The sequence below is a fragment of the Dyella psychrodurans genome (genome assembly GCF_003363265.1).
Taxonomy (GTDB): domain Bacteria; phylum Pseudomonadota; class Gammaproteobacteria; order Xanthomonadales; family Rhodanobacteraceae; genus Dyella_B; species Dyella_B psychrodurans.
On sequence record NZ_QRBF01000008.1, the window covers coordinates 119,366 to 208,091 of the forward strand.

At 59.7% G+C, this 88,726-nt stretch carries 70 protein-coding genes and 2 riboswitches (1 of these 72 only partly in view); of the genes, 30 read left to right on the forward strand and 40 right to left on the reverse strand.

Annotated elements, in window-relative coordinates; translation table 11 throughout:
* From egtB to DWU99_RS18325, 8 genes are all read left to right on the forward strand, one after another.
* Positions 1–493, forward strand: partial view of an ergothioneine biosynthesis protein EgtB gene (gene egtB, locus DWU99_RS18290; protein ID WP_199535860.1) — the end only. The gene continues 1,853 nt to the left of window position 1, outside the view; only the last 493 of its 2,346 coding nucleotides appear in the window; the start codon falls outside the window, past its left edge; its stop codon occupies positions 491–493.
* Between the two features lie 731 nt (positions 494–1,224).
* A complete protein-coding gene (locus DWU99_RS18295) occupies positions 1,225–1,821 on the forward strand; it encodes a TetR/AcrR family transcriptional regulator (RefSeq protein ID WP_115479528.1) in 597 nt (198 codons plus the stop codon).
* Positions 1,822–2,562: 741 nt separating this feature from the next.
* Positions 2,563–3,675 (forward strand): alkene reductase, encoded by a 1,113-nt coding sequence (locus DWU99_RS18300; RefSeq protein WP_115479529.1) that lies wholly within the window; start codon positions 2,563–2,565, stop codon positions 3,673–3,675.
* Positions 3,676–3,684: 9 nt separating this feature from the next.
* A complete protein-coding gene (locus tag DWU99_RS18305; RefSeq protein ID WP_115479530.1) occupies positions 3,685–4,464 on the forward strand; it encodes an SDR family oxidoreductase in 780 nt (259 codons plus the stop codon).
* Positions 4,465–4,618: 154 nt separating this feature from the next.
* Positions 4,619–5,182 (forward strand): TetR/AcrR family transcriptional regulator, encoded by a 564-nt coding sequence (locus DWU99_RS18310; protein ID WP_158543354.1) that lies wholly within the window; start codon positions 4,619–4,621, stop codon positions 5,180–5,182.
* Positions 5,183–5,337: 155 nt separating this feature from the next.
* The gene (locus DWU99_RS18315; protein ID WP_115479532.1) at positions 5,338–5,940 is read left to right on the forward strand and encodes a short chain dehydrogenase; all 603 of its coding nucleotides are present in this window, start codon (positions 5,338–5,340) and stop codon (positions 5,938–5,940) included.
* Between the two features lie 181 nt (positions 5,941–6,121).
* A complete protein-coding gene (locus DWU99_RS18320) occupies positions 6,122–6,949 on the forward strand; it encodes an SDR family NAD(P)-dependent oxidoreductase (protein WP_158543356.1) in 828 nt (275 codons plus the stop codon).
* A 12-nt stretch (positions 6,950–6,961) separates the two neighbouring features.
* Positions 6,962–7,324, forward strand: coding sequence for a hypothetical protein (locus tag DWU99_RS18325; protein WP_115479534.1), 363 nt, complete (start codon positions 6,962–6,964; stop codon positions 7,322–7,324).
* A gap of 189 nt (positions 7,325–7,513) precedes the next feature.
* On the opposite strand, the gene DWU99_RS18330 is transcribed toward DWU99_RS18325, so the two are convergent.
* From DWU99_RS18330 to DWU99_RS18345, 4 genes are all read right to left on the reverse strand, one after another.
* The gene (locus tag DWU99_RS18330; RefSeq protein ID WP_115479535.1) at positions 7,514–8,416 is read right to left on the reverse strand and encodes a hydroxymethylglutaryl-CoA lyase; all 903 of its coding nucleotides are present in this window, start codon (positions 8,414–8,416) and stop codon (positions 7,514–7,516) included.
* A gap of 2 nt (positions 8,417–8,418) precedes the next feature.
* A complete protein-coding gene (locus tag DWU99_RS18335) occupies positions 8,419–10,479 on the reverse strand; it encodes an acetyl/propionyl/methylcrotonyl-CoA carboxylase subunit alpha (protein ID WP_115479536.1) in 2,061 nt (686 codons plus the stop codon).
* A gap of 342 nt (positions 10,480–10,821) precedes the next feature.
* Positions 10,822–12,429, reverse strand: a complete 1,608-nt coding sequence (locus DWU99_RS18340) for a carboxyl transferase domain-containing protein (protein ID WP_115479537.1) — start codon at positions 12,427–12,429, stop codon at positions 10,822–10,824.
* Between the two features lie 26 nt (positions 12,430–12,455).
* A complete protein-coding gene (locus DWU99_RS18345) occupies positions 12,456–13,619 on the reverse strand; it encodes an isovaleryl-CoA dehydrogenase (RefSeq protein WP_115479538.1) in 1,164 nt (387 codons plus the stop codon).
* 341 nt (positions 13,620–13,960) lie between these two features.
* Here DWU99_RS18345 and DWU99_RS18350 point away from each other — a divergent pair, with 341 nt between their 5' ends.
* The gene (locus DWU99_RS18350) at positions 13,961–14,257 is read left to right on the forward strand and encodes a hypothetical protein (RefSeq protein WP_115479539.1); all 297 of its coding nucleotides are present in this window, start codon (positions 13,961–13,963) and stop codon (positions 14,255–14,257) included.
* A gap of 298 nt (positions 14,258–14,555) precedes the next feature.
* Here DWU99_RS18350 and DWU99_RS18355 read toward each other — a convergent pair whose 3' ends face one another.
* Complete coding sequence (locus DWU99_RS18355) at positions 14,556–15,701, reverse strand: tyrosine-type recombinase/integrase (protein WP_115479540.1); 1,146 nt, start codon at positions 15,699–15,701, stop codon at positions 14,556–14,558.
* 374 nt (positions 15,702–16,075) lie between these two features.
* A complete protein-coding gene (locus tag DWU99_RS21265) occupies positions 16,076–16,402 on the reverse strand; it encodes a GDCCVxC domain-containing (seleno)protein (protein ID WP_484488890.1) in 327 nt (108 codons plus the stop codon).
* A gap of 199 nt (positions 16,403–16,601) precedes the next feature.
* Here DWU99_RS21265 and DWU99_RS18365 point away from each other — a divergent pair, with 199 nt between their 5' ends.
* Together DWU99_RS18365 and DWU99_RS18370 are read left to right on the forward strand one after the other, a co-directional pair.
* Complete coding sequence (locus DWU99_RS18365) at positions 16,602–17,930, forward strand: ABC transporter permease (protein ID WP_115479541.1); 1,329 nt, start codon at positions 16,602–16,604, stop codon at positions 17,928–17,930.
* A gap of 10 nt (positions 17,931–17,940) precedes the next feature.
* On the forward strand, positions 17,941–19,194 hold the full coding sequence (locus DWU99_RS18370) for an ABC transporter permease (RefSeq protein ID WP_115479542.1): 1,254 nt from the start codon (positions 17,941–17,943) through the stop codon (positions 19,192–19,194).
* A 52-nt stretch (positions 19,195–19,246) separates the two neighbouring features.
* Here the strand turns inward: DWU99_RS18370 and DWU99_RS18375 are convergent, their stop codons facing one another.
* The 3 genes from DWU99_RS18375 to DWU99_RS18390 all read right to left on the reverse strand — a co-directional run bounded on the left by DWU99_RS18375 (position 19,247) and on the right by DWU99_RS18390 (position 22,743).
* A complete protein-coding gene (locus DWU99_RS18375) occupies positions 19,247–19,597 on the reverse strand; it encodes a response regulator (RefSeq protein ID WP_115479543.1) in 351 nt (116 codons plus the stop codon).
* An 897-nt stretch (positions 19,598–20,494) separates the two neighbouring features.
* Entirely contained in the window at positions 20,495–21,976 is a 1,482-nt protein-coding gene (locus DWU99_RS18385; RefSeq protein WP_115479544.1) for an ABC transporter permease/substrate-binding protein, read from the reverse strand.
* A complete protein-coding gene (locus DWU99_RS18390; protein ID WP_115479545.1) occupies positions 21,973–22,743 on the reverse strand; it encodes an ATP-binding cassette domain-containing protein in 771 nt (256 codons plus the stop codon). The genes DWU99_RS18385 and DWU99_RS18390 overlap by 4 nt, the downstream gene beginning before the upstream one ends.
* A gap of 112 nt (positions 22,744–22,855) precedes the next feature.
* Here DWU99_RS18390 and yccS point away from each other — a divergent pair, with 112 nt between their 5' ends.
* The 11 genes from yccS to DWU99_RS18445 all read left to right on the forward strand — a co-directional run bounded on the left by yccS (position 22,856) and on the right by DWU99_RS18445 (position 32,921).
* Positions 22,856–25,021, forward strand: coding sequence for a YccS family putative transporter (gene yccS, locus DWU99_RS18395; protein ID WP_115479546.1), 2,166 nt, complete (start codon positions 22,856–22,858; stop codon positions 25,019–25,021).
* A 103-nt stretch (positions 25,022–25,124) separates the two neighbouring features.
* A riboswitch (molybdenum cofactor riboswitch) is annotated at positions 25,125–25,262 on the forward strand.
* The gene (moaA, locus tag DWU99_RS18400) at positions 25,255–26,238 is read left to right on the forward strand and encodes a GTP 3',8-cyclase MoaA (RefSeq protein ID WP_115479547.1); all 984 of its coding nucleotides are present in this window, start codon (positions 25,255–25,257) and stop codon (positions 26,236–26,238) included. Its footprint overlaps the riboswitch before it by 8 nt.
* Positions 26,239–26,241: 3 nt before the next feature.
* Positions 26,242–27,243, forward strand: coding sequence for a bifunctional molybdenum cofactor biosynthesis protein MoaC/MoaB (moaCB, locus tag DWU99_RS18405; protein WP_115479548.1), 1,002 nt, complete (start codon positions 26,242–26,244; stop codon positions 27,241–27,243).
* Positions 27,240–28,493, forward strand: a complete 1,254-nt coding sequence (locus DWU99_RS18410; protein ID WP_115479549.1) for a molybdopterin molybdotransferase MoeA — start codon at positions 27,240–27,242, stop codon at positions 28,491–28,493. The genes moaCB and DWU99_RS18410 overlap by 4 nt, the downstream gene beginning before the upstream one ends.
* A complete protein-coding gene (locus DWU99_RS18415; protein WP_115479550.1) occupies positions 28,490–28,750 on the forward strand; it encodes a MoaD/ThiS family protein in 261 nt (86 codons plus the stop codon). The genes DWU99_RS18410 and DWU99_RS18415 overlap by 4 nt, the downstream gene beginning before the upstream one ends.
* The gene (locus DWU99_RS18420; RefSeq protein WP_425476827.1) at positions 28,747–29,262 is read left to right on the forward strand and encodes a molybdenum cofactor biosynthesis protein MoaE; all 516 of its coding nucleotides are present in this window, start codon (positions 28,747–28,749) and stop codon (positions 29,260–29,262) included. Before DWU99_RS18415 ends, DWU99_RS18420 begins: the two co-directional genes overlap by 4 nt.
* Entirely contained in the window at positions 29,246–29,815 is a 570-nt protein-coding gene (gene mobA, locus DWU99_RS18425) for a molybdenum cofactor guanylyltransferase (RefSeq protein WP_115479552.1), read from the forward strand. The genes DWU99_RS18420 and mobA overlap by 17 nt, the downstream gene beginning before the upstream one ends.
* Entirely contained in the window at positions 29,812–30,168 is a 357-nt protein-coding gene (locus DWU99_RS18430; RefSeq protein WP_147292971.1) for a hypothetical protein, read from the forward strand. Before mobA ends, DWU99_RS18430 begins: the two co-directional genes overlap by 4 nt.
* The gene (locus DWU99_RS18435; RefSeq protein ID WP_115479554.1) at positions 30,165–31,076 is read left to right on the forward strand and encodes an extracellular solute-binding protein; all 912 of its coding nucleotides are present in this window, start codon (positions 30,165–30,167) and stop codon (positions 31,074–31,076) included. The genes DWU99_RS18430 and DWU99_RS18435 overlap by 4 nt, the downstream gene beginning before the upstream one ends.
* A gap of 28 nt (positions 31,077–31,104) precedes the next feature.
* Complete coding sequence (locus DWU99_RS18440) at positions 31,105–31,878, forward strand: ABC transporter permease subunit (RefSeq protein WP_115479555.1); 774 nt, start codon at positions 31,105–31,107, stop codon at positions 31,876–31,878.
* A complete protein-coding gene (locus DWU99_RS18445) occupies positions 31,878–32,921 on the forward strand; it encodes an ABC transporter ATP-binding protein (RefSeq protein WP_115479556.1) in 1,044 nt (347 codons plus the stop codon). Before DWU99_RS18440 ends, DWU99_RS18445 begins: the two co-directional genes overlap by 1 nt.
* A gap of 95 nt (positions 32,922–33,016) precedes the next feature.
* Here the strand turns inward: DWU99_RS18445 and DWU99_RS18450 are convergent, their stop codons facing one another.
* The 13 genes from DWU99_RS18450 to DWU99_RS18510 all read right to left on the reverse strand — a co-directional run bounded on the left by DWU99_RS18450 (position 33,017) and on the right by DWU99_RS18510 (position 52,204).
* The gene (locus DWU99_RS18450; protein ID WP_147292972.1) at positions 33,017–33,892 is read right to left on the reverse strand and encodes a hypothetical protein; all 876 of its coding nucleotides are present in this window, start codon (positions 33,890–33,892) and stop codon (positions 33,017–33,019) included.
* 40 nt (positions 33,893–33,932) lie between these two features.
* Positions 33,933–35,228 carry a peptidoglycan-binding protein gene (locus tag DWU99_RS18455; RefSeq protein ID WP_115479558.1) on the reverse strand — a complete coding sequence of 432 codons (1,296 nt, stop codon included), beginning with the start codon at positions 35,226–35,228 and terminating at the stop codon, positions 33,933–33,935.
* Positions 35,229–35,726: 498 nt separating this feature from the next.
* Entirely contained in the window at positions 35,727–35,849 is a 123-nt protein-coding gene (locus DWU99_RS21370; protein ID WP_267897547.1) for a hypothetical protein, read from the reverse strand.
* Between the two features lie 3 nt (positions 35,850–35,852).
* Positions 35,853–36,689: a hypothetical protein gene (locus DWU99_RS18465; protein ID WP_115479559.1), complete on the reverse strand. Its 837-nt coding sequence runs from the start codon at positions 36,687–36,689 to the stop codon at positions 35,853–35,855.
* Between the two features lie 92 nt (positions 36,690–36,781).
* Positions 36,782–38,605, reverse strand: a complete 1,824-nt coding sequence (locus tag DWU99_RS18470; protein WP_115479560.1) for a type IV secretory system conjugative DNA transfer family protein — start codon at positions 38,603–38,605, stop codon at positions 36,782–36,784.
* A 204-nt stretch (positions 38,606–38,809) separates the two neighbouring features.
* On the reverse strand, positions 38,810–39,055 hold the full coding sequence (locus tag DWU99_RS18475; protein WP_115479561.1) for a formate dehydrogenase subunit delta: 246 nt from the start codon (positions 39,053–39,055) through the stop codon (positions 38,810–38,812).
* A complete protein-coding gene (gene fdhD, locus DWU99_RS18480; RefSeq protein ID WP_115479562.1) occupies positions 39,052–39,900 on the reverse strand; it encodes a formate dehydrogenase accessory sulfurtransferase FdhD in 849 nt (282 codons plus the stop codon). Before fdhD ends, DWU99_RS18475 begins: the two co-directional genes overlap by 4 nt.
* Complete coding sequence (gene fdhF / locus DWU99_RS18485) at positions 39,881–42,760, reverse strand: formate dehydrogenase subunit alpha (RefSeq protein ID WP_115479563.1); 2,880 nt, start codon at positions 42,758–42,760, stop codon at positions 39,881–39,883. Before fdhF ends, fdhD begins: the two co-directional genes overlap by 20 nt.
* A gap of 139 nt (positions 42,761–42,899) precedes the next feature.
* Positions 42,900–44,468, reverse strand: a complete 1,569-nt coding sequence (locus DWU99_RS18490; RefSeq protein WP_115479564.1) for a formate dehydrogenase beta subunit — start codon at positions 44,466–44,468, stop codon at positions 42,900–42,902.
* Positions 44,465–44,965, reverse strand: a complete 501-nt coding sequence (locus tag DWU99_RS18495) for a formate dehydrogenase subunit gamma (RefSeq protein ID WP_115479565.1) — start codon at positions 44,963–44,965, stop codon at positions 44,465–44,467. Before DWU99_RS18495 ends, DWU99_RS18490 begins: the two co-directional genes overlap by 4 nt.
* 10 nt (positions 44,966–44,975) lie before the next feature.
* Positions 44,976–46,619, reverse strand: a complete 1,644-nt coding sequence (locus tag DWU99_RS18500; protein ID WP_115479566.1) for an OFA family MFS transporter — start codon at positions 46,617–46,619, stop codon at positions 44,976–44,978.
* 273 nt (positions 46,620–46,892) lie between these two features.
* Positions 46,893–50,120, reverse strand: coding sequence for a WD40/YVTN/BNR-like repeat-containing protein (locus DWU99_RS18505; protein ID WP_115479567.1), 3,228 nt, complete (start codon positions 50,118–50,120; stop codon positions 46,893–46,895).
* A 38-nt stretch (positions 50,121–50,158) separates the two neighbouring features.
* Positions 50,159–52,204 (reverse strand): TonB-dependent receptor family protein, encoded by a 2,046-nt coding sequence (locus DWU99_RS18510; RefSeq protein ID WP_158543358.1) that lies wholly within the window; start codon positions 52,202–52,204, stop codon positions 50,159–50,161.
* Positions 52,205–52,578: 374 nt separating this feature from the next.
* On the opposite strand from DWU99_RS18510, the gene DWU99_RS18515 reads away from it, so the two are divergent.
* The gene (locus DWU99_RS18515) at positions 52,579–55,698 is read left to right on the forward strand and encodes a WD40/YVTN/BNR-like repeat-containing protein (protein WP_115479569.1); all 3,120 of its coding nucleotides are present in this window, start codon (positions 52,579–52,581) and stop codon (positions 55,696–55,698) included.
* Between the two features lie 49 nt (positions 55,699–55,747).
* Here DWU99_RS18515 and DWU99_RS18520 read toward each other — a convergent pair whose 3' ends face one another.
* Entirely contained in the window at positions 55,748–56,671 is a 924-nt protein-coding gene (locus DWU99_RS18520; protein ID WP_147292973.1) for a hypothetical protein, read from the reverse strand.
* Between the two features lie 599 nt (positions 56,672–57,270).
* The gene (locus DWU99_RS18525) at positions 57,271–57,690 is read right to left on the reverse strand and encodes a VOC family protein (protein ID WP_115479571.1); all 420 of its coding nucleotides are present in this window, start codon (positions 57,688–57,690) and stop codon (positions 57,271–57,273) included.
* A 242-nt stretch (positions 57,691–57,932) separates the two neighbouring features.
* A riboswitch (glycine riboswitch) is annotated at positions 57,933–58,034 on the forward strand.
* A gap of 40 nt (positions 58,035–58,074) precedes the next feature.
* On the opposite strand from DWU99_RS18525, the gene gcvP reads away from it, so the two are divergent.
* Positions 58,075–60,945, forward strand: coding sequence for an aminomethyl-transferring glycine dehydrogenase (gene gcvP / locus DWU99_RS18530; RefSeq protein WP_115479572.1), 2,871 nt, complete (start codon positions 58,075–58,077; stop codon positions 60,943–60,945).
* Positions 60,946–61,004: 59 nt separating this feature from the next.
* Here the strand turns inward: gcvP and DWU99_RS18535 are convergent, their stop codons facing one another.
* From DWU99_RS18535 to DWU99_RS18555, 5 genes are all read right to left on the reverse strand, one after another.
* The gene (locus tag DWU99_RS18535) at positions 61,005–62,990 is read right to left on the reverse strand and encodes a M48 family metallopeptidase (protein WP_115479573.1); all 1,986 of its coding nucleotides are present in this window, start codon (positions 62,988–62,990) and stop codon (positions 61,005–61,007) included.
* 42 nt (positions 62,991–63,032) lie between these two features.
* A complete protein-coding gene (locus DWU99_RS18540; RefSeq protein WP_115479574.1) occupies positions 63,033–63,629 on the reverse strand; it encodes a LemA family protein in 597 nt (198 codons plus the stop codon).
* Between the two features lie 111 nt (positions 63,630–63,740).
* Positions 63,741–66,389 (reverse strand): M1 family metallopeptidase, encoded by a 2,649-nt coding sequence (locus DWU99_RS18545; protein ID WP_115479575.1) that lies wholly within the window; start codon positions 66,387–66,389, stop codon positions 63,741–63,743.
* Between the two features lie 252 nt (positions 66,390–66,641).
* Complete coding sequence (locus DWU99_RS18550) at positions 66,642–67,403, reverse strand: hypothetical protein (RefSeq protein ID WP_115479576.1); 762 nt, start codon at positions 67,401–67,403, stop codon at positions 66,642–66,644.
* Between the two features lie 127 nt (positions 67,404–67,530).
* Positions 67,531–69,057, reverse strand: coding sequence for a GGDEF domain-containing protein (locus DWU99_RS18555; protein ID WP_115479577.1), 1,527 nt, complete (start codon positions 69,055–69,057; stop codon positions 67,531–67,533).
* Between the two features lie 386 nt (positions 69,058–69,443).
* Here DWU99_RS18555 and DWU99_RS18560 point away from each other — a divergent pair, with 386 nt between their 5' ends.
* Together DWU99_RS18560 and DWU99_RS18565 are read left to right on the forward strand one after the other, a co-directional pair.
* Positions 69,444–70,790 carry a beta/alpha barrel domain-containing protein gene (locus DWU99_RS18560; RefSeq protein ID WP_199535861.1) on the forward strand — a complete coding sequence of 449 codons (1,347 nt, stop codon included), beginning with the start codon at positions 69,444–69,446 and terminating at the stop codon, positions 70,788–70,790.
* Between the two features lie 27 nt (positions 70,791–70,817).
* Positions 70,818–71,753 (forward strand): GGDEF domain-containing protein, encoded by a 936-nt coding sequence (locus tag DWU99_RS18565; RefSeq protein ID WP_115479578.1) that lies wholly within the window; start codon positions 70,818–70,820, stop codon positions 71,751–71,753.
* Between the two features lie 14 nt (positions 71,754–71,767).
* Here the strand turns inward: DWU99_RS18565 and DWU99_RS18570 are convergent, their stop codons facing one another.
* From DWU99_RS18570 to miaA, 10 genes are all read right to left on the reverse strand, one after another.
* A complete protein-coding gene (locus tag DWU99_RS18570) occupies positions 71,768–72,172 on the reverse strand; it encodes a restriction endonuclease (RefSeq protein ID WP_199535865.1) in 405 nt (134 codons plus the stop codon).
* Complete coding sequence (locus DWU99_RS18575; protein WP_115479579.1) at positions 72,165–73,430, reverse strand: HipA domain-containing protein; 1,266 nt, start codon at positions 73,428–73,430, stop codon at positions 72,165–72,167. The genes DWU99_RS18570 and DWU99_RS18575 overlap by 8 nt, the downstream gene beginning before the upstream one ends.
* On the reverse strand, positions 73,427–73,684 hold the full coding sequence (locus DWU99_RS18580) for a helix-turn-helix domain-containing protein (RefSeq protein WP_115479580.1): 258 nt from the start codon (positions 73,682–73,684) through the stop codon (positions 73,427–73,429). The genes DWU99_RS18575 and DWU99_RS18580 overlap by 4 nt, the downstream gene beginning before the upstream one ends.
* A gap of 227 nt (positions 73,685–73,911) precedes the next feature.
* Positions 73,912–75,204, reverse strand: a complete 1,293-nt coding sequence (locus tag DWU99_RS18585; protein ID WP_115479581.1) for an adenylosuccinate synthase — start codon at positions 75,202–75,204, stop codon at positions 73,912–73,914.
* Positions 75,205–75,285: 81 nt separating this feature from the next.
* A complete protein-coding gene (locus tag DWU99_RS18590) occupies positions 75,286–75,471 on the reverse strand; it encodes a DUF2065 domain-containing protein (RefSeq protein WP_115479582.1) in 186 nt (61 codons plus the stop codon).
* A gap of 4 nt (positions 75,472–75,475) precedes the next feature.
* Positions 75,476–76,348 carry a protease modulator HflC gene (gene hflC / locus DWU99_RS18595; RefSeq protein ID WP_115479583.1) on the reverse strand — a complete coding sequence of 291 codons (873 nt, stop codon included), beginning with the start codon at positions 76,346–76,348 and terminating at the stop codon, positions 75,476–75,478.
* The gene (gene hflK, locus DWU99_RS18600; protein WP_115479584.1) at positions 76,345–77,430 is read right to left on the reverse strand and encodes an FtsH protease activity modulator HflK; all 1,086 of its coding nucleotides are present in this window, start codon (positions 77,428–77,430) and stop codon (positions 76,345–76,347) included. Before hflK ends, hflC begins: the two co-directional genes overlap by 4 nt.
* 278 nt (positions 77,431–77,708) lie before the next feature.
* Positions 77,709–79,031, reverse strand: a complete 1,323-nt coding sequence (gene hflX / locus DWU99_RS18605) for a ribosome rescue GTPase HflX (protein ID WP_115479585.1) — start codon at positions 79,029–79,031, stop codon at positions 77,709–77,711.
* Positions 79,032–79,037: 6 nt separating this feature from the next.
* The gene (gene hfq, locus DWU99_RS18610; protein WP_115479586.1) at positions 79,038–79,322 is read right to left on the reverse strand and encodes an RNA chaperone Hfq; all 285 of its coding nucleotides are present in this window, start codon (positions 79,320–79,322) and stop codon (positions 79,038–79,040) included.
* Positions 79,323–79,479: 157 nt separating this feature from the next.
* Positions 79,480–80,445: a tRNA (adenosine(37)-N6)-dimethylallyltransferase MiaA gene (miaA, locus tag DWU99_RS18615; RefSeq protein ID WP_115479587.1), complete on the reverse strand. Its 966-nt coding sequence runs from the start codon at positions 80,443–80,445 to the stop codon at positions 79,480–79,482.
* A 108-nt stretch (positions 80,446–80,553) separates the two neighbouring features.
* On the opposite strand from miaA, the gene DWU99_RS21120 reads away from it, so the two are divergent.
* From DWU99_RS21120 to kbl, 4 genes are all read left to right on the forward strand, one after another.
* Positions 80,554–81,279 carry a hypothetical protein gene (locus tag DWU99_RS21120; protein WP_199535862.1) on the forward strand — a complete coding sequence of 242 codons (726 nt, stop codon included), beginning with the start codon at positions 80,554–80,556 and terminating at the stop codon, positions 81,277–81,279.
* Positions 81,280–81,443: 164 nt separating this feature from the next.
* Positions 81,444–82,478, forward strand: coding sequence for an L-threonine 3-dehydrogenase (gene tdh, locus DWU99_RS18625; protein ID WP_199535863.1), 1,035 nt, complete (start codon positions 81,444–81,446; stop codon positions 82,476–82,478).
* Between the two features lie 198 nt (positions 82,479–82,676).
* Positions 82,677–86,294: a DUF748 domain-containing protein gene (locus DWU99_RS18630; RefSeq protein ID WP_484488891.1), complete on the forward strand. Its 3,618-nt coding sequence runs from the start codon at positions 82,677–82,679 to the stop codon at positions 86,292–86,294.
* Positions 86,295–86,390: 96 nt separating this feature from the next.
* Complete coding sequence (kbl, locus tag DWU99_RS18635) at positions 86,391–87,590, forward strand: glycine C-acetyltransferase (protein WP_115479589.1); 1,200 nt, start codon at positions 86,391–86,393, stop codon at positions 87,588–87,590.
* A 98-nt stretch (positions 87,591–87,688) separates the two neighbouring features.
* Here kbl and DWU99_RS18640 read toward each other — a convergent pair whose 3' ends face one another.
* Positions 87,689–88,570: a pseudouridine synthase gene (locus DWU99_RS18640; RefSeq protein ID WP_115479590.1), complete on the reverse strand. Its 882-nt coding sequence runs from the start codon at positions 88,568–88,570 to the stop codon at positions 87,689–87,691.
* Between the last annotated feature and the right edge of the window lie 156 nt (positions 88,571–88,726).

Here is an 88,726-nt window from a genome sequence, read left to right on the forward strand (position 1 = left end):
CTTCACTCCAGAGGAAGCGTGCAATCTCCTTGTGCTATGGCGAGAGCGACTCGGACACCTCGGACATGAGGTGCAACTAATTATCGGCATAGACATGGTAAAAGACGAAGGAACGCTACTGGCGGCGTACGATGATGCTCAAGGCGTTACCGCAGAGTTCAACAAAAACTTACTCCTCCGAGCTAATCGGGAGTTGGCGGCAGACTTTGACATCGACCGGTTCTATCACCGGGCCATATGGAATGCATCTGAACAACGCATCGAAATGCATCTCGTCAGCTGTGTTGATCAGGTTGTTACGATCGGCGGTTACAGATTCTCTTTTCACAAAGGTGAGTTCATCCATACGGAAAATTCGCACAAGTTTACGGACGGTTCCTTTCGACGTCTCTGTGAACAGGCAGGATGGTCTGTATCCAATCATTGGATAAGCTCCCCTATATCGTTTTCGATCTACCAGTTGCGAACTTTGAGTCCATCACAAGACAAATAGAGGTCCGATCTCTCCTGACGGTCACTGGCATGTCGTACTCGCTGGCAGTCACTACTCATCTGCAGATATCAATGCATTCGTAGCGTTGGGATTTACCAACAATGCTTTTGGAGTGTTGACGGAAAGTCAGCACATAGAACTAAAGCAGTGGCATGACAAAATCGTCTTACGTCCGAGCTGTACCTCCGCGCAAATTGAGCAGCAGTGATATCTGGTAGCGCAACTCGCGGTTTAATGGCTCATTCTATTTAAATTAAGGGCCAAGCGATTGCAGCTCAAATGCCTTGTGTTTGCACTAGCGACGCCCCTTACTGCGCATCATAGCTATCAGTTGCGATAACGCGGATAAGAATCTCATCAGGTCATGACATCCGAACTTATTTCATTGCCAGCCTGAGCGACCCAGGTGATCCAATTCGTTTCTCGATAGCGATCGCGCACAGCATTTACGAGTGCTGCAACTTCTGATTGCATTGGACAAGTACCATCGATCGCCTTGAGTAAAGACACGAACTCTTCCCACCGAGCGAATTTGGGGCTGCGCAATCCATGCCGCGATTTATGAGACATTGATCACAGTATCGAATGTCTGGTCACATCACGAATGCATAACAATTTCGGGCGCCACCGACTGCTGATTTCGACAGCGCGCACTCATTATTGTCAATGTCATGTACCATCGTATTATGAAATCGCAATAGAATTCGTGAGAGAAGTAAGGAGAATAACTCATGGGCGTTTCAAGACAGCAGGCCATTGAAAACAGGCAAGCGATCATCGCTGCTGCAGAAAAACTCTTCCGCGAACGTGGTGTTGATGCCGTGGGATTGACTGAGCTAACCAAGGCGGCCGGCTTTACCCAAGGCGGCTTTTACAACCATTTCCAATCAAAGGATGCATTGGTGGCGGCTGTCATGAATAAAGCCATGGAAGATGGTGGGGCGAATTTGGTAACAGCTATCGAGCGTTCCAAGAAAATGGCGGTGGATCCTCTCAAGCGCCAAATCGACTGGTATCTATCCCACGAACATCGAGACGATATCCATGAAGGATGTCCTGTGTCGGGTTTCGCTGGAGACGTTCGGCGACTGAGTAAGGAAGTGCGTAAATCTTACGCTGAAGGCGTTGCTTCAAACCTCGACTACTTATCCAGCTTGATCAATGGGCAAAACAAAAGAGATCGTAAAAAAAAGGCAATTGCGATCCTAAGCCAAATGGTAGGAACTTTGATGCTGTCGCGCGCAGTAGCTGAGGCAGATCCAGCACTGTCCGATGAAATACTGAAAAGCGGACGTCAACAGCTTCTGCTCACTTTAGTGGATGAGTAAATCGACAAATCCTCACGTTCCGATGAAGAGTTCAACTGCCAGTTGGAATGGCGTCAAGTATATGTCCACACCTCAGCGACTTCGCTCCGCGATGGAAGAACACGAGCAGCCAAGTCGCTATCCTTAATGATTCTCCGGTAGTGATGTTCCGACTCATTACCACGGGATATAAATAGCAACACTTCAGGATGTCCCGCGCTAAGCCACCGGCAGACTGTTAAGGGGGTCACAGGTCAGCGGCATGCTGAGACCGAAGCGGACGACTCCAACACTGCCAGAGCCGTTTCTGAATCCTGCCGACCTGACCGCCTCGATTTCGGCTAGGGCTCGCCGCACATGTTGCAAGACGGCCTTGCCCTCCTCCGTCAGAAATGCACTTGAGCGCTTTCGTCCGAAGAACGTTAGACCAAGCTCGTCCTCAAGGCAGGAAATCCGGCGGCGAATTGCCGAAATATTGATTAGTTGGGATAACCACCAGAACTCGTGTTTAAGGTCCGTCTACTGGATCGTAATACGGTCACTCAATGGATGATGCTAAGGGACGGCAGCGATAAAGCTCTTCGTTGCGCGATGTCGTGCTCGTCCCCCACAAGCCGCAAGGCTTGACAGGACCCCATGTTTTGGTCAGTGTAGTTAGCCAACTGACTTAATAATCACAAACGCCCATCGCTTCATCGTGACGGGCGGGCAAGCCTGCAAAAACCATTGTCCCTGCTTGATCTCTTGTCTAGGAGCTCCGTCTTGTCCGTCCAACCTCTCTTTACCCCAGTCCGCATGGGCGATCTGGATCTGCCCAATCGCATCGTCATGGCGCCGCTCACCCGCATGCGCGCTGGCTCGCTTGATCACGTGCCGACCGCGCTGCAAGCCGAATACTATGCTCAGCGGGCTTCGGCTGGACTGATCGTCGCGGAAGCGACCGCTATCAGTGCTGACGGCTTTGGCTATGCCGATACCCCCGGATTATGGAATGCGGATCAGGTGCGCGGATGGCGCCTGGTCACAGACGCCGTACACGCCGCCGGTGGTCGCATCATTGCGCAACTTTGGCACACCGGCGCTATTGCTCATCCCGACATGCGCGGCGGTTCGCAGCCAGTGTCGGCATCCGATGTCGACCTTCTGCACGAGTCAGTGACCGCATCTGGCCGAAAGCCTACGGTTGCTCCCCGACCAATGACAATCGCCGAGATCCGCCAAACCGTTGCTGATTATGCACGCGCAGCACGCAACGCAATGGAGGCCGGATTCGACGGACTGGAGATACTCGCCGCCTATCTCTACTTGATTCCTCAATTCTTGAATCGAGTCACCAATCGTCGCACCGATGAATACGGTGGTTCGATCGAAAACCGGGCTCGCATCCTGTTCGAGGTTGTCGAGGCAGTGCTCAAAGAGGTCGATGCGTCGCGAGTCGGCGTGAAGATAAACCCAATGCATGAGAGCGGCCCCATGGCCGTCAATGACGAGACGTTGCCGATCACAGAGTATGCCGTGCGCAAACTCGACAGCTACGGTCTGTCACATCTCTTGATGATGGGCAACACCACTGACTTCACCGGCACCCCTCTCGAGCCACTCACGGGCGACGGCATGTTCCGCCACTTCCGCCCGCTCTTTCATGGCAAGCTGATCGCCAGCGTCGGGATGACCACCGAACGCGGCAATCGTCTGATTGCCGAGGGACTGGCGGATTTGGTCGCATTCGGACGCCCCTACATTGCCAATCCCGACCTGGTCGAGCGGCTCGCGACCGGTGCTCCGCTTGCCGAAGTCGACTGGCCAACTGTCTACGCGTCGGGACCACGCGGTTATACCGACTATCCGGCCTTCCGTCGGATGGCGGCTGAGTGAGGTAAAAATATGAAGCTCACGAGCAATACGATTTTGATCACCGGTGGCGCCAGTGGCATCGGTTACGAACTCACCAAACAGCTCACGGCACTTGGTAACACGATTCTTATAACGGGCCGCGATCAAGCTAAGATGGATCGTGCGAAAGCTGCCTTTCCAAAAATTCACACCTTTCGAAGCGACGTTTCCGATCCGAAAGCGATCGCAACTCTTTACGAAGAGATCACCAAAGAATTCCCTAAGCTCAACATTTTGATCAACAACGCCGGCATCATGCGTAAGATCAATGTTCACGACAAAGCCGGAAGCCTGGAAGATCTCACTCGAGAGATTGAAATCAATTTGAGCGGGCCGATTCACATGGTGAAACAATTCTTGCCGCATTTGAAAACAAAATCAGAAGCCGCGATCATGAATGTTTCATCGGGATTGGCGTTTGTTCCATTGCCCATCTCCCCCGTTTATTGCGCCACCAAGGCCGGTCTGCATTCGTTCACCGAGTCTCTTCGGGTGCAACTGAAGAATACCAAAGTGAAGGTATTTGACCTGGCGCCCCCGGCGACACAGACCGAACTCTTGGATGGCTTTGATGTTGAAGACCTGAAAGGCGCGTCTACCATGAAGGTGGAAGACATGGTTAAAGCCGCCATCAAAGGAATGCAGACTGATCGATTTGAAATTCGCCCAGGTCAGGCAAATCAGCTAAAAATGATGAGTCGCTTGGCCCCCGGATTTATTTTGAAACAAATGAGCCGATCGGTCGATCGTATGCTCAGAACACTGGATTAATCCAAAGGGTTGCAATCAAACGTGCTTCACAGAGCAGAGACCGCCCCATCAGGTACGTCAGGATCAAGGACAGTGGCTGGCCAAAAGCAAGCCGAAGGGCTTGACAGGTTTGCCCGCCCGTCATATATCCAAGTTAGTTGACGGACTTATGCCTATGACTAGGACACAAATCGATAAACGATCGCGGCTGCTTAGTGCGGCCGTGGATTTGGCGTACCAGAACGGGTTCGGCGCCACTTCACTAGCCGACATCGCGAGCGAAGCCGAGGTTCCTCTAGGTAACGTCTATTACTACTTCAAGACCAAAGATGAGATTGGCGAGGCGATCGTCGAATGGAGGCTGGCGCAGCTTGCCGCGCAGCGGCAGCGATGGGACGAAGGTGGATCACCCAAGGATCGGCTTTGCGCCTGCGTCCATAGTGTCTTCGAGAACAAGGATTGGTTGGCAAAGCGCGGCTGCGCGATCGGGACGTTTTGCTCCGAGCTCCACAAAGAGGGTGGCTCGGTCGCCACCAAAGCGACCGAGATCTTCACTCAACACGTGGCCTGGATCGAGAGCCAGTTCCGCGCGCTAGGTAAGGGAAAAGATTCCAACGGCCTAGCCGTACACCTGCTCTCCGCCTTGCAAGGCGTATCCGTCCTGGCCCATGCTTTTCATGACTCCGGTCTTGTGACCGCGGAGACCAAGCGCCTCAAGAGTTGGATTCGAAGCTTGTGAGGCGCCAGGCGGACTGACCCGCAGGCCGATATGGCGGCGCCTGAAGCGAGCGGAATACACTGCACGTTGCACTAAGTTAGTTAACTGACATAGACTTCGGATAACGAAGCGGTCGTATGACACAGCAAGCTTTAAGCAGACCGAATGGAGTTTTTATGAAAATTGTTTTAATTGGCGCATACGGAAAGATCGGTAAACTGGTTCAAACGGCCATGGCCGGCGCCGGCCATGACATCGTCAAGGTCGGACGCAAGTCAGGCGATTTCCAAGTCGATATCGAGAGCCGAGAAAGCATCCGGCAGCTCTATCAAGTCGTCGGTTCATTTGACGCCGTGGCCATTGCGGCAGGCGAAGTCGTATTCGCCCCACTTTCGCAGCTCACCGCTGAAAATTGGCAGTTTTCGTTGGGGAGCAAGCTCATGGGCCAGATCAGTCTGGTTCAGGAGGCGATCCCTTTCATCAACGAGCGCGGATCATTCACGTTGGTCTCGGGCGTTCTTAATGAAGAACCGATCTTCGCCGGTGTCACGGGTGCAACTGTCTCGGGTGCATTAGAAGGTTTTGTTCGGGCTGCCGCCGTCGAACTTCCCAAGGGATTGCGTATCAATGTGGTGAATCCTACGATCCTAAAGGAATCCGAAGCTCATATGGGTCAGTTCTTTCCCGGCGTAATTCCGGTCGAAGGGTGGAGAGTGGCACAGGCCTACAAACGCTCGATTCTGGGTGTGCAAACCGGCCGCGTCTACAAAGTCGATTGAGCTTCCCCTGCGTTTATTCGAAGACCGTCTGGCGACATCACAAGAGACCTGGCTGACAAAAGAATCGATCTGTTTCGATTTGTAAGCCAGGCGACTAACTCATCATCGATTGCTAGTGGGCGCTGAGTCATTTATGACGCGACACACGCAGCAAGCCCTAGCGGGCAAACGGAGCAAAAGTATGGGAGTCGTACTCGATAAAGGAAGGTTCGGCCCCTGGGCACTCGTCACGGGAGCCTCGTCCGGAATAGGCAAGGAATTTGCGAGGCAAATCGCAGCGTCGGGGATCAACGTCGTCCTTGTTGCGCGGCGGGAGGCCTTGCTTAAGGAAGTAGGCGTTGAATTGAGCCAGCATTACGGTGTCGCGCATCGAGCCGTGGCGCTTGATGTCTCCCGAGATGATTTTATCGGGCAACTCACCTCTGCCACTGACAATCTCGACATCGGCCTTGTCGTTTCCAATGCAGGCACGGCAAACCCGGGCGAGTTCTTGAAGCTCGATCGACAGCTGCTTCATGCCACCTTGCGACTCAACACCATGTCGCATCTAGACATAGCCCATCACTTCGGCTGGAAGCTCGCTGAGCGGAAGCGGGGCGGCTTGATCCTCGTGGGGGCAATGGGTGCGGAAAGCGGCATTCCCCGTATATCGAATGACGCAGGCGCAAAGGCGTACGTGCACAGTCTTGGCGAAGGGCTTCACTATGAGCTCAAGCCTCTAGGTGTCTACGTCACTGTACTGGCAGTTGGGATTACGAACACACCAGTACTCGAAAAGTTCAGCTTCGATCCGAAGAACATGGCGCTGAAACCGATGAGCGTCGAGCAATGCGTATCTGAGGGCCTCAGGGGTCTGCGCAAAAATCGCTCCAAAGTCATTCCCGGCCGTCTGAACCGCATCATGAACGCCATCGTGCCAGCTTCTTTTGCGCGGAAGATGGAGGCGGACATGATTGAGAAAGCGCTTGCCAGCAGCGCCGCCGCTGCAAAAACACGGGCAACGGCCTGATCAGAGGCAAACATGACAAACCTCATCGACACCCGCAATGTGGAAGCCATCTCGGCGTTGACGCGCGCCATGGCCAACGCCATCGCACTTTCCAACGTGGGCGACGCGTCCCTACAGCTGCAGGATCTTCGCATTACCTTCGCCTCGCCGCCACCTGTGGCCGTCCCGCTTGGGACGGCTGACGCCTGTGTCTTGCGTCGCAACGAACAGAGCGTCGATATCGAGGCGCATCTTCTCAATTCCGGTGGCGAGTTGATCGCATCCGCCACTGGCCGACTGGAGTCGCTTGATCGCCTGGTGGCGCGTTCGGCAGTGCCAAAGAAGCGAGGCTTCTTAGCGACTGCGTGGAGCACCCTGGAGGCAATGAGTGCTTAGGGATGCTAGGGCCAAAGAGCGCGAGGCAGAGATCAAAACTCTGAACCCGGCGTCACCCCCACACCATACGCTTTTGAGTGATCGAGCGCAGGCTGGCGTCGTTACTAATTTCGACAACGCCGCAGCGCCGCGAATAAAGGGCGCTGTTCGCGCCTCTTTTTAAGTAACGATATTCTCGAGTCAGTACAGCTAGAGCAAGCGCTTATTACGTTTCGCAAGCGCTGTGCGTGAGCGCGTCCTAATGCTGAGTGCCTCACAAATGTAATCGCCAGCATCGATAAGAGCATCCAGGTCTACACCAGTGACAACCCCCAGACCGTTCAACATATACACGAGGTCTTCGGTCGCTACGTTTCCGGAAGCACCAGCTGCGTACGGACAGCCGCCCAAGCCTGCAATTGATGCATCAAAGACCTCAATATCCGATTCGAGTGCGGCGTAGATATTGGCCAGCGCCTGACCATAAGTGTCGTGGAAATGCCCAGCCAATCGTTCACGGGGTACGCGATCGGCGACCGCGGCCAACATCGCCTTGGTCTTCCCCGGTGTTCCAACCCCGATAGTGTCTGCCATAGAAACTTCATAGCATCCAAGCTCAAACATACGACTGGCCACTTCCGCAACCTTTGTGAGCGGGACATCGCCCTCATAGGGGCAACCAAGCGCACACGAAACGTACCCGCGCACCCGAATTCCCGCTGCACGACTTGCTTCTAGCACGCGCGCAAATCGGCGCAAACTTTCCGCAATGGAGCAGTTAATATTTTTCAGCGAGAAGGTCTCTGAAGCAGAGCCGAAGACAGCAATTTCCTCAGCAGCAGCTAACCGTGCTGCCTCAAAGCCCTTCAGATTGGGAACGAGCACGGGATAGGCAATACCCGGCTTGCGCGCAATGCCTAGTAGCACTTGAGTATGGTCTGCCATCTGTGGCACCCATTTTGATGAAACAAACGCGGTTGATTCGATAGTCCTTAAACCTGCTTGCTCAAGTCGCTCGATCAACCCCAATTTCACGGCAGTAGAGATAACGTGAGGCTCGTTTTGGAGGCCATCTCTCGGGCCAACCTCCACAATACGTACTGCCGTCGCCATGCTCAGAGACTCCTTTCGAAATCGACGAGTTGTGAGCCATCGCTCACCTGTTCACCCGTAGCAAAGCGAAAAGCGATAACGAAACCGTCTTCAGGTGCAATCACGGCATGTTCCATCTTCATCGCTTCGAGTACCAGCAAAGGCGTGCCTTTCGTGACCATTTCGCCTGGCTTTACTAAAAGGGCCACCACCCTTCCCGGCATAGGTGCTAGTAGACCTCCACCATCAGAACTGGCTTTGACCAAGTATTCCAGCGGATCGACCGGCGTAAATGCACAGCAACAGTTATCAGCAAAGATGTATAGCGCCTTATTGTGCTTGAAAACCGTTGCTCTAACTCGTTCCCCATCTATCCAAGCGAGAGTCACGCCATCCGAGGTCAACTCGCCGCTTACCATGTAACGATGTTCGTTCAATGTCATGCAATATGAGGTTCGCGAGTACTCAGCGTCCACGAAGAATTCGAAATCGCCATGGAGAAGCGTCAAACGCCTTTTCAAGACACCATTGAGACGCCATCCATCCAAATGCCTCCAAGGCGAATGAATGTCATCACCCGCTGCAGGCAATATTTCGCGCCGCTCATATAGTAAGTGCGCCAGAGCCGCCAACAGCACTGTTGAGGTGGGCACACTCTGCTCTCGCCACAATGCATCCCTTTCTCGCTCGATGAGTGATGTGTCGAGCTCCGCTTTGACAAAGGACGTACATGTCACCAGTCGAGAGAGAAAATCGATATTACTGGCAACGCCGACCACCTGGTACTGTGCGAGAGCAGCCACCATGCGCTGCAACGCCTGCTCTCGACTCTCGTCCCAGACAATCAATTTGGCAATCATGGGATCGTAATACGAGGTTATCTCGTCACCTTGCTCGATCCCTGTATCGACTCGAACATGGGCCGACTCCGGCGGAGGCATCAAATGTATAAGCCGGCCGACGGAAGGAAGAAAGTTCTTATCAGTATCTTCAGCATAAATGCGAGCTTCGATCGAATGACCACGGATAGCTAGCTGCTCCTGCCGCAATGGAAGCACATCCCCCGCTGCGACACGTAACTGCCACTCCACGAGATCGAGCCCTGTGATCATCTCCGTGACCGCATGCTCAACCTGAAGACGCGTGTTCATCTCCATGAAATAGAAGGTGCCGTCTGGCCCGACAATAAATTCAACGGTGCCAGCACCGACGTAACCGACGGCACGAGCTGCTGCGCAGGCAGCTCTGCCCATTGCTTCACGACGCTCATCAGTCATTCCCGGTGCCGGCGCTTCTTCGAGCACTTTTTGGTGACGCCGTTGCACCGAACAATCACGCTCAAACAGATGCACCACGTTACCGTAACTATCGCCAAATACTTGGACCTCTATATGGCGAGGCTGCAATAGGTATTTTTCGACGAGTACCCGATCGTCGCCAAATGAGGCCGCGGCTTCGCGTTTGCACGACATCAATGCCGCTTCAAACTCCCCGCTCGCATCCACACGACGTATCCCTTTACCCCCTCCACCTGCAGATGCCTTGATCAACACTGGGTAACCAATCAAGTCCGCCTGTTCACGCAGAAATGCGACGTCTTGATTCGCACCGTGATAACCCGGAGTAAGTGGCACCGCGGCATTCTCCATCAGAGCCTTGGCGTCGCTCTTACTGCCCATTGCGCGAATGGCAGCCACTGACGGGCCGATGAATACCTTTCCCGCCTCAATACAGGCCCATGCAAAGGCTTCGTTTTCAGACAGGAAGCCGTAGCCCGGATGCACTGCCTGTGCACCACTGCTTCGTGCAGCGTCGATGATGCGAGAGATAAGGAGGTAGCTTTCCCGGGCTGGTGCCGGGCCTATGCGCACCGCCTCATCCGCCAGGCGGACATGTCGAGAGTTGGCATCCGCATCCGAATAAACTGCTACGGTCTGAATACCCATGCGTCGACAGGTTTTGATGATTCGACAGGCGATCTCACCGCGATTGGCAACCAGCACTTTATCAAAGCGCCCAGCCGCCCCCCAATTCAGGTCTTCGCTCCGTGGAAAGTTTGGATTGCTGAAATTTTGAGTTTTCATCTCGAAGCCGTTCGCCCTGGCTCTCGCTCATCAAATAGGCTCCTAAGGTGCAGGAGCCACTCTCTTTCGCCAGGATTTTCCAACCGCATGAAATGAGGGTGCTTTCCAACTATTCTTTGATAATAGGTCTCAGTCGCGCTAGCGATATCCGTGTCGATCGGGACAACGAGTCGTAAAAAGTGAAAAAAAATTTCGCTAAATCTAGGTGCGAATGCTTGCGCCTGTTCTCCGATGACGACCTCGCCGAAGGCGGCGCAATGGTTCCAAATTTCTCTTCCTATTTGCACTGCATCTACCCCACAAATCATTAAGGGCTCACCACTGACATTCATGGGGTTACGCCTACATGCGAAACACACCGAAATTGGTCTTCTTGATCGGCGCGTTGAGAGAAGCGGAGAGAGCTAACGCCAACATCCGGCGCGTTTGGGCCGGGTCAATGACACCGTCATCCCACAATCTAGCGGTAGCGTAATAGGGGTGGCCTTGCTCTTCGAATTGAGCTCGAATCGGCGCCTTGTACTCATCCTCCTCCTCTACGTTCCAATTTCGACCTTTCGCTTCCAAGCTGTCGCGTCGAATACGCGAAAGTACTCCGGCAGCCTGTTCGCCGCCCATCACCGAAATGCGTGAGTTGGGCCAACTCCAAAGAAACCGCGGTGAATAAGCACGTCCGCACATGCCATAGTTACCTGCTCCGAAGCTACCGCCGATCAATACTGTGAATTTGGGTACCTTGGCGCAGGCCACGGCTGTCACCATCTTTGCGCCATCCTTAGCAATGCCCCCGTTCTCATATTTGCGACCGACCATGAAGCCGCTGATATTTTGAAGAAATAAAAGTGGCACGCCGCGTTGCGCGCAAAGTTCGACAAAATGCGCTCCTTTTTGCGCCGATTCCGAGAACAAAACGCCGTTGCTTGCGACGATGCCTATCGTATAGCCATGAATACGCGCAAAGCCGGTGACGAGGGTACTGCCGTACCGCTGCTTGAATTCATCAAGACGGCTGCCATCGACCAGACGTGCGATGACTTCGCGAACGTCGTAGGGTTTACGCACATCGGCAGGAATAATGCCGTACAGCTCATGAGGATCATAAAGAGGTTCCTCTGGCGCAGTAATATCGACGCTCAAGGGCTTGCGCCTATTGAGGTTTGACACCAACCGTCGCAACAACGCCAGCGCGTGCATGTCGTTATCGGCGAGATGATCGGCCACACCAGAGATACGGCTATGCACGTCGGCGCCACCAAGATCTTCAGCTGTGACTTCTTCACCAGTTGCTGCCTTCACCAACGGCGGACCACCGAGAAAGATTGTTCCCTGATCCTTGACGATGATAGTCTCATCAGCCATAGCTGGGACGTAAGCTCCACCAGCAGTACACGAGCCCATGACGCAAGCAATCTGCGGAATGTTTCGGGCAGACATGATGGCTTGATTAAAGAAGATTCGGCCGAAGTGATCGCGGTCCGGAAACACCTCGTCCTGCATTGGCAGGAAAGCGCCACCCGAATCCACTAGGTAAACACAAGGTAGATTGTTCTGCAGCGCGATCTCCTGCGCACGCAGGTGTTTCTTCACTGTCAGTGGATAGTACGTACCCCCTTTAACTGTAGCGTCATTGGCGATGATCATGCATTCTCGCCCCTGTACCTCACCGATGCCGGTGACGACGCCTGCGCAAGGTACGTCATCACCATACATACCCAGCGCCGCAAGTGGTGACAATTCAAGGAAAGGGGAGCTAGGATCGAGTAGCGCATTGATGCGTTCTCGTGCGAGTAGCTTGCCGCGCGACTGATGCTTAGCACGAGCGGTCTCGGACCCACCCTGCGATACGCGCGTAGTTTTCTCACGCAAGTCGTCCGCAAGTTGTTGCATCATCGTCGCATTGCGGATGAACTCATCGCTACGGATCTGAATGTTCGACTTAAGGACACTCATTTCAAAGTCCCTCTAAGCGCCACATTTCATGCTCCTTCCGAGAACAATTCGCGACCGATTAACATGCGACGTATTTCGGAGGTTCCGGCACCAATCTCATACAACTTGGCGTCACGCCACAATCGACCAGCTGAAAATTCATTGATGTAGCCATTTCCACCAAGTGTCTGAATAGTCTGCCCTGCCATCCATGTAGCCTTCTCCGCCGAATAGAGAATTGCACCCGCTGCGTCCTTGCGTGTTGTCTCGCCACGATCACAAGCCTTCGCCACAGCATAGACATATGAACGGCATACAGAAAAACCAACGTACATGTCAGCGAGTTTTGCCTGCATCAATTGAAACTCTCCTATCGATCTTCCAAATTGCACACGCTCATGCACATAAGGACCGACAAGATCCAGACAACCTCTCATAATGCCTAGAGGTCCGCCCGACAGCACTACGCGCTCATAGTCAAGCCCCGACATAAGCACCGAAGCACCCCAATCTACAGCTCCAAGTACATTGTCTATCGGAACCTCACAATCTTCGAACACCAACTCGCAAGTGTTGGAGCCACGCATACCCAACTTATCTAACTTCTGCGCTGTATAGAATCCCGAAAAACCTTTTTCGATAATGAATGCAGTGATGGTCCGTGACCCGGACGAAGAGTTAGTCTTGGCATAAACAATCAACGTATCGGCGTCTGGACCGTTGGTGATCCACATCTTGTTGCCATTCAAAACGTAGCGATCACCCCTGCGATCAGCACGCAACGTCATGCCCATCACATCCGAGCCAGCACCCGATTCGCTCATTGCTAGTGCACCAACATGTTCGCCGGAGACAAGCTTTGGTAAATACTTTCTTTTCTGAAGCTCGCTACCATTCCTACGCAACTGATTTACGCAAAGATTGGAATGCGCACCGTACGACAAACCGACGGAGGCCGAGGCTCGAGATATTTCCTCCATCGCGATCACGTGAGCCAAATAGCCGAGATTGGCGCCGCCGTAGTGTTCTTCCACCGTAAGGCCCAGCAGACCTACGTCACCTAGTTTGCGCCACAGCGCCTGCGGAAATAGGTTGTCGTGGTCTATCTGCGCTGCGATTGGCGCGATCTCGCGCTCGGCAAATCGCCGCACAACGTCGCGCATTGCTGCAATCTCGTCGCCGAGATCAAAGTTGAGTTCACGATGGCTCATCTAATGCCAACCCCCTGGGCATTTAATGGATTGGTAGTAGGCAGATCGGCTGCTTAGCTGGTGTTGCCGCCAATAAACAAGGTCACTGAAAATTCCAAAATGGACTTCACAGATTGAGTGCAGGTAACGATGGCGCTGCGCATTCTTTCATATTCGTCTTGCCGCAGGCGGCTTCAGCGACTGGAAACGGTGACGTATTTCTCCAATGAAAGAAATACGCCATTCGTGCGCCACCAGGAACGTGCGAGCTTTAAGGTCGAAAGAAAACCTTCAAGTTCGCGTCGCTCTGGTCGATCTCAAAGCGACATTGATATGGCGTTGCTTTAGAGGGACATCGCCTCATGATCTCGACCGACGATGAACTGATAGCGCTAAGCAGCGCGACTGACGAGCAATTGAGCTATGTTCGCGCTTTAAAGGATGCGGACATCGAACAGCTGGAACGGCTAGTTGACGAAGAGCGTCGTTGGGCCGACCGCGCATTTAAAATGAGATCGCCTGCGGCCGAAGCGTTGCAACGAGAGGTGGACGACCTTCAATACACGTTGACGCTCGCTCGCGTGGCACGCGACAGAGGTCGATTGGAGCGAGTGCTGAGCGGTGCATGGCCATCCGCCGAGCGAGATAAATGTCTCTAACTTGGCTAGTGCCACCACCCACGGGCGACCACGTCAAATTTGCAGGAATACGTTTCATCCGAGCGACAGGCTGAAAATATCGGTGGACTGCAAGCACCGCCAGCATCTTGGCTCCAACCGCATGGCCGTTGGACGGAAGTATCAATGATGCGTCTAGCCGAATAGGTGGACCACCTCTATGCGACTGAAACTTCTGCTGTATTACTCGCACATAAGCTTCACTTATTGTCGATGAAGCTTTTTTACATTGAGAAGGGCGATGATGTACCTGATGCAACATCACCTTTACGGTGGGGATCTATAGACCCAGCTTAGCCAGCGCTAGCTTGGCATGCTCTTGCTTCAAGTGACCGTAATGCTTTTCGATCATCACAACAGATGTACCGGCTATTTGCGCGACGGTGAGTAGATCAAGGCCATCCGTCACTAGATCGGTTATGGTGGAATGTCGCAACGTATAGACCACTGTGTCCTTGGGTAAATTGACTTTCTCAGCAGCCTTTTTAATCGGACCTTTCCAAGCTTCTTTATTCCATGGCCGACCGTCCATTCGCGTAAAGAGGTATGCGCTCGGCAATTTTCCTATTGTTTGTGCTTTGAAGAAAGCCGCAGTTTCATCGGGCAACATTAGGCGGCGCCCTCCTCCAACTTTGTCGTGTTCAACTACGAGTTCGCCCGTGCGCTTATTGAAATCCTTTACTTGAAGAGCCGCTAACACACCGGGTCGTACCGGCAGCAAGCACAATCCGCGGTAGAACGCTGAAACATCTGGGGGCAACGCCTCCAACAGCCTTAGTCGTTGTGATTTGTCCAAGTAGAGATTGCGTCGACTCGTCACCTTGGCCGGCTTAAGCGCCAAGCGCCAAGCCATATCCGTCAGTACATAACCATCATCACGAGCCTTATTCAGCGCTGCGCGCAGGGGAACCATATCCCTATTCACGGATGCAACGGAACGCGGGCGAGTGATTGAATTGCTGCCCTCACTCTGCGAGACCATCACAGCGGTCCTCTCCAACCGCTTACGCCAATCCGCTAAATTCCGTGATGCAAGTTTGTCCAGTCGTATGTTGGCAATCGGGTCGCTATAGACGTATCGAGTGAAGCGCTGATGCGCCTCTGGCCTACCATCAGCGTAACGGTCACATGCATCCCCGACCGTTAAAGAATCTGCCACGCCGCCACCAGATAGGTGTGCAAACCATTCGCGCGCCTCTTTGGACGCCGCGCTAAATCGCTCACTTGCCAGCAGATGGCCGAAATCTCCCAGCGTGCGTAGCTCTTTCTTCTGAGTGTTCGGATCGTAGTAGCGAGCGATCCAGTTACCGCCTTTCCCCCGTTTTGAGGGGCGAAAGCCAAGAAACTGCCCCTGGGCCAGTTTTTGCCAATACGGCTCACGCCGGTACGAGAGATTCTCACGGGCCTTTACAGTATCCAGACTCATCTAAGTACCTGCAGGAACGACTAAAACAGGCCCAAATTGTACGGAAAAAATACGGAAAAGTGGGCCGAAATACGGAAAAAATACGGAAAACGTACTGGTACGTACGGGTACATGCAGGCATTATAAATCAACTACTTACTTATATTTGGCACGTCACGGCACCCAAAAAATCTGCCTTCACACGGCAGGTGTCACAAGTTCGATCCTTGTACCGCCCACCAACCTATTCAGCGACAAAGGCCACCCTCCCGGGTGGCCTTTGTTTTTACGGCGCATGCATGCCGGCATCGCCCCATGAACTGGCGGCCCTTCTGCCGACGGCTCGTTTCGCTTGGAAAAGGTCATCTGCTGGAAACCGCCCCTCTGACGATCAGTCAGCGATTTCCACAACAGGCGTTCTCGTCCTGCACGGGAGGACACGGCACCGTGCCGTAGGAGCAGAAAACGCAGCAATGACCCGGCTTAGGCTTCAAAAAGGCACCGCATCCGGCGCACTCGTAAAAGAATACGCATGCATCCGTTGGCATCACCTCTGTCGCTTGATGACCACATTCCGGACAGGTAAGCGTGGACTCCAATACAAGCGTCTTCGTGTGGCTCATGGTCATTTTGTCGTGTGCCTTTTGAAAACCATCCCAACAGATTTCGAAAAATCTGCCAGTGCCGAAGGTCAACGTCAGTAGTTCGCTGATCAACGGCATCAACTGGAAGTTCCTGGGTTCCGTTGCAGCCTCCCATTACGACGCGGTGTAGTGCGCCACGCTGCCAGCGGCGGTATCCCAGCCTCCATGACATGCCCCAACCAATCTGCGACGATACTTCGTCGGAAGGCAAGGCTTGGCACGAGCCGATTTACTTGCGCCAAGATGCAGACTATCCGACGACGTCACAGGGGGCGTTATGTGGGGATACTACGTCGAATTGGCTGTGCGCAGCAGCCGACGGAGCAAGGCGCTGACGACGCTGGTGATCGTATTGATCGCCGTAGGTGTGGCGACATCCATGATCTGTTATGCGGTCTTCCGCGCCACCACGGGAGACCCTATCCCTTCGCGATCGTCCGAGCTTTACGTCCCCCAGATCGATAACTTCGGCCCCAGCAAGAACAATCAGGGCGAACCGCCCGTAGCGTTGAGCTACCTCGATGCTGTTGCGCTTTCGAAGGCGCATCAGGCGCCTCGGCTTACGTTGATCTATCCGACGAAATGGGGAGTGACGTCCGATAATCCTTTGGCGTCATCCATGTCCCTGGCCGGCGATGCGGTGACCGCTGATTTCTTCACGATGTTCGATACACCATTCCGCTTTGGTGGCGGCTGGTCCACTGATGACGACAACCGGCACGCATCCGTGGCTGTGATCAGCCAGCGTTTGAATCAAAGGCTATTCGGGGGGCGAAACAGCGTGGGACATGACATCCAGTTGGACGGGCATGCCTACCGTATCGTCGGCGTGCTGGATGACTGGAATCCACGCCCTCGATTCTTCGATGTCGCAAGCACCGGACCGCTCAGCGCATTCGATGACACGGGATACTTGTATATACCCTTCTCGCGTGCGGTGGATTTGAAAAAGGCCAGCGCGACCTACTACTGCAGCGCCAACGGAAGCGACCCGGACATTTCTGGCTGGGACAGCTTCCTGCGCAGTGAATGCGCTTGGATCAACGCATGGGTCGAGCTCCCGACCGCGTCTGATGTCGAACGCTATCGACAATATCTGCGCAACTATGCCGAGGAGCAGCAGCGCACAGGTCGCTTTGCCTGGCCTGCCAACACGCGTTTACGTGGATTGATGGATTGGTTGGCGGTGCAACGCGTCACACCCAAGGCATCGACCCTGTCGATGCTGGTCTCCTTCAGTTTCCTGGTTATTGCCATGGTGAACGTCGTGGGGCTGATGCTTGCCCGCTTCATGCGGCGCGCACCGGAAATCGGCGTGCGTCGCGCACTGGGTGCCTCGCGTTCGGCGATTTACCGCCAATTTCTGACAGAGGCGGCCACCATCGGCTTTGTGGGTGGCGTATGCGGCCTCGCGTTGACGTTGCTTGGCATGAGCGGCGTGGGCCTGTTCTTCGAGCCAAAGATCGCGCGTCTCGTGCACCTGGACGTTCCGCTGGTGATTCTGACGCTTTCGCTGGCCATTACGGCCTCCCTTGCTTCTGCCTTGTATCCGGCCTGGCGCGCCGCCAGAACGCTGCCTGCATGGCAGATCAAGATCAACGGATGAGCGCGGCTCGATGACATTCAAAAAGATCTCCATGCAAATTCGCCCGATCCTTGCCGCGCTTGGACGGCACAAGATGGCAACCGCGCTGATTGTTCTGCAGGTAGCGCTTACGCTGGCCGTGGCCAGCAACGCCCTCTTTATCGCAGCCACGCGGGTGATGCACCTGTCTCGCCCAAGCGGTACTGACGAAGCCCATATCTTCGTCATCAGGAACGATTGGAAAAACGGCCAAACCCCCGTGCAAATTGATGCGAATATCCGCACGGACATCGCGGATTTACGAAAAGTACCTGGCGTACGCGATGCTTTTTCGAGCGAGGCGTTTCCGCTGGAGGGCGGCGGGGGCGTGCTGAGCCGTTTGAAGCTCAGGCCTGACCAAACGACACGCCCGAAGCTTTCGATCATCTACTTCACCGACGAGCATGCCATCGACACGTTCGGCATTTCGTTGGTTGAAGGCCGTAATTTTCGCCGCGATGAAATTGCCGCACTGGGACGGTACGACAAAATCAGCGCTCCTGTCGTGATCGTTACGCGCAGCCTTGCGAACAAGTTATTTCCCGATGGATCCGCCCTTGGCAAAACCGTTTATTTTGCGGACGGGCCGGCAGCCATCATCGGCATCGCCGACGCACTGCAAGGCCCCTACGCCGGCAGTACGACACGCTCCATCGACGAGGACAATGTGCTTTTCCCCGCACGCTTCGACGATACAGACGGCACGGTGTATATCGTTCGCACCACGTCGACGGATATGGCGCCTGTGATCAAGGCGGCGCTCGGTGCCCTGTCAAAACGCGAAGACGTGAGGTTGATCGATCCCGCGGATGGCGTGGTCACGCTTCCTCAGGCACGTGAGCGTGGTTATGCGACGGACCGCAGCGTGGCATCGCTGATGGCATTGGCCGCTGGATTGCTGTTACTGGCCACCGCAGGCGGCATCGTAGGGCTGAGCAGCTTCTGGGTCAGCCAGCGCCGCAGGCAAATCGGCATCCGCCGCTCGCTTGGCGCAACGGCGGCAGACGTTCTGCACTACTTTCACGTGGAGAATTTCCTGATTGTCAGCGGCGGGATCGTGCTTGGATCGCTGCTTGCATTCCTGGCGAATCTCGCCCTGATGAACTTCTACGAATTGCCGCGCTTGCCCTTGAGCGCCTTCATGTGGGGTCCGCTGCTTCTGTGGCTGCTTGGCCAGGCTGCCGTGCACGGCCCGGCACGATACGCCGCCAAGGTGCCGCCGATTGTGGCAATTCGCACGGAGTGAAATGGAAACCGCCCTTCTGCGCGAAGGGACAGGGCCACCGCTTGCGAACCGGTCAGATATAACCGGTGATCGCCGCGAGCAGTGCTTTTTTATCGAACGGCTTGGGCAGGTAAGTCATCCACGACGCCATCCCGTCCTCGGGCGGTTCAGCGCTTCCCGACATGACGACCATCCGGCATTTAAGGCCGTCTTCGTGCATGGCCACGCCCATCTCGATACCGTTCATCCGGTCGTTCAGATCCAGATCGGTCAGAACGACGCCTATATCCGCGCGCACCGACGCCACTTGCATGGCCTGCTCGGAGCTGTTGGCCGCCACGACTTCGTAGCCGGCATCTTCGAGCATGTACGCGGTGGTTTCGAGGACATCTCGGTTGTCCTCGACGAGCAGAACAGTCTTCATGCCATCCTCACTCGAAACAGGCCGATCCAGGCCATTTATGCAACGTTATTGAGCCGCAACCCAACGGAGTATGAACGCACTGCCAACGCACGATCTGCAAAACAGGCACCAGAGAAGCATTTGTGAAGCGCAGGTCAACGCTTGCTATCACGCTCGTAAAGAACGTTATTTTCCTTCACCTAACTGACCACATCGTGGAACGGTTAGTTCAATAACAAAGATCGAAAAAAGCGAGATTTCGGCTACGCCACACGAAAAGGCAGCGAGAACGCAGACGTTCTCGCTGTCCCGTTGGCGCAGCGGTACGCAGGAGACCTTGCTTCCTCCTCGCTATGCGAAGAGGAAGCAATGAGTCACCAACATCACGTCACAACGAACTTAGTGGCCTGCAGCAGTTGACGGTGAAGCTGGTGGAGTTTGAGCTGTGCCCGGTGCAGCAGGTGCAGGAGCGGGAGCCGGAGCAGCCGTAGCGGGTGCTGCCGGCGCGGCAGGCGCGGGGGCGCTTCCGCCGCCCGACGACGGCGGATTACCGCCGTTATCCGACGAGTTCTGGCAGCCACCAAGGGCCAGTCCGATGCAGGCGATTGCGATGCCAAGGGTCGTGCGATTCATGAAATTCCTCCTGACGTGAGAACCGATCTTTCGCGTCATGCCGACCAGGGTTTTGAGGTCGCCTGACTGGACGCCACGCGAGCTTGAACGGTGATGTACCTTCAGCGGCTCAAATACCCCAGCGCCATCCTCTTGTATGCAAGGCTTTGTGCAGTGCTTGTCAACGTTTCGTTCTTTTGAACTAACACAAGGCCACAGAGCGCCTGCCCCGCCATTGAACAAGCGGATAACTGAACGCCACCCGTCGCCAGTCCAACTTTCATAGACTTGCCGTTTGTGACAGCGTTAATCGCGCGCCTCGATCCGCATGCCACGCGGAGTAAGCCACCGCTCTACTCCCTCGAACACGCCTTGCACGAGCAGCGCCAAAACGGCCGCAGGAACGGCGCCTTCAAGAATCAGGCCAATGTCGTCAAGGCGAATGCCGGTGACGATAGGCTGGCCGTAGCCGCCGGCGCCAATCAGCGCCCCCAAGGTCGCCGTACCCACATTGATGACCGCGGCGGTTTTTACGCCAGCGAGGATGGATCGCATGGCCATGGGCAGTTCCACCCGGCGCAGACGCACCCCACGCGGCAAGCCCAGAGCAGCCGCCGATTCGCGCAGATCTGGCGGAATGCCCACGAGACCCGCATACGTGTTACGCACGATCGGCAGCAGGCTGTAGAGAAACAACGCGGCAATGGCGGGCCAGGTGCCAATACCGAAAAACGGAATCATGAAAACGAACATGGCCAGCGACGGGATGGTCTGAAGAACGCCGCTGGCGGCCATGATCACGTGCCCCAATCGTTTCGACCTTGCCGAAAACACACCCAGCGGAACGGCAAGAAGCACCGCCGCAATCAGCGATATCAGCACCAGCTTCAGATGCTCCAACGTGCGTTGCAGCAGCCGCGATGCCAATCCCGCTCCATCGACATCCGGCGGTACGCCGAGGAAATTCGCTGCAACCGCGGTTTCCTTTTCACCGTGCAGCTTGACCAAGGCATTCATGTGCCGCATCGCCTCTTCGTCGATGCGGCCGGAAAGTTTTTTCAGCACATCCAGGAACGCCGGAGCATCCTTCTCCAGCGCAAGCCGGTAGAGAAACACGGCTTCGTAATGGGGAAAGTAATGCTTGTCATCTTCGAGCACGCGCAGGTGGTAATAGGGAATTTCGGCGTCGGTGCTGTAGAGATCGATCGCATCGATGACATGGCTGGCCAATGCGCGATAGGAAAGCGCGTGGTCCAACCCGCGCACCTGCATTTGCGGCAACGCGTAGCGTTGTCGCAATCCCGGCCAACCGTCCGTGCGATCCATGAACTCGTTCGAGAATCCGAAGCGCAACGCCGGATGTTGCGCAAGATCGGATATCCGCGCGATACCCAGTTGCGATGCGCGATCTTCGGACATGCCTATCGCGTAGGTGTCGTCGAACCCGAGCGAATCGGTGATGCCGATGCCCAGCGGCCTGAGTGCGGCGCGCAAGGTCGGTATGTCCGCGTCAGGCGGCACGTTCTTGAGCAGCTCATGCGTGAGGGTGCCCGTGTACTCCGGATACGCATCGATATCGCCATGCTCAAGCGCGCTCCACAGAATGCTGGTGCCGCCCAGTTCGCGCTGATGCGTCACGGGTATGTCGGCCTGCCGTGCCGCCAGGCGCGCTATTTCTCCCAAAATCACCGACTCGGTGAATTGCTTGGAGCCGATGCGAACAGGCGCGGCCGACAAACTGGTCGGCAGCAGCAGGCTCGCAAGCAACATGGCGATCCATCGCTTCATGGGGACGATTCCCGCAGCGTTCGCTGGGCCTCGACGAATTGCGTCACGAACGGTTCCGCCGGATGCCTGCGCAAATCCTCCAGCCGCCCGTCCTGCACCACCTTTCCATGGCGCATGAGCACGATACGATCGGCAAACCATGCCGCCTCGGCGATGTCGTGCGTCACCACGATCACGGTTTTGCCGAGCTGCTCGAAAATATGCTTGAGCTCGTCCTGCAGTTCGTGCCGAACGATCGGGTCGAGTGCACCGAGCGGCTCATCAAGCAGCAGGGCGTCCGGGTTGAGCATCAAGCCTCGCATCAGCGCCACGCGCTGGCGCTGGCCGCCGGAAAGTTCTGCCGGATAGCGCTGCAGAACGCCCTGCGGCAGATGCGTGAGCGCCGCAAGCTCCTCGGCGCGCTCGCGGATGCGCTCCCGACTCCATCCCAGGTGATGCGGCAGCAAGGCGAGATTTCCCAACGCGGTCAGATGCGGAAACAGGCCGCCGTCCTGGATCACGTAACCGACGCGCCGGCGCAATTCCAGCACCCGCCCATTCTCCAGCGGGCGACCATCCACCTTGACCTGTCCCTGATCCGGCCATTCCAGCCCCAGCAACAAGCGCAACAGCGTGGACTTGCCCGAACCGCTACTGCCAATCAGGGCGGTCGTGCTGCCTGCGGGGAAATTGAGCGATACCTCGTCCACTGCCATCACGCCGTCGTAGCGCTTGCTGACGTGGTCGAGTTCGAAGGCTTCCGGTGAGCCGTTGCTGGGGTTGGGCATCCTGGGTTCGCGGCAGCAGCGATGATTTCAATCTATCTCATACCGAACGGCTGGCGCGGCAAACGCCCCGGAAAAGTGGCATGATGGTGCAACGCACAATACACGCCGGCCCATGTTCTCCCGCTCTGCCATCGACCACTACTGGCGCCGCCTGCGAGGCTCCGACCGGTTCGCCGAATGCCTGCGCGTGCTGCTGGCATTGAGCGGAGTGATCGGCTATTGCCTGGTGACGCATCGGGAGTCGGCGATGATTTCGGCGATGCTGGGCATCATCGCCTGCGCGCTGGCGGAAACGGAAGATCATTGGCGCAGTCGCATCACCACCTTGCTGATCACCCTGCTCTGCTTTGCGAGCGTTGCGCATGCCGTGGAATGGCTGTTGCCGTATCCGCTGGCCTTCGCTTTGGCACTGCCGCTGATGACGTTCGCGCTGGTGATGCTCGGCGCAATCAGCGCGCGCTATGCGACGATTGCCGGCGGTACGCTGATCCTTGCCGTCTACACCATGATCGGTGCCGATCAGCCGCAGGGACCACTTCCGGACGCGTGGAGCGAGACGGGGCAGATGCTCGCAGGCGCAACTTGGTACGGTGTGTTGTCGCTGATCTGGAGCGTGCTGTCGCCACAGCTCGCCGTGCGTCATGCACTGGCCCGCGTATTCGATACGCTCGCCGATTACATGGAAAGCAAAGCCGCGCTGTTTACGCCCGTGCACGGCGTCGATCGGGATGCCCTGTCGCTTACTCTGGCGATGCAGAACGAACGCGTGGTGGAGGCACTCAACGACACGCGCGCCGTGCTCATCGACCGCATAGGCATGCGCCGGCCGCGCGGCGCAACGGCGGCACGCCTGCAGCTTTACTTCATGGCACAGGACATCCACGAGCGAATCAGCTCGTCGCACTATCCGTACGCAGCCCTGGCCGAGGCGTTCTATCACAGCGACGTCTTGTTTCGCTGCGAGCACATGCTGCGGCTGCAGGCACAACAATGCCGGCGTCATGCAGAGGCCCTGCGCCTGCACACCGCGCATGCAAGCGAAACGGACGTGCGTGCCGCCCAAAAAGATTTGCGCGCTTCGATCGAAGCGCTTCGTCACGACTCGCCACGGCCGTCGGAGATCCTGCTCCGCTCGCTGGAAGCGCTGCTGCGCAATATATCGGCCATCCAGGCGCAGCTGGACAACGAGACGCCGCCCATCATGTCCGTGGAAAGCGAGGATCACGCGCTGCAAAACCCCGGTCCGCAATCGCTGCGCGAGGCGTGGGAACGCATCGTCATCCAGTTGACGCCGCGCTCGTCGCGCTTTCGACATGCGCTTCGCCTTGCCATCGCCCTGATGGTCGGCTACACCGTGCTCCATCTGGTTCACCCGTTGCACGGCTACTGGATCCTGCTGACGACCTTGCTGATCTGCCAGCCCAGTTACGGCGCGACCCGTCTGCGTATGCTGGAGCGGGTTGCGGGCACCCTCGTGGGCGTTGTGATTGGCTGGGCAACGCTGCGATTGTTGCCGACCGAGCCGTGGCAGTTGTCGCTGATCGTGCTGTCTGCCGTGGCGTTCTTCGCCGCGCGCCTGCGTCGTTACACGATGGCCACGGCTGCGATCACGCTGTTCGTGGTGCTGTGCTTCAATCAGGTTGGCAACGGCTACGAAGTGATGTGGCCGCGCTTGCTCGATACACTGATCGGCGCGGCCATCGCCGCGCTGTCGATCTACCTGATCCTGCCCGACTGGCAAGGCCGCCAGCTCGATCAGGTACTGGCCAACACGGTACGCACCGATGCGCACTACCTGCAGCAGGTTATTGCGCAATACATCCACGGCAAACGCGACGACCTTACCTATCGCATCGCGCGCCGCGACGCGCACAACGCCGATGCCGCCCTCAGCGGACTGCTCGCCAACATGCTTCGCGAGCCGGGCCGGCAGCGCCGCGGTAACGAGGATCTGCTGCGTTTTCTGACCATCGCGCACACGATGCTGGGTCACATTTCCGCGCTGGGCGCGCACCGCGAGACGATCGGCAATTCGCACGCGCGCGACACCGTAACGCTTGCCGGGAATCTGGCCGTCACCAAGCTTGAACACCTTGCCGACGCACTGGCGACCAACACCGCCACCTCGCAACCCGACGGCGAAGCGGAACAAAGCATGGCACCTCCCTCCGACGGCCTCGAAAATGAGGCGGCGAGGCTGATCCTTGGTCAGCTGGCGTTGATCCTGGCCCATCGTGATCGCCTGGTTGCCGTGGTCCACGACATCCGTGCAGGTTGATCAATACCCCATTCGAGTGGGTCTGTTCACATGCCACGCACCTTCTTGGAGCATTCTTCACGCACTAGACGAAAAGCTCGGATGCTCGGATAGTTACACCCATACAAACCCACAACTCCGAGGCGTCCAGCCTAGGTTCCTTCGGGAATACGGCTTGGCGTCCGTGGCCCTCGGGCCACCAGGGTGAACGCGGAAACGCTCTCGCCTCCCGGCTTTGGAAAGGAGCAAAAACCATGTCCCCGCTGGCTGATCGCTACGGCCGCCGGTTTCCTTATTTGCGACTGTCGGTGATCCCCGCGTGCAATTTTCGTTGCACGTATTGCCTTCCGCACGGGTATCACGCTGACGCGAATACGACCGCGCCGCTTTCGCTGGCCGAGATCACGCGCCTGCTGCGCGGCTTCACCGAGCTGGGCATGCACAAGCTGCGCATTACCGGCGGCGAACCCAGCGTACGCCACGATCTGACCGACATCCTGCGCACAGCGGCGGCCGTACCGGGCGTCACGAAAGTGGCGATGACCACCAACGGCACCCTGCTTACACGCCGGCTGCACGAATGGATCGACGCAGGGCTGAATGCCATCAACGTCAGCGTCGACAGCCTCGACCGCGCCGTCTTCGCGCGGGTCACCGGCCATGATCGCCTTGAGGACATCCTCCATGGCGTCGACATGGCGCTGGAGGCGGGCCTGCCGTCGGTCAAGCTCAACGCAGTGCTTCTGCGCGATGTGAACGACGACGAATTGCCTGGCTGGCTCGACTACCTGCGCGACCGCCGCGTCGGCGTGCGCTTCATCGAACTGATGCAGACTGGCGACAACCTGCCGTTCTTCCGCGATCACCACGTGCGCGCGGAAAAGCTCGAAACGCAACTGCTGGAATCGGGCTGGCAAGCGCTGCCTCGTGCGGCCGATGCGGGCCCTGCGCGCGAATACCTGCACCCGGATTACGCCGGCCGCTTCGGCATCATCGCGCCCTATGCGAAAGACTTCTGCGCCGGATGCAACCGCCTGCGCGTCACCGCCACAGGCGATCTGCGCCTGTGCCTGTTCGGCGAATTCGGCATTCCACTGCGCCCGCTGCTGCAGGCGGACGATCAGTTGGACGATCTGGTACGCGCCATCGGCGGGCAGATCGGTCGCAAGGAACAGGGTCACTTCCTGCACGAAGGCCGCACCGGCATCACTCCCCATCTCGCATCCACCGGAGGCTGACCCATGCACGAGCGCGAGGAACGCGCCCATTTCCATATGGCCGATGTACGCCATAAGCGCATCACTGCGCGTCGCGCCGTAGCCGTTGGCGAATTGAGCGCCGGCGCCGAAGCGTTTGCGCTGATCGTCGAACGTCGCCTGCCCAAGGGCGATGCCATGACCATGGCCGAAATCGCCGGCTTGCAAGGCGCGAAAAATGCCTCGCAACTGATGCCGTTGTGCCATCCGTTGCCGCTGGAATACATCGATGTACGTTGCGAACCGGTCAGCGAACGGCACGCCATTCGTGTCTATTGCGAAGTGGCGACCGTCGCGCGCACCGGCGTGGAAATGGAGGCGCTCGCCGGTGCCAGCGCCGCATTGCTGACCTTGTACGACTTGACCAAGCCGGTTGAGCCCGCATTGTCGTTTGGCGGCGTGCGGCTGCTGTTCAAGGAAGGCGGCAAGAAAGGACTGTGGCTGCACCCGGAAGGCATGACCGACGCCGAGCGTGCGCACTATCAGCCGCGCGCCATGGCCCGACTGGAAAGCGTCAAAGCCACGGTGATCACGCTCAGCGATCGCGCCAGCCAAGGCGAGTACACCGATACGGCAGGCCCCTTGCTGGTGGAACGCCTGCGCGAACTCGGTGCCGACGTCGATCCCGCCGAGCTGCATCCGGACGATCCCGAACCGCTCGCCGCCCGCCTCATCCAATTGACCGCCAGCGGCACGCATCTGATTCTCTGCACCGGCGGCACCGGGCTAGGCCCCCGCGATCGCACGCCCGAAGCATTGGCGATGGTCGCCGACCGGCATATCGATGGCATCGGCGAATTGTTCCGCAACCAGAGCAGCCAACATACGCAAATGGCGTGGCTGAGCCGTGCGGATGCGGTGCTGATCGGCACCACGCTGGTGATCGCCCTGCCGGGCAGCACGAAAGCCGTGGCGCAAGGCATGGACATTCTTGCGCCCGTCCTGGCGCATGCCTTGAACATGGCCGCAGGCGGAGGACATGCATGAGCCAGGATACGCTCGCCTACGACGAAGCCCTGCGCATCGTCCTCGCTGCCAGCACTCGTCTTCCCGCGCAGGATTGCGCAGTCGAGTCGTGTCTGGGGCGCGTGCTTGCGTCGGACATCGTCAGCGATGCTGCGTTGCCGCCATTCGACAATTCCGCGATGGATGGCTTTGCGCTCAATGGGAAGGACGACAAAGTGCTCGCCGGTACTGAGTTCGATGTCGAAGGCGAACAGGCTGCGGGCGATGGAGTAACGCATGCTGGCGGCGGCGCGTGGGAAATCATGACCGGTGCGCGCATGCCCGATGGCCTCGATCGCGTCATTCCCGTCGAACAAACCGAACGCTTGGCACCCGCAGCTCGCATACGCCTGCTTGCCGACGTCGAGCCTGGACAGAACGTGCGCACCGCTGGCTCGGATGTTCAACATGGCGAAACCGTACTGGCCGCAGGAAGCGCATTGGCACCGCAACACCTCATGCTGCTTGCCGCGCTGGGTGTCGCCACCGTGTCCGTTTCGGAACGCCCGCGCGTTGCCGTGCTCTGCACGGGACGCGAACTTGTCGACGATCCAAAGCAAGCGCTGGCTCCCGGGCAAATACGCAACTCCAATGGCCCCTTCCTCGCCGCGCGCCTCCCGCTGGCCGGCGCAGACGTGGTGCACGTCGAAACGGTAGGCGACGACGCCTTGGCATTCGAGGCCGCGCTGCGTCGTGCATGGGATGCCGGCGCCAAAGTGATCGTGTCGAGTGGTGCCGTATCGATGGGTCGCTACGATTTCGTGCCGCAGGCGCTGGAACGGATCGGCGCGAAAACACTTTTCCATAAAGTAGCCATTCGCCCAGGTAAACCGCTGCTTTTCGCGCGCCTGCCCGGCGATGCGCTGCTGTTTGGCTTGCCGGGCAATCCCATTGCCGTGGCGGTCGGCCTGCGTTTCTTCATCGAGCCTGCGTTGCGCGTCATGCTGGGACTGCCGGGCGAAGCGCCCCGACGTGTGCCGCTGTCCACACCTTTCAGCAAGAAACCGCGCCTGCGCTTTCATCTGAAATCGCGTTTGCACATCGACGCTCAAGGCCGTCTGGCGACCGAAATCCTTGGCGGCCAGGAGTCTTACCGCATCAAACCGCTGGCCGATGCCAACGCATGGACCGTCGTGCCCGCCGACATCGATGCGTTGCCTGCCGGCGCACTGGTCGATGTATACGGCCCCGGCCACCTTGAATTTCCATCGCCTTGCGAGAGCGCTGCATGAAGGTTCGCATCACATTGTTCGGTGCACTCCGCGACGCCGATTCGCGCGGTTACATCGAACTGGACATGCCCGAGCAAAGCACCATCGCCGCCCTGCGCGAAGCGCTGCAACATCACGTGCACGACCACGCGCCGCCCATCAGCGCCGGACTTGTCCAACGCTCGGCATTCGCCAGCGAACACGAGATTCTGCACAACCATCGCACCGTGCCCGAAGACGGCCAGATTGCGATCCTGCCACCGGTGAGTGGAGGCTGAGCGTGACCGACATCTACACCGCCGTCGTCGATATCAGCCACGGCCCGCTGGACCCCACCGCGGCGCTGGACTTCGTTTCCGATCCACGCTTCGGCGGCATTGCCACATTCATTGGCCGCGTGCGCCAGCACAATCTTGGGCGCGCTGTCACCGGCGTGAGCTACGACCTCTTCGAACCCTTGGCCTTGCGCATGTTCCAGGACATCGGCGAACGCGCACGCGCCGAAGTCGGCGGACCGCTCAAGCTTTACATCGCACACGCCAAGGGAGATCTGCGCATCGGCGACCTGGCGGTGGTGGTCGCCGCCGCCACGCCGCATCGCGACGAGGCGTTCCGCGCCTGTCGTCTAGCCATCGAAGCGGTCAAGCATGAAGCACCGATCTGGAAGAAGGAACATTACGTCGATGGAGACAGCGCGTGGAGCGAAGGCTGTTCGTTGTGCGAGGAACACCGGGAAGCCGAACGTCAGGCCGTGAAGCAACACGGGGACGCGCATGGACACGGTCACTGAGCCACTGCACAGCGTCGGCGTGGTACTCGCCGGCGGGCGTTCGTCCCGGATGGGGCGCGACAAGGCCATGCTGTCGTGGCACGGTCAACCCTTGATCGAGCATCAGATCGATCTGCTCAAGGCGGCGGGCGTGGATGTCGTGCATGTCAGTGGCGATCGTCCGGACTATGCAGGCATCGTCGATGTCGTATCGCATGCAGGGCCCGTCGGTGGCATTGCCGGTATCGCCGCCGTGGTGAACGACGCCGAATTGCTCATCATTCCGGTGGACATGCCGCGCCTGCAACCTTCGCTGCTGCGGCGGCTGCGAACGGAATCCGCTCCTTCCCGCTGCGCACACTTCAGCGGTCACGTGCTGCCGATGCGTCTGCGCCTGGATGCCACCTGTCGTGCCGTGCTGGCTACCTTGATGGCCGCGCAAGACGACCGCGCCCGTTCGTTGCGGGCATTGCAGGAACGTGTCGGCGTGAGCGCAATTCCTTTGCACGACGACGAAGCCGCACAGCTGATCGATTGCAACACCGAAGAGACCTGGCGCGAGGTATGCGAATGAGAGTGCAGCTGGAAGCTCAGACTTTGCGGCTTCGCGTCGACGAAGCCGAACTCGCGCAGCTACTGTCCGGATCGGTGACCGAAAACCGCACCCAGCTGCCCGATGGGCGCACCGAGATCCAGCAACTTCAACTCGCGGCCAGCCCCCATTGGCAACGCAACGACGCAACATGGCTTATCGGCCTGCCCGAATGGGAGGTTCGCGCACTCAGCGAACGCCTGCCCTCGCGCGAAGGCTTGCAGTTCGATTTGCCGACACCGTCTGGTGGAACCTTGCAGGTATTGTTCGACGTCGATGTCCGCGACAGTACGCGCCGGCGCATGCACAAATCTTCCGAAGGAGATGCATCATGAGCTGGATGAGACGCGCTGCGATACTGATGGCGCTTGCATGGTTTACCGTCGGCGCAGCAGCGATGGCCCAGGACGCCAAGGTTCTGCGCGTGGCTTATGCCGGCTCGATGGGCGTATTGATGGACGGCGCCGCGGGCCCTGCTTTTGCGCATGACCACAACGCCAACTACCAGGGCATCGGCCAGGGATCGTATGCGTTGGCACACTTGCTCGCTGCGCATCAATTGCAGGCAGACGTCTTCGTCACCATCACGCCCGGTCCCATGCAGGTGCTGAAACAGGCGGGACTGGTGACTGAGGCAGTACCCGTTGCGAGTACGCAGATGGTCGTCACCTACAGTCCCCGCAGCCGCTTTGCCGCCGACTTCGCTGCCGCCGCCAGCGGCAAGAAGAACTGGTATGACGTCTTGAGCGAGCCGGGGCTACGACTTGGCCGCACCGATCCCGCCATCGATCCGCAAGGCGCCAACGTGCTTTTGACCTTGCAATTGGCCGCGGATTACTACCATCGCCCGGATCTGCTGAAGACCGTCGCCGGTGCGCCGCAAAACGCTTCCCAGATCTTTACCGAACCGTCCTTGTTGTCTCGGCTGGAAGCCGGCCAGATCGATGCCACTGTCGGTTATCTCAGCGCCGCGCAATCGCATCATCTACCTACCATAGCCTTGCCCGACGAAATCAATCTCGGCGATCCGTCGATGCAAAAGGCATGGTACGACCGTGCTTCGGTAACGCTGGACAACGGCAAGGCCCTGCACGTGCAGCCGCTGGTGTTCTACGCGGCACCGCTCGGCAATGCCCTGCAGCCGGAGTTGGCGCGCGAATTCGTGGCGTTCCTGCAGAGTGCGCAGGGACAGGCGATGTTCCGCGACCACGGCTACAGTCCGCCGCGCGGAAACAGCCTGTGACCGATACGCATCGATACCAGGCGCAACCATGAGCGCGACGACCTACCGCGCACGCGTGCCTGCCTTGCTGAGCGCGTTCACGCTGCTGCTGCTTGCGACACCGTTCGTTGGATTGGCCGTAGTCACCCACTGGCGCAGCTTCGGCTTTGCCGAGGGTGACGGCGGGGCCATTGCCGTATCGCTCGGCTACAGCATGCTTGCGCTGGTGCTGATCATCGCGCTCGGCACACCGCTCGCCTGGTGGCTGGCGCGTTACAGCATCCGTGGCAAATGGCTGATCGACAGCTTGCTGTTGCTGGCGTTGCTGACGCCACCGCTGGCCATGGGTCTATTGCTCGCGTCGATGTACGGCCCCTACGGCCCCGCCGGCAGCATGCTGGAACATGCGGGACTCGTTTTGACCAACTCGGCGCCTGCCTTTGTCATGGCCCAGTTCTACGCCGCGCTGCCCTACTACGTGATCGCCGCGCGTGCCGCGTTCGAAGGCGTGCCGCGCGAACTCGAGCAAATCGCGTTGACGTTGGGCCATTCGCCGTGGCGCAGTTTTGTTCACGTGAGTCTCCCGCTTGCGCGGCTCGGGCTTGCCGCCGCCATCGCCCTGGCATGGGTGCGCGCGTTGGGAGAATTCGGCGTGGTGCTTATCGTGGCTTATTACCCGCAAGGCATTCCGGTGAAGCTGTGGGTGAACTTGCAGAACATCGGCCTCGACGCGGTGTATCCGCTGTTATGGGTATTCTTCCTGGTGGCGATGCCTTTGCCGCTGATCCTCGGCCTTTCCGCACGTCGCCGGCACCTGATCTGATGCGTATCGACTACGCCATTCGTCATCCCATCACGCTCGAGGCGCAATTCGAGGTGGAAGGATTCACGGTACTGCTCGGCGCGAGCGGCGAAGGCAAGTCGTTGCTGTTGCGCGCCATTGCCGGACTGGTGGCCGCGCGAGGCGAACCTTTCGGCGGCATGGCCGCGCAGGATCGCGCCGTGGGTTATCTGCCGCAAGGGTATGCGCTGTTTCCGCATCTCAATGCATGGCAGAACGTGGCGTTCGCACTGAAAGGTCCACAACGACGCGACCAGGCGATGTCATTGCTTGAGCGCGTGCACATGGCCGACTTCGCCGAACGCTTTCCCGCGACCTTGTCGGGCGGCCAACAGCAACGCGTTGCGTTGGCCCGCGCGTTGGCGAGGAAACCGCAGCTGCTGTTGCTGGACGAACCCACCTCCGCACTCGATCCGGTCACGCGCGACGACGTCATTGCCGAATTGATCACCGAGGTTCACGACTTCGGCATTCCGGCATTGGCTGTCAGCCACGATCCGCACCTGGCGGCGGTAGCCGATCGACTAGTGCTGATGCACGGCCGTCGCATTATCCAGATCGGTACGTCTGAAACTGTCTACGGGAATCCGACCAGTGGTGCGGCAGCGCGATTGCTTGGATATCGCAACGTGCATCGCGGATATGTCGAAGGTACGACGAGTGCACCACGATTGGCATGGCCAGACGGCGGCGTTTCGTTTCCGATCGATGATCAGGCCGTGATAGGCACATACGTCGACTGGATGATCGACCCGGCAGCGATTTGTCTAATCGATGCGCATGATGCGTTACCGAATGCCATCCCCGCTTCGGTCGAAGTTCGCCACGTCGATCGTCGCATCACACAGCTTGGGCTTCGCTGTGGGCAGGGTCGATTGTGGGTCGCCATACCTGACGGGATGCAGGTACCCAAATCGCCTGCTGTGCATCTGCCGCCCAGGGCGATTCGTTGCTGGGCACATGATCCAAGCCGTCATCCCAGCGAAACTCCGCTGCTGCCCGGGGAAAAGTTGCCGATAAGATGAAAACGCTGCTCGAAGAACATCTGGAACGCATTATTCATATACCGATAGGAACAGACTCAGACGACCTCCAAGCCTGCTGGCATGCGCCCGCTATCTCAGCCGCCCATTCGGATGTAGATGTTGCTGTCCTCTTCCTGCAGCAGATCCGCGACCCGCTGATGCTCGGCGAGCAAGGGATCGATCTGGCTTGCGGTCGATTCGGCCACTGTCGTTGCGACGGCGTCACCCAGGATCAAGGCCGCGTGCTGCAGCGCCTGCGCAAACATCCGCAACGCGATGGCTTCCAGATACACCGCATCGGAACCGTGTTTGGTGTTGCGCAACTCGTGCGCCGCCTTTCGTTCGGGTTCCGAGCTGCGTTGTTCGCATTCCATGGTGTTGAGCACTTCTTGCGCCAGCGCCTGCTCGTGGTTGGCGGCTCCGAGTAGCGCCGGATGCACCCACTCGCCCCAGCCGATGGCATCTGCCCGTTCGCACAGGCTTGGCCAACGGGGCGCATTGGCGTACCACGGTTGTGCACGGCTAAAGGCGGTCAGGTGTTGACCATACTGCTGGGCCAGGACTACCTGATCCGCCGGGGCCACAGCGCGCCAGGCGTCCGCCCGCGCGCGCCGCTCATCCAGATGATGCCGAAGTCCGCCCGACAGACGGTCGGCTTCGGGATCACTTAGCACATACAACACATTGATCGCGTGCGTGATGCCGCTGCGTGCGAGCGTTTGCGTAGTCAGGTAACGCTGCTGCTCCAGCTCGCACATCGCTGCCGCATGGACTTCGGCGAGCGTGTCCAGCCCCAGCATCACGTACCAATGGACACCCATGCGACCAAGCTGCCGATTTTCCTGAAGCTGGCTCGCGCTGTGCGTCATCTCCGCTTGGCAGGTACGTAGGAGGGGTATCTGTTGCATCAGCGTCTGATAATGCATGGTGTGCATGTGCAGTAACGCTACGCGGCGGTTGCTTGGGTTCATGGAACGTCCTTGTTCTCGTATTCAACGGTGAGTGAAGAATTTATCGACGGCCATGGCCACCGGGCCCGCCCATCGTCGGTCCGCTCTGTTGCTGGGCCATCTGCGCATCGAATTGCACTTGCTGTGCGTGCTGCATGTCGTAATGCTGCATTTGTTGGATTGCCTGCTGCGGCGTTGGCAACGGCTGCTTCAGATCGACTTCTGCCATCACCCCGAGCGGTAGCGTTGCGGCGAAGGTGATGGTCTTGGCGGTTCCGTTGAGGTATATCCCTTCCAGCTTGTCCGCCGTGATCCGTTTCATATGGCAGGCGGCCGTGAACTGCACCAGCCGTTCTTCCGAGGCGTCGGGGATACGCCGCTTGAGCGTGGCATACAAGGCGTGATCGGGGTTGAGGGCATGGCGCGGATCGTCAAGTCCTGGCTCCGAAGCGGCTTGCATGGCTGGGAAGGTGAACGGGCTATGCTCTTGGAGCCTAGCGACGTCCGCCTGCAATGAGCGCTGCGTGGCGGGGCCATCCACGCCGTTAGCGCGCACGCCGTGGTCGCGCTGGAAGGCTCGCACCGCCGCTTTCGTGGCGGAGCCGAATTGGCCGTCCGGGCTGGCATTCAAATAACCCAGTTCGTTGAGCTGGGTTTGCAAAGTGTTTACGGCTTCGCCGTGTAAGCCCAACCTGAGAGAAGCTTTATGGTGTTGCACACGCCCTGAGTGAAACGCCACTGGGATGGAGGCAAGATCTACCGCCCCTTTGGACAAGTTCGCCATGACTTCATGGGTGAGAACTTTTTCCCACTCAACTGCAAGTTCTTTGCGAGCAACGAGGCCCGTATACCCGTTATTGACGATACGCGTTGCCTCAGTAACCTCTTCAGGAGCAACTCTATGCACATACTGATTCCAAAACCAAATTGCCAACTTTCCAGCATATTCTGGCTGAGCAGCTAAGTCTGGGTTATTTACCAGATCTTCTCCGATAGCTTTCCCGGCTGCTGCATAGTTTTCCTTACCAGTTAATTGAATGTATCCTCGCCCACGATATTTGTAGCCATCACCAGGCTCATTGTTGCCCATACGACCTCCATACATCAGGTCGCCGAGTTGCTCCGGTTTTCCATGCAAAGCATCTAAACGAGCAGCATCTAATTTAGTTTCATCATGATGCGCCGAACGCACCGTGATCTGAGCATTACCGTGCGTGTACTTAAAACTCTCCTCTAGCCTGACTAATCCTTGCGACTCGTAGGTTGTCTGTGCCATGAAGTTTGCCAATTCCTTGGGAGACGTAATCCCATATGAGTAAGCATCTAACAGAAGCTTTTCTTCGCGCCCTTCAATCATGATCGAAATCCCTTCATTTAACCTAGAAACGTGACCTATTGGATTGCGCTAGCTTTATGGTGAGCTAACAAGAGAGAACTTGTTAAGACATGTATGCTTCATCAGTTTTTCTTTTGGGATAAGCACTGGCGACGTTGCACCATAAGGCGCTCCCGCTTGCGCATCTTCCGGGTCCTTATAAACGCCTTGCTTATACTGCGACTCACAATCACCATACTTGTTGCATACTTCCATCTTTGTACAAATGACCACGCCTGATTTTTCGTAAATGTAATATGTAGCCTCAGAGTAAGGCGGCCTTGGATAACGCTCCGTGCGCAAAAAAATGTCCTTCGACGCACGCAATTCGTTTAACTGAGAGGTGGGATTTGAATTTTCCGAATTATTCGCAATGCAATTACACGAAATAAAACACATTGCAACCAAACATAAGATATTAGCTTTAGCCATAAATTCCGCTCTCATCACCAAGAATGCAATTATCAAAATTGCACAACGCTAGATATTTTGAATGACATCGCCCGCAAAGCTGAGCTGATAAGCCACATCCTTGCCTTCCGAACTGACACCGACACTGTAGTAGGCAATGGCACGCAGTTCGTCGTCCGTTAAATTTGCCATGGATCAATCCTCCTTGCAGGATAGCTTGGGGTCGGTGGGTAGATTCAGTGCTTTGGCCAAATAGCCAGTCGCATCGTCGATAGATTTCCCCTTGGCTTGATCGATGACCGCTTGCACCGCGCTTTCATCGACGACGCGAAGTGCGGGTGCCGAGCCTACTGGGGATAGATCGGACTTGCGCAAGCGGAAGACATAGCAGCCTTCGGTGACCAGAAACGTGCCATCGTCAAGATCAAGCGCGGTATCGACTAGCGAATCTAAGTTACCGCTATGGCAACCAGTTGGCACTGCTGCAATGCGATAAATCGGAAACTTGCTCCACCGATTGTCGGCAGCCTGATAACAAGTGATTACGGCCCCCAAAGTGACGTCACACGAGTTATTTGTCCCTTCGAAGCGGAGTGCCCGCCTGCCAAAAACCACATCGTTCAAGTCGCCAGCGACCGGTCCTGTGAAATGGAAACCTTCATCGGTGGCAGTGTGAAATTTCCCCTTGGCATCCGTGAACGCGAAGTCTTGCTCACCATCGGGGGAAAACTTCACCTTGACTCGCATGCATTCCCCGCTGAAGAAATCCAGCGCTTGCACATAATCACCGTTAACAAGCTCCAATACCCATATGCGCCATGTGCCGTGATCGTTTTCCACGAACATGTTGGAGCCATTCGGAAACTCCCGCTGCGCGATGCCATTGCCGGGCCACACCGGCTTGGGTCTGGCTTCGTTGCTCACTGACTGCGCTGCACCAGTGCCGCCAACGATCAGAGCAAGTCCCAGCCCTACCGCAAGAAAGCCGATGCGACTCATCAAACGGCGAATGTTGTTTTTGTCGTATTTCACGATGGGTTACCCCTGCGGGTTCAAAAATGCGTGATGGGACAGCCGTACCCGGCGTGTGATGCACTCCGAAGATTGATCGAAGCCATTTCGATTTATGTCGCGTGGCGTCCCTTCAGCAATGCGAGCATTTCTTCATCCTTCGCCCGCACCGCGTCTTCTTTCATTACGTCTGCCTTTTTCACTTGCAACGCCAATGGCTTCACCTCCACCGGCGGTCGAATGCGCTTCTTGAAGTAAGGGCTCTTGAAATGCCAGTTCTTCTTGCTGCGGATCGGCGGGCAGCCTTCGTAGAAGATGATCTGATCGTCGTTCGGAAGCTCCTTCAGTTCCTGCGGCAGCATCAGGGCGCGGCGTTCTTCGGTGTAGCTGTAGGAGGTGCCGCCCTGGCCGGTGCTGCGGTTGCGACGGCGCACGGTGGTGTCGCCCATGGCTCTTGAATAGTCTTCCGCGTCCTGCTGCTCGCGCGGGGTGAACACGATGCTGGCAGCGTGGTTGGTCGTGTAGGTCTGCGCCGCGTCCGGCCCGTAGGTGGAGCGCAGCTGCGAATTGCTCTGGATGATGGTCAGGATGCGTATCCAATAACCGGCGATGATCGAGATACGCTCGGATAGTGCACGTACGGCCCCCATGGCCGTGAATTCGTCCAGCACCAGTAGCAGTTGGTGTTGGATGGATTTGTCTTCTTGCGGTGTCACCGTCAGGTTCTGGCCGACGACGGTGGAGAAGAAGATGTTCAAGAGCTTGCTCGACTCGCCCAGTTTGGCCGGGGGAATCACCACAAAGATGGTGGTCGGTCGCCTGCGCAGGGTGGCTACGTCGAAGTCGCTGGCGTTAGTGGCGGCGGCCAGGATAGGACTGATGAACTGTTGCAGCGGCTCCTGCATGGTGGCGATGACGGAGGAGAAGGTTTCTCCCGCCAATCCGACCAGGCTAGAGAGTGGAGTGCGCGTTTGCTCGCTGAGGAAACTTGCATCGCGCAGCCACTGTTTGATTTGCTCTTTGAGATCGCCACCTTGGCCATCGCCGCAGGAAAGCCGATAGATGCGCTCGAAGCTGGGGAAGCTGGGATCGATGTTGGGGTTGCGCGAAGGGTATGCCGTCGATGCCCCATCCGGGCCGGCGCTAGACGCGTCGAGATGAAGCAGGTTGTCCCAATGCTCGTACATCAACGACGCAAATCCCAAGAACGCGGTGCGGGACTGGGCGATCCAGAACGGGTCTTTATTGGGATCATCCGGGTAAAGGATGGCGCCGATGGTCTGGATTTCGCCGATTCGCACGCGCGGGTCGCGCGACACGCACAAGAGTGGGTTGAAGCGATGCGTGCAGCCATCTTCGGCGTAAGGGGCGAACTTGTAAGTGGCCTGACCCTGCTCCGCGCGTTGGCTGCTCGCCGCTTGGTACAACTCGCCCTTCATATCCATCACGACCATGGAGTGTTGGTAGGTGAGCGACACGGGCATGGCAATGCTGGACGTTTTCCCACTGCGCGTAGGGGCGGTCACGATGGTGTGTTGCAGTCCGTTTAGATAGATGTACTCACGCCCGAACTTGCCGATGATCACACTCTCGGGGGTTTTCCTCAGCAACCCCGCCTTGACCAGATCGGCGCGGGTGGCGAAGCGGGCATTGCCATGCAGCGACCGTTGACGGGGTTTGAACAGGGCATACAACACGGCGAAATAACCCACCCATGGCAGACCAAAACCAACGTAGCCGGCAAGTTTGATTTTGCCGGCGTACGGGGCGTAGTCCGGCATTGCCATGACTTTGACGTAGCTCCAGTAGGTATCCCATGCCAGCGGGACATGACGGAGCCCGAACAGCCATAGCAAGAGAAAGCCAGAGAGATACAACCCGGCCGATGCGGTGAGCAGCAACAGCGTTGTTGCGAACAGTCCTTTGGCCTTGTTCATTGACGATCTCCATTGAAGCGTTGACGCTTCGATGGATTGTCATGAAGGGGGACTGAGTTTGAATGCCGTCAAATGCCGAATTGCTTGATCGCCAAGCCCCAAGACTGCGTATGCTTTTGCTTACATGGTGGCGTAGCAGGAAAGGATGGAGTCTTTGAAGAAATCGTCGTCCCGCTTGGGGCGCTTTGCAATAGCGACGAGCAGTTACTCACTATTCGCCGCGGTAACCTGGTTATCCAGCTCCGCCAGCTTCTGCACGCCCATCCGGGTCAACGGCTCGAGTCCCTCGCCGCCGCCAGCCAAATGCGCCACGATCTGCTTGCGCATCCCAGGTTCCCAGAATTTCTTCAGGTGATCCGCAATGGCCGCGGCACCTGCCGCCTGGTCTGGATCGGCCGCAAAATAGTGGCTGATGTCGTTGGCCATGGTGACGAGGCGTTCGATGTTCATGCGCTGGCTCCGGCAGCACGCAGCAATCGCTGCGGATGAGTGTAGACCACGTAACTGCCCGGCCGTGCAAAACCCACGAGAGTAAGGTTGGTGCTTTCGGCCAGATGAATGGCCAGCGCTGTCGGTGCGGAAATGGCGGCCATCAGCGTGATGCCCGCGCTGGCGGCCTTGGTCACCATTTCATAACTGGCGCGACTGGTCACCACCAGAAATCCCGACTCGGGATCGATGCGCGCCTTGACCATCGCGCCAATCAGCTTATCCAGCGCATTGTGGCGGCCGACGTCCTCGCGCACCATGACGATATCGCCGTGGGTATCGACCCAAGCCGCCGCATGCACCGAGCCCGTGGCCGCATTCACGGGCTGCGCGTCGTGCAGCGATTCGAGCGCCTTTTCCAGCGCCACGGCATCCACGATGGGTCCGCGGCCTACAGGCGAGGGATGGCGCACCGCGTCTTCCAGCATGCGCGCACCACACAACCCGCAACCGCTGCGACCAGGCAGGAGGCGCTCGCCGCCGGAGCCAGCACGATCCTCGACCGCTGTCGATGCAACATGCATCGCAAGCTCGACACCTTCGAGACGGGGCTGAACGTCGATCGACTCCAATTCATCCGGCGTGGCGATCAAGCCTTCGCTGAGCGAAAAACCCAGCGCGAAATCTTCAAGATCCAACGGCGTCACCATCATCACGGCAAACGGTACGTCGTTGTAGATCATCGCCACCGGGATTTCCTCGGTGATCGCATCGTCGAGCTGCTGGTGCTCGCCATGACGATAGCGATCCACGCGACGCGTCACGTACCCGCGGCCGACCGATGTTTCAGGGCGCTTCGGCAGCATCCAGCAGGGCCTGCTGTTCGTTGGAGAATGCCTGGTAGCGCTTCTGCCATTCCGAGGGTTGGTCGACGCGCGTGACCTGCACGGCCGTCACCTTGTACTCGGGACAATTCGTCGCCCAATCCGAGTTTTCCGTGGTGATGACGTTGGCGCCAGAACCGGGGAAGTGGAAGGTGGTGTAGACCACGCCCGGCTGCATACGCTCGGAAATGCGTGCACGCAGCACAGTTTGGCCTGCCCGGCTTTCCACGCCGACCCAATCGTCCTCCTTGATGCCGCGCTCTTCCGCATCGTGCGGATGGATTTCTAACCGATCTTCGTCGTGCCACATGACATTTGCCGTGCGACGCGTCTGCGCGCCCACGTTGTACTGGCTGAGAATGCGGCCCGTCGTGAGGATCAGCGGATGCCTGGCGTTGACCTTCTCCGTCGTCGGTACGTACTCGGTCAGCATGAAACGTCCCTTGCCGCGCACGAATTCGTTGACGTGCATCACCGGCGTGCCTTCGGGATGGTCTTCGTTGCAAGGCCACTGGATGGAGCCAAGCGTGTCGATCTTGTCGAAGCTCACCCCATGGAAGGTCGGTGTCAGGCGCGCGATCTCGTCCATGATCTCGGACGGATGCGAATAGTGCATCGGATATCCCATGGCGTTGGCCAGCAGCTGCGTCGCTTCCCAGTCGGCGTAGCGCGCCTTCGGCTCCATCACCTTGCGCACGCGCGAAATGCGCCGCTCGGCGTTGACGAACGTGCCGTCTTTTTCCAGGAACGAACTCCCGGGCAGGAACACATGTGCGTACTTGGCCGTCTCGTTGAGGAAAAGATCCTGCACCACCACGCATTCCATGGCCTGCAGGGCCGCAGTCACATGCTGCGTATTCGGATCGGATTGCGCGATGTCCTCGCCCTCGATGTACAACCCCTTGAAGCTGCCGTCGATGGCGGCTTCGAACATGTTGGGAATGCGCAGCCCCGGTTCGTCATGCAGATGCACGCCCCAATCGGCTTCGAACGAGCCTCGCACGACCGGATCGCTGACGTGGCGATAACCGGTGAACTCATGCGGGAACGAACCCATGTCGCACGAGCCCTGCACATTGTTCTGACCGCGCAGCGGATTCACGCCCACGCCTTCGCGGCCGATATTGCCGGTCGCCATCGCAAGGTTGGCGATGCCCATCACGGCGGTCGAACCCTGCGAATGCTCGGTGACACCAAGGCCGTAATAGATCGCCGCATTGCCGCCGGTGGCGTACAGACGCGCAGCGCTTCGAACCATGGCGGCAGGCACGCCCGTCTCCGCTTCCATCGCTTCCGGGCTGTACTTGTCCTGCGACACGAAGGTGCGCCACTTTGCGAATGCCTCAGGCTCGCAACGCGCCGCCACAAACGCTTCATCCACCAGACCCTCGGTGACGATGACGTGGGCCAGCGTATTGAGAAGAGCAACGTTGGTACCGGGCTTGAGCTTGAGGTGGTAGTCCGCCTTGATGTGCGGCGTGCGCACCAGATCGATGCGGCGCGGATCGGCCACGATCAGCTTGGCACCCGCACGCAGGCGGCGCTTCATCTGCGAACCAAACACCGGATGCGCGTCCGTGGGATTGGCACCGATGACCAGCACTACGTCCGTCTGCTCGATGGAGTCGAAATCCTGCGTGCCGGCGGACTCGCCCATCGTGGATTTCAGGCCATAGCCGGTAGGCGAATGGCAGACGCGCGCGCAGGTGTCGACATTGTTGTTGCCGAAGCCGGCGCGAACCAGTTTCTGCACGAGATAGGTTTCTTCGTTCGTGCAACGTGAAGACGTAATACCGCCGATCGAGAATTTGCCGTAGGTGGCCTGCAGCCGCTTGAACTCGCTGGCAGCATACGCAATCGCTTCCTCCCAGCTGACGATGCGCCACGGATCGCTGATCTTCTTGCGGATCATCGGCGTGTTGATGCGATCAGGATGCGTGGCGTAGCCGATGGCGAATCGTCCCTTCACGCAGGAGTGACCGTGATTGGCATGGCCGTCCTTGTTCGGGACCATACGCACGATTTCCTCGCCTTTCATCTCGGCGCGGAAGCTGCAGCCGACGCCGCAGTAAGCGCACGTGGTGACCACACTGTGCTCGGCCTGGCCACGATCGATCAGGGATTTCTCCGACAGCGTGGCCGTCGGGCAGGCTTGCACGCAGGCGCCGCAGGACACGCATTCGGAGTCCAGGAAACGGTTGTTCTGGCTGGCTGCAACCTTGGATTCGAAGCCACGACCTTGAATGGTCAACGCAAACGTACCCTGCACTTCATCGCAGGCACGCACGCAACGCGAGCAGACGATGCACTTGGAAGGATCGAAGCTGAAGTACGGATTCGATTCGTCCTTGGCCACGAAATGCGGATTGGTGTCGCCCTGCTTCGTCTTCGCGAAGACGTGATTGGCGCCGTCGTAGCCATAGCGCACTTCGCGCAAGCCGACCACGCCGGCCATGTCCTGCAACTCGCAATGTCCGTTCGCCGGACACGTGAGGCAATCGAGCGGGTGATCGGAGATATACAGCTCCATCACGCCGCGGCGGATGTCCGCCAGCTTCGGCGTCTGCGTGCTGACCTTCATGCCTTCGACGACCGGCGTGGTGCACGAGGCGGGATATCCTTTGCGGTTCTCGATTTCCACCAGGCACAGGCGACAGGAGCCGAAGGCTTCGAGCATGTCGGTTGCGCAAAGCTTGGGAATGTTGATCCCGGCCTGCGCAGCGGCGCGCATCACGGAGGTCCCTTCCGGCACGGTGATGCTGCGGCCATCGATGCTCAGCGTGACCTGCACGTCGGATTTGACAGCGGGTGTACCGCGATCGATTTCGACGATGGACAACATGATGGACTACCTCCTCAAAGATACGTAGCCCCTCTCCCCTTCGGGGAGAGGGGTTGGGGTGAGGGGCCAAGGCTTGCCGGGAACATCAACAAAACTGTTCTTCGCACCCGCAACCTTGTCGCAAGATTGCCCCCTCACCCTACCCTCTCCCCAAGGGGAGAGGGTTCAAAATCTTTTCAAAATCTTCGGAAAAATGATCCAGCGCACTCAGCACCGGAAACGGCGCCATGCCGCCCAACGCGCAGAGCGAACCGGCCAGCATGGTTTGGCACAGGTCGCGCAGCAGCACTTCGTCACGCTCGCGTTCGGCGGTGCTTCCGGCAAGCATGCGGTCGATGACTTCGACGCCACGCGTCGAACCGATCCGGCACGGCGTGCATTTGCCACAGGATTCGATCGCGCAGAATTCCATCGCGAAACGCGCTTGCGCGGCCATGTCGACCGTGTCGTCGAACACCACCACGCCGCCGTGCCCCACCATGCCGCTGATGGCGGCGAAGGCTTCGTAATCTATCGGCGTATCCAACTGCGACACCGGAATATAGGCACCCAGCGGCCCGCCCACCTGTACGGCGCGTACCGGACGCCCGCTTGCGGTGCCGCCGCCGTAATCCTCGATCAATTCGCGCAGCGTCAACCCGAAAGCGCGTTCGACCAGACCGGGTCGTTTGACGTTGCCTGCCAATTGCAGCGGCAGCGTGCCGCGCGAACGTCCGGAACCGAAGTCGCGATAAAACGCCGCGCCACGGTCCAGGATGATGGGCACACTGGCCAGTGTGACGACGTTGTTGATGACCGTGGGTTTGCCAAACAAGCCCTGGATCGCGGGCAACGGCGGCTTGAAGCGCACCTGCCCGCGCTTGCCTTCCAGACTTTCCAGCAACGAGGTTTCCTCGCCGCAGATGTAAGCGCCCGCTGCCATGCGCACTTCCAGATGGAAAGCCTTGCCGCTGCCGCAAACGTTGTCGCCGAGATAACCGGCGGTCTTGGCTGCATCGATTGCCGCTACGAGCGCACGCTGCGCATGCGGATATTCGATGCGCAGATAGATGTAGCCCTGCGTGGCACCGACGGCCAACCCGGCGATGGTCATGCCTTCGATCAGCACGAACGGATCGCCTTCCATGATCATGCGATCGGCGAAGGTACCCGAATCGCCTTCGTCGGCGTTGCACACGATGTATTTTTGATCGGCACCGGCGTCGAGGCATGTCTTCCACTTGATGCCGGCGGGAAACGCCGCACCGCCGCGGCCGCGCAATCCGGAATCCGTCACCGCCTGCACGAGGGCGGACGGCGCCATCTTCAGCGCCGCCGCAAGTCCGCGATAGCCGCCATGCGCACGGTAATCCTCAAGGCTTCGCGGATCGACGATACCTACACGTGCAAAAGTGAGACGCTGCTGGCTCTTCAGCCATGCAATCTCTTCGGTGGGACCCAAGGCCAGGACGTCTTCGCCACCGTGCAGGAAGTCCGCATCGAACAGACCGGAAACATCGCCAGCCTGCACAGGCCCGTATGCCACGCGACCTTTGGCGGTTTCCACCTCCACCATCGGTTCCAGCCAATACAGGCCACGCGATCCGTTGCGCACGATACGCACATCGATACCGCGCGAGGCGGCTTCAGCGGCGATCACCGTCGCCACCGACTCCGCGCCCAGCGACAACGCGCTGGCGTCGCGCGGCACGTATACCGTCACGCTCATGTCGCCTCCGAATGCAGCCAGACGTCGAAACTTTCGGGCGTCACTCGGCCCTTCAACTCGTCATCGATCATCATCGCGGGCGAACACGCGCAATTGCCAAGGCAGTAAACCGGTTCGAGCGTCCACGCACCGTCTTTGGTGGTTTCGTGAAAGTCCACGCCCAGCCGTTGCTTGATGTGCTGCTCCAGCTTCGCGGCGCCCATCGACTGACAGGACTCGGCACGACACAGATAAATGATCCGCTTGCCCGCCGGCCGCGTGCGAAAGAAGTGATAGAACGTGACGACACCATGTACGTCGGCACGCGACAGATTCATTTCGCGCGCGATGAGCGGGATCGCATCTTCCGGCACATAACCCAATGCAGCCTGGATGCCGTGCAGCACGGGTAGCAGCGCACCCGGCTGATCCTTCAGCCGGGTGGTTACGTCGAGTACCGCATCGCGGATGTGCTCGTCGATCTGCGGCAGCGACGTAACGTTCTTCACCGATTTCATGCGATCTACCTCAGAACAATGCGGCCGCTTTGCTGAGGGCGATCCATACGCCGATCAGGAAAGGAATGCCTACCAGCGCCCAGGCGATGATGCCTACCACGCCGAAACCTCCACGCGCTGCCTCGTTGGCCGTTGCCGTGACCTGCGGCGCTTCATGCTGTAGCGAACGTTCGCGCGCGAGTTCCTCAGGTGTCATATGGTGCGCCTCCTTGACCGGCTTGACCAGCAAGTTGGCAATCAGGCCGATGAGCAGCAATCCCGCCAGGATGTACAGCGTGCGGTCGTAAACGAGATTCTTTGCGACGCCCGCATCCAATTGCGCCTGACGTACCGCCGCGATCAGGAACGGACCCACGATGCCCGCCACGGACCAAGCGGTGAGCAGACGTCCATGAATGGCACCGACCATTTGTGTACCGAAAATGTCCGCCAGGTAAGCAGGCACGGTGGAGAAGCCACCGCCGTACATCGAAATGATCACGCACACGGCAATCACGAACAGCGCGGCCTGCCCGGCGTGTCCCAGCGTCGGCAGGCTGCAATACAACGCAATGCCGAGCACGAAGAACACCAGATAGGTGAGCTTGCGTCCGATGAAGTCCGACGTGGAGGCCCAGAAGATGCGGCCGAGGCTGTTGAACAGGCTGATCAAGCCGACCAGACCGGCGGCGGACGCCGCAATCGCAGCTTTTTGCACAGCGGTCAGCGTGGCGGCACCGCCGAGGCCGAGCAGGCGACCGCCGAAGACTTCCTGGAACATCGGACTGGCCATCGCAAGCACACCGATGCCGGCCGTCACGTTCATGCACAGCACGATCCAGAGCATCCAAAACTGCGGTGTTTTCCACGCGCGATTCAAATGCACGTGCTTAGTGGTGATCAAAGGATTGGTGGTTGCCGACGGCGTCCAGCCAGCCGGTTTCCAGCCGCTCGGCGGCACCCGGAAGCCGAACGCGCCTGCCGACATGGCAATGACATAGAGAGCCCCCATCACCATCAAGGTACTCGCCACACCCGCTACATCGCCGCGCGCGAAATGCGCCATCAAAACCACTGCAATCGGTGCACCGATCATCGCACCGCCACCAAAACCCATGATCGCGAAACCGGTCGCAAGACCACGACGATCGGGAAACCATTTGATCAAGGTGGATACCGGTGTGATGTAACCGATCCCAAGACCGATGCCACCCAGCACACCGCAACCTAGGAAGACCAACCACAACTGATGCATCGACACGCCGATACCGCCGATCACCAGTCCACCGCCCCAGCACAACGCCGCTATAAACCCGGCTTTACGAGGCCCTGCGTGCTCCAGCCATCCACCCCAGATCGCGGCTGAAATGCCGAGCATGGCGATAAATGTTTCAAAAATGTGCGTCACGGCCGGCACGGTCCAGTTGCACGAGGTGGCAGACAGCTGACTGAAGAATCCCAGACTCTCGCAACTTGGCGCGCCAGGTATCAGCTTGCTCATCGGCAGCCAGAACACGGAGAAACCGTAGGCCATGCCGATGCACAAATGGATGGCCAAAGCCGCAGGCGGCACCAGCCAGCGATTGAAGCGCGGTCCTGCAATGGTGCGTTCCCTTGCCAACAATCCCGGCGCCGCTCCCCCGGACGCCGATACAGCTTCAGGCACGACAGTCATGTTCGTCTCCGTAAAAAGGTCGGAACTGCTGATGCATCGCATGGGCGACGCGCATGACTTTAACTGAAGCGTTGCGGCAACGCTTGCGGCTCAACCGGCACCTTTACCGCTGCGCAACATGTCACATTCGTACGTACATGTGGCGATATGCCAACCGCATGTATGCAGCTGAAATTTTGAGTCAGCCATACAGCTGCACGACCGCATGTGCGGTCGTGCAGTGCAATATCGGCGGCATCGCTCGCAACGCGAAAGTGCTGCGAGCATCGCAGATCAGGGCACGTCGTCCGAATCGGCCGGACCTTCGACGTGAATCTGATCCGCCATCGGCACGGTAACGGTCTTCATGCCTGCGGCATGCAGATGATCGTTCAAGGTTTTCAGATCGGCATTGCGGATCGACTGCCACTGCGCAAGAGCCTTGTCGAGATTGCTCTTGTATTCGGCAAAGGCCTGCCGTTGGCCATCGGTCGGTGCGCGGTCGGCGCCTTCCACATCGGTGGCGATGGCAGTAAGCGCGTCGTTCATCGCCGAAAGATTGGTGGATATTTCGGCGTCGCCCGACACCAGCGGATCGGTCTTCTTGCCAAGCGCGGCGACTTCATCACGCAAGGATTGATGCGAGGCATCGCTGCCCAGCTTCTTTTGCAGCTCGCCCAGCTGATTGCGCACGGATTCCACTTCGCCGTCGCCCTGCCAGACCTGCTGCAAGGCATTGCCGATCTCACGCGAGAACGACAGGCCGGCCGCCAGCGCATCCCGATCGAGCGTGACACGCGGGTCCATGGTGACGGTCAACGGCGCACGATACGACTTGCCGTCGACGGTCAGCACCACCTGATAGTTGCCCGGCAATACCAGCGGTCCCTCGGGGGTGAGCGGCGTATCCGAATCCCAGGTCGCGGCGATGCTGTAGCCGTACAACAATGCCTGCGGACGCGGGTAACGCAGGTCCCACACGAAGCGGTGCGCGCCGGCGCTCGTGCCCAGCGTTTGTGGCGAACCCAGCCAGCCCTTGGCGAAATAGCGTTCGGCAGGCAGTTCGGCAGGTTTGTCGTTACTGGAGAAATGACGTACCGGCTTGCCGTCGCTGTCGAGGATGTCGAGCGTCACCGCTCCCTTCGCGGCGCTTGCGAGGCGGTAGTCGATGATGGCGCCGGCCGGCGGATTCTTGCCCAGCGGCTCGTCCGGCGGCAGCGGCGTATCGCGATTTTCGTTTGCGCGCACGCGCACCGTGGTCGCAGGCGTGTACAGCATGGTTTTGCCCGCCGCATTCGCCTGGGCCTGACGCAGCGGCGTGATGTCGTCCAGGATCCAGATCGCACGACCTTGCGTGCCGGCGATCAGGTCATTGCCATGCACCAGCAGATCGCGCACCCAGGCGGTAGGCAGGTTGCGCTGCATGGATTGCCAGTGCGCACCGTCGTCAAACGAAACGAACACGCCACGGTCGGTACCCGCGAACAGCAGGCCTTCGCGCTGCGTATCGGCGCGGACCACGCTCAAGAAATCATCTTGAGGCAAACCGGCGGAAATATCGGTCCAGGTCTTGCCGTAATCGTGCGTGCGCCAAACATGCGGGCGGAAATCGTCCTGGCGATGATTGTCGGCTGCGATATACGCCGTGCCCGCATGTAGCGCTGAAACATCGACGGAGCTGACAATGCCCCACGTCGGCAAGTCTTTCGGCGTGATGTTCTTCCACTGCTTGCCGCCGTCGCGCGTCACCTGGACGGAACCGTCGTCGGTGCCGATCCAGATTTCATCGTTATCCAGCGGCGACGGTGCGATACTGTAGATCACGCCATAACCGCAATCGTGCGCCTGCTGTGCGGTGGGGTTGCCGTCGCAACCGGTGGCACCCTCTTTCTTGCTGCTGAGATCGGGACTGATGATGTCCCAATGCTGTCCCTGATCCGTGGTACGGAACAACACCTGCGCCCCCATGTACAACGCATACGGTGGTTTGGCGGAGAACGCGATCGGCGTGATCCACGTGTAGTGGTATTTGAAGTTGGTCGGCCGCTGCCCGTAACTGCTGACCGGCCACGGCGTCACGTTCTGCACGACGCCGGTGACACGATCCCAGCGCGATACGCGTCCGCCGAGACCGGAGCCGTAAACGATGTTCGGATCGGCGGGATCGGGCAGATCGTAATCGCGCTCGTCGCCGCCGACCGGGCGCCAGTCGCGATAGGAAATGGAACCGTAGTCGCTGCGGCTGGCAATGCCGACCGTGCCCGAATCCTGCTGGCCGGAGTAAATCCAATAAGGAAACTGGTTGTCCGCGCCGAGGTGATAGAACTGACCCGTGGGCTGGTTGTACCAGCTTCCCCAGGTCTGCCCGCCGTTCACGGTAACGACTGCGCCCTGATCGCTGGCGGCGATCATGCGCTGCGTATTGCGCGGATCGATCCACAAGAAATGATAGTCGTCGCCACCGGGCGCACCTTTGAACACGTCCCAGTGCTTTCCGCCGTCATCGGAACGCCGGATGGATTGTCCCGCCGAATAAATGCGATCGCGATCGGTGGGATCGACGGTGATGCGGCTGAAGTAATCATTGGGCAACCACGATTCGTGGCTCACCGCCTGCCACGTCTCACCGCCATCATCCGAACGATACAGGCCGCTGTCCTTGCGCGATGTCGCGTTGTTGACCACCGCGTAAACGCGACCTCCCGTGGTTGTCGCAAGACCGATGCGCGCAAGCGAACCCGTGGGCCAGCCATGGCCGCTGATGCGCTTCCAGGTGACACCGCCATCGACGGACTTGTACAAACCGCTGCCCGGCCCCGCATTGGGCTGGAAATACGACAGCCACGGATAGTTGCGCACTTGCCACGCTGCCGCGTACACGATGTTCGGATGGGATGGATCGGCCGCGAGATCCACCACGCCCGTGTCGGCATCGACGAACAAAGTCTGCTTCCACGTCTTGCCGCCATCGGTGGAGCGATAGACACCGCGTTCCTTGTTCGGCCCGAAGTAATGACCCAGCGCACCGACAAGCACTGTGTTCGCATCGTGCGGATCGACCAGAATCGCGCCGATATGCTTGGTTTCTGCCAGACCCATGTGCTGCCAGGTCTTGCCGCCGTCGGCGGAGCGATACACGCCGTTGCCCGCCGCCACGTCGTAGCGCGCGGCAACCTGGCCGCTACCCGCGTAGACCACGTTCGGATTCGAGGATGCCACCGCGATGGCGCCGATCGACGCCGCGGATTCCTTGTCGAAGGTGGGCATCCAGGTGCGGCCTGCGTCGGTGGTCTTCCAGACGCCGCCGCCCGCCGTGCCGATGTAGAACGTATCGGGCCGGCTGGGATCGCCCGCCGCCATCGTCGCCCAGCCACCGCGGAACGGTCCGACCTGGCGCCATTGCAGCGCGCCGGTCACGTCATCCGATTTCGGCAGATTGTCCGCGTACAGCGGCGCGGCGCCGGCAAGCAACCACGCACAGGCGATGGCCGATAGGGGGCGAAGCAGAGAACGTGTCGACATGATGACTCCCCATGACAAGATGAAAAACCGAAACCGCGTTACATCGTTAGCGAAACGCCGGTGTACCAGGTTCTGCCGAAGGCCGGTTCCAGACCGTTCTGCCAGACACGGTCGAAGTAGTGCCGATTGCCGAGATTGCTGATGCCTGCCAGCAGCTTGACCGAACGGGTCAGCTGCCAATCCGATGCGAGGTCCACCACCGTGTAGGCAGGAATGCGTGCAGGCATATACGTCTCGCCGCTACCGTACGATTCGTCGGAATCCTGCCAGTATTGCGCTGACGACGACACCGCCGTGAGGCTGAGCTTGACGCGCGCATTGCGCCAGGTCACGCCGGTCTTGATCAAAGAATCGGGCGAAAACGCGGGTGTCTTGCCGACCTGTCCCGGAATGTCGCTGCCCGTGAACCTGGCGTTGAGCAGGCTGGCATTGATGAATGCTTCCAGATGCTGCCCTTGCGCGGCGAACGGCGTGCGCGCGAAGAAGTCGTAATCGAGCTGGCCTTCCAGGCCACGGCTGCGCGTGTCGCCGGTATTCACTTCGATGGTGTCGATGACGTTGATGTATTGCGTCTCCAGCCGGTTCTTGAAATTGATCCAGAACACGCTGACGTCGTAATACAAGCCCGTCACCGGCACGCCGTGCACGCCGGCTTCCCACGACACCGACTTGGACAACGCCGCAGCGTGTCCGGGAATCAAGTTGCTGAAGGGCGATGCGATGTCGAAGTAACGCAGCGGGCGCCAACCCTGCGACACATTGAAGTAGGTTTCGTTGCCTTGACCGAAATCGTTGCCGATGCCCAGACCGAACAACGGCACATTGCGACGGTCGGTTTCATTGACCAGCGGTCGCGACAGGAACGGTGGCTTCACGGTTTCGTCCACCGAGATCTGCTCGTGCTCCAGACGCACCGACGGCACGATGTGGATGCGATACGGCAGGCGGAACACGTTCTCCGCAAACAGCGAGGCGTATTGCGAGGTCCGGTTCTGATTCAACACCGGCGTGCCGCTGTGGTCATCGCGGGCCACGGTCAGGTCGGTACTGCTCCACTGACGGAACGGATCGTTGCCATGGAACAACACCGTGCCGACGGTGAAGGCGTTGCCCTGCCCCCAGCTCTTGCGCAGGCGCACGTCCGCACCGTAGGTGCGGAACGCTTCATCCTGCAGCGTGGTAGTGCTGGGCAGCGGCTGACCGGGCAGTTGTGCACGGGCGGCACGGTTGACCAGGTCCTCATACGTGAACCACAGCTTGGCTTCCAGCGACCAGTTGTTGTCGAACTGATGCGTGTGCCCCAGCACCAGTTGATCGCGGTTCACCCAGTCGCGGTTGTACGGCGTGGTCGCCGTGCGCGGGTCCTGCTGCCACTGCGTGTAGCTCAATCGCCCCGGATCGCCGGAAACGTCGCTGATCGCGTGGAAATCGATCCACCACAGCTGATGCTCATCCGGGTGATACCCCAGATACAAGTCGACCTGCCGGTTCTGGGAGCCGTCGTTCGCGCGCGTGCCGTCGCTGTGCACATAACCTGCATCGGCGCGAAACGCCCAGGCTCCCTGGTTGCGCTCGATCACGTTGTAGCTGGAAAACAGGCCGTGTTCGCCGACGACATTTTCGGTAGTGACGGTAAGCGGTGTGCCTGGAGCCGGCCGCTTCGATACGAGGTTGATCACCGGCGCCGGTTCGGGCCCGTACAACAAGCTGGAACCGCCGCGGATCAGCTGCACTTCCGAAAGGCTCTGGGTCATCGGGAACGCATAGAGCGTCGGAAAGCCGATCCAGTCGCCCTCCAACGGAATGCCGTCTTGCATCACCAGCACGAATTCCGATTCCTGCGGATTGCCGATGCCGCGATAGCTGAAATTGAACTGCGTGGGCGTGGGCTGTTCGGAAACCAGCACGCCAGGCGTGCGCGCCAGCGTCTGGTTGAGGTTGTTGCCGATGACCGTGGGCTGATTGTCCAGATGCGTGACGGTGGTCTTCTTCGTCACCGTGATCTTGGTGCCGTCCACTTCGGGCATCTGATAGACGAGCTTGGCCTTCAAGAACTTGCGCCAATCTTCGGCGCGCACGTTCACGGCAGGCAAGCGGGTCGCTTTTGGTTGCGTAGCCTGCGTATTTTGTTGCGTGCTTCCGGATTCGTCGGATGGATCAGCGGCGGTTGTTTGCGCGTAAGAAGATAGAGGAACCAAGGCCGTCAACAAGGCGAATGGCAAAACAGCGCGGCGCAAGGGCGGCATGCGGCTTCCAGTAACAACGGGGCAGCCGTGCTTTATCGCCCATCGCCACTGCCGAAGACCATATGCCATGCGTTTACCCTTAATCGATGACGGAACGAAGACCCGAGCGAGACACTATCGGTTATGGTCACCTGTGGTCCGGTCAGCGCCGCGTGCGCACCCCACACCTTACATCGCATCGTCCAATCAGGCTTCCCCAGGGGATTCACAACATGCCATTACGCCGCCTCGCCCTGTTTGCGCTGGGCATATCCACCGCTTTGGCCGCGCATGCGACAGTCGATCCATCGCTGTATCAGGATCTGCACTGGCGCCTCATCGGCCCCTTTCGCGGCGGGCGCGTACTCGCCGTCACCGGCGTTCCCGGCGACGATCGGCATTTCTACTTCGGCGCGGTCGACGGTGGCGTATGGAAGACCAACGACGCCGGACGCACCTGGCAACCGATCTTCGATGATCAACGCGTGGGATCGATCGGCGCCATCGCAGTAGCGCCTTCGCGACCGGATACTGTCTATGTGGGCAGCGGCGAAGCCGACATGCGTTCGGACATTGCGCACGGCAACGGCATGTACAAATCCACCGATGCCGGCAAGACGTGGCGCAAGATCGGTCTGGACGACACGCGCCAGATCGGCCGCGTGCTGGTCGACCCGCGCAATCCCGATGTCGTATTCGTGGCAGCGCTTGGCCATGCCTATGGTCCGAACGCAGACCGTGGCGTGTTCCGCTCCACCGATGGCGGCGAACACTGGACCAAGGTGCTGTTCAAGGACAACGACACCGGCGCCATCGACCTGACCTTCAAGCCGGGCGATCCGAACACCCTCTACGCGGCACTCTGGCAAACGCGCCGACCGCCGTGGAGCGTGTATCCGCCTTCAAATGGCCCCGGCAGCGGACTGTATGTCTCGCACGATGGCGGTTCGCACTGGACACAGATCCAGGGCAACGGCTTCGCTGCCCATCCTGGCCGCATCGGCCTGGCTGCCGCACCGAGCATGCCCAATCGCCTGTACGCACTGGTCGACGCACCCGATGGCGAAGGCGGTCTTTATCGTTCCGACGATGGCGGCGTGCACTGGACGCACCTCACCGACGACCAGCGCATCTGGCAACGCGGCTGGTACTTCAATCGCCTGACGGTCGATCCGAAAAACGCCGATCGCGTGTATGTGATGAACACGATCGTGTTGCGCTCGGACGATGGCGGCAAGCAGTTCATCGCCTTGAAGGGCGATCCCACCGGCGACGATTTCCACGAAATGTGGATCGACCCGACCAATCCGAACCGCCAGATACTCGGCGTCGACCAGGGCACGCTGATCACGCTCAACGGCGGCGCTACTTGGAGCAGCTGGTACAACCAGCCCACGGCGCAGATTTATCACGTCAGCACCGACAACCGCTTTCCGTACTGGGTGTATGGCGCGCAGCAGGATTCCGGTGCCGTGGCGCTGCCCAGCCGCACGGGTTCGCGCGATGGCGTCACCATGGAGCAGTTCCACGAAATCACGCCCGGCGGTGAGAGCGACATGATCGCGCCCGATCCGGACGACCATGACATGGTGTACGGCGGCCGCGTCGACAAACTCGATATGCGCACCGAACAGGTACGCAATGTCGACCCCACACTGGCCTACCCCGCCGCGCACTATCGCGCTGCGTGGACGCTGCCGCTCACGTTTTCCAAGCGCGATCACAAAGTGCTGTACTTCGCCAACCAGCGCCTGTTCCGCACGAACGACGGTGGCGATCACTGGGCGCCGATCAGCCCGGACCTGACCCGCGAAGATGCCGGCGTGCCGACCAATCTCGATGCACCCACCGCGGCAGACGACGATCACGTCGACAAGCGCCGTGGCGTGATCTACACCATCGCGCCGTCGCCACTCAGCGCAAAGTCGCTGTGGGTCGGCACCGACGACGGCCTGGTATGGCGCACCGATGACGAAGGCGCGCACTGGGCCCAGGTGACGCCTGCAGCGCTGACGCCGTGGTCGAAAGTCGGCGGCATCGAACCCTCGCATTTCAGCGCGGACGTCGCCTATCTTGCGATCGATCGTCATCGCCTCGACGACGACGCACCCTACATCTACCGCACCACCGATGGCGGCAAGAGCTGGACGCGCATCGACAGCGGCATACCGTCCGACAGCTTCGTCAACGTCGTGCGCGAAGATCCCGTGCGCAAGGGCTTGCTCTACGCCGGCACCGAGAAAGGCATGTATGTGTCCTTCGACGACGGCGAGCATTGGCAATCGCTGGAACAGAACCTGCCTTCGACGTCGGTGCGCGACATCGACGTGCACCAGGACGACCTGGTGATCGCCACCCACGGCCGCGGCTTCTGGATCATGGATGACGTGACGGCGCTGCGTCAGATGGACGACGCAGCTCTCGACACGACCACCCTGTTCAAGCCGGCCGATGCGATCCGCATACGCTCGGCGATGTTTACGGGCACGCCGTTACCGAAGGACGAACCGATGGCCGCCAATCCGCCGGATGGCGCGATCATCGACTATTCGCTGCCCAAGCAGGTCAAAGGCCCGGTGACGCTTACCATCCTCGATGCGCAGAACAACAAGGTGCGCAGCTTCAGCAGCGACGACAAGCCGCCGATGCTGGATCCCGCCAAACTCGAAATTGCGCCCGAATGGGTTTTCATCCCCACGCCGCTCTCTATCAAGTCCGGCATGCATCGCTTCGTGTGGAACCTCCACTATCCCGCGATGAGCGAAGCCAAGCCCGGCAAGCGCGCGAAAGATGGCGTGTGGGCACCGCCTGGACAGTACACGGTGGAGCTCACGGTCAACGGGCGCAACTATCGCCAACCGCTGGTCGTGAAACCGGATCCTCGCGTGAATGTTTCGCAGGAGGCACTGCTGCGTCAGTTCGCACTCGCGCGCAAAGTGGAGGCAGCATCTGCCGAGGCAGCGACGGCCACCGGTGAGGCGAGTCGTCTACTTAAAGCGCTGGACGCGCAGCAAGCCCACGCAAGCGGTGCGCTGCATGACCAGATCGCCGCCCTGATGTCGCAGACGACCGACATTTCCGGCGTGGAGGCGCATCCCGATCCACGCAACACCATCGGCGCACCACCGCGCCGCACGGACAGCCTGCGTGCGTTGTCGATGAACCTGGAAAAGCTTGAGAGCGCCGTCGATGGTGCGGATGCCGACCCGAGCGCGGATGCGCAGACTTCTTATGACACGCTGACACACACGCTCGCGGCCACGCTCCGCGAGTGGGAGCAGCTGAAGCAAAAGGATCTGTCCGCTCTGAACGACAAGCTGAAGGCGGCAGGCGACAAACCCATCAAACTCTGACGCGCCGGATTACTCCCTCTCTCCTTCGGGGAGAGGGAAAAGCGGACGCTCAACGCGCCGCCAGGCGTGCCTGCACTTCGGCATAGATCCGTGCGCGCTTGGCTGAGAACCAGCCCATCACGCCCGTGACCGGAACGGGCAACAGCGCCAGCATCCGCGATGCATGGGCGACACGTTGCAGATGAGCGCTATGGAAATCCGAAAACGCCCTGGCAAGTTCCGGGGTCTGGAACGGCGTGTCCACGTATTCGTCCATCAGCGCGCCGAGTATGGCCGCTGCGCGGCGCGCAATCTCCACGTTGGCGCGCGCCACGTTCGAATCGCCATGCGGAACGTCGTAGGCCGCTTCGATCGCCTTGACCAGCTGCCTGAATTCGGTGGCATGCAGAGGACGGCAATAGATGGGCGCTTTCGCGCGTGCCAACAGCCATGTCTGATCCTCGCGCGCGAGAGCGCCGGAGTTGTTGGTCGCGACGTCGAGTGCCTCGTTGTAACTGTAGGCGTACTCGCCCATCAGTTCGATGGCCAGCTCCTCGCGCACCATCGGCACATGGCGCCGCATGCCATCGCGTCCGAACCAGCGTATGTATTCGGGCGTGACGTCGTAGAAACTGCCGCGCGGCGGCCGCACGAAGAGGCGATCTTCGGCATCCCCCGTCAGCGTGGGATTCAACGCTCTCATGCCGGAAGCGCGAGCGGCGAGCGCGCGGTCGAGCAGCACCTCGGCCGTGACCAGTTCGTGATGGTATTCGCCGAACAAGCTATCGTCGTCGACGTGCGCGAAATACACAAAGCGGATATGCCGGATCGCACGCGCAGCGCGTCGCGCCCGTTTTGCGGGATCGTTGAAACGACGCTTCCAGGCGCGCAAGCGGCCGCTCGCATTGGATGCGACCGCGACCGACGACGCAGCCGGCACGCCATGCGCCGACGGTAGATTGCTAAGCAATTCGCCTACCTCGCGATCAGACACACTCATACTCGTGGCATCACATGGCTGGTCGTCATTGCACGACCGTTCAAACATCTCCGATTCGCACACACCGACACCCTCACACTGCAAGCGCGCGCAGCAATATCCATCGCCTACGCAACGCGTTGAAGAATCGCCTATCGATTCCATGGCACAGAGAGCGCCTCGGCAGCGCGGTGATACTGTTCGGCCTGCAGGGCCGCACGCATCCGTGCGCATGGAGCACATGCTCCACCGCGTCGCGGGTAACGTCGCGAATACATTCGCTGTGAATGGACGCCGTGAAGCACTGGCGTCCTCAAACTCCTTGCAACACGCCAGGAGCAGCTCGGACAAACCCGACGCGCACATGAACGTGCACGCGGCATCCGCGCATCAATCAAAAGCTGTCGTGAAGTCCGACACGAACGCCGAGGGGGAATCGCTTCGCGGGACTGCACACGCTCATATATCGAACCCGTCAACACGACGTGTCGTACATAAGCGCCCTGGGGAACGCCCATTATAGCGACTCATGTGCGGTAAACGTTAAATTCGTGACCTATGACACATGTTTTTTTGAACAGAGTGTCGCAGCCACCATGCCTGTGCGTATGGCTCTACCGGTCCGGCGGCCCCTTGAGCTCCACCATGTTGCCTTGCGGATCAAAGAGATAGATCGACGGGCCTTCACCCTTGGCGCCGTAACGGCTGCCGACCTCACCGACATGAACGCCATGCGACTTCAAATGCGCCACGATGGCGGCCTCGTCATACCCATCCACGCTCAGGCACAGGTGATCCATGTTGTGCCCGCCGGTGCCGGGACCGGCGCCGCCGTGACGGCCGAGCTTGCCGTCGACGCTGACCAGGTCGATCAGCGACGCACCGGCGCGAAGCTGCACCAGGCCGATCTCATCCTGGCGTCGCTCCACGGTGCACCCCAGTACATTGCAATAAAAGGCTTGCATGAGGGGGACGTCGTAGGCGCGCAGCACCACGTGATCCAGCTGCTGAATGCGAAAGGGCGGCTTGTTCATGACGCATCGCTTTTCTCGCCCGTCACCCGCTGGCTTCGCGTCGTAACGCGCTACGGCACAGGCCGGGAATGACGGGGTATTTTGGGGAGGCCGAGGCTACTCCGATCAAGCTGAATGCGGCAGTGCGCACAGCCCCGTACGAGGTATAATTGCGGCCTTGATGTACATGGTGGGAGAAGCGGGTCCACACCCGCTGCCGAAGGCGCAACGCCCGTAATCGCTCAGGCTCCATACCGCCATATACCCAAGACTCTGGAGAGACCGGTTGAATCCGGCGCCGAAGGGGCACGAAGCGCAGATCTTCCCGCTTCCAAACTCTCAGGCAAAAGGACAGAGGGGCGCCCCGCGTGCGGCCTGCACGCTTTTCTTCGGACGCCCTTTGCCATGAGTCAGAAAACCTCTCCTTCGCTGCGCGAACTCGAACACCATCACGCCTTCATCGAGCGTCACATCGGCCCGAACGATGCCGAAATCGCGCAGATGCTGCATGTGATCGGGCACGATTCGCTCGAAGCGATGACCGATGCCATCGTGCCAGGCCAGATCAAGTCCAAGCAGCCGCTCGCGTTGCCGGCAAGCGTCACCGAAGAAGAAGCGCTGGCGAAGATTCGCGTCATCGCGCGCAAGAACAAGGTGCTCAAGAATTTCATCGGCCAGGGTTACTACGGCACGCTCACGCCCAACGTCATCCTGCGCAATATTCTTGAGAACCCCGCGTGGTACACGGCGTACACGCCGTACCAGGCGGAAATTTCGCAAGGCCGCATGGAAGCGCTGATCAACTTCCAGACCATGGTGGCCGACCTCACCGGCATGGACATCTCCAATGCCTCGCTGCTGGACGAAGCCACGGCCGCCGGCGAAGCGATGACGCTGGCCAAGCGCTCGGCCAAGTCGAAGTCCAACGTGTTCTTTGTCGCGAATGACGTGCATCCGCAGACGCTGGAAGTGCTGCACACGCGCGCCGACGGTGTCGGCATCGAACTGCACATCGGCAATCCCTCGGAAGCGTCCAGCGTGGATTGCTTTGGCGTGCTGCTGCAGTACCCGAATACCTACGGCCAGATTCATGACTACCACGCATTAGCCGACGCCGTGCATGCGCGCGGCGGTATCGTCGCCGTGGCGACCGACCTGCTTGCGCTGACGGTGATCGCCTCGCCGGGTTCGTGGGGCGCCGACATCGTGATCGGCAACAGCCAGCGCTTCGGCGTGCCGTTCGGCTTCGGCGGCCCGCACGCCGCCTACCTCGCCTGCCGCGATGCGTACAAGCGCTCGATGCCGGGCCGCCTGATCGGCGTGTCCATCGATGCGGAAGGCAAGCCCGCCTATCGTTTGACGCTGCAGACGCGCGAACAGCACATCCGCCGCGAGAAGGCGACATCCAACATCTGCACCGCGCAGGTGCTCCTGGCCGTGATGGCGAGCATGTATGCCGTGTACCACGGTCCGGAAGGCTTGCAGCGCATTGCGCGCCGCACGCATCGCCTCACGGCGATCCTTGCCGCTGCACTGCGCAGTGCGGGCATGACGGTGGACGGCGATTTCTTCGACACCTTGCATGTCACCAACGTCGACGCCGACGCGATCCATGCCAAGGCCGTGAGCAAGGGCATCAACCTGCGCCAGATCCATGGCCAGAGCGTGGGCATCAGCCTGGACGAAACCACCACGCGCGCCGACGTGCAGGCGTTGGCCGACCTGTTCGGCGCCGACCTCGGCGACATCGACGAACTGGACAGCCATACACCGGACGCCCTGCCCGCCGCACTCGTGCGCAAGGACGCCTTCCTGCAGCATCCAGTGTTCAACACGCATCACAGCGAACACGAGCTGCTGCGCTACATGCGCTCGCTGGCCGACAAGGATCTGGCGATGGATCGCACCATGATTCCGCTGGGCAGCTGCACCATGAAGCTCAACGCCACCGCGGAAATGATTCCGGTGACGTGGCCGGAATTCGGCGGCATCCATCCGCTCGCGCCGGCCGACCAGACGCAAGGCTACAAGCAGCTGATCGACGAACTCGAAGCGATGCTGGTGGAGTGCACCGGCTATGACTCCGTCAGCCTGCAGCCGAACTCCGGCGCGCAGGGCGAATACGCCGGCCTGCTCGCCATTCGCGAGTATCACCGCTCGCGCGGCGAAGGGCAGCGCGACATCTGCCTGATTCCCGAATCCGCGCACGGCACCAATCCGGCGTCCGCGCAGATGTGCGGCATGACGGTGGTGGTCACCAAGTGCGACAGCAACGGCAACGTCGACATCGAAGACATCCGCGCCAAGGCCGAGAAGTATTCCGATCGCCTCGCCGCGCTGATGATCACCTACCCCTCCACGCACGGCGTGTTCGAGGAAGACGTGGTGCGCATCTGTGAGATCGTGCATCAGCACGGCGGCCAGGTGTACACCGACGGCGCCAACATGAATGCGCTGGTCGGCCTCGCCAAGCCCGGCAAGTGGGGTTCGGACGTCTCGCACCTCAACCTGCACAAGACCTTCTGCATTCCGCACGGCGGCGGCGGCCCGGGCGTGGGTCCGTGCGCGGTGAAGTCGCACCTCGCGCCGTTCCTGCCGCGCACGCTCGGCGGCGAAGGCAAGGTCGGCATGGTGAGCGCCGCCAGCTTCGGCAGTGCCAGCATCCTGCCGATCTCGTGGATGTACATCACGCTGATGGGTCAGCAAGGCCTGCGCAAAGCGACGCAGGTCGCCTTGCTCAACGCCAACTACATCGCCAAGCGCCTGGCGTCGCATTACGAAACGCTCTACACCGGCCGCAACGGGCTGGTCGCGCACGAGTGCATCCTCGACCTGCGCCCGCTCAAGGACAGCACCGGCATCAGCGCCGAAGACGTCGCCAAGCGCCTCATCGACTTCGGCTTCCACGCGCCGACGCTCAGCTTCCCGGTAGCCGGCACGCTGATGGTCGAGCCGACCGAAAGCGAATCGATGCACGAACTGGATCGCTTCATCGACGCGATGATCCAGATCCGCGACGAAATCCGCGCCATCGAAGACGGTCGCCTGGATCGCGAAGACAACCCGCTCAAGAACGCGCCGCACACCGCCACCATGGTGACTGGCACCGAGTGGACCCACGCCTATCCGCGCGAACTGGCTGCCTTCCCGCTGCCGAGCCTGAAGCTGCAGAAGTACTGGTCGCCCGTGGCGCGCGTGGACAATGTCTACGGCGACAAGAACGTGATGTGCGCGTGCATTCCGATCGATGCGTACAAGGAAGAAGCCGAGGCGTAAGCCTCTCGGCAGGACAAAAAAAGACCCCGCTTACAGCGGGGTCTTTTTTTGCCTCGTGCCTAAGCCGCCAAAGGCATCTGCGGCAGCGGGCAATGCAAACTGGCGCACACCACGCGCAACAGCTCTTTCTCGGTGGCCGTCACCACGCCATCCGCCTGAATCGCGCTCCGCAGGCTTTGGATCACGATCTCCTTGGCCACCGGCAGCAGACCGTCAAGATCATCCAGCGCCCGGTCCAGGCTTGACTGCCACTCCATCGGCAGCGTCTGCCACTGGAGGGCTTCTCCCGGAAAGGCCTGACTCATTGCCGCCAGCCATGCGCGTCGCGCCGATGCATCGTCACTGCTGCCGTATACCGCTACCACGGCGCAGACCAGAGACAGGCTGTCTCGGCACGTCGGCAGCTTTTTCTGGCCGTCGACAGGCGCCTTGCGAGGCTTGGCGGCCTCGCGCAGGTACATGCGCAACAGCCGCACGAGGCAATAGTCGTCGAGTTCGACCTGTGGATCGATGCCGACGATCGCGTCGAGCGTCTCGCTCAGGGTTCCCAGACGGGCTTGCGGCAATTGCTTCAACGCCGGAAACGACAAAGCGATAAGCGGCATGCGCTGAGCTGCCGTCAGCGTCATCTCATCCATAACGAGTTTGTTGGTGGCGGAGAGCACGTCATCGCCGAAGGCATTGGCGATAAACCGCTGTTGTCGCGGCCGCAGTTCCTCATGCTCCGACATGGCCAGCGCCAGCACCAGCGTGAGTGCGGTTTCAGGCTTTCGCGCTGCGGCGATCAAGCTCGGTGGCATGCTTTGCTTTACCGTTCGCGCTTGTTGAAAGCTTTCTGATGGTGGGTCATTCGCTGGCGCAGGTGGAGCATCCACCGTGCCTGCGGCAACGACAGCAGCCGCTGGCGCCACGGCTGTTGCCACGCCCGCGCCACCCGGCCATTCCAGTGGCGGCAATTCCTTCTTCTCTACTGTGGCATCGTCATCGGTTGCCGCGAACCCGTCGTCGCCGGCGAGGCCGTCATTTGTCATGGCCCGTTCCAGCGGCAACAACTGCTGCTCGCGGAACCACGGTTCCAGCGTTCGAATGCGCTGCATGAGCGGTGGATGCGTGGAGAACCACGAATTGAACGCATCCACGTCGCCAAACATCATGTGCGCGACTTCGTGCCGGTTGCCGACCTGCAGCAGCGATCCCTCGGGAACGACCGCAATTTTTTTCAGCGCGCCGGCGATACCCGACGTCTGTCGCGTGAACTGCACGGCGGATGCATCGGCCAGCGATTCACGAGAACGCGCCACGGCCGCCTGAATCAGGCGTCCGAAGAAATAACCGATCGATCCGATGACGATAAAACCCATGCCGAACATGTAGCCGATCACTTTGTTCTCGGCCTGGCGCTCGGAATCTTCATAGCCGCCGTTACTCGTCCATGCGAATTGCCGCCCGATCACCGACAGCGCCATGATGCCGTACAGCAATCCCATCAGGCGAATGTTCAATCGCATGTCACCATTGAGCACATGACTGAATTCGTGGGCAATCACGCCTTGCAGCTCATCGCGCGTGAGGTGGTCGAGACATCCTTGCGTGACGCAGATCGTTGCATCGGACGCCGAATAGCCGGCTGCGAATGCATTGATGCCCGCCTCCTGCGGCATGACGTAGATATCCGGTACCGGCGTGCCCGACGCGATGGCCACTTCTTCGATCACGTTACGCAATTGCCTGAGCTTCGGATCGGTGACGTCCGGTGGCACGGGAATGCCGTTTACGTCTTCGGCCACCGCCGAGCCACCCTCGGCAAGACTGTGAATGCGATAAAACGCGCACCCAAAAATCAATGCCAACACGCCAAGTGTCGTAAATGTGATCAGCCGGTGTTGGTACCCGGCGAGATCGGCCATCCTGATCCAGGGATGGCCGAACACCGTGAACACCAAAAAATCCACCGCGACCACGATGGCGATGACAGCAAGGGCGAACAGCGCCACAAGTACACGTGTGCTGCTACGCACCTGCGCCTGTCTGGCAAAGAAATCCATGGCGTCTTCCCCCAGCGAATCGACGCGATCCGACGTTTCCCGTCAGGCCGATTGACCGAAAGAAACCTTGGGTGCCTCGCGCACCGTCTTGTCTTCGATATCCAGCGGATGCGCTTCCGTAAAGCTGAAGCTGCCGGCGATGAACGAACCGGGAAAGACTTCGCAGCGGTTGTTGTACGTCATCACCGAATCGTTATAAGCCTGACGCGCAAAGGCCACCCGGTTTTCGGTGGAGGTAATCTCTTCGGAGAGATCCTTCATCGTCTGGTTGGCCTTGAGGTCCGGATAGGACTCACTGACCGCAAACAGACGACCGAGGCATTGCGTCAAGCCGTCTTCGGTTGCCGACAACTGCTGCATGGCCTGGGGATCGCCCGGATTGCGCTTGGCATTGGCCAATCCGCTGACCGCCGCGTTGCGTGCCTGAATCACGGCTTCGAGCGTGTTGTGCTCGTGGGCGAGATAGGCCTTGGCGGTTTCCACGAGGTTGGGAATCAAATCGTGGCGACGCGTGAGCTGCACGTCGATTTGCGCGAACGCATTCTTGTAGCTGTTACGCGCAGTCACCAGCCCGTTGTAGATGGAGACCACATAAAAAACGGCCAGCACGATGATGGCCAGGAAAATGATCAAACCCATTGCAAGACTCCCCCTTAAGGCGTTCTTCGCCTCCCCGGGGCAGCATACCACGCCATTTCTTACGGATTTGGGGGCCAAATGGCCCCCTTTCCTGCCTGAAAAAAGCGAAGGTCAACTGTTCTTGTTCAGCCACGCATCGATGGCAGGCAGACGATCTTTGTGCACCCCGATGCGGTACTGCATATTGGCAATCGCCGAATCCGCGACGCGGCGCGACGTCGGTGCGATGTGCGCCTGCTCGAACGCGCGCATCTTGTCGATCGTAGCCGGATCCAGCGACGAAAAAATCAGGCGCGGATAGTACTCGCTGCGCGAGGGGGCATCGACCAGCTGATCCATCTGCTCGCTATGCGCCGTGGCAAAATCGAACGCCATCTCCGGATGCTGGAGCGATGCCACCGATACCATGTTGGCGCTGTTGGTGGCGCCCGGTTCGCTGGTCAAGGCAAGATCGAGCGCGCGCTGGGCAAGGTCCTTGTTCTTGGTGCTTGCCAGCAACGCGTACAGGTTGTCTTTGATCAACGGCGTCTTTTCCGTCTGCGCGCGTGCATGCAATTGGTTCCAGGTAGCCTCGTCGGCGTTGTAGGCAACGACGGCGGTGACGGTTTTGCGCAACGCGGCCGGCACCGCGGACGGGTCGGTGGACTGCGCGGCAAAACGGCGCTGCGCTTCCTTGATCACGTTCTGGTCGCCGAGTGCGCTGAGCGTATAGATAAGCTGATCGCGAAGAATCGCCACCGGTGCCGCCTCGCCCGCCTTTTCCACCCAGCCAACCTGATTGAAGACGGGCTCCAGCTTCGAGATGGCGAAGGCGCGGAACGAAGCCTGCCCCGGATCGCCATCGCGGTAATACCGGTTCAAGCCGGCGAGTTCCTGCGTGATATTGCCCCACAGCACCGGATTGGCATCGATCGGCGTGGCCTTGATCAAATCCAGCACGTCCGATGCGGGTTGCAGTCCGGCCAACCCCAACGCCGAGGTGTCGTCCATCAGGCCCAGCTGATCGATAGGCGCAAGCTTGGCGTAGTCGGCGCTGAGCGCGGCGAAGGCCTGCGGGCTGTAGAGGGTGCGGAAATAGCCGGTCTGCCCCGCATTGACGACCACCGGTCCGCAGCCGGGCACCACCAGCGACGCCTGTCCGTCAACCAGTGCACTGGCCGATTCGCCGCCCACCGTCTGTGCGGTGACCGGCACATGCCAGTGCCGCATCATTTTGTTGGCGGCGCCTTTGGTGAACTGTCCTTGCGTAAGCTGGAGCGTGGTGCTGCCGTTTTTGCAGGTTTCCGACGCCACGCGAATCATGGGCACGCCGGGCTGCAAGGTGAAATCGTGTGCGACGGTGGTCACCGGCTTGTTGGTAACCGTTTCCATCGCGTGCCACAAATCGTCGGATACCGTGTTGCCGTAGGCGTGATCCTTGATGTAGCGACGCACGCCGTCGCGCCAGGTATCGGCACCCACGTAGTTTTCCAGCATGCGAATCACCGCTTCACCCTTCGAATACGTGATCACGTCGAAGGCCTGGTTGGCCTGTTCCACGGTTTCGATGTGCTGCACGATCGGGTGCGTGGTGGAGGCCGCGTCGAAGCTCATGGCGCCCTCGCGAATCGAGACGGTATCCAGCTGGGCATTCCATTCGGGATGCAGCTTTTCGGTGGTGCGCGTGGCCATCCACGAGGCAAAGCCTTCGTTGAGCCACAGATCGTCCCACCAGCGCATGGTCACCAGATCGCCGAACCATTGATGCGCCATCTCATGCGCTTCGGTGCCGAACACGCTTTCCTTGTCCGCCTGCGTGGAGATCGACGGGTCGAGCAGCATGGCGTATTCGAAAGTGAAGATCGCGCCCCAGTTTTCCATGGCGCCGAAGAACTGACTGCTGCCGGGCGACGCAACATTGTCGAGCTTGGGCAGCGGATACGGCGTGCCGAAATAGTCGTTGTATTCGTGCAGGACCGCTTTGGCCGAATCGAGCGCGAAACTCGCCTGCGAGGAAACACCCTTCTGCGTGACCACACCGATTTCGGTGCCGTCGGAGCTGGCCGTCACGCGATCGAATTGGCCGGCGCCGAAGAAAAGCAGATACGTGGACATCTTCGGCGACTGCTGGAAGCGAACCTGCGTCAAGCCGTTGCCGAGATCTTTCCTTTCCGCGGCAGGCATGTTGCTCACCGCCATTTGCCCGGTGGGAACCGTGGCCATCAGATCGAACGTCGCCTTGTAGGCCGGTTCGTCCCACGAAGGAATAAAGCGCCGCGCATCGGAGTTTTCGAACTGTGTGTACAGCGCGTGCTTGTGGCCTTCTTTGGTGTCGTAGTTGATCACGAACAGGCCGTTGGGCTGCGTGTCGATCTTGGCCGTGTAATCCATCGCAAGGCGATAGCTGCCCACCGGGATCGGCTTGGCGAAAGTGAAGGTGGCGGTCTGCGCTTTGTCGTCCACCGTGATTTTCGGCGCGGCGAACGTAGCTTGGCCGGAAACCGGCGACAAGCTCACCGAGGAGAACTTCATTTCCAGCGCGTTAAGCGTGATGCTGGCGGTGGGCTTGAGCACGTCGACCGTCACCGTGACTTTGCCGTCGAACGCCAACGCATCGACGTGAGGAGTCACGGCAACATCGTAATGAGTGGGGCGCACATTGCGCGGCAGCTGCGTGGTGCCGATCACTTCGGCCGAAGCCGCTGTCTGCGCCACCACGGGGCTGCTTGTCGCAACACCAGCGAGCGCCAAAGCGATGGCCGAAAAAAGCATCTTGCGCATAACGTCCCCTTGTCGATGAGAAGGCAACCCACGCCAACGGCGCCCAAACGTGCCGTCGGCGTTCCTGAGTGTTCCGGCCTGGTCCTTGCCCACGCCTAACTGCCGAATAGTGCGGCGACTGCGGGCGGCAAGATACGGCCGGAAGTCATGGCTATCTTTGTGTCTCGCCCGAAGTGGCGGACAGCGGATTCATTTCGCACATGTGGCAAGGCCCCGTCACGGGGCCTTGTGCAAATCGGGCGTGGCAAAAACTCAGTTCGCGCCGCTGGACGCTTTGGCGGCGGGCGGCACTTGCTGCAGGTCGCCAACCGTGACGTGCCCTGTCCATCCCTCGAACACGTTCACTGCCGCGCGATCGACCATCTTCACGACTTGCTGTGTAGGTTGGCATCGCGATGGGTCGGCGCTCTGATTCGCCAAGGTCGACATGCCTTCAATGCAATACAGATTGCCGCCGTTATTGAGCCGATTCAGCATGGCCATGCCATCTGCGTAGCGCTTTTCCGCGCGCACCGCGGCAGTGGCGTCACCGTAAACAGGGCGCATCTTGTCCAACAGGGCATCGGCCCCTCGGCGCTCGGCGTTGGTCGAAGCTTTGTAAACCTCGTCGTAAGCGGCCTTGAAACGCGAGCCGGGCCTTTCAGATGCCAATGCAAACCATGCCAGCGCCAACGCGCGATTCTTCGGCTGGTGATCGCCGTTCAACGCCATGACGCCCAGCACGTACTGGGCAGGCTTGCTGGCCCAACTCGCCGCCGTGGTGAAGAAGCGATTCGACTCGCCATAGTTGTGCTGTCCATACGTCATGCCGCCCAGGCAGTAGTAGTAATCGCCGGGCAGAAAGCGCTCTTCGCCGATCACGCAATTGGCCGCGGCCAGATTCTTGTCGCTCGGCACGTCGTTGCTGCTGGCGGGTGCGGGATCCTGGGCTGCTGCCGTGCCGGCAAGACATGCCATGGCCAGCACTACGATCCGTACCCATGAGCCCAAAGGCTTTCGCAACGTCATGGACATGCAACACTCCCTGTAATGAATGCACGGGTCACATCAATGTAAACGATCTTTTGCCGGTCTCGATGACAAAAGCATCGACTCGTTTGCAAGTATTCCCAAACCGCCTTTGGGCGACATCCCTCGAAAGTCAGGGTGTTGCGCGGCCCGCAGCCTGTGCACTGCCTTGCCCGATGATTTCACCGGACTCCGGCAAACCCGCAACATCCACACAATTGCGACCGCGACTCTTTGCGCGATAAAGCGCACGATCGGCAGCATCCAGCAGGATGACCGGATCGGTTGGCGTCTCTGCTGTTTGCGTGGCAATGCCGATGCTCACCGTGACATAACCCAGCGCGCACTGCGGGTGAACAATCTGCAATCGCTCGATGGTGGTGGTAAGCCGGCGGGCCACCTCCAGCGCCGCCTCGGCAGTCGTATCGACCAGCACGACCGCGAATTCCTCGCCTCCGTATCGCGCGACCAGGTCGCGCGTGCGCAGCTGGCTGCTGCTTAGCGCGGAAGCCACCTTGACCAGGCAGACATCGCCGGCGATGTGGCCAAGGCTGTCGTTGTATTGCTTGAAGAAATCGATATCGATCATCAGGACCGAGCAATAGCTGCCGGTTCGCTGTCCTTCTTCCAAAGCATGGCGCAAGCGCGTGTCGAGCATCGCGCGGTTGGCAATGCCGGTCAGCGAATCGCGGCCCACCTGCTGTTCCAGTCGCAAGGCGCTCAGGTCGACGGCGCGCTGCTGGTCCAGGTTGCGGCTTTGAATGAAGGCCACGCGCAGCCCGTAAAACAGCACCGACGCACAGGCCACCACCAAACCGGAGACAAAGCTGATCCGCGAAATGACGATACCCAGCAGCACCACCATCATCGACAAAATGATCGGGGCGAACGAAGCGATGGTCTGCGACATCCCCAGGGAGGGATGGTAAGCACGCAGCTGGCGCGACGGCTGCCGCATCGCCACCAGCACAAACACCAGCAGCGCATGTGGAATATCCACCAGCGAGCCCGCCCACCAGGGAAGGCCATGCAACTCGACACGGTTATAGATCGTCGCGACGATCGCGTTCACGAGCAAATACGAACTGGCCGCGAAATAAAAGAAGCGCCAGCGAAAACTGCGCGCGCCGAGCAAACGCAGAATGGCCATGAAGGCCAATGAAAAGTCGACCGCATCCGCCATGTAGATGACGACATAGATGCTGGAAGGATCGGCTGCCCGCGGGCCGCTGAGCAGCTCCGTGAAAAACTGATACACCAGCACGGCCACCATGCACGACAGCGTCAGGTCCAACGCAATCACCACGCGCGGTTCATTCCGCGCGAACGAGCGGGAGACCATGAACATGCATGGGATCATGTACAGCGCCGAGCAAACCGTGGCCATCGCCGCGAGGTAGCCGCTCTTGTCGCCCAGCACCAAGGCGGCGACGTTGGTGAACGCCCACAACACCTGCATGAAAACAGCCAACGCAAGCAGCAGCCATGGCAGCCGGATCAGCGCGGGGCTGCGCCGGTAACGCGCAAACGCCGCCCACGCCGCCATAGCTTGCACTGCCACCATCGCCGCCTGCGGCCACACATCCTGTGCGTGACCGCTCCGGTTCGCGAGAACCAGATGAGCGACCAGCAATGCGACAACGACCCAGACGACGCGCAAAAGTACTTCCCCTCACCGACAGGACAGAAGCAGCGGTACGACCTCTCTGGACAAAATGCGTCACATAGAGGGGATACCCTTCTCCCCCGGCACACTACGGCAATGACACGGTACACCTGCCACAGGCCGCCGTTTCGGGGTTCGACCCGATAACCCGGCTTTCCACGACAGCATTTGTAAACACCACGTGTACACCAAGCAAGTTACAGGCCTGGCCTCGGGCATGCCATAGCCCTTGAGGCACACCAACGCCCTGCTCACGCCGTTGGGCACGACCGTTGCATGCGTTCTCCGGTTTGGAGGGTATATAGGCAAAAAAGGAATATCGATTCCGGATTCGCCATGCCGCATCCATTCATGAGCACAGCATGGAATCAGGGGGATTCATGTCGTCTACGCAAGCGCTGGACAACGCACGCGCCATCCTGGCGGGTGCGGATGCCAAGCTGGAAAAGCTTCGCCATATCGAGCCTTACTTCATCGATCTGTCGTTACGGGAAAACCCGGTCGGTTCCAACATCGGGCAGACATTGCGGGACAAACTCGAGATCCTGCCCAAGCTGCGCGAGTTCGGCTTCGCCAACATCTCGCTAGGCACGCTCGACTACGCGATGCCGGACGAGCTGGAAGTCGACGACGATTTCATGATGCACCTGCGCGACAACGGCGTGGACATGACCGGCTGTTTCGCCTTTACCGCACTCGGCATCGAATCTGCCGACAGCACCTTCACGCCAGACCCGTCTCAACGGAAGTTGAAGGCGTATGGCGTACCCAACACCGTTCACGAAATCTATCTAAGCAAGACCGGCATGTCGGGCATGTACGACTTCGACACGCTGCGACGCAGCTTGCCGGCAAGCATTCGCTGGCTGCACGAGAACATTCGCGGCGACAACGGCGGTGCGCCGCGCATCTTCATCAATATCGTGGATGGCTGCGATGCCTTCGCCCAGAATCTCGACCAAACCTGCGAGATCCTCAGTCTGCTGGCGGAGCAGCCTATCGCCGGCGTGACCATGGAAGACGATCGCGGCACGTTTCTGCCGTTCCAGGTCGGTGCGTTCGTCGCCATCATTCGCAATTACCTGCCGCCGCCGTTCAAGGTTCTGGTACACATCCACGCCGGCGCGGGTTTCGAGAACGCATCAGTAGTCGAAGCCCTGCTCAACGGCGCAGATGGCATCTGGGGCGGATTTCCCAAGCGTGCGGCCATCATCGGCCACGCGTCGATCGGTGAAACCATCGCCAACCTGGCACGCCTGGGCAACCGGCACGTTCAACGTTACCCGTTGGACGAACTGCTGCCGCTTGCCACGGGTTTTCAGGAACTCGACGAACGGGGGCCGGTACCGGACGACCTTCCCATTCTGGGTCACAACGCGTATCGCCTGTCATTCAGCTCGTTCCGGCAGATGCCCGGCCGTTTCATGGACCTGGCACCCGAAGCCATCGGCGGCACCTACGGTTATCGCGTATGCGCGGTGATCAGCGATTCGCCAGTGATCGCGGGACGCCTGGCGGAAATCACCGGGCGCCCTGCCGAGAGCTTTCCGCTCCCCATCACTCAGCAAATGATCCGCCTGATGCGTCGCGACCTGCGCACTGGCCGTCGCATCGACTACGACAAACCCGAACAGCTGCTGGAACTGTATGCACGCGCAAAAGTGTTTAGCGGGCATCACGGACCGCATGCAAATCCAACACATCAACACACAAATGCCCTGCCCTAAGTTGACGAATCCCGGAGCACGCTTCCCATGACGATCGACACCAAGATGGATCTGGACAACGACACCTACAAAACCCTGCTGGAATCGACCCGGGCCATTCCGTGGAAAATCGATTGGGACACCATGCAGTTCGCCTACATTGGTCCGCAAATTGAAGAGTTGTTGGGCTGGGAACCGTCCAGCTGGGTCAGCGTGCAGGACTGGGCCGACCGCATGCATCCTGAAGACCGCGACTGGGCCGTCAATTTCTGCGTAGCGCAATCCAAGGCCGGTGTGGATCACGAAGCCGACTATCGCGCACTCAACAAGAACGGCGACTACGTGTGGATTCGCGACGTGGTGCACGTGGTGCGCAAGGAAGACGGCGACGTCGACTCGCTCATCGGCTTCATGTTCGACATCAGCGAACGCAAACGCACCGAAGAGCAACTGGCCGCGCTCCGCCGCGAACTCGAAGAACTCTCCTTCAAGGACGGCCTGACTGGCGTAGCCAATCGCCGCCGCTTCGACGTGGTGATGGAAACCGAGTGGAACAACGCCTGCCGCAACAAGCAGCCGGTATCCGTGCTCATGCTGGATATCGACTGCTTCAAACAATACAACGACCATTACGGCCATCTTGAGGGCGATCAGTGCCTCAAGCGCGTCGCCAAACTGCTGACGCTGGCCGCTTCGAGGCCACGCGACTTCGTCGCCCGTTTCGGCGGCGAAGAATTCATCGTGGTGATGCCCGACACCAACGAAACCGAAGCCTACAAAATCGCCTCGCGCTGCCGCGAATTGATCGCCAACGAGCACATCCCGCATACGGGTTCCGACGTCAGCAAATACCTCACCGCCAGCATCGGCCTAAGTACCGCCATGCCAGACTGCGGCGACGAGGCACTACCGTTTATCGAGCAAACGGATCGAAGGATGTATCAAGCCAAGCAACGGGGAAGAAACACCGTCGTCAACGATTGACGATCACTGGACCGTCAAGCCTCTTCGTCGAAATAGTCGCCATCGACTTTCGGCATATGTATCGTCTTGGATGTCACGCCAACCTCATGATCAATCATGAGGTTGACGAGGCGGCTACCATCGATAAGCACCATCCCCTCAACCGAATTGGCAAATTCCAGGGCTTGCTGCGTAAACGAGGACGTTGTGATAAACACGCCGCGCTTGGCCCGTTGCCCTGCGAGGGCGCCGTAGAATGCCTGCAAATCAGGTCTCCCAAGCGAGCCCTGCCATCGCTTGGCCTGTACATAGACCTTTTCCAGGCCCAGTTTGTCCAAAGAAATCACGCCATCGATATGCGATCGATCTGACTTTTGATGGTGCCTGTAATCATTTGTGCTGTCTCGATTCGAATTTTTAATATCGCGGCGCTTATCGATGTAATTTCAGAGAGAGATCTTTTATCGGCCCGTGCACGATTTCGCGCAACACCCGTGCCTCACCTGGCAACGTGCCGTTTTCCTGCGCCTTTTCCAGCAATGCGGGGGCGTGGAGCGCTAGCTTTGCGAGCATGTCATCCAACAAACGATGGCTTGTTTTAGCCGAAATCCCTAGCATTTTTCCGAATTCCTCCACATCCACCCTGCGGACTTCGCCCAATCGCGTGGCGCGCCCTATGGGTGTGACCAGCTCTTCATTTAGCCAGCTGGCTTCCCTATAGATGCTTGTCGAAAGCAAGTCGTAATGAGGCGCCAAGGCGATGCCCTGTCGTATCGGAAAGAAACTCAAGTTCTTGAGATGGGCATCGCCATTGCCGACCAAAATATTGAAGATGGCCCAGCGAAAAATGGCTTGCCGTGTAGCCGCTTTGGCACGACAAAGTTCAGCGAGTTTGCGCAAATTTTGTGCAGTCGCTTGCTCGTATTTGAATGCGCTGTCGAGCGACAACAATTGGCATGCATCCAATACATGGCGTCGACGCGTATGGGCGACATCGCCTTCGCGATCGAAGCGCTCGATGAGATAAACGGGCTCTGGCACGCGCCGTACACTGACATGAGGCACATTCAGCCCTACCGCGTGAGCCAATTGCATGACGAATGACTCGTTGATGACGGTGTGCGCAAAGCGTTCCGGCTCAGGGTGGTCGGGCTTGAGTATGTGGGTCGATGCTACGCGTCCCTCGGGTTCGAATAATTGGCCGTTATCAAGGACGACCGCCAGCTTATGTTGCGCACCGGCCATCGACATGCGTTTAGGCGCATCGTGCGACAACGGCACACGCGGCAACTTGCGGATGCGGTCGGACAAAGCTAGATCGCTCAATGGCACAAGGGTACCCGCCGGCAATACCTCGCCAGGGGCCAGTAATGTCAATGCACCTGCAGATTCCGGACCGTAACGTTGCAGTAAGCCGAATGCATCGGCCTTATCAATGCCGGCATCGCGCGCGAGCAAGATGCGCTCGCCTGCTTCGGGCAGCAGATTGTCGAAGAACCATTGCACCGGACGTTGCGACGCACCGTCGCTGATTGGATCGTTTTGCAGTGGCAAGCTGGGCGAGAGGGCGAATGCATGGTTCGAATCGACCCACGTGGGGTGGTAGACGAACGACCACAGGTTGCCCGTCTCACGCAACTCACCGATCCGCTCTTTGTCATTCCATACGATGAGCGTCCGTGGCGCAGGTGTGCTCATGCACCAACCTTGGTATGGGCATCGACGTTGTCGGAGTCATTGGGGACATCCAGCATGATGCCGATGCCTAATTCTTCCAGCACCCGCAAAACCCGTCCCAATTGCACTGTGGATTTGCCGGATTCCACATCACTCAAAAAGACGTGGCTGGATTCCGCCATGCCGGCTAAATCGTCTTGACGCAACCGCTGACGCTTGCGCTCGGCACGAATGATTTCGCCGATGTCCGAGACGGAGGAAACCGCGATTTGCATGGCCCACCCCAATAATCTAAACGTTCGCTTAGATTACGCTAAATTGCACTCGATTAGCAAAGAAATCGAAACCATCGCTTAGATTTCGCTATTTTTCGCATCTTAAGCAAGAAAAACGAAGCGATCGTTTAGTTTTTGATGTGCCTTGAGCTTGGTGTATTTGGCGTAAGCCCCTGAAAAAGAAGAAGGACCCGAAAGGGCCCTTCTCGTGGCAGCTTGCCTGAGTATTAGGCAAACGGATCGTCCAGCACGATGGTGTCTTCGCGATCCGCACCGGTCGCCACGATGGCCAGGCGGCAGCCGGAGAGTTCTTCCACCGAGCGCAGGTACGCGCGGGCGGCCGGCGGCAGTTTGTTCCAGTCGCGGATGCCGGCGGTGGATTCGGCCCAGCCGGGGAATTCCAGGTACACGGGTTTGCATTCGGCCCAGCCGTCGGCGTCGAGCGGAGCGAGTTCGCGGCGCTTGCCGCGGTATTCGTAGGCGATGCAGACCTTGATGGTCTCCAGGCCGTCGAGCACGTCGAGCTTGGTGATGGCCAGGCCGTTGATGCCGTTGATCTGCACGGCGCGCTTCAGTGCCACCAGATCGATCCAGCCGCAGCGGCGCGGGCGGCCGGTGCTGGCGCCGAACTCGTTGCCGACCTTGCGCAGGCGCTCACCCATTTCGTCGTTGAGTTCGGTCGGGAACGGACCGCCGCCGACGCGCGTTGCGTAGGCTTTGCAGATGCCGAGCACATAGTCGATATCGCCTGCGCCCACGCCCGTGCCGGCGAGCGCGCCGCCCACGGTGGTGTTGCTGGAGGTGACGTACGGATAGGTGCCGTGATCGATGTCGAGCAGCGCGCCCTGCGCGCCTTCGAACAGGATGTTGCCGCCGTCCTTGCGCACGTCGTGCAGGATGGTGGCGACGTCGTCGACCATCGGGCGAATGAATTCGCCGTAGGCGAGCGCATCGTCGAGCACCTGCTGGTAGTCGACCGGCTCTGCCTTCAGCCACTGCGTGAGGATGAAGTTGTGATAGTCGACGGCGCACTTGATGAGAGCGGGCAGTTCATGCGGATACATGAGATCGGCCACGCGCACGCTGCGGCGGGCGACCTTGTCTTCATACGCAGGGCCAATGCCGCGGCCGGTGGTGCCGATGGCCTTGCCGCCGGCGGCGGCTTCGCGCGCCTTATCGACCGCGATGTGATACGGCATGATCAGCGGCGTGGCCGGGCTGATCTTGAGGCGCGGGCGCACGTTCACGCCCTGTGCTTCCAGTTCTTCGATTTCCTGCTTGAGCGCGGCGGGCGACAGCACGACGCCGTTGCCGATCAGGCACAGCGCGTCGTCGCGCAGGATGCCCGAAGGAATCAAATGCAGCACCGTCTTCTTGCCCTTGATGACAAGGGTATGGCCGGCGTTGTGACCGCCCTGGAAGCGCGCGACGGCGCCAACGCGTTCGGTCAACAGGTCGACGATTTTGCCTTTGCCTTCGTCGCCCCACTGTGCGCCAAGAATTACGACTGACTTGCCCATGATGTTTCTCGCTCTAAAAGACGTTCCGATCGGCGGAACGGGAAAACTATCGCGCGCGGCGGTTACCGTGCGGTGAAAGTGTTAGTGGATCCAATGCAGCGTCAGCAGCCCGACACCGATGGCCAGCGCGCCGAACACGCGCAGGGTACGCGGCTCCAACTGCAGCGCCTGGCGCATCATCGCCTGCCAGCCCTGCGGCGCGGCGAACAGCACCAGGCCTTCGATGACCAGTACCAGGCATAGTGCGGCGTAGAACTCGCGCGGCATGACGTCAGTGCCGTGCCGGCGCCGGCGCCGGATTGCCGAAGTAACGCAGGAATTCGGAATCGGGCTTCAGGATGATGGTGCCCTTGCCGTCGCCGAAGGCTTGCTTGTAAGCCTCCAGGCTGCGGTAGAAGGCGAAGAAATCCGGATCCTGCGATGCCGCCTGCGCATAGATCTGCGCGGCTTGCGCATCGCCCTCACCCTTCACTTTTTCGGCCTGGCTCTCGCCGTCCGCGCGGATGATTTGCGCCTGGCTTTCCGCATCGGCCTTGATGGCTTCGGCTTGCTGCTTGCCGTCGGCACGGATGACCGCGGCTTGCTGCTGGCGCTCGGTCTGCATGCGCTTGTAGACCGCGGCCTTGATGTCGTCGGGAAATTCGATGCCGGTGATGCGTACGTCCAGCACCGATACGCCCAATCCCTTCGCCTGCTCATTGGACTGCTGCAACGCGCTGGCAGCCAGATCGCTTTGACCGCTGGCAACCAGCTGCTGCAACGAGCGCGTATCGACCGCGCTGCGCAGCGCATTGCTGACGATGGGGCTGAGACGCTGGCCGGCCTGCAGCTCGTCGCCGTTGGTGGCGCGGTAGTACCCGGCAGGATCGGCGATGCGCCACTTCACGTAATAGTTGACATTGATGCTTTGCTTATCCGACGTGGCATAGCGCTGGGGCGTGCCGTCGAACGCAAGAATGCGATCGTCGAGCGTCAGCACCTGTTGCAGCAACGGCACCTTGGCGTGCAGACCCGGCTGTTTGTCGGTGCGCAGGATTTTCCCGAATTGCAGCACCAACGCGGACTGGCCGTCTTCCACCGCGTAGAAGCTGTTGATGCCCAGCAGCACAAGCAGAATGATGATGATCGCAGCAGTGGTCTTCATGGCTGCTTCCCCTTCTCCGCCTCATCGCTAGTGGGCTGCGCCACGGTGCCGACGCCGGGCAGATTGGTGGCGGGCTGCGTGTCGCCGTTGGTGATGTTGATCACGGTGCGTCCGTCGGAGCCGTCGATCACCTTGTTGTTGACGCGAAGGATTTCTCCCATCGTTTCCAGCCACAGGCGGTGGCGCGTGACATCCGGCGCGGCCTTGTATTCCTTGAGAATGAGGTTGAAGCGCTCGACATCGCCCTGTGCGTGCGCGATGCGTTCGGCCTTGTAGGCGTCGGCGTCGGCAGCCATGCGCTTGGCATCGCCGTTGGCGGCGGGGATTTCCTGGCTGGTGTTCGCGTGGGCCTGATCGATCGCGCCCTGGCGATCCTGGCGCGCGGCATTGACGTCGTCGAAGGCGTCCTTCACTTCCTGCGGCGGCGTGATGGCCTGGAAGCTGACGTCGGTCACCTGCAGCCCGCAATCGTAGGCGTTGAGCGTTTTCTGCAATTGTTCGCGCACCTGCTGTTGCAAAGCGCCCAAGGCAGGTGCGGGCGCAGTGCCGTCGTTTTGAGCGGTAAGGACGTCATCCATGCGCTGCATGCCAATCACGGCACGCACGGCGGCTTGCGCCGCTTCGTTGAGCGTGCCGTCCGGATCGCGCGTGTTGAACAGATACTTCTGCGGATCGACGACCTGGTACTGCACGTTGAAATCCACCGAGACGATGTCTTCATCGCTGGTGAGCATGCGAACCTGGTCGGACATCGCACGCACACGCGCCGTCGCGACCGGCTGCACGGTTTCGATGGGCAGCGGAAGCTTCAGATGGAAGCCGGGACCGATGGTGCGCGCATAGGCACCGAATCGCTGCACCACTCCCACCTGCCCCGCGCCGATGACGGCGTAGCTGGTCAACAACAGCCAGGCCAGGACAATGGCCGCGACGATGGTGACGATGCCACCCGGGCCACCCAGCTTGCTGAAGCGCTTGAAGGCATCCTTGAGTGCAGCCTCAACGCCCGGTTTGCCGCCGGAGCTTCGTTTGTTCTTGTTCCACGGATCGCGTTGCCCGTTGCCGGGTTCGTTCCAGGCCATGGTCAGTCTCCTTGGGGCCGCTGGGAGGCCGGCAGCAACGGCCGGAAAACGCTCTGTGCAAGATGGGACATGGTGACGGCTAATGGGAGTGCAAGCACCCGGGTATGGGGCCATGCACAAACGGTCGCATTCTAACAGAGACGGGTGAAAGGCGGGCTGCGGCCGGCGATCCGGAGAGCATTTGCCGCGCTGCTCCGTTGTCCTTTTCGTCATGCCGGCCAGCGGCAAGTCGCTCCGTGACAGCGGAGCTGGTCGATGACGAACAGGATGAAGTGAGATTAGTTGAGTACGTCCGGGAGTGAGTCAGGGCTGCCGAGCAGACCTCGCAGCAGCTCGATATCCGCCCCGTGTCCGCCGGCAAGCGGCGCCAACACACTACGTGGGGCATCGATACGCAAACGCCAGCCGGCTTCGTCGACGGCTTCCTCGGCGATGGCACCGGCCGCACGCAGCCTGGCGTGCAGGCGGCCTGCCGACAGCGGCAGATGCAGTTCGGATCGCACCCGTTCGCCACCGAGCACTTCGCCAAGCGCCTGGCGCAACAAATCGAGCCCCTGTCCGGCGGCCGCGGATATCCACACCTGCTGCGGAACGCCTTCCGCATCGCGCACGATGCGTGGCTCGCCGCCGGTCAGATCGATCTTGTTCATTACATGCAACTGCGGCATGTCCCCGGCGCCGATTTCCTCCAGCACGTCGTCGACCACCTGATGCAGACGCTCGCGCTCTTCGTCAGCAGCATCGCTGACATGCAGCAGCAGATCGGCATCGCGCGCTTCGGCCAGCGTGCCGCGGAAGGCGGCGACCAGATCGTGCGGCAACTCGCGAATGAAACCCACGGTGTCGGCCAGCACGGCGGGACCGCAGCTCAGGTCATCCAGCTTGCGCACCGTGGGATCGAGCGTGGCGAACAACTGGTCGGCGGCGTAGACGTCGCCTTGCGTGAGTTTGTTGAACAAGGTGGACTTGCCGGCATTCGTATACCCCACCAGGGCCACGCGCGGCACGGTATTACGCAGGCGTGCACGACGCTGCTGGGTGCGCTGGGTCTGCACTTTTTCCAGCCGCTTGCTGAGCATCTTCACGCGCTCGGCCAGCAGTCGGCGGTCGGTTTCCAGCTGGGTTTCGCCGGGACCGCGGTTGCCGATGGCACCGCCGCGCTGGGCGTCCAAGTGGGTCCAGCCCCGCACCAGGCGGGTCGCCAGGTGTTTCAGCTGGGCCAGTTCCACTTCCATCTTGCCTTCGTGGGAACGGGCGCGCTGGGCGAAGATGTCCAGGATCAGGCCGGCGCGATCGACGACGCGCGTGCTGAGCAGCTTTTCGAGGTTGCGCTCCTGCACGGGTGTAAGCAGATGGTCGACCAGGACCAGGTCGGCCTCCAGGGCGCGCACGGCTTCGGCGACTTCCTCCGCCTTGCCGGTACCGATGTAGTAACGGGGGTTGGGCGATTCCACGCGCGCGGGAATCGCCGCCAGCACCTCGGCACCAGCGGACTTCACCAGCTCGACGAATTCCTCTGCCCGCTCCTCTGCATCGCTCCCGCTGCGTGAATGCGGGAGGACCAATACGGCACGTTCGCCTTTCTTTTGCCTATCGAACAGAGTGAATCAACCTTCGTTATCGGCCGACGCGTGCGCCTCGATGTGGCTTTCATGGCCGTCATGACCTTCGTGGCCGTTGCCGACGCGCACGTTGCGGCTCGGCACCACGGTGGAGATGGCATGTTTATAAACCATCTGGCTCACCTGGTTGCGCAGCAGCACCACAAACTGATCGAACGACTCGATCGTGCCCTGCAGCTTGATGCCGTTGACCAGGTAGATGGCGACGGGAACGCGCTCACGGCGCAAAGCATTCAGAAATGGATCTTGCAAGGATTGCCCTTTTGACATTTTTGTTCTCCCCCTCGTCCAACGGATGGGTCGGAAAAAAATTTGGAGCCAAACGGCGCCCCGACCCAAGTTCGGTTGAATGTTAACCGCTTTTAAATCGTGGTTGAAAGAGTTTTGTAAGTTATGACAAAGAGATAACAAAACTGAGTCACACCGTTCACGAAGAAATAGGGCCGTTGGGCAGGTCCAGGAACAGGCCCACCGCCCCGGCGGCACGCGAAATGAGGTCGGAGCGCTCCGGATCGAGGCTCCGGGCGTCCAGCTCACTGCGCAGCCACGTGATCTGGCGCTTGGCCAGCTGCCGGGTGGCGAAAATGCCTTTGTCACGCAATTCGGCGGCCCCGTAGAGGCCGTCCAGATGCTCCCAGGCCTGACGGTAGCCCACCGCCCGAATGGCCGGGAGATCCGGCTTGAGATCGCCCCGCTGGCGCAACGCGCGCACCTCATCTAGCAGGCCGTGTTGCAGCATATCGTCGAAACGGTGGGCAATCCGGGCGTGCAAGGGTGTGCGGTCCTCCGGAAGAAGGGCAAGTTTCAGTACGCGCCAGGGAAAAGGCTCCCTACGACCACCCTGCTGCTGGGCACTGAGCGGCTTGCCGGTAAGGGCAATCACTTCCAGGGCGCGCTGGATGCGCTGGGCATCGCCCGGCTTGATGCGCGACGCCGCCGCCGGGTCGAGTTCGGCCAGCCGGCGATGCATGCCATCCCAACCGATGTTCGTCGCTTCATCGGCCAATTGCGCACGTAGCTCGGCATCGGCCTCGGGCAAGCTCGACAGGCCGCGTTGCAAGGCTCGGAAATACAAACCCGTTCCGCCGACCAGCAAGGGGACGCGGCCGGAATCGCCGATGCGCCGCATGGCCGCTTGCGCATCGGCACTGAAATCGGCCGCCGAATAAGGCACCGCCGGGTCGCGAATATCGATCAGCTCGTGCGGGTAACGCGCCAAGGTGGCCGCGTCGGGCTTGGCTGCACCGATATTCAAGCCGCGATAGACGAGCGCGGAGTCGACGCTGATCAGGCCGAGCGGAAAGCGTTCGCCCAAGGCGCAAGCAAGCGCCGTCTTGCCCGACGCGGTCGGGCCCATCAGGAAGATGGCAAGTGGGCGGTGATCGGCTGGCATCGCGGCATTGTAATTGGCGAACTCGTTTTGCGATTCCCGTTGCGCACGTGTGCACGTTCATCTGGTTGATACGTTGAAACCGGAAGCACTCGAACCCACGAACATCCCATGCTCCCATCGAAATCGAATCGCCCTCTGCTCGCCTTGATGGTCACCGGATCGATTTATGCGGGCCACGCCACGGCGCAAATGGCGTCGGCGACACAGGACTTCAGCGGTATCTGGCAACTCAACGACCGCGCCAGTGACAGCGCAGCTGTCATTACCGAACGCTTGCATCAAGAGCGCAGACGCGAGCAGGCACCTTCTTCGCGTCCCGCCGGAGCCAGCTCGAGCGCGACGGCCAGCAACCCTGCTCCGAGCGGCATGGGTCACGGCGGCGGCCACGGCATGGGCGGCGGTGGGATGGGAGGCGGTGGTGGCCATGGCATGGGCGGCGGCAGGCATGGCAATCAGGACAGCCAAAGCTCATCGGGCGGCGGCAGCGGCAAGCCGGCCAAGGACCCTACGCCTCCCTTGTTTGCCAATGATGCACTGCTGAACGTGCAACAAAACAGCGCTGGCATGCGGGTGGATTTCAACAACACCGATCGGTTGGATACCAAATTCGATGGCGTCGCGCGCCAGGCGCTCAATGGCAGCGCACACGTTCAGACCCAACTGACGCACGATGGCATGCAAGTGTCCATGGACTTCGGCGATGGCACGCGGCTGGACCAGACCTGGATGCGCTCGCCCGACGGACATCATCTGACCGTCACGGAAACGTGGACGACGTCGGATTTGAAAGACCCCATCGTGTTCACGCGCAGCTACGACCGACTGGATCTTTGAAGGGCCTGCTGTAAACCTGCGCGCCAACACCTTCTCCGTTGATCAGCAAAAACCCTCACGTCTGCGCCGGTGTCGCCGATGCCGCAGCGCGTCAAGTCATGCACAGGGGGGGCCGCTCTATAATTAGCGCCTTGTGCTCCCCGCCCCACCCCTGGATGTGCCCCATGCCGCAAACAATGAAAGCCTTGGTCAAGAGCCACGCCGAAAAAGGCATTTGGATGGAAGAAGTGCCCGTACCGGAAGTCGGTCCGAACGAGGTGCTGATCAAGCTAGAGAAAACCGCCATCTGCGGTACCGACCTGCATATCTACAAGTGGGACGAGTGGTCCCAGCGCACGATCAAGCCGGGCCTCACGATCGGTCACGAATTCGTCGGCCGCATCGTGGAAATCGGCCCCGGCGTCACCGGCTACAAGATCGGTGACCGCGTTTCCGCCGAAGGCCATATCGTATGCGGCCATTGCCGCAACTGCCGCGCGGGCCGCCAGCATCTGTGCCCCAACACCATCGGCATCGGCGTGAACCGCAATGGCGCGTTCGCCGAATACATGACGATGCCGGCATCGAACCTGTGGCCGATTCCGGATCAGATTCCGTCGGAGCTGGCCGCGTTCTTCGACCCCTATGGCAACGCCGCGCATTGTGCGCTGGAGTTCGACCTGGTCGGCGAAGACGTCCTGATCACCGGCGCCGGCCCGATCGGCATCATCGCCGCGGGCATCGCCAAGCACGTGGGCGCGCGCAACGTCGTAGTGACAGACGTCAACGATTACCGCCTCAAGCTCGCCGCCGACATGGGCGCCACGCGCGTGGTGAACGTCGCCAACCAGTCGCTGAAGGACGTGATGAAAGACCTTCACATGGAAGGCTTCGACGTGGGCCTGGAAATGAGCGGCAACCCGCGCGCCTTCAACGATATGCTCGATGGCATGTACCACGGTGGCAAGATCGCGCTGCTGGGCATCCTGCCGAAGGGTGCGGGCATCGATTGGGATCGCGTGATCTTCAAGGGCCTCACGCTGCAGGGCATCTACGGTCGCCGCATGTACGAGACCTGGTACAAGATGACCCAGATGGTGCTGACGGGCTTCCCGCTGCAAAAGGTGCTGACACACCAGATTCACATCGACGATTTCCAGAAAGGTTTCGACCTGATGGATGCCGGCAGCTGCGGCAAGGTCGTCTGTTCCTGGCACTGAACTGAATAGACGCAGCACGCTACAGGCGAAATGCCGGCAGCGTGCTGCGCAATTCCCTACGCCGCACGTTACACTCCGCCCGGGCGTGCCGACATGATTGTTTAGGGAGGTGCACGGCTACCGCCGGGCACGGTCGGTCCGCGATGTCACGGGAGCATCGACGGCATGGCAAACCGGAAGTCATCACCCAATGCACTGATGGAGGCCGGGCGCCAGCGCGCAGTCGGTCTTTATCGATCCCGCCGCATGCGCATCACTGCGCTGGTCATCGTCATCTTCCTGGCGTTGCTTGGCTTATTCGGGTTCTTCATCGCGCCCGGCATTCTCAAGAGCCAACTTGAAAAGCAACTAAGCGCCCAGCTTGAGCGCCCGACGTCGATCGGGGCGGTTCACGTCAACCCCTACACGCTGCTGATTGTCGTCGACAAGCTGCATATCGGCGAGCGCGATGGCACCACTCCCTTCGTCGACGTGGACGAACTGGTCGTGAATGCATCGTGGGGATCGGTGTTCCGGATGGCGCCTGTGCTGGACGAGCTGACTCTGACGCACCCGCAGATCCACATCACGCGCACCGGACCCCAGACATTCAATTTCACCGACATTGTGCAGCGCTTCGCATCCAAGCCGTCGCCGCCGAATGCATCGCCCGCGCGTTTCGCCCTGTCCAATATCAGCGTGCACAACGGCGACTTCACGCTCGACGACAAAGTGCTCAATGCCACGCATCACATCGACCAGTTCGAACTCGGCATTCCATTCCTGGCAAACCTGCCGCACGACACGGATATTTTCGTACAGCCGCTGCTGGCCATGCGTGTCGATGGCAGCCCCCTGCGCATTGAAGGGCAAACCAAACCTTTTGCGGATAGCCATGAGTCCGTGATCAGCTTCGGACTGGATCACCTGGATCTGCCGCGCTATCTCGGTTATGTGCCCGAGCCTCTGCCGGCGGCGATTCCCAGCGGACAGCTTTCGGGCAAGCTGGATCTGCATTTCATCGACACCAAACCCACGCAGCAACTTCGCCTCGACGGCCAACTGCAGGCCGACAACTTTGTCATGACAACCCATGACAACGCTCCCATGCTGGAGTTGGGTCATGGCACCGCGGTGTTGGACGACGTCGAGCCGCTGCTGTCGCGCTATCACTTCGGATTGATCCAGCTCGACCAGGCAAAGCTGCATTACGCCAAGCTGTCGGGCGGACGCACCAACTTCGACACGCTGATGGGCAAGGACAAGCCGCCTGCGCCGCCGGGAACGCCTCCCAACGACGCATTCATCACAACGCTCGCTCTGCAGAACAGCACGTTCGAATATGCCGATTTGAGCGGCACCAAACCCGCGCGTATATCGTTGGACAACATGCACGGGGCGATTCGCGCGTTTTCCACGGTTTCGGCGAACCCTGGCGCTGTCGATGTTACTTCTGCACTGGCCGGCGGCAGCGTGCATGCAACGGGCAAGCTGTTCATGAGCACGAGTCGTTTCGACGGCGACGTCACGATGAACGGCGTGGGTTTGCAGCCGCTGATCGCCATGGCACCGCCGATGCTCAATGCGGAGATTTCCAGCGGCACGCTCGACGGCGACATGCATCTGAAGGCGGACTGGAGCAAAACCGTCTCGTTGACGATGGATGGCACCACGTTCACGGCAAATAACTTTGCGCTGGACCAACACGGCCATAAACCGGTTGCCTGGCAGGCATTCAAAGCCGAGATCACGCATCTCGATCTTGCGAGCAGCACAGCGCAGCTGGGCAACCTAACGATGCAGGGCCTGAAGATCGACGCCAAGCGCCTGAAAAACGGAACCATCGATCTCGCCGGCCTGATGAAATCCAGCCCTCCGCAGGGACACGGCAAAGAGGCCGCGTCGCCGGCCTGGCATTGGAGCATTGCGCACCTCGCCGTTGACGGCAGTAGCTTCGCGCTGACCGATCCAACCCTTCCCAGCAAGGACGGTCACGTCGCGGTGGATGCCGACAAATTCGCCATCGATGGGCTTTCCGACGACATGCACAAGCCGGTGAAACTGGATCTCAGCGGCGGCATCGGTCACGGCAAGTTTCACGTCAACGGCAATGTGAAACCCGAACCGGTCGATGCGGATCTGCGTATCGTGGCGACCAAGCTGAATGTCGCGCCGTTCGAGTCGCTGGCGCAGGTACCGTTGAATGTCCGCGTCGACAGTGCATTGCTCAGCATGAACGGACGTGCCCGCTACCGCGATCGCAAGCCTGAGCCACTGGCGAGCTATCAGGGGCGCATCGTGCTCGGACGCGTGCGTGTGATGGACAAAGTCACCAACGACGACTTCGTGCGATGGAACTCGCTTGCTGCGACGGACATGAAGGTGCGCATGGGTCAAGGCGCGCCGCAGGTCGATATAGGTGGCCTCGCGCTCGATGACTTTTACGCGCGCGTGATCATCAACAGCAACGGCCGCATCAATCTGCAGGACGTGAAATCCAATCCGGCCGAAGCTCCTGTATCGGTGACGCGTGCGGAAGGCGGCCCTGCACCCGCCGCGACAACCCCGCCGCCTCCACCGGCACCTGCGCCGGCCAGCAATGCTTCCACCGGTGCCGCGCTCGCGACAGCAAGCACCGCAGCGGCGCCAGCGGCGCAGATTCATATCGGCCAGATCACGCTAGCCAACGGCAATCTCAATTACACCGACAACTTCATCAAGCCGAACTACACCGCCAACATCACCCAGTTGGCCGGCAAGATCGGAGCGTTCGGTACCGACACCAGCGACAAGCCCGCCGACGTCACCTTGCAGGGTCAGTTGGACGACAACTCGCCGGTCAATATCGACGGCACGATCAACCCGCTTACGCCTGTGGCTTTCCTTGACATCAAGGCCAAGGCCGATGGCGTGGAGCTCACGCATCTTTCGCCCTACTCCGGCAAATACGCAGGCTATCCCATCACCAAGGGACGCTTGACGATGGATGTGCACTATCAGCTTGATCAGGGCAAGTTGAATGCGGACAACCACATTTTCCTTACGCAACTGACGTTCGGTGACCGCATCGAAGGGCCAGGCGTCAGCCACTTGCCTGTAAAACTTGCCGTGGCGCTGCTTAAGGATTCCAACGGCAATATCGATATCCACGTACCGGTGTCGGGCTCGCTCAACGATCCGCATTTCAGCATCGGCGGCGTGATCTGGCAGGCATTCGTGAACCTGATCAAGCGCGCGGTGACCGCTCCATTCCGCCTGCTTGCATCGAGCATGGGCGGCGGCGGGCAGGATCTGGGCTACGTGGAATTCGGTCCAGGTTCGAATGTGCTGGATGCGCAGGCCACGCAGCGACTGGATCAGATCGTCGTGATGCTCGATAAGAAGCCGGCACTGAAGCTGGACATCACCGGCCGTGTCGATCCTTCCCTCGACCAGGACGGCCTGCGCAAGGTGATGGTGGACGACGCCGTGCAGAAGGAGGAAGCGGACGACATCGGCAGCCAGGCTGCCAAGGCTGCCCCCGTGAAACCCGGCACGGACGATTACAACAAGTACCTCGCCAAGGCTTACAAGCACGCCGACTTCAAGAAACCGCGCGACATCATCGGCTTGACCAAGTCGCAACCGCCGGAAACGATGATCAAGCTGATGGAAACCAACGTGAACGTGGATCAGGACGCCCTGCGCCACCTCGCCGAACGACGCGCCGATGCTGTGCGCCAGTACATGCACGGCAAGATCGACGATAGCCGCGTGTTCGTGCTCGCGCCCAAGCTGGATGCCTCGGGAATCGACGACAAGGGCAAGACTACGCGCGACGATTTCGGCCTGCATTGAGGAAAACGGGGGTTGGGGACCAGGGGCTGGCCTCCGCTCTTCAATCCCCCGCCGGAAAGTCCGACAATTGCGCTTTCCCCAACTTGGCAGTCCCCCATGAGCTACTCCGGCCAGGCGCGTTACGCCCAAGAACTCGAATCCATCCGCGAACAGGGTCTGTTCAAGGCTGAGCGCATCATCACCTCCCCGCAATCGGCCGAGATCGAGCTGCAGGGCGGCCGCAGAGTGCTCAACTTCTGCGCGAACAACTATCTGGGCTTGGCCGACCATCCGGACGTGATCCGCGCAGCCAAGGACGCGTTGGATACGCATGGCTTCGGCATGGCGTCGGTGCGCTTTATCTGCGGCACCCAGGACCTGCACAAGCAGCTGGAAAAGAAGATCGCCGAGTTCTTCGGCACCGAAGACACCATCCTCTACGCCGCGTGTTTCGACGCGAACGGCGGCCTGTACGAACCGCTGCTGGGCGAAGAAGATGCCGTCATTTCCGACGCGCTGAATCACGCCTCGATCATCGACGGCATTCGCCTCTGCAAGGCCAAGCGCTTCCGCTACGCCAACTGCGACATGGCCGACCTGGAAGCGCAGTTGCAAGCCGCCGACGCCGCCGGCGCGCGCACCAAGCTGATCACCAGCGACGGTGCGTTCTCGATGGACGGTTTTATCGCGCCGCTGGACAAGATCACCGCGCTTGCCGCCAAGTACAACGCATTGGTGCATATCGACGAATGCCACTGCACCGGTTTCCTCGGCCCGCATGGCCGCGGTTCGGCGGAAGTGCACGGCGTGATGGACAAGATCGACATCTTCACCGGCACGCTAGGCAAGGCGTTGGGTGGTGCGCTGGGCGGCTTCACCACCGGTCGCGCCGAAGTCATCGAGATGCTGCGTCAGCGCTCGCGTCCCTACCTGTTCTCCAACTCGCTGCCGCCGCACGTCGTCGCTGCTGCAATCCAAGTGTTCGATATGCTCGGTTCGGCAGGCGACCTGCGTGAGCGCGTGCAGGAAAATACCCGTTATTTCCGCCAACAGATGACGAAGGCCGGCTTCGACATCAAGCCGGGCGTGCACCCGATCGTGCCGGTGATGGTGTACGACGCGAAGAAGGCGCAAGCCATGGCTTCCGGGCTGCTCGAGGAAGGCATCTATGTCACGGGCTTCTTCTATCCGGTGGTCCCGCAGGGTCAGGCACGCATCCGCACACAGATGAGCGCTGCGCACACGCGCGAGCATCTGGATCGCGCGATCGCAGCGTTCACGAAAGTCGGTCGGTCGCTGGGCGTGATCGGCGGGTGAGCAATCGTTGGCGCCACATGTCGAGAATCCTCGGCATGTGGCGCGATGCGATGGGAAATGGAGTTTGCTGCGCAAGTCAGATGTAGCGCGCCGCAATACTATCTGCGCCGTTTTGGACCCGGCGCGCCCTTAGGCCGCAATCGAACGGACGTTGCAGGTTGTGTGCGACTGCGCGTGGTATTGGTTGTCCCGCGCGACGAAGCACGATCCAGGGTATCTTCAGCGTGATGCTCGCGTGCAAGGTTTGCCACTTCATCACCGCTCAGATGGCGCCACTGGCCTTTGCCCAGCTCGCCCAGCGCAAGGTCGCCGACGGTGACACGTATCAATCGCAGCACGTTAATGCCGTGCGCCTTGAGCAGGCGCCGGATGTGCCGGTTGCGTCCTTCGTCCAGCACAATTTCCAACCATGCGTTTTTTTCACCGGTCCGAAGCAGCGATACGCGCTTTGCATTTAGCCTCTCCCCTTGATCCTCGACGCCATGGATCAATTGATCCAGCAATGTTCGATCGGGAATGGCGTCAATCTGCACGTGATAGGTCTTGTCAACGTGATAGCGCGGATCGGTGAGCCTGGCCGCCCATGCACTGTCATTGCTGAGCAACAGCAATCCTTCGCTGGCTTTGTCGAGTCGTCCCACGGGGCCTAGCCACGGCAAGCCCGATGTGGCCAGCAGTTCGTAAATGGTGTCGCGTCCATGCTCATCGGCAGCGGTCACCACGATCCCGCGCGGCTTGTTCAGCGCCACATAGATGCGCTTCGCCACGGTCACCGCTTCGCCATCGAGACAAATGCGCTGACGTTCGGGATCCGCAGGGCGTTCCGGATCGAGCACGACTCGTCCATCGACACTTACCCTGCCCTCGCGTACGGCCTTTTCAGCCTGGCTGCGGGAACACACGCCCAGCTTGCTGATGACGCGCGCAAGACCGAACTTGGGTCGAGCCGACGTGTGCGAAGGTGTTCGAGTGGTGACCATGCGATGCTCAGACTAGCCTGCCGGCAAAAGAAAAGCCCGGCTGACGCCGGGCTTTTCCGTAACGCTTTGCCGTAATCGGATTACTGCTGAACCTGCAGTTCCGTACGACGGTTGCGAGCGCGGCCGGCATCCGTCTTGTTGCTGTCGATCGGATCG

Coding starts and splice junctions, on each gene's coding strand:
- DWU99_RS18295 (WP_115479528.1), top strand. CDS start 1,225: ATGGGCGTTTCAAGACAGCAGGCCATTGAAAACAGGCAAGCGATCATC.
- DWU99_RS18305 (WP_115479530.1), top strand. CDS start 3,685: ATGAAGCTCACGAGCAATACGATTTTGATCACCGGTGGCGCCAGTGGC.
- DWU99_RS18310 (WP_158543354.1), top strand. CDS start 4,619: ATGACTAGGACACAAATCGATAAACGATCGCGGCTGCTTAGTGCGGCC.
- DWU99_RS18315 (WP_115479532.1), top strand. CDS start 5,338: ATGAAAATTGTTTTAATTGGCGCATACGGAAAGATCGGTAAACTGGTT.
- DWU99_RS18320 (WP_158543356.1), top strand. CDS start 6,122: ATGGGAGTCGTACTCGATAAAGGAAGGTTCGGCCCCTGGGCACTCGTC.
- DWU99_RS18325 (WP_115479534.1), top strand. CDS start 6,962: ATGACAAACCTCATCGACACCCGCAATGTGGAAGCCATCTCGGCGTTG.
- DWU99_RS18330 (WP_115479535.1), bottom strand. CDS start 8,416: ATGGCGACGGCAGTACGTATTGTGGAGGTTGGCCCGAGAGATGGCCTC.
- DWU99_RS18335 (WP_115479536.1), bottom strand. CDS start 10,479: ATGAAAACTCAAAATTTCAGCAATCCAAACTTTCCACGGAGCGAAGAC.
- DWU99_RS18340 (WP_115479537.1), bottom strand. CDS start 12,429: ATGAGTGTCCTTAAGTCGAACATTCAGATCCGTAGCGATGAGTTCATC.
- DWU99_RS18345 (WP_115479538.1), bottom strand. CDS start 13,619: ATGAGCCATCGTGAACTCAACTTTGATCTCGGCGACGAGATTGCAGCA.
- DWU99_RS18350 (WP_115479539.1), top strand. CDS start 13,961: ATGATCTCGACCGACGATGAACTGATAGCGCTAAGCAGCGCGACTGAC.
- DWU99_RS18355 (WP_115479540.1), bottom strand. CDS start 15,701: ATGAGTCTGGATACTGTAAAGGCCCGTGAGAATCTCTCGTACCGGCGT.
- DWU99_RS21265 (WP_484488890.1), bottom strand. CDS start 16,402: ATGCCGTTGATCAGCGAACTACTGACGTTGACCTTCGGCACTGGCAGA.
- DWU99_RS18365 (WP_115479541.1), top strand. CDS start 16,602: ATGTGGGGATACTACGTCGAATTGGCTGTGCGCAGCAGCCGACGGAGC.
- DWU99_RS18370 (WP_115479542.1), top strand. CDS start 17,941: ATGACATTCAAAAAGATCTCCATGCAAATTCGCCCGATCCTTGCCGCG.
- DWU99_RS18375 (WP_115479543.1), bottom strand. CDS start 19,597: ATGAAGACTGTTCTGCTCGTCGAGGACAACCGAGATGTCCTCGAAACC.
- DWU99_RS18385 (WP_115479544.1), bottom strand. CDS start 21,976: ATGAAGCGATGGATCGCCATGTTGCTTGCGAGCCTGCTGCTGCCGACC.
- DWU99_RS18390 (WP_115479545.1), bottom strand. CDS start 22,743: ATGCCCAACCCCAGCAACGGCTCACCGGAAGCCTTCGAACTCGACCAC.
- yccS (WP_115479546.1), top strand. CDS start 22,856: ATGTTCTCCCGCTCTGCCATCGACCACTACTGGCGCCGCCTGCGAGGC.
- moaA (WP_115479547.1), top strand. CDS start 25,255: ATGTCCCCGCTGGCTGATCGCTACGGCCGCCGGTTTCCTTATTTGCGA.
- moaCB (WP_115479548.1), top strand. CDS start 26,242: ATGCACGAGCGCGAGGAACGCGCCCATTTCCATATGGCCGATGTACGC.
- DWU99_RS18410 (WP_115479549.1), top strand. CDS start 27,240: ATGAGCCAGGATACGCTCGCCTACGACGAAGCCCTGCGCATCGTCCTC.
- DWU99_RS18415 (WP_115479550.1), top strand. CDS start 28,490: ATGAAGGTTCGCATCACATTGTTCGGTGCACTCCGCGACGCCGATTCG.
- mobA (WP_115479552.1), top strand. CDS start 29,246: ATGGACACGGTCACTGAGCCACTGCACAGCGTCGGCGTGGTACTCGCC.
- DWU99_RS18430 (WP_147292971.1), top strand. CDS start 29,812: ATGAGAGTGCAGCTGGAAGCTCAGACTTTGCGGCTTCGCGTCGACGAA.
- DWU99_RS18435 (WP_115479554.1), top strand. CDS start 30,165: ATGAGCTGGATGAGACGCGCTGCGATACTGATGGCGCTTGCATGGTTT.
- DWU99_RS18440 (WP_115479555.1), top strand. CDS start 31,105: ATGAGCGCGACGACCTACCGCGCACGCGTGCCTGCCTTGCTGAGCGCG.
- DWU99_RS18445 (WP_115479556.1), top strand. CDS start 31,878: ATGCGTATCGACTACGCCATTCGTCATCCCATCACGCTCGAGGCGCAA.
- DWU99_RS18450 (WP_147292972.1), bottom strand. CDS start 33,892: ATGAACCCAAGCAACCGCCGCGTAGCGTTACTGCACATGCACACCATG.
- DWU99_RS18455 (WP_115479558.1), bottom strand. CDS start 35,228: ATGATTGAAGGGCGCGAAGAAAAGCTTCTGTTAGATGCTTACTCATAT.
- DWU99_RS21370 (WP_267897547.1), bottom strand. CDS start 35,849: ATGGCAAATTTAACGGACGACGAACTGCGTGCCATTGCCTACTACAGT.
- DWU99_RS18470 (WP_115479560.1), bottom strand. CDS start 38,605: ATGAACAAGGCCAAAGGACTGTTCGCAACAACGCTGTTGCTGCTCACC.
- DWU99_RS18475 (WP_115479561.1), bottom strand. CDS start 39,055: ATGAACATCGAACGCCTCGTCACCATGGCCAACGACATCAGCCACTAT.
- fdhD (WP_115479562.1), bottom strand. CDS start 39,900: ATGCTGCCGAAGCGCCCTGAAACATCGGTCGGCCGCGGGTACGTGACG.
- fdhF (WP_115479563.1), bottom strand. CDS start 42,760: ATGTTGTCCATCGTCGAAATCGATCGCGGTACACCCGCTGTCAAATCC.
- DWU99_RS18490 (WP_115479564.1), bottom strand. CDS start 44,468: ATGAGCGTGACGGTATACGTGCCGCGCGACGCCAGCGCGTTGTCGCTG.
- DWU99_RS18495 (WP_115479565.1), bottom strand. CDS start 44,965: ATGAAATCGGTGAAGAACGTTACGTCGCTGCCGCAGATCGACGAGCAC.
- DWU99_RS18500 (WP_115479566.1), bottom strand. CDS start 46,619: ATGACTGTCGTGCCTGAAGCTGTATCGGCGTCCGGGGGAGCGGCGCCG.
- DWU99_RS18505 (WP_115479567.1), bottom strand. CDS start 50,120: ATGTCGACACGTTCTCTGCTTCGCCCCCTATCGGCCATCGCCTGTGCG.
- DWU99_RS18515 (WP_115479569.1), top strand. CDS start 52,579: ATGCCATTACGCCGCCTCGCCCTGTTTGCGCTGGGCATATCCACCGCT.
- DWU99_RS18525 (WP_115479571.1), bottom strand. CDS start 57,690: ATGAACAAGCCGCCCTTTCGCATTCAGCAGCTGGATCACGTGGTGCTG.
- gcvP (WP_115479572.1), top strand. CDS start 58,075: ATGAGTCAGAAAACCTCTCCTTCGCTGCGCGAACTCGAACACCATCAC.
- DWU99_RS18535 (WP_115479573.1), bottom strand. CDS start 62,990: ATGGATTTCTTTGCCAGACAGGCGCAGGTGCGTAGCAGCACACGTGTA.
- DWU99_RS18540 (WP_115479574.1), bottom strand. CDS start 63,629: ATGGGTTTGATCATTTTCCTGGCCATCATCGTGCTGGCCGTTTTTTAT.
- DWU99_RS18545 (WP_115479575.1), bottom strand. CDS start 66,389: ATGCGCAAGATGCTTTTTTCGGCCATCGCTTTGGCGCTCGCTGGTGTT.
- DWU99_RS18550 (WP_115479576.1), bottom strand. CDS start 67,403: ATGTCCATGACGTTGCGAAAGCCTTTGGGCTCATGGGTACGGATCGTA.
- DWU99_RS18560 (WP_199535861.1), top strand. CDS start 69,444: ATGTCGTCTACGCAAGCGCTGGACAACGCACGCGCCATCCTGGCGGGT.
- DWU99_RS18565 (WP_115479578.1), top strand. CDS start 70,818: ATGACGATCGACACCAAGATGGATCTGGACAACGACACCTACAAAACC.
- DWU99_RS18575 (WP_115479579.1), bottom strand. CDS start 73,430: ATGAGCACACCTGCGCCACGGACGCTCATCGTATGGAATGACAAAGAG.
- DWU99_RS18580 (WP_115479580.1), bottom strand. CDS start 73,684: ATGCAAATCGCGGTTTCCTCCGTCTCGGACATCGGCGAAATCATTCGT.
- DWU99_RS18585 (WP_115479581.1), bottom strand. CDS start 75,204: ATGGGCAAGTCAGTCGTAATTCTTGGCGCACAGTGGGGCGACGAAGGC.
- DWU99_RS18590 (WP_115479582.1), bottom strand. CDS start 75,471: ATGCCGCGCGAGTTCTACGCCGCACTATGCCTGGTACTGGTCATCGAA.
- hflC (WP_115479583.1), bottom strand. CDS start 76,348: ATGAAGACCACTGCTGCGATCATCATCATTCTGCTTGTGCTGCTGGGC.
- hflK (WP_115479584.1), bottom strand. CDS start 77,430: ATGGCCTGGAACGAACCCGGCAACGGGCAACGCGATCCGTGGAACAAG.
- hfq (WP_115479586.1), bottom strand. CDS start 79,322: ATGTCAAAAGGGCAATCCTTGCAAGATCCATTTCTGAATGCTTTGCGC.
- miaA (WP_115479587.1), bottom strand. CDS start 80,445: ATGCCAGCCGATCACCGCCCACTTGCCATCTTCCTGATGGGCCCGACC.
- DWU99_RS21120 (WP_199535862.1), top strand. CDS start 80,554: ATGCTCCCATCGAAATCGAATCGCCCTCTGCTCGCCTTGATGGTCACC.
- tdh (WP_199535863.1), top strand. CDS start 81,444: ATGCCGCAAACAATGAAAGCCTTGGTCAAGAGCCACGCCGAAAAAGGC.
- DWU99_RS18630 (WP_484488891.1), top strand. CDS start 82,677: ATGGAGGCCGGGCGCCAGCGCGCAGTCGGTCTTTATCGATCCCGCCGC.
- kbl (WP_115479589.1), top strand. CDS start 86,391: ATGAGCTACTCCGGCCAGGCGCGTTACGCCCAAGAACTCGAATCCATC.
- DWU99_RS18640 (WP_115479590.1), bottom strand. CDS start 88,570: ATGGTCACCACTCGAACACCTTCGCACACGTCGGCTCGACCCAAGTTC.